At 47.8% G+C, this 115,343-nt stretch carries 100 protein-coding genes, 7 tRNA genes, 1 other RNA gene, 3 pseudogenes and 1 riboswitch (3 of these 112 running past the window's edge); of the genes and pseudogenes, 61 read left to right on the top strand and 50 right to left on the bottom strand.

The window, feature by feature from the left end:
• Position 1, top strand: partial view of a type II toxin-antitoxin system Phd/YefM family antitoxin gene (locus tag VHA_RS07335; RefSeq protein ID WP_005503215.1) — a 1-nt sliver only. 257 nt of this gene lie to the left of the window's left edge; only 1 of the gene's 258 nt is visible here; its start codon lies off the left edge, out of view; its stop codon straddles the left edge of the window (only 1 of its three bases is visible, at position 1).
• Positions 1-291: the 3' portion of a type II toxin-antitoxin system RelE/ParE family toxin gene (locus tag VHA_RS07330; RefSeq protein WP_005503214.1), read on the top strand. It extends 12 nt beyond the left edge of the window; only the last 291 of its 303 coding nucleotides appear in the window; its start codon lies beyond the left edge, outside the window; the stop codon is at positions 289-291. The genes VHA_RS07335 and VHA_RS07330 overlap by 13 nt, the downstream gene beginning before the upstream one ends.
• Before the next feature lie 516 nt (positions 292-807).
• The gene (locus VHA_RS07325; protein ID WP_040528454.1) at positions 808-1,314 is read left to right on the top strand and encodes a YwqG family protein; all 507 of its coding nucleotides are present in this window, start codon (positions 808-810) and stop codon (positions 1,312-1,314) included.
• Positions 1,315-1,586: 272 nt separating this feature from the next.
• A pseudogene (locus VHA_RS18830) lies at positions 1,587-1,745 on the top strand (IS6 family transposase); the annotation flags it as partial.
• A 197-nt stretch (positions 1,746-1,942) separates the two neighbouring features.
• Entirely contained in the window at positions 1,943-2,767 is an 825-nt protein-coding gene (locus tag VHA_RS07310) for a 2OG-Fe(II) oxygenase (RefSeq protein WP_005503208.1), read from the top strand.
• 4 nt (positions 2,768-2,771) lie between these two features.
• Positions 2,772-3,497 (top strand): alanyl-tRNA editing protein, encoded by a 726-nt coding sequence (locus tag VHA_RS07305; protein WP_005503206.1) that lies wholly within the window; start codon positions 2,772-2,774, stop codon positions 3,495-3,497.
• An 8-nt stretch (positions 3,498-3,505) separates the two neighbouring features.
• Positions 3,506-4,138 carry a LysE family translocator gene (locus VHA_RS07300; protein WP_005503205.1) on the top strand — a complete coding sequence of 211 codons (633 nt, stop codon included), beginning with the start codon at positions 3,506-3,508 and terminating at the stop codon, positions 4,136-4,138.
• Positions 4,139-4,219: 81 nt separating this feature from the next.
• Positions 4,220-5,620, top strand: a complete 1,401-nt coding sequence (locus VHA_RS07295; RefSeq protein ID WP_005503203.1) for an FAD/NAD(P)-binding protein — start codon at positions 4,220-4,222, stop codon at positions 5,618-5,620.
• On the top strand, positions 5,613-6,470 hold the full coding sequence (locus VHA_RS07290; RefSeq protein ID WP_005503201.1) for a DMT family transporter: 858 nt from the start codon (positions 5,613-5,615) through the stop codon (positions 6,468-6,470). The genes VHA_RS07295 and VHA_RS07290 overlap by 8 nt, the downstream gene beginning before the upstream one ends.
• Before the next feature lie 18 nt (positions 6,471-6,488).
• Entirely contained in the window at positions 6,489-7,718 is a 1,230-nt protein-coding gene (locus VHA_RS07285) for an ATP-grasp domain-containing protein (RefSeq protein WP_005503198.1), read from the top strand.
• A gap of 96 nt (positions 7,719-7,814) precedes the next feature.
• On the opposite strand, the gene VHA_RS07280 is transcribed toward VHA_RS07285, so the two are convergent.
• Positions 7,815-8,552 carry a hypothetical protein gene (locus tag VHA_RS07280; protein ID WP_005503196.1) on the bottom strand — a complete coding sequence of 246 codons (738 nt, stop codon included), beginning with the start codon at positions 8,550-8,552 and terminating at the stop codon, positions 7,815-7,817.
• A gap of 164 nt (positions 8,553-8,716) precedes the next feature.
• Here VHA_RS07280 and VHA_RS07275 point away from each other — a divergent pair, with 164 nt between their 5' ends.
• On the top strand, positions 8,717-9,754 hold the full coding sequence (locus VHA_RS07275; protein ID WP_005503194.1) for an IS4 family transposase: 1,038 nt from the start codon (positions 8,717-8,719) through the stop codon (positions 9,752-9,754).
• Positions 9,755-9,832: 78 nt separating this feature from the next.
• Positions 9,833-10,219: a tautomerase family protein gene (locus tag VHA_RS07270; RefSeq protein WP_040528445.1), complete on the top strand. Its 387-nt coding sequence runs from the start codon at positions 9,833-9,835 to the stop codon at positions 10,217-10,219.
• Between the two features lie 456 nt (positions 10,220-10,675).
• Here the strand turns inward: VHA_RS07270 and VHA_RS07265 are convergent, their stop codons facing one another.
• Both VHA_RS07265 and VHA_RS07260 read right to left on the bottom strand, forming a co-directional pair.
• Positions 10,676-11,719, bottom strand: a complete 1,044-nt coding sequence (locus VHA_RS07265; protein WP_005502324.1) for an IS110 family RNA-guided transposase — start codon at positions 11,717-11,719, stop codon at positions 10,676-10,678.
• Between the two features lie 442 nt (positions 11,720-12,161).
• Complete coding sequence (locus VHA_RS07260) at positions 12,162-13,184, bottom strand: IS110 family RNA-guided transposase (protein WP_040528444.1); 1,023 nt, start codon at positions 13,182-13,184, stop codon at positions 12,162-12,164.
• Between the two features lie 92 nt (positions 13,185-13,276).
• Between VHA_RS07260 and VHA_RS07255 the strand changes: the two genes are divergently transcribed.
• Complete coding sequence (locus tag VHA_RS07255) at positions 13,277-13,645, top strand: VOC family protein (protein ID WP_040528443.1); 369 nt, start codon at positions 13,277-13,279, stop codon at positions 13,643-13,645.
• On the opposite strand, the gene VHA_RS19205 is transcribed toward VHA_RS07255, so the two are convergent.
• Positions 13,639-13,773, bottom strand: a complete 135-nt coding sequence (locus VHA_RS19205; RefSeq protein ID WP_005503190.1) for a hypothetical protein — start codon at positions 13,771-13,773, stop codon at positions 13,639-13,641. The two genes, VHA_RS07255 and VHA_RS19205, sit on opposite strands and share 7 nt — an antisense overlap.
• A gap of 121 nt (positions 13,774-13,894) precedes the next feature.
• On the opposite strand from VHA_RS19205, the gene VHA_RS07250 reads away from it, so the two are divergent.
• From VHA_RS07250 to VHA_RS19290, 8 genes and pseudogenes are all read left to right on the top strand, one after another.
• The gene (locus tag VHA_RS07250; RefSeq protein WP_040528442.1) at positions 13,895-14,599 is read left to right on the top strand and encodes a hypothetical protein; all 705 of its coding nucleotides are present in this window, start codon (positions 13,895-13,897) and stop codon (positions 14,597-14,599) included.
• 78 nt (positions 14,600-14,677) lie between these two features.
• Entirely contained in the window at positions 14,678-15,916 is a 1,239-nt protein-coding gene (locus VHA_RS07245; protein ID WP_005503189.1) for an ISL3 family transposase, read from the top strand.
• Between the two features lie 22 nt (positions 15,917-15,938).
• On the top strand, positions 15,939-16,307 hold the full coding sequence (locus VHA_RS07240) for a hypothetical protein (RefSeq protein ID WP_123912585.1): 369 nt from the start codon (positions 15,939-15,941) through the stop codon (positions 16,305-16,307).
• A gap of 726 nt (positions 16,308-17,033) precedes the next feature.
• A pseudogene (gene ltrA / locus VHA_RS07235) lies at positions 17,034-18,505 on the top strand (group II intron reverse transcriptase/maturase).
• A 251-nt stretch (positions 18,506-18,756) separates the two neighbouring features.
• Positions 18,757-18,933, top strand: a complete 177-nt coding sequence (locus VHA_RS19010) for a hypothetical protein (protein ID WP_005503188.1) — start codon at positions 18,757-18,759, stop codon at positions 18,931-18,933.
• Between the two features lie 249 nt (positions 18,934-19,182).
• Positions 19,183-20,331, top strand: coding sequence for a hypothetical protein (locus tag VHA_RS07230; protein WP_005503184.1), 1,149 nt, complete (start codon positions 19,183-19,185; stop codon positions 20,329-20,331).
• A gap of 447 nt (positions 20,332-20,778) precedes the next feature.
• Entirely contained in the window at positions 20,779-21,162 is a 384-nt protein-coding gene (gene uraH, locus VHA_RS07220) for a hydroxyisourate hydrolase (protein WP_040528435.1), read from the top strand.
• A 27-nt stretch (positions 21,163-21,189) separates the two neighbouring features.
• Positions 21,190-21,346, top strand: a pseudogene (locus tag VHA_RS19290) (IS4 family transposase); the annotation flags it as partial.
• 101 nt (positions 21,347-21,447) lie between these two features.
• Here VHA_RS19290 and VHA_RS07215 read toward each other — a convergent pair.
• Positions 21,448-22,002, bottom strand: a complete 555-nt coding sequence (locus tag VHA_RS07215) for an outer membrane beta-barrel protein (protein ID WP_005503181.1) — start codon at positions 22,000-22,002, stop codon at positions 21,448-21,450.
• A gap of 460 nt (positions 22,003-22,462) precedes the next feature.
• Here VHA_RS07215 and VHA_RS07210 point away from each other — a divergent pair, with 460 nt between their 5' ends.
• Complete coding sequence (locus VHA_RS07210) at positions 22,463-22,711, top strand: type II toxin-antitoxin system Phd/YefM family antitoxin (protein WP_005503180.1); 249 nt, start codon at positions 22,463-22,465, stop codon at positions 22,709-22,711.
• 11 nt (positions 22,712-22,722) lie between these two features.
• Positions 22,723-23,067 (top strand): hypothetical protein, encoded by a 345-nt coding sequence (locus VHA_RS07205; RefSeq protein ID WP_005503179.1) that lies wholly within the window; start codon positions 22,723-22,725, stop codon positions 23,065-23,067.
• 10 nt (positions 23,068-23,077) lie between these two features.
• Here VHA_RS07205 and VHA_RS18825 read toward each other — a convergent pair whose 3' ends face one another.
• On the bottom strand, positions 23,078-23,299 hold the full coding sequence (locus VHA_RS18825) for a helix-turn-helix domain-containing protein (RefSeq protein WP_226926517.1): 222 nt from the start codon (positions 23,297-23,299) through the stop codon (positions 23,078-23,080).
• Here VHA_RS18825 and VHA_RS19285 point away from each other — a divergent pair.
• The 4 genes from VHA_RS19285 (at position 23,192) to nspC (ending at position 29,460) form a co-directional block, all read left to right on the top strand.
• Positions 23,192-23,635, top strand: a complete 444-nt coding sequence (locus VHA_RS19285) for a hypothetical protein (protein WP_040528433.1) — start codon at positions 23,192-23,194, stop codon at positions 23,633-23,635. The two genes, VHA_RS18825 and VHA_RS19285, sit on opposite strands and share 108 nt — an antisense overlap.
• A gap of 423 nt (positions 23,636-24,058) precedes the next feature.
• Complete coding sequence (locus VHA_RS07195; protein ID WP_005503176.1) at positions 24,059-26,962, top strand: pyridoxal phosphate-dependent class III aminotransferase; 2,904 nt, start codon at positions 24,059-24,061, stop codon at positions 26,960-26,962.
• A gap of 45 nt (positions 26,963-27,007) precedes the next feature.
• The gene (locus tag VHA_RS07190; RefSeq protein WP_005503175.1) at positions 27,008-28,252 is read left to right on the top strand and encodes a carboxynorspermidine synthase; all 1,245 of its coding nucleotides are present in this window, start codon (positions 27,008-27,010) and stop codon (positions 28,250-28,252) included.
• A gap of 65 nt (positions 28,253-28,317) precedes the next feature.
• Positions 28,318-29,460 carry a carboxynorspermidine decarboxylase gene (gene nspC / locus VHA_RS07185; RefSeq protein WP_005503174.1) on the top strand — a complete coding sequence of 381 codons (1,143 nt, stop codon included), beginning with the start codon at positions 28,318-28,320 and terminating at the stop codon, positions 29,458-29,460.
• 37 nt (positions 29,461-29,497) lie between these two features.
• On the opposite strand, the gene VHA_RS07180 is transcribed toward nspC, so the two are convergent.
• The 7 genes from VHA_RS07180 to ltaE all read right to left on the bottom strand — a co-directional run bounded on the left by VHA_RS07180 (position 29,498) and on the right by ltaE (position 37,371).
• Positions 29,498-30,232 carry a DNA alkylation repair protein gene (locus tag VHA_RS07180; protein ID WP_005503173.1) on the bottom strand — a complete coding sequence of 245 codons (735 nt, stop codon included), beginning with the start codon at positions 30,230-30,232 and terminating at the stop codon, positions 29,498-29,500.
• 130 nt (positions 30,233-30,362) lie between these two features.
• Positions 30,363-31,103: an SDR family NAD(P)-dependent oxidoreductase gene (locus VHA_RS07175; RefSeq protein ID WP_005503171.1), complete on the bottom strand. Its 741-nt coding sequence runs from the start codon at positions 31,101-31,103 to the stop codon at positions 30,363-30,365.
• Positions 31,104-31,135: 32 nt separating this feature from the next.
• Positions 31,136-31,825, bottom strand: coding sequence for a hypothetical protein (locus tag VHA_RS07170; protein WP_005503168.1), 690 nt, complete (start codon positions 31,823-31,825; stop codon positions 31,136-31,138).
• Between the two features lie 115 nt (positions 31,826-31,940).
• On the bottom strand, positions 31,941-34,319 hold the full coding sequence (locus tag VHA_RS07165; protein ID WP_005503167.1) for a Lon protease family protein: 2,379 nt from the start codon (positions 34,317-34,319) through the stop codon (positions 31,941-31,943).
• A gap of 179 nt (positions 34,320-34,498) precedes the next feature.
• Entirely contained in the window at positions 34,499-35,266 is a 768-nt protein-coding gene (locus VHA_RS07160; protein ID WP_005503166.1) for a 3-hydroxybutyrate dehydrogenase, read from the bottom strand.
• Between the two features lie 84 nt (positions 35,267-35,350).
• Complete coding sequence (locus VHA_RS07155) at positions 35,351-36,277, bottom strand: DUF808 domain-containing protein (RefSeq protein WP_005503165.1); 927 nt, start codon at positions 36,275-36,277, stop codon at positions 35,351-35,353.
• A gap of 83 nt (positions 36,278-36,360) precedes the next feature.
• Positions 36,361-37,371 (bottom strand): low-specificity L-threonine aldolase, encoded by a 1,011-nt coding sequence (gene ltaE / locus VHA_RS07150; RefSeq protein WP_005503161.1) that lies wholly within the window; start codon positions 37,369-37,371, stop codon positions 36,361-36,363.
• Positions 37,372-37,519: 148 nt separating this feature from the next.
• Here ltaE and VHA_RS07145 point away from each other — a divergent pair, with 148 nt between their 5' ends.
• Complete coding sequence (locus tag VHA_RS07145) at positions 37,520-38,251, top strand: sulfite exporter TauE/SafE family protein (protein WP_005503159.1); 732 nt, start codon at positions 37,520-37,522, stop codon at positions 38,249-38,251.
• Between the two features lie 83 nt (positions 38,252-38,334).
• Here VHA_RS07145 and VHA_RS07140 read toward each other — a convergent pair whose 3' ends face one another.
• Positions 38,335-39,378: an ABC transporter substrate-binding protein gene (locus tag VHA_RS07140; protein WP_005503157.1), complete on the bottom strand. Its 1,044-nt coding sequence runs from the start codon at positions 39,376-39,378 to the stop codon at positions 38,335-38,337.
• A 401-nt stretch (positions 39,379-39,779) separates the two neighbouring features.
• Here VHA_RS07140 and VHA_RS07135 point away from each other — a divergent pair, with 401 nt between their 5' ends.
• From VHA_RS07135 to VHA_RS07100, 8 genes are all read left to right on the top strand, one after another.
• Complete coding sequence (locus VHA_RS07135; protein ID WP_005503156.1) at positions 39,780-41,063, top strand: NAD(P)/FAD-dependent oxidoreductase; 1,284 nt, start codon at positions 39,780-39,782, stop codon at positions 41,061-41,063.
• 113 nt (positions 41,064-41,176) lie between these two features.
• Complete coding sequence (locus VHA_RS07130) at positions 41,177-41,785, top strand: 2OG-Fe(II) oxygenase (protein WP_005503153.1); 609 nt, start codon at positions 41,177-41,179, stop codon at positions 41,783-41,785.
• 89 nt (positions 41,786-41,874) lie between these two features.
• The gene (locus VHA_RS07125) at positions 41,875-42,483 is read left to right on the top strand and encodes an alpha-ketoglutarate-dependent dioxygenase AlkB family protein (RefSeq protein WP_040528690.1); all 609 of its coding nucleotides are present in this window, start codon (positions 41,875-41,877) and stop codon (positions 42,481-42,483) included.
• Positions 42,484-42,640: 157 nt separating this feature from the next.
• Positions 42,641-42,714 (top strand) — tRNA-Cys (locus VHA_RS07120).
• Positions 42,715-42,862: 148 nt separating this feature from the next.
• Positions 42,863-42,939: transfer RNA gene (locus tag VHA_RS07115), tRNA-Met, on the top strand.
• A 32-nt stretch (positions 42,940-42,971) separates the two neighbouring features.
• Positions 42,972-43,047: transfer RNA gene (locus VHA_RS07110), tRNA-Gly, on the top strand.
• A gap of 65 nt (positions 43,048-43,112) precedes the next feature.
• Positions 43,113-43,189 (top strand) — tRNA-Met (locus VHA_RS07105).
• 223 nt (positions 43,190-43,412) lie between these two features.
• The gene (locus tag VHA_RS07100; protein ID WP_040528431.1) at positions 43,413-44,345 is read left to right on the top strand and encodes a DHH family phosphoesterase; all 933 of its coding nucleotides are present in this window, start codon (positions 43,413-43,415) and stop codon (positions 44,343-44,345) included.
• Between the two features lie 185 nt (positions 44,346-44,530).
• Here VHA_RS07100 and VHA_RS07095 read toward each other — a convergent pair whose 3' ends face one another.
• Together VHA_RS07095 and VHA_RS07090 are read right to left on the bottom strand one after the other, a co-directional pair.
• Positions 44,531-45,301: a helix-turn-helix transcriptional regulator gene (locus tag VHA_RS07095; protein WP_005503149.1), complete on the bottom strand. Its 771-nt coding sequence runs from the start codon at positions 45,299-45,301 to the stop codon at positions 44,531-44,533.
• Between the two features lie 9 nt (positions 45,302-45,310).
• The gene (locus VHA_RS07090; RefSeq protein WP_005503147.1) at positions 45,311-45,841 is read right to left on the bottom strand and encodes a YbhB/YbcL family Raf kinase inhibitor-like protein; all 531 of its coding nucleotides are present in this window, start codon (positions 45,839-45,841) and stop codon (positions 45,311-45,313) included.
• Between the two features lie 487 nt (positions 45,842-46,328).
• On the opposite strand from VHA_RS07090, the gene VHA_RS07085 reads away from it, so the two are divergent.
• A complete protein-coding gene (locus VHA_RS07085; protein ID WP_040528430.1) occupies positions 46,329-46,607 on the top strand; it encodes a hypothetical protein in 279 nt (92 codons plus the stop codon).
• A gap of 59 nt (positions 46,608-46,666) precedes the next feature.
• Here VHA_RS07085 and VHA_RS18425 read toward each other — a convergent pair whose 3' ends face one another.
• The 4 genes from VHA_RS18425 to VHA_RS07070 all read right to left on the bottom strand — a co-directional run bounded on the left by VHA_RS18425 (position 46,667) and on the right by VHA_RS07070 (position 51,361).
• Positions 46,667-49,030 carry an eCIS core domain-containing protein gene (locus VHA_RS18425; protein WP_005503145.1) on the bottom strand — a complete coding sequence of 788 codons (2,364 nt, stop codon included), beginning with the start codon at positions 49,028-49,030 and terminating at the stop codon, positions 46,667-46,669.
• 151 nt (positions 49,031-49,181) lie between these two features.
• Complete coding sequence (locus tag VHA_RS18820) at positions 49,182-49,334, bottom strand: hypothetical protein (RefSeq protein WP_005503143.1); 153 nt, start codon at positions 49,332-49,334, stop codon at positions 49,182-49,184.
• Positions 49,335-49,479: 145 nt separating this feature from the next.
• The gene (locus VHA_RS07075; RefSeq protein ID WP_005503139.1) at positions 49,480-50,721 is read right to left on the bottom strand and encodes a sensor histidine kinase; all 1,242 of its coding nucleotides are present in this window, start codon (positions 50,719-50,721) and stop codon (positions 49,480-49,482) included.
• Positions 50,693-51,361 (bottom strand): response regulator transcription factor, encoded by a 669-nt coding sequence (locus tag VHA_RS07070; RefSeq protein ID WP_005503135.1) that lies wholly within the window; start codon positions 51,359-51,361, stop codon positions 50,693-50,695. Before VHA_RS07070 ends, VHA_RS07075 begins: the two co-directional genes overlap by 29 nt.
• Before the next feature lie 106 nt (positions 51,362-51,467).
• Here VHA_RS07070 and VHA_RS07065 point away from each other — a divergent pair, with 106 nt between their 5' ends.
• Complete coding sequence (locus VHA_RS07065; protein WP_223173238.1) at positions 51,468-52,604, top strand: DUF5666 domain-containing protein; 1,137 nt, start codon at positions 51,468-51,470, stop codon at positions 52,602-52,604.
• Positions 52,605-52,752: 148 nt separating this feature from the next.
• On the top strand, positions 52,753-54,231 hold the full coding sequence (locus VHA_RS07060; RefSeq protein ID WP_005503131.1) for an EAL domain-containing protein: 1,479 nt from the start codon (positions 52,753-52,755) through the stop codon (positions 54,229-54,231).
• A 159-nt stretch (positions 54,232-54,390) separates the two neighbouring features.
• Here VHA_RS07060 and VHA_RS07055 read toward each other — a convergent pair whose 3' ends face one another.
• From VHA_RS07055 to VHA_RS07030, 7 genes are all read right to left on the bottom strand, one after another.
• Entirely contained in the window at positions 54,391-56,979 is a 2,589-nt protein-coding gene (locus tag VHA_RS07055; RefSeq protein WP_005503128.1) for a hypothetical protein, read from the bottom strand.
• 412 nt (positions 56,980-57,391) lie between these two features.
• Entirely contained in the window at positions 57,392-57,544 is a 153-nt protein-coding gene (locus VHA_RS18815) for a hypothetical protein (protein ID WP_154124119.1), read from the bottom strand.
• A 317-nt stretch (positions 57,545-57,861) separates the two neighbouring features.
• Complete coding sequence (locus tag VHA_RS07050; RefSeq protein WP_005503126.1) at positions 57,862-59,142, bottom strand: phosphatidylinositol-specific phospholipase C domain-containing protein; 1,281 nt, start codon at positions 59,140-59,142, stop codon at positions 57,862-57,864.
• 356 nt (positions 59,143-59,498) lie between these two features.
• Positions 59,499-60,947, bottom strand: coding sequence for a decarboxylating NADP(+)-dependent phosphogluconate dehydrogenase (gnd, locus tag VHA_RS07045; protein WP_005503125.1), 1,449 nt, complete (start codon positions 60,945-60,947; stop codon positions 59,499-59,501).
• Between the two features lie 10 nt (positions 60,948-60,957).
• Entirely contained in the window at positions 60,958-61,677 is a 720-nt protein-coding gene (pgl, locus tag VHA_RS07040) for a 6-phosphogluconolactonase (protein WP_005503119.1), read from the bottom strand.
• 1 nt (position 61,678) lies between these two features.
• Positions 61,679-63,175 (bottom strand): glucose-6-phosphate dehydrogenase, encoded by a 1,497-nt coding sequence (gene zwf / locus VHA_RS07035; protein ID WP_005503117.1) that lies wholly within the window; start codon positions 63,173-63,175, stop codon positions 61,679-61,681.
• A gap of 296 nt (positions 63,176-63,471) precedes the next feature.
• Positions 63,472-63,957: an acyl-CoA thioesterase gene (locus tag VHA_RS07030; protein ID WP_005503115.1), complete on the bottom strand. Its 486-nt coding sequence runs from the start codon at positions 63,955-63,957 to the stop codon at positions 63,472-63,474.
• 174 nt (positions 63,958-64,131) lie between these two features.
• Between VHA_RS07030 and VHA_RS07025 the strand changes: the two genes are divergently transcribed.
• The 3 genes from VHA_RS07025 (at position 64,132) to trpB (ending at position 66,950) form a co-directional block, all read left to right on the top strand.
• A complete protein-coding gene (locus VHA_RS07025) occupies positions 64,132-65,013 on the top strand; it encodes a DMT family transporter (protein ID WP_005503113.1) in 882 nt (293 codons plus the stop codon).
• Between the two features lie 2 nt (positions 65,014-65,015).
• A complete protein-coding gene (locus VHA_RS07020; protein ID WP_040528427.1) occupies positions 65,016-65,480 on the top strand; it encodes a hypothetical protein in 465 nt (154 codons plus the stop codon).
• 246 nt (positions 65,481-65,726) lie between these two features.
• Entirely contained in the window at positions 65,727-66,950 is a 1,224-nt protein-coding gene (gene trpB, locus VHA_RS07015; protein ID WP_005503109.1) for a tryptophan synthase subunit beta, read from the top strand.
• 123 nt (positions 66,951-67,073) lie between these two features.
• On the opposite strand, the gene manA is transcribed toward trpB, so the two are convergent.
• The 3 genes from manA to VHA_RS06995 all read right to left on the bottom strand — a co-directional run bounded on the left by manA (position 67,074) and on the right by VHA_RS06995 (position 70,303).
• Positions 67,074-68,261 carry a mannose-6-phosphate isomerase, class I gene (gene manA / locus VHA_RS07010; protein WP_005503107.1) on the bottom strand — a complete coding sequence of 396 codons (1,188 nt, stop codon included), beginning with the start codon at positions 68,259-68,261 and terminating at the stop codon, positions 67,074-67,076.
• Between the two features lie 187 nt (positions 68,262-68,448).
• Positions 68,449-68,802: a DUF5522 domain-containing protein gene (locus VHA_RS18620; RefSeq protein WP_226926518.1), complete on the bottom strand. Its 354-nt coding sequence runs from the start codon at positions 68,800-68,802 to the stop codon at positions 68,449-68,451.
• Between the two features lie 124 nt (positions 68,803-68,926).
• The gene (locus tag VHA_RS06995; protein WP_040528684.1) at positions 68,927-70,303 is read right to left on the bottom strand and encodes a phosphatase PAP2 family protein; all 1,377 of its coding nucleotides are present in this window, start codon (positions 70,301-70,303) and stop codon (positions 68,927-68,929) included.
• Between the two features lie 243 nt (positions 70,304-70,546).
• On the opposite strand from VHA_RS06995, the gene VHA_RS06990 reads away from it, so the two are divergent.
• From VHA_RS06990 to VHA_RS06975, 5 genes are all read left to right on the top strand, one after another.
• Positions 70,547-70,637 (top strand) — tRNA-Ser (locus VHA_RS06990).
• A 48-nt stretch (positions 70,638-70,685) separates the two neighbouring features.
• A non-coding RNA gene (locus VHA_RS18615) (RtT sRNA) lies at positions 70,686-70,829 on the top strand.
• 38 nt (positions 70,830-70,867) lie between these two features.
• Positions 70,868-70,944, top strand: a tRNA-Asp gene (locus tag VHA_RS06985).
• 226 nt (positions 70,945-71,170) lie between these two features.
• Positions 71,171-71,866 (top strand): VC0807 family protein, encoded by a 696-nt coding sequence (locus VHA_RS06980; protein WP_040528420.1) that lies wholly within the window; start codon positions 71,171-71,173, stop codon positions 71,864-71,866.
• 188 nt (positions 71,867-72,054) lie between these two features.
• Positions 72,055-72,145: transfer RNA gene (locus VHA_RS06975), tRNA-Ser, on the top strand.
• Between the two features lie 213 nt (positions 72,146-72,358).
• On the opposite strand, the gene VHA_RS06970 is transcribed toward VHA_RS06975, so the two are convergent.
• Genes VHA_RS06970 through VHA_RS06960 form a run of 3 tightly spaced genes read right to left on the bottom strand, consistent with a single transcriptional unit; the run spans position 72,359 to position 74,958 of the window.
• Positions 72,359-73,351, bottom strand: a complete 993-nt coding sequence (locus VHA_RS06970) for a DUF2955 domain-containing protein (RefSeq protein ID WP_005503102.1) — start codon at positions 73,349-73,351, stop codon at positions 72,359-72,361.
• Positions 73,341-74,447 carry an HlyD family secretion protein gene (locus tag VHA_RS06965; RefSeq protein WP_005503101.1) on the bottom strand — a complete coding sequence of 369 codons (1,107 nt, stop codon included), beginning with the start codon at positions 74,445-74,447 and terminating at the stop codon, positions 73,341-73,343. Before VHA_RS06965 ends, VHA_RS06970 begins: the two co-directional genes overlap by 11 nt.
• 19 nt (positions 74,448-74,466) lie before the next feature.
• The gene (locus tag VHA_RS06960) at positions 74,467-74,958 is read right to left on the bottom strand and encodes a hypothetical protein (protein ID WP_005503099.1); all 492 of its coding nucleotides are present in this window, start codon (positions 74,956-74,958) and stop codon (positions 74,467-74,469) included.
• Between the two features lie 156 nt (positions 74,959-75,114).
• Here VHA_RS06960 and VHA_RS06955 point away from each other — a divergent pair, with 156 nt between their 5' ends.
• Positions 75,115-75,795, top strand: coding sequence for a potassium channel family protein (locus VHA_RS06955; RefSeq protein ID WP_040528418.1), 681 nt, complete (start codon positions 75,115-75,117; stop codon positions 75,793-75,795).
• Between the two features lie 196 nt (positions 75,796-75,991).
• Here the strand turns inward: VHA_RS06955 and VHA_RS06950 are convergent, their stop codons facing one another.
• Positions 75,992-77,695, bottom strand: coding sequence for a mechanosensitive ion channel family protein (locus VHA_RS06950; RefSeq protein ID WP_005503096.1), 1,704 nt, complete (start codon positions 77,693-77,695; stop codon positions 75,992-75,994).
• A gap of 363 nt (positions 77,696-78,058) precedes the next feature.
• Here VHA_RS06950 and VHA_RS06945 point away from each other — a divergent pair, with 363 nt between their 5' ends.
• The 3 genes from VHA_RS06945 to VHA_RS06935 are packed head-to-tail and all read left to right on the top strand — an operon-like array spanning position 78,059 to position 81,580.
• A complete protein-coding gene (locus tag VHA_RS06945; RefSeq protein WP_005503095.1) occupies positions 78,059-79,333 on the top strand; it encodes a paraquat-inducible protein A in 1,275 nt (424 codons plus the stop codon).
• Between the two features lie 25 nt (positions 79,334-79,358).
• Positions 79,359-81,002: an intermembrane transport protein PqiB gene (gene pqiB / locus VHA_RS06940; protein ID WP_040528417.1), complete on the top strand. Its 1,644-nt coding sequence runs from the start codon at positions 79,359-79,361 to the stop codon at positions 81,000-81,002.
• Positions 81,002-81,580 carry a PqiC family protein gene (locus VHA_RS06935; protein ID WP_040528415.1) on the top strand — a complete coding sequence of 193 codons (579 nt, stop codon included), beginning with the start codon at positions 81,002-81,004 and terminating at the stop codon, positions 81,578-81,580. Before pqiB ends, VHA_RS06935 begins: the two co-directional genes overlap by 1 nt.
• A 337-nt stretch (positions 81,581-81,917) precedes the next feature.
• Here VHA_RS06935 and copI read toward each other — a convergent pair whose 3' ends face one another.
• The 5 genes from copI to VHA_RS06910 form a co-directional block, all read right to left on the bottom strand.
• Positions 81,918-82,466 (bottom strand): copper-resistant cuproprotein CopI, encoded by a 549-nt coding sequence (copI, locus tag VHA_RS06930; protein WP_005503080.1) that lies wholly within the window; start codon positions 82,464-82,466, stop codon positions 81,918-81,920.
• A 54-nt stretch (positions 82,467-82,520) separates the two neighbouring features.
• Entirely contained in the window at positions 82,521-85,649 is a 3,129-nt protein-coding gene (locus VHA_RS06925) for an efflux RND transporter permease subunit (protein WP_005503079.1), read from the bottom strand.
• Complete coding sequence (locus VHA_RS06920; protein ID WP_005503078.1) at positions 85,646-87,130, bottom strand: efflux RND transporter periplasmic adaptor subunit; 1,485 nt, start codon at positions 87,128-87,130, stop codon at positions 85,646-85,648. The genes VHA_RS06925 and VHA_RS06920 overlap by 4 nt, the downstream gene beginning before the upstream one ends.
• Before the next feature lie 21 nt (positions 87,131-87,151).
• Positions 87,152-88,522 carry a TolC family protein gene (locus VHA_RS06915; RefSeq protein ID WP_005503077.1) on the bottom strand — a complete coding sequence of 457 codons (1,371 nt, stop codon included), beginning with the start codon at positions 88,520-88,522 and terminating at the stop codon, positions 87,152-87,154.
• A gap of 85 nt (positions 88,523-88,607) precedes the next feature.
• Entirely contained in the window at positions 88,608-89,015 is a 408-nt protein-coding gene (locus tag VHA_RS06910) for a hypothetical protein (protein WP_040528412.1), read from the bottom strand.
• Between the two features lie 130 nt (positions 89,016-89,145).
• Positions 89,146-89,243, top strand: a riboswitch (TPP riboswitch).
• A 62-nt stretch (positions 89,244-89,305) separates the two neighbouring features.
• On the opposite strand from VHA_RS06910, the gene thiD reads away from it, so the two are divergent.
• Entirely contained in the window at positions 89,306-90,136 is an 831-nt protein-coding gene (thiD, locus tag VHA_RS06905; RefSeq protein WP_005503074.1) for a bifunctional hydroxymethylpyrimidine kinase/phosphomethylpyrimidine kinase, read from the top strand.
• 24 nt (positions 90,137-90,160) lie between these two features.
• Here thiD and btsR read toward each other — a convergent pair whose 3' ends face one another.
• The 3 genes from btsR to VHA_RS06890 all read right to left on the bottom strand — a co-directional run bounded on the left by btsR (position 90,161) and on the right by VHA_RS06890 (position 94,162).
• A complete protein-coding gene (gene btsR, locus VHA_RS06900; protein WP_005503073.1) occupies positions 90,161-90,889 on the bottom strand; it encodes a two-component system response regulator BtsR in 729 nt (242 codons plus the stop codon).
• Positions 90,883-92,580 carry a sensor histidine kinase gene (locus VHA_RS06895; RefSeq protein WP_005503072.1) on the bottom strand — a complete coding sequence of 566 codons (1,698 nt, stop codon included), beginning with the start codon at positions 92,578-92,580 and terminating at the stop codon, positions 90,883-90,885. Before VHA_RS06895 ends, btsR begins: the two co-directional genes overlap by 7 nt.
• Before the next feature lie 97 nt (positions 92,581-92,677).
• Complete coding sequence (locus VHA_RS06890; protein ID WP_005503071.1) at positions 92,678-94,162, bottom strand: carbon starvation CstA family protein; 1,485 nt, start codon at positions 94,160-94,162, stop codon at positions 92,678-92,680.
• Between the two features lie 264 nt (positions 94,163-94,426).
• Here VHA_RS06890 and VHA_RS06885 point away from each other — a divergent pair, with 264 nt between their 5' ends.
• Positions 94,427-94,714, top strand: a complete 288-nt coding sequence (locus tag VHA_RS06885; protein ID WP_005503070.1) for a winged helix-turn-helix domain-containing protein — start codon at positions 94,427-94,429, stop codon at positions 94,712-94,714.
• Positions 94,715-94,828: 114 nt separating this feature from the next.
• On the opposite strand, the gene VHA_RS06880 is transcribed toward VHA_RS06885, so the two are convergent.
• On the bottom strand, positions 94,829-95,284 hold the full coding sequence (locus tag VHA_RS06880) for a methylglyoxal synthase (protein WP_040528410.1): 456 nt from the start codon (positions 95,282-95,284) through the stop codon (positions 94,829-94,831).
• A 230-nt stretch (positions 95,285-95,514) separates the two neighbouring features.
• Positions 95,515-96,090 carry a molybdopterin-guanine dinucleotide biosynthesis protein B gene (mobB, locus tag VHA_RS06875; protein ID WP_005503068.1) on the bottom strand — a complete coding sequence of 192 codons (576 nt, stop codon included), beginning with the start codon at positions 96,088-96,090 and terminating at the stop codon, positions 95,515-95,517.
• A gap of 398 nt (positions 96,091-96,488) precedes the next feature.
• Between mobB and VHA_RS06870 the strand changes: the two genes are divergently transcribed.
• The 3 genes from VHA_RS06870 (at position 96,489) to VHA_RS06860 (ending at position 99,217) form a co-directional block, all read left to right on the top strand.
• A complete protein-coding gene (locus VHA_RS06870) occupies positions 96,489-96,989 on the top strand; it encodes a 3'-5' exonuclease family protein (RefSeq protein ID WP_005503067.1) in 501 nt (166 codons plus the stop codon).
• A gap of 50 nt (positions 96,990-97,039) precedes the next feature.
• The gene (locus VHA_RS06865; protein WP_005503066.1) at positions 97,040-98,125 is read left to right on the top strand and encodes an endonuclease/exonuclease/phosphatase family protein; all 1,086 of its coding nucleotides are present in this window, start codon (positions 97,040-97,042) and stop codon (positions 98,123-98,125) included.
• A gap of 93 nt (positions 98,126-98,218) precedes the next feature.
• Positions 98,219-99,217, top strand: coding sequence for a BMP family lipoprotein (locus VHA_RS06860; RefSeq protein WP_005503065.1), 999 nt, complete (start codon positions 98,219-98,221; stop codon positions 99,215-99,217).
• Between the two features lie 77 nt (positions 99,218-99,294).
• On the opposite strand, the gene VHA_RS06855 is transcribed toward VHA_RS06860, so the two are convergent.
• The 3 genes from VHA_RS06855 to VHA_RS06845 form a co-directional block, all read right to left on the bottom strand.
• Positions 99,295-100,497: a sugar transporter gene (locus VHA_RS06855; protein ID WP_040528680.1), complete on the bottom strand. Its 1,203-nt coding sequence runs from the start codon at positions 100,495-100,497 to the stop codon at positions 99,295-99,297.
• Between the two features lie 147 nt (positions 100,498-100,644).
• Positions 100,645-102,474: an ABC transporter ATP-binding protein gene (locus VHA_RS06850; protein ID WP_005503063.1), complete on the bottom strand. Its 1,830-nt coding sequence runs from the start codon at positions 102,472-102,474 to the stop codon at positions 100,645-100,647.
• A 232-nt stretch (positions 102,475-102,706) separates the two neighbouring features.
• Entirely contained in the window at positions 102,707-105,865 is a 3,159-nt protein-coding gene (locus tag VHA_RS06845; RefSeq protein WP_005503062.1) for a chitinase C-terminal domain-containing protein, read from the bottom strand.
• 402 nt (positions 105,866-106,267) lie between these two features.
• Here VHA_RS06845 and VHA_RS06840 point away from each other — a divergent pair, with 402 nt between their 5' ends.
• From VHA_RS06840 to VHA_RS06820, 5 genes are all read left to right on the top strand, one after another.
• Positions 106,268-106,936: a GntR family transcriptional regulator gene (locus VHA_RS06840; RefSeq protein WP_005503060.1), complete on the top strand. Its 669-nt coding sequence runs from the start codon at positions 106,268-106,270 to the stop codon at positions 106,934-106,936.
• A complete protein-coding gene (prpB, locus tag VHA_RS06835) occupies positions 106,933-107,802 on the top strand; it encodes a methylisocitrate lyase (protein ID WP_005503057.1) in 870 nt (289 codons plus the stop codon). The genes VHA_RS06840 and prpB overlap by 4 nt, the downstream gene beginning before the upstream one ends.
• Positions 107,803-107,877: 75 nt before the next feature.
• On the top strand, positions 107,878-109,014 hold the full coding sequence (gene prpC / locus VHA_RS06830; RefSeq protein ID WP_005503056.1) for a bifunctional 2-methylcitrate synthase/citrate synthase: 1,137 nt from the start codon (positions 107,878-107,880) through the stop codon (positions 109,012-109,014).
• Between the two features lie 47 nt (positions 109,015-109,061).
• Complete coding sequence (locus tag VHA_RS06825; RefSeq protein ID WP_005503052.1) at positions 109,062-110,513, top strand: bifunctional 2-methylcitrate dehydratase/aconitate hydratase; 1,452 nt, start codon at positions 109,062-109,064, stop codon at positions 110,511-110,513.
• Between the two features lie 109 nt (positions 110,514-110,622).
• On the top strand, positions 110,623-112,497 hold the full coding sequence (locus tag VHA_RS06820) for a propionyl-CoA synthetase (RefSeq protein ID WP_005503050.1): 1,875 nt from the start codon (positions 110,623-110,625) through the stop codon (positions 112,495-112,497).
• 59 nt (positions 112,498-112,556) lie between these two features.
• Here the strand turns inward: VHA_RS06820 and VHA_RS06815 are convergent, their stop codons facing one another.
• From VHA_RS06815 to VHA_RS06805, 3 genes are all read right to left on the bottom strand, one after another.
• Complete coding sequence (locus VHA_RS06815) at positions 112,557-113,216, bottom strand: YccT family protein (protein WP_005503044.1); 660 nt, start codon at positions 113,214-113,216, stop codon at positions 112,557-112,559.
• A gap of 58 nt (positions 113,217-113,274) precedes the next feature.
• Positions 113,275-114,462: a class I SAM-dependent methyltransferase gene (locus VHA_RS06810; RefSeq protein ID WP_005503043.1), complete on the bottom strand. Its 1,188-nt coding sequence runs from the start codon at positions 114,460-114,462 to the stop codon at positions 113,275-113,277.
• Positions 114,463-114,603: 141 nt separating this feature from the next.
• Positions 114,604-115,343, bottom strand: the 3' portion of a protein-coding gene (locus VHA_RS06805) for a methyl-accepting chemotaxis protein (RefSeq protein WP_005503040.1). 643 nt of this gene lie beyond the right edge of the window; 740 of the gene's 1,383 nt are visible here — the last part of the coding sequence; its start codon lies off the right edge, out of view; it ends in the stop codon at positions 114,604-114,606.

Below are 115,343 nucleotides of genomic sequence, written 5' to 3'. Positions count from 1 at the left end.
ATCTGGACTGAGCCAGCGTTATCCGACCTCAATGACATCGCTGAATATATCGCACTTGAAAATGTCGTTGCAGCAAAGCAATTGGTTCAAACGATTTTCTCTAAAGTTGAGCGTCTAGAGAGTTTTCCGGAATCAGGGCGTATTCCACCTGAACTAGAACATTTAAGTTGCCGTGAGGTTGTCGTAAATCCATGTCGTGTATTCTATAAACAAGACGCAGACAAAGTATTTATTCTGTTTGTTATGCGTACCGAAAGAGATTTGCGTAAGTTCCTGTTGAGTAAGCAATAACTTTTGAGAATGAGAGGCTAACACATGTGAGCCCTTCTCCTGTCAATAGACAATAGCCTTCTCTTGGCAGCGCCAGCAGCCAATGCCCCAGAACAACAAAGCCGTCTACTTTGCTTTCCCCAAACTGGATTTATCCGAAGTGGGCGCTTTAGAGCATAAGGTCTAACTGATTTCTGTCCCACCTCATGTCAGGGCGCTCAGTTCTGGCACGCTCATGCCCCTTTTCCATTTGCGAACGTTTTTCACTTGTCTCTCAGAACACATGCTTTGCCTTACTTAAACTAATCCTTTGTACTTGAATTATTCACTCTGCAAATACCGGTCATCACTGGCAGGTCAATCAATAAGTTTACGTCTTTATTAAACCGTCCGTAGAAATGGGGTAGAACCCCGACTTGTTCCGAATGTAAAAAGCCTCAGAGCTTCCTTGCGCAGTTCCAGCATGATTCTAGAAGGCTCAATTTAGGGAGAGAGGGGAGGATTGTTTATATATTTCAGTGCAATCATGACCCCGGTATGTGTTCGACTTGGGAAGGTGGCTCCGGTGCTAACGCTTGCTTTGTCCTTGAACCAGAAAAGTTAGTAGATAGGCTATGCAAAGTGCCAGAAGAGAATGTACTAATCGAGAATGAAGCTCGTGTAGTCGATTGGCTAGAGCGTGATGATGGTATTTCTGATTCCAATATTCAGGCTTTCTTCGATGAAGAATTATACTATAAGCTTCCTGATGATATCGTTGAAAACGTCACCTCAGGCACTAAATTAGGTGGCGTTCCTCAATGGATACAAAGCCCATCGGAAGCACCTGCGGGCGAGTGGGAGTTCATCGGTCAACTTGATAGTACTCATAGTTTTATTTATCCGCCACGGCATAACGTTGGCTGGGTCTCCGAGGATGGAGAACGCTGGGAAGGGCGCACACATTACGGCGAAGGGCCAAATTATGGTGACGGTGGTATCGCCTATCTATTTATTAAAAAGACAGGAGTGTTGCCAGAAGGCTGGTTTTTCTGGCAGTGCTAAGGCTAACAAGTGCAGCCACAGGACAAAAAAACGCTCCGCCATTTTTTGCCTGTGCTGGCAGGCGTTAGGCCATCGGAGAATTGGATATAGTATGAAACTCTCGACGCTAAGAATCCCCTGTGAGAACCTGAAGAATTCAGAGCTTTTCTATTCGAACATGTTAGGTACGAATAAACTGTTCGGTTCAGAGACTGAGGGCTTTATTGGCTACCAACTCGAAAATGTCCAAATTCTCTTAGAGTTAGAGGAAAAGGGAGAGTTTGAATGTGGGAAAGCGAGCCTGGTCAACCCTTCAGGGATTCGAATCTCTACGGATGTTGAATAAAGGCCAGTTTGATTTCTGGTTACGTCAGGATGAACGTAAAATGCTTGTGCGGGAGCGATCTGTCTTTATGAATGGATTGTTCAATGTCATGGGCATTTTGGCCTGATTATTTGAACACGCCCTGGCAACATTTATCCTCAACCATTTTTGCAACAAGCCCTGTGGAAATGGTTATCGTTGACAGATAAAGCGGGAATATTCCCGCTTTATCTATTTATTCTGGATTTATCTGTATTTTATTCATTCCCGACCATTACTTAGCATGTCAATCACTAAAACAACGACACAAAGCTAGGTAATAAAATGTCTCAATCCAATCTTGTATCTGTACTCGCGTACCAACAACCAGAAAACATCATCATCACCAATGAACTCGAAAAATGGCATTTGGACGGCCTGTTCGACCGAACCATTGATGTGGTGCGCGTGCCTGGATATTTCTCTCAGCAAAATGCGCAGGAAATTGCCAATAAGATTAAGCGCAGCGCTTTTTTCGGCAGTTACGTTAACGCGCCGAAAATTGGCCGTATTGGTCAGGCGTTCTTTGAATGTCAGAACGATGAAGTTTCCCTGAGCCGTTACCGAGAGTTTGCAAAAATCTGGATCAAGGAAATGCGCAAGGAAGTGAGCCCGTTTCTTTCTCCTATCGACCGCCTGAGACTGGAACTCAACGAAGTGTGGCCTTCACACTGCAATCTCGCTGAGATTGGTGACTACAAGCTTTTTGCAGGATTGGTGCGAGAGTTCAAAGAGGGCTCTTATGCAGAACCTCATAACGATGTATTGAGCTGGGATTTGGTGAATGAAATGGACACTGGCATTACCAATCAACTCGCTGCCAATGTGTATTTAGAGACCTCAGAATCAGGTGGCGAGTTGCGCCTTTGGCATGAATGGCCAGAGACGAAAGAGGAATACGACGCTATACGTATTGAAGGCAGCTATGGTGTCAAACAAGAACTCCTGAACGGGAGCTACTTGGAAATCGCACCAGAAGCGGGCGAGCTTATTTTATTCAATCCAACCCGCATCCATTCCGTTGAGAAAATTCATGAGGGCTCCAGACTGACATGGTCATGCTTCATTGGTCTGGAGAACAGCAACAAAGCACTGCAAATCTGGAGCTAACGCTATGACTATGCCTAAGTACCTTTCTGACACCTATCAAGAAGAAAACACGGCGACTATTACCCGAGTCGTGGAAATGGATGACACGGTTGCTGTGTATTGTGACAGCTCGATTTTCTACCCTCAGGGTGGTGGGCAGCCGTGTGACCTTGGTAGCCTTGAAATCAATGGCACCGCGTATCGCGTTTATCATGTGGAAACGACAGAAGAGGGTATTGCCCATGTGTTGGAATCCCATCCTTTACTTCTGGAATGTGGTGGACTTCCGTGTATCCAGCGCATCGATATTCAACGTCGCTTGGTCAATGCCAAGTCACACACCGCGGGGCATTTAATTTCCCACATTATTGAGGAAATGGATGACAACCTGTCGCCAGCGAAGGGCCACCATTACCCTGATGATTCCTATATTGAGCTGATTGATAGTGAGCGTACTAATGACACTTTCTCCATGGAACTGATTAACAAGAAAATCCAGTCACTTGTTAACCAAGCGCCAAGGACAATTCAGTCAATCGAGTTGGATTTGGCCGAGGTGCAATCTCTCCGCCCTTTGTTGAGCAAGTTCATTCCGCATAGCACACACATAAGAATGATCGCCATTGACGGATTCACTCCGGTTCCTTGTGGTGGCACGCATGTGGCCAGCACTTCTGAGTTAACGGGTCTTCAGGTTACACGCATAAAACGTAAAAAAGACCGCATCAAAGTCAGCTACTCGATTCACTGAGGTTAATTATGGATTTTGCTACTGCTCTGGTTTCTATCCTGACCATTCACTTAATGGCTTCTATTTCTCCTGGCCCAGACTTCGTTGTCGTGTCCCAGAAAACCCTGCTTCAGGGAAGAAGAGCGGGCATTATCTGCGGTGTTGGGGTCTGCGTTGGCCTCTTGGTTCATATTGGTTATTCGGTTGCAGGATTAACTGCAGCGCTTGAGCACTCGGTTTGGTTAACCCAAGGGATCGGGATTTTTGGTGGGAGTTATCTGGTATTTCTCGGCTACAAATCCATCAAAGGCTCTTATTCTGCAAGCACGGCTCCTTCGATTGAGAAAGAAAACGAAAACACTGGTTCGTCCGCTTTTTGGAGTGGACTGATCGTCAATATTTTTAACCCTAAAGCGGCGATCTATTTCATTTCTCTATTCTCAATCATCATCTCCCCGTCGATGGGTCCTGAGAAGTTACTCTTGGTGATTGTCTCGATTATTGCAGTGCAAATGGCGTGGTACCTGACTTTTATTTTCATTGTCACTATCCCGAGCATTCGGGTGAAATTTGACAGCAAGGTATACCTCATTGACCGCATTTTGGGTGCGCTGATGTTGATGATGGGACTGTACATGATTGCGACTTACACCTTCGGTTAGTGACGGATTCCAATCCCCGAACCAACAGAAACTGACAGCAGAACCACCAATCACTTCATACTTTCCAAGGAATGGAAAACCATGACGAATATTAAAAACATTGCCATTGTCGGTGCAGGTCCGAGTGGAATATCTGCGTATCTTCAACTGGTGAAAGAGCACCACACTGAGCTTACTTCCATCACTCTTTTTGACCCTCAAGGTGTTGGCAAGAGCTTCAGCTTCAATACCGACTTGGATTCATCGCTGACAAACACCAGTGTTGGCGTCACTTCTTTATATGCTGACGACAAGCTAGATTATTTCAAATGGTTAAAAGATAAAAAGCCGGAATTGAATGCCACCTCTTCAGATTTCATCAGTCGATTCTACTTCAGTGAGTATTGTCAGGATCGTTTCCAGCAGTCGAGAGACTACGCTGCTTCATTTGGCTGCAGCACATTTGTGGAACACGCCGAGGTGAAAAAGATCGCATTCAGGAACGAAAGGATGATGGTAACGAGCCAGCATAACATCGATTTTGTGTTCGATGCGGTTATCCTCTCGACCGGCATTAGCGCATCTGTTCCAGATGGTCTCCAAAAAGATTGCGACAACCTCGTTTCAAACCCGTATCCGGAGCGTCATTTTCTTTCTCGCGTAACCAATGCAAGCAACGTGCTGATACTGGGCTCAAAACTCTCTGCGATAGACATTTGTGTTGCCATCCACAATCAGTACCCAGATGCCCAAATGACTATGGTTTCTCGTTCCGGTGAGTTGCCCTCTGTGAGGGATTCTTTACTGATCAAGAACCCTGTTCCTGCAGATTTTAATGTGTTGAGCCGGCTGAGCACGCGCTCTTGTTCGCCAGAACTAAACGCGGCAAAGAAACTCGAGTTAGATATTGCTAACTGCAAATCAAACCAGAACCATTGGGAAGATATTGTCGGTCAGTTTATAGAGGAATTTAATGAACAGGTTCCCTTGATGTCCGCTACCCAGCAGGTTCAGCTCTATTCTAAATTTCAGTACTTTATCAAACATTATGTCTCTTCTTTCCCTCTTTCAAATGCCGAAATTTTGCTGAAGGCCATCACGTCACAAAAGCTCAGCATTATTCAAAAAGACCTGTCTGAGTACCTTTGCGTAAAAGACAACAAGGTATGTGGTAAGGAAGCCGGAAGTATTAAATCTTATGATTTGGTGATCAATGCTTCTGGTATCACTAACAAACCTTTGGAAGAGGCACTTATCGGCCAGCTCTCTGCATTTTCCGTAAGACGAAACAAATCTGGTGGCCTGTACCTCGATGCAGAGACAATGAAAGTCCGCTCGGAAAACAACCTTGTGCCACTTTACGTCATTGGCGGGCCTGCAACAGGAGAGCTTCCAATTACCAATTACGTTCGTTCGTCCGACACTCAAGCTCGTAAAGTCGTATCTGATATCACTAAATCTGCTCGCCAGACCAAAATGGGATTGTTAAGTCACTATGCGTAAATACAAAGAAATTATCGCGTTTTGTGTGTTCTTTTCACTCTCTTTTGTTTTTATGTCGAAGGTAGTGAAAAGCGTCGACCCAATTGTGTCGACCTTTGTAACCTACGGGCTGGCAGCCCTATTCTTTTTTACAATCAATGTAAGAAGCCGTCAGATCATCTGGAACATTTTGGTCAGCCAGAAGAAGCTGGTCTTTAAAATTAATCTTTCTACTTTAATTAACACCTTATTGGCGTTCTATGTCGTTATCTACATTAGTCCGATAGCCTATATCATGGTGTTTTTCTCTGGCCTTTCGTTTTTCAATGCGCTTCATAACCGAAGAGGGATAAGCCACCTTGAAATGTCGGCGAATACCGTGGCAATTTCTCTCGCGATTGCGGTTTCGTTTCTGATTTCAGGTGCGGGTGCTTATGACACTTTCGTAGGTCTTGGGCTGACTCTTGTTTCAACCTTGTTTGGTGCTTTCTATATGAGGGAAAGCGCTTACCTGCACAAAGAAACAGGGATTTCTGCTTCGCAGTTACTCTCATTGCGTTTTTTCTTGGTCATCGTTCTTTGCGGCTTCTACAGCTTGTTTGCGATTAGTCGGGATGGTATTGCCATCAACGATTTTGCATTGCTGTGCTTGATAGCGGTGACAGGAAGCATAGTGCCTTTGTTCTTGATGCAGAAATCGATCAAGACGCTGGGTGCAAAGGTGACAGCCCAATTTACTCCTCTTACACCAATCCTCTGTTTGCTGTTTATGGCAGTGGTAGAAAATCAGCGTTTTTCGGCACTGGAGATTAGCCTGACACTATTGATGGCGCTAGCGATGCTCTATCAAGCCATTCTGAAAACCCCATGAATTTAAGGATGAAATCAAATGACCAAAGCCATGGTATTCCTTTCAACAAGGCAGTTAACACAGGTAGATTTCACTGCGTCGATCTTCGATGACTACGACCTCATTGTTATCGCTTCAGAACAAGAGCTTAAAAGAATGCCGTCGCGCATGGCTGATGTTTTTTCTCAGCAGCTTACTGTCCCCGTTACGGCGAACGATGGTGTGATTATTGAGTATGATCAGCAAGAGATTCTGCATCTCTTTGATTTAATAACAGGCGTTTATGTAGATATCGACGTTATCTGTTTTGACGAAGGCAATGTCGAGCTTGCTAGCTCGCTTCGTCAGCATGCATCGGATAAGCGCGAACTGGAAAGATTCAGAGATAAGGTAGCAATGAAGAAGTGGCTGTCTGATAGAGGTGTGGTAACCCCCCGTTTCCTTGAGGTGTTAGATGAGCAACAGGATTATCGCGATATTGCAGATATGCTTGGGTCACCATTTGTCGTCAAGCCTAAGCGTTCTGCGGGTTCAAATAACATTTATATTGTTCGAAATGAGGCAGATTTTATTCGGATGAAAAAACAGGTCGGGTCTACGCCTGCCGAATACGAAGCAGAAGAATATATTGATGGCGATTTGTACCACTGTGACGTGGCGATATGGCAAGGGGAAAGTATATTCGCAGAGTGTACAGAATATCTTTGTCCAACTATCGATTTTCAATCTGGATCGCCACTTGGTGGGAAAGTCATGGACGTCGATAGCACGTTGAGACACCGCCTAATCGCATTTGCTAAAAAGTCATTGATAGCCATGGAGGCAAAGGATGGTGTGTATCATATGGAGATCTTTGTCCGTAGCAATGAAAGTCAGGATTTGGTTTTTCTGGAAGTAGGAGCAAGGCCGCCTGGTATGTTAGTGACGACAATGTACGAGAAGGCAACAGGCGTTAATCTGCTCAATCTGGATATTCTGATTCAAACACGCTCAGTGCCAGCTACTTTCAGCTTTTCCAGACAACAACACGCGTTTTATCTGGTGTACCCCAAAGGTAAGGGACGCGTCTCATCGATCAATGCGCCATCAATGAATGGACAACTAGATGTTTGCTTTTCCAACGAATCGTCCATCGGTGATGTGCACAAAGGTTGTTTTTCGAACCTGGACTTTTGCGCTCACATAACGTGTTCGGGTAAGGAAAAATTGCTCACAGACCAAGCTTTTGCTCAGATGAGTCAGTTTAAACCAGTGTGTTATGCCGCTTAATCTATACCCAAACAACCGGAAGATGCTCGCATTGAGGGTCTCCCTTCGGGCGAGCTGAATCCTGCGTCTTCAGATTATCTGGGTATAAAAACGCAATTAACTGAGTAAGGCCACTGCTTGGTTAATTTGTCTCAGGATGAGCTTGAGCTCGTTCTTGTAGTCTGACCGGAATTTCTCGTCGGTCAGACTATCCCCCACACGCCAGTAGATGGCATAGAGAAGAACTTTTGTAATTTTCTCTCTGAGCTCAAAGAGTTCGATACTGTTCCCTGGTGCGGAGTAGCGGCTGAGAAAGGAGTGATAGCAATCGTTCATTCTTCGAAAGTGCGCCATAACAACATCTTGGTCCGGCTTGATGAAAGACAATCCACTTTTGTCTTGCGTGATAGTTACAGATTCGCTGTAGGCAACGCAGTCTTCAATAATGGCGGTGATTTCCTCAATAAAAGCACTTTTGCTTTCTTCATCCCCTTGCTGATCAACGATAGGTAACCACTTGTTAGAAACTTTGTAGCCCAGACCGCGTACAGTCACGATAAAATCTTCAACCATGACACTCTTCAGCACCGCTCGCGCTTTGAAGGCGTATTTGTTCGCGATAATACTGTCTGGGCTGTCTTCCATGTGGAAGGACGATTTCTGATCTCTGACAATACTGCCTATGTCGCTGTAGCTAATTAGGGGAGCTTGCAGGGTGAATAGCTGATGGAGGAGAACGTAGACCGCGGCATCCTGGATAAACACCTCGCGACCAGAGGATTTCAATATGTTGAGATGAGAATCTAGCGTGACACTTTTTGCCGTTTCTATGTTTTTGAACGTGATTTGACTCATTGCGAACCTAGCTTCCTTCTATCATCGACAACGTTTGTTGGCTTTTAATCTCGGTCTAGCGAATCCCCTCAAAATTCCTTTTCTAAACAATGAGAAGGACGCGCACCGTACCTCTTGATCTAATGAATTTCGCCAAAAAAACATTCCAAACAAAGGAATTACCGATGCGCGATATTCAAATCCTACAAGAGACCTTAACCAATCACTATCCCACTATTCATAAAAAACGGCTCCAATCTCTGTTACTTGCGACTGAGTCCGCACTTGGCGGTGCTGACCTCACTCTCACCAAGCTCGGTCGCTCCCTCAACACCTTCACAGCGGCTAAACATGCGATTAAACGGGTTGACCGCCTACTGGGAAACACCCGTCTACACCGTGAAAAAGAGGATATTTATAAATGGAATGCACGACTTATTGCCGGGGCGAACCCTTGCCCTGTGATTTTACTTGATTGGTCTGACGTGAGAGAGCAACTTCGTTTTATGACCCTACGAGCGTCCATTGCCCTCGATGGCCGGGCGGTTACTCTCTACGAACAAGCGTTTGAGTATGCGCAATATAATTCACCGAAAACGCATCAGTACTTCCTTGGTAAACTCCAGGAAATACTGCCCCCAAGTGCAACACCTATTATCATCTCTGACGCTGGGTTTCGAAATACGTGGTTTCGTCAAGTCCAAAGTAAGGGCTGGTTTTGGCTGGGGCGTGTACGCGGTGATGTCTCGATAAAAATGACCCAAAGCGATTGGCAATCCAACAAGACGCTTTATCCTGACGCCACAAGCAAGCCGCATTCACTAGGCCAATGCCAACTCGCTCGCCGTTCACCGCTGACCTGCAATGGCTATGTGGTAAAACAACAAAAAGCGCAGCGTCATTCACGAACGGGTCAGAAGCACACCGCTTCTCGACTTTTTGCCAAAAATGCAAATGAGCCTTGGTTGCTTGTCACCAATATCCCAACGGAAACACTGAATGCTGTTCAAATATGTCGCTTGTACGCCAAAAGGATGCAAATAGAAGAAGCTTTCCGAGACCTGAAAAGTACAGCCTATGGATTGGCGTTGCGTCATAATCGGACTCATCATAATCGCAGGTTACTATCGGAATCGGCAAACAATTTTTGTTTGAGTGGCCTGTCTGAAATTCTAATCACGCAGTTGAGTTCACATTCAAGTTGTTGTTTCTTGATAGCTTAAATACGGTTTGCGGCAAAGCGAAATGCGGTAGCTTTTTCTATATGTGCTGGCAGGCGTTATACGTTTTAAGGAGAAATCGTGGTCGTCATATATGGAATTAAAGAACATTTGAATCCCATCAAAGCTGATTTATCAGATGTGATCCAACAATCGATGACTCAAGCTTTAGGGTTGCCTGAGGATAAGCGTGCTCACAGATTTATCCCGCTTGATAAAAGTGATTTTTACTATCCTAGTGGCCGCTCCGATTCTTATACGGTGATCGAAGTAAATATGATGGAAGGTCGCAAAGTCGAAACCAAGAAGGCTCTAATCAAGGCACTGTTCAATAACATTGAATTGAGGTTAGGCATAGCTCCCATTGATATTGAAATTACAATCAAAGAACAACCTGCTCATTGTTGGGGCTTCCGGGGTATCACAGGTGATGAAGTCGCAGACTTAACCTACAAAGTTCACGTATAACACATATGAGCCCTTCTCCGGTCAATAGGCAATAGCATTCTTTTGGCTGCGCCAGCAGCCAATACTCTCGAACAACAAATCTGTCTACTTCGTTCTGTCGCTTTCGCCGTTAAGTCGTCGCTTACGGCAAACACATATAGAAGGTCTCTTACTGCGGTCTCAGCGCTGCCTGCCAGTCGTGTGACAGGGCCATTAGACATTATTCGGTTAACCCAAGCTGGCACTATTCAAAAAGAAGGCTAAACAATGGTTTTCCAGTTATCTTCAGGCTCAGGTTGGGTGTAAGCAACTTTGTTGTTCGTTTGGGGGCGCAACAATGGGGCGGCTAATCAAAGCAAAGGGGCTTGGACAACCGTTGGCACAGCAGGCCATGAGGGCTTAATGCCCAGTGAACTCAGTCAGCAACGTGCTCCTTCTCAGCACCAGTTAGACGTTCAGCTCACCCCATTGTGCGACTTATTCAGGTAAGAACTTCTGTTCATCAAACACGGTTTTATTCCTCAACATAAAGTAAACACAGCGCCCCAGCTTGTGGGCGAGTGCAGACAAGGCTTTGGCTTTGCTCATGCGTTTTTGTAAACGTGTGAGGTATTTCTTCGCTTTTTCATTGCCACGAAGGTAAAGGACAGCAGCTTCGGAGAAGGCCCATTTAAGGTGTGCGTTGCCGATCTTATTGCCGCAGGTTCCATATTGCTTTCCCGCGGATTCAGCTTTGCATTTAATTAAACGGGAATAAGACGCGAACTGCTGAACGGTCGGAAAGCGTTGGATATTGCCGATTTCGTAAAGAATGGTCAGCGCCAGAATACGGCCAATGCCAGGGACGGTTTGCAGCAGTTGGTAATCCTGCGGGTTATGTTGTTTGGCGTTCTGTTCGATGAAGTGTTCAACGCTCGCAAGTTCTTTGGTGTAAAAGGCAATCACGTTCAAATCGAGATCAATGTTGCGGTTAATGGCAGGTTTATCGAATCGGTTGCGGACTTCCTCTCGGGCATACGGATAGCGCAGCTGAAGGTTAGGCGATGGATGATTGTATTGACTGAAAGTGTTAGAAACATGCGCTTTTAAGTCTGCGCCGTGACGCATGATCTTGGTTCGACGGCGAAGTAAGTCACGGGTGGCACGCATGGCTTTGGGGTAGACGTAAGCAAGTGGGAAGTTACCGCCCCTGAGAAGAGAAGCAATCTTATAGGAATCAATGCGGTCGTTTTTAGTTTTCCCGCCGTGAATCGCCTTCATGTAAAGCGCGTGACCAAGTACAAAATCAAAGGCGTAGTCGAGGCATAGGTCACTGACCCAATACCAGCAATGCATGCACTCGACGCCGACAACAATCTGGTCTTGGTAAGGCGCGATAACATCTAAAAGCGCGTCAGGATTGGCATCGATTTTCTTGTGAAGCAGCTTGTTGCCCGCAGAATCGAGGATGCAGACATAAAGAATGCGCGCATGCAGATCGATGCCGCAGTAATAATCATGCTGTTGGTTATAGAATCTCATTGAGTCTTCTCCGTTTGGTTTCGTCGCCTTCCAGCTTAGCCGGACGGTTAAGTTGGAGGAGAAGGCTCAATGAGTATCAAACTGTTCAAGAGGGATTCGCAACGCGTGGCATTTTCACTATGCGTTGGTTTTAGTGTTTAAGGTGGTATGCGGCGGCATTGGTATTGCGTTGCTCACCCCTTAACAGGGCTACATGGATTCCCCCGTTCGTCAAACATCCGCTACACTTTTCGAGTTAGGTTTGGACTGCCGCTCTACATTCGGCCTTTCAGTGGCTCACGCCATGGCCCTGATGACATTGCGCGGTTGCAGTGCCTTATTCGTTAGAAGGTATCAATGGTACCCGCCGCATTAACAGGCTCTCTGCAAATGGTCTTCACCTTTCCTCATCAGCTCGCGTCTGCAATGACCCGGTTGGTGTGTTTCTCTGCGCCGCCTTCGCTTAGACGGCGTAGTCTTGATAGTCGGTTTGGTTATGTAACAGCGCCCAGATGATACGGGCGTTCTTGGCTGCCAGAGCAACAATGGCGCGGTTCATTCCCCTTCGTTCAAGAATGTTCCGCCCCCAGACACTGAGCCTGTCCTGTTTCTCCCCAAGGTTAGTGATGACCGCTCTTGCGCCATGCACTAAGAGAGTTCGCAGATATTTGTCACCGCGTTTACTTATCCGCCCAAGCTTGGGTTTACCGCCTGTTGAATACTGTTTGGGAACCAGCCCGAGCCAGGCGGCAAAGTCTCTGCCGGAGTCGAACTGTTCGCCTTTACCAATGGTGGCAATAATGGCGGTTGCCGTCTGAGGACCAATGCCTCGTACCTTAAGAATACGCTGTGCATTGGGGCTGGCCTTGGTGACTATGTCAAAGCACAGTTCGGTGTCGTCGATACGTTGGTTGAGTACTTGTAGATGCTCAAAACTATCGCCGAGCACAGCGCGAGCAATATCAGGCAGTCCGTAATCCGCCGCTTCGAGAATAAGCGGAACATCACGCTGAATTGCGTGGCGTCCGGTAGGGATAACAATCCCAAACTCAGCGAGCAGGGCACGAATGCGATTAATGAGCGCGGTGCGCTCCTGCACCCAATGCTCGCGCATACGGTGAATGGAAAGAATGGCTTGCCGCTCAGGTGATTTGACGGGTACAAAACGGGTGTTGGGTCGTTGAACGGCTTCACAAATGGCGATGGCATCGTTAAGGTCATTTTTGCCTTTGGTGCGGTAAGGGCCGACATATTTGGCGGCCATGACACGGGCATCATGCCCTAACTTGATGAACTCTCTCGCCCAATAATGTGCCCCACTGCACGCTTCAATGCCTATACGCATAGGTGGCATATTTGCTAATGTAGTCAGTAATTTAGCGCGTGAAACGGACTTATGGAGAATGACCTTTCCGCGGTCATCGACAGCGTGCAGAGAAAAGTGGTGTTTGGCGAGGTCAACGCCACAAAAGAAATGAGAAGACATGGTTACCTCCGGTATGTAGTGCGACACCTAAGTGTGGCAAATCCTCGTGAGGGGGAATCCATGTCATTCGTTAGGGCACAAGGAGTAAAATGATGATTCATCACATAGATCATATTGTTCTCACAGTCTCCGACATAGAGAAATCAGTGGACTTTTATAAACGGGTTTTGTGCATGGAAGAGGTAACTTTTGCCAATGGCCGTAAGGCTGTAACGTTCGGAAATCAAAAGATTAACTTTCAGCTTCTTGGCCAAGAACCGCGAAATGTAGCTAATGTTGGTTCAGGTGATGTTTGCTTAATTTCAGATTGGCCGTTGAGATCAGTGGTAAACCATTTAGTTAAAGAAAATGTCAAAATCATAGAGGGTCCAGTCGAAAAGTCAGGAGCCGTTGGTGCAATCCAATCGGTCTATTTTTTGGATCTTGATAAAAACTTAATAGAAGTCAGCGTGTATCAATAGGCTCTGCGCCCTAACAGTTTGTTGCGTGTGATTTTTCGTCGGCCTATGTTCTTCCCGTTTTTGTCAATTTCGAACAGATAGAAGACGGATTTGGCGAGGTCGATACCGATAATATTGTGTTGAGTCATGGCCTGCTCCTTTAAGGTTTTGATGCATCACCAAGCATGGCTTAAAGCCTGCGAGGGTGGTAGGGGGAGACCATCTCATCATCTTAACAGGGTTATGCCCTAAGAGGAGAAATAAGCAAAAGTGGAATACGTAGTTTATAAATTTCCTGACTACGCTGAACAAGTAATTACTCTTCTGTTGGAGGAAAACTGGCTTGTTCATCCGTTTCCTTTAAGTGATGATGCGGATATTTTTAACCCATCGGCATACTTGTATAACGCAGACACTAGTGGAATAGAGTACACAATTCATTTGGATCTCAATATATATCAATACATATTGAATGCGTTCAAGAAAGAGAAGAAAAACTCCTTACATAGAAGTGCTATAGCTTTAGTGGTTTTTGCCAAATTTACAAACATTAAATTTGACCCAACAATCGCAATCTATGAAAAACTGAATTACAGAAATCAATGCCCAGATGAATTAATTGATGATTTAACTCTATTTCGTCAAATTGACAACGCCGAAATGGAAGCTTTAGCAGAATTTGCTTTAGGTTTTACCGACTCAATTAAACTTCCTGAGCCTGCGTATATAGACCGTTCTCAGTTGAAAACGAAACTTACAGAGTTCCGCAGATTAAAAAAATGGGACACTCTTTATGTTCTCGTGATGAAGCTAACGGAGTTGTACTTCTTTGAGAACAGGTTATCGAATGAAGATAAGTTGGAGGCATTTTGGCGTTGGTGTCATGAAGAGTTCTTGTTTTCATTAGTAGCGACTTGTCTAGCTATTAAGATGTTTGGTAAGCAGCCCATACCAAAACGGTTCTTCTCCGCTTAAATGAGTCTATAAAACGAACAAATAATCTATAACAGCAAGATTTATAATGGCTCTTTTCTTAACCTTTAGTGCTGTAGTTTGTCGTTATTATCATCTGCTCTATTTAACTTTAAAGGCCAATGCGTCCAGTCTGTATCCATCGAAACGGACACCCATTCTGTACTCGTCAAATGTAAGCGTGATAGACGATTCAAAGTGATTGATCCAGAGACAGGTGCGCCGCGCACCGTCGATCACTATGTTCGTCGTCGTTTATCTGATTTACCTGTGAGTGGTCGTTCTTGTGTCATAGAAATTGAGCTTGCTCAGACTCGAGATAGACTTGGTAGAAGGTTGATTGAAGCAACTGATTTTGTTGTTAAAGGTAGCCGTTATACTGAGAGATTTTGCCATTTCATCAGTGGATTATGCCGTTATATGAGTATTCATGCTGTTTCTAAACACCTAGGCATCCGCTGGGAAACAGTGAAAAACATCGATAAAGCATTTCTACTGTCCACCTTACCAGCGTTAGAACCTGAGAAGATCACCAGCCTTGTTCATATTGGCGTCGATGAAGTTGCCAGGGCCAAAGGGCACGACTATATGACCGTTGTTTATGACCTTGTTTCGGGGCAACTTATATGGGTAGACCACGGAAGAACTTTCAATGTCCTTATCAATTTTTTTGAGCAGTTATCACAACAAACGAGAGATGGGATCCGAGCAGTGTCAATGGATATGGGGCAGTCTTATCAATCGGCTGTAAGAAAAGTTCTCCCGAATGCTGACATTGTGTTTGACCGATTTCACGTGATGCAAAACTACTCCCTCCTGATCAGAAAAGAACGAAATAAAGCGTTTAGAAATGCGACACACCACGAGAAGAAGATGCTGAAGGGGACGTTATTTTTACTCCTCAAGAATGCCCCAAAATTAAATGATAAACAGTCGGATAGATTGGATGATTTACTTGAAAGCAACAAGACACTTTGCACAATTTATATGCTGAAAGAACAACTGCAAGCCTTATGGGATGAACGTGATTTTGACTCAATGATTACGGCGCTTGAAGCTTGGTGCCAACTCGCCAAAAAGACGAGGATTTTATCACTGATAAATTTTGCTGACGCTCTCTGGGATAGAAGGATCGGCATCTGCAATTACGCAAAATATAAGCTAACAAATGCCCGTGTGGAAGCAGGCAACGTATCTATTGGCCTTCTAAGGCGAAGAGCTCGCGGAGTTAGAGATACCGAATACTTTAAGTTAAAGATAAGGCAAACATCGATTAAAGAGGCGCAATCTATTTTCTATCCTGAAATCAAGCTCACGTAAGCGGAGAAGAGCCCCAAAACTAATGAAATACGCACCAAAATACTCTGCTGAAAAAAACAAAAGGAACTTAGTCAATATGACTTGGGATTTGTTCTTGTTAGACAAATTCTTTGAAAACTGGGTGAGTAAACTGGATGACCAAGAGTTTATCTATGCTAGTAATGACAAGCCATTACAGGAAGTCTTAAAAACAGCAATTAAGATACAAAAAGAGGGCGCAGTCGTTAGTTTAACGCAAGACTTGTCACCTTCATTAATCCCATCATTTACTGCCACGTTTGATCAAGTTGCATCAGAGCACGGACGACGCATTTCGTCTGTGAAAGACTTTCAATCGTTTCGTGATGGTATGATCATACACTATGAGAACGCGTTAAAAGTGCGGGCATAACACATATGATCATAGTGTGCACCAAAACTGAGAAAGAGAAACTGCGACAGATCGGGGTATTTCCACCCGGCTCTCATTTAGCATTAGGAAATCTATGGAAAGCTCTCGATGTGAGAGTGAGTGGGTTTGCTTTCGCCAACAAGAAAAAGGGGCGTGCGACGTGAAGTCGTATGAAGCGCTGTTCACCGCTTAACGTGTGAACCATCTGTATCACCAGATGAGCCTAGGAGCCTGAATAAAGTAGCGGCTCTGACAATGTAACGAAGAGTGGTCATAGACCAATCGGGATAGGAACCGCGAGGGGATGATCCTCCTGATAACCACAAATTGGGTGAGTGCTAGGTAGTCAGTATGATGAATGTAAGTGAATCCGCGTAAGGTGCGTTATTCGATGAAACAGCGGAAGTGGTTAACACGCTGTAGCCAAAAGGCACGAGAGTCGGAAAGAGATTGCCCCATGCTCTTTCGTGATCATTGCACTCTCCGCACCATAGCGGGCATCTAACCTGACATTGCGCGACATACGGAACACGGTAAGCCTGTATCACTCCCTCTGGGAAAGCCTACATAGCCGATAGTGATGCAGGTAGAGGAGGTCGGAAAAAGCCAAGGCTGCGTTGTAATGATGCAGATACAGGTCCATGCCTGAGCACGAAAGTGCGCCCACTTCCGACTGGTCTCCCGTTGCGAGAGAATTCGAAGAACTTTATTCAAGGAGAAACGCAAATGATGATTTCAAAAGAGATTAGTGCCTCTCCTGACAGTACTCAATGGCAGTCAATCGACTGGAAATACGTTGAGGCGCATGTGTTAAAGCTTCAGATGCGTATCGCAAAGGCAACAAGGGAAGGTAAGCACGGCAAGGCGAAAGCCCTGCAATGGTTACTAACCCACTCTCGTTCAGCAAAACTCCTTGCTGTGAAACGAGTGTCGAAAAACAAAGGCAGCAAAACGCCTGGAATAGACGGCATCATCTGGAACACAGATGCTCGCCGTATGAAAGCCATCAATCAGTTGAGCAGAAAGGCATACATAGCCAAGCCACTCAAGCGTATCTACATCCCCAAAAAGAACGGTAAGCTTCGACCGCTGGGTATTCCGTGCATGATAGACAGAGCGCACAAGCACTCCACCTACTTGCACTGGAGCCCGTATCAGAAACACTTGCCGACCCCAACAGCTATGGATTTAGACCAAACCGCAGCACGACTGACGCTGTCGATCAGTGCTTCAAGTGTCTGGCGCTAAAGAAATCAGCCCAATGGGTGCTCGAAGGCGATATCAAAGCCTGTTTTGACAAAATCGGTCATCAGTGGCTTCTTGATAACATCGCCGTAGACAAGCGGATGTTGGAGCAATGGCTAAAGTCTGGCTTTATGGATAAAGGGCTGTTTTATCGCACCGACGAGGGCACACCGCAAGGCGGGATCATCTCTCCCACCCTGATGTTAATGACGCTCTCAGGTCTTGAGCAGCTCATCAAATCCACTGCCCTTAAAAGGGGAGCGAGAGCCAACTTTATTGGGTACGCCGACGACTTTGTCGTCACTTGTGCTTCAAAGGAAGTGCTGGAGAACGATATAAAACCATTGATTGCTGACTTCTTGGCGGTAAGGGGCTTAGCACTATCCGAAGAGAAAACGCACATCACTCATATCAACGATGGCTTTGACTTCTTGGGCTTTAACCATCGGAAGTACAAAGGAAAACTGCTCATTAAACCGAGTAAATCCAATACGCTGTTGTTCTTAAGTAATCTGCGCGAACTCATCAAAACGCATGTAACCCTACCTGTGAATGATCTTATCAAACTGATAAATCCGAAGCTCAGGGGGTGGTCGAATTACTATCGACACTGCGTCGCGAAACAGGTGTTCGGATATGTAGGCTGTAAACTATTCCATGCGCTATGTCACTGGGCAAAAAGGCGTCATCCAACAAAGTCTAAAACGTGGATCGCGCTTAAATACTTCATCAATCGGAAAGGCCAGTGGCAATTTCACGGTTGGCAGAAGATCTCAGGTATGGATTGCCAGTTCAATCTCTTCCAAATAGCCCAAGTGCCTATCGAAAGACATGTGAAAATCCGAAGTGCAGCAACACCTTTTGACCCTCAATACCAAGAATACTTGGCAAAGAGAAAGTCCAAAAGGCTAGTTCGCAACACTTGGAACGATCCTGCTCTGGCTGCGTTATAAGTTGCTGGGTATCAAACGATGCCTTTGTGGAGGCTTGAGCCGTATGCAGTGAAAGTTGCACGTACGGTTCTTAGGGAGACGGCACTTGGCAACAAGTGTCGTCCACCCGACAGAAACGAGTTGGTAAAGACGCATAGATACACTGATAATGCCGCCAGTCTTCCTCACTCAGCCAAACCGCCACCCTCTGACCATCACGGTCTACGCCACCCCAACAACAATCCGCTACGCGCATTTGGTGTGGCACCGTCATGGCCACAGGCGCGGTCTTGTCATCGTTCGTCATTCTGGCCCTGTTTGTTTTTCAACCCCTTCCCCAGGCTTGGGGCGCGATGCTTCGCAACGCTATGGGCGACGCACCGCCTTTGAAAAAGCACAAAGGCCGTGCGGCAGCGCGGGTTGGTCGCGGTGGCTTCACGCTTGTTTGATTTTTACGCAACGCTTCCCGCTTGGTTAAAGTACATCGGATTTAACCGACTCAAAGTAAGAGAGGCGGACGCAGCCTTATCTCAACTGCTCCGCATTTCAAATTAATTTTTCATTTAAATTTCAGTTAATTAAAAAATTTTACAATACCCTGACAAAAATCAATAACATTTTACTGGCAGGGTATGTATCTGCATGATATTAAATAATTCTCCACTGCAATATCGCAACATTTGTTAAGGGAATATTAAATGATTAATGTAAACACATCGCCCATAAATTATGTCACTGACGCTGATGCAGCGATTGAAGGAAACCACAAAGATAGAAAAGTTACCCTGCAATACAGTGATGAAGCGGAGGTGCTGACACCGCCTTATGTGTTAAATGATTTGTATTCATTTGTTGAGATAAAGAAGAAGGAAATAAGGCAAGCTGTAGAAGACGCTGCCGAACTCAATAAGGAGCAAGAAATATCAAATTCGCTGCAAGATGCAATTATTGACTCATCACAAAAGTTAGAGTTCTATAAGGCCTGGACTGACGGTGGAAAAAATGTTATTTCCCCCATTCTTGAGATGATGCTTGAGTCTATATTAAAAGATGAAAGTAACACTAAAAAGAGTGAAGATCTTATGCAGATCATGGTCTTTGATATCCTTCTAAATAAAGAGAAGTGGGGGTTAAATCTCGGAGACTTGAATGCAGGTGGCATTGATGCAAATAAGTATTTTGGTTATATAACCGAGAACTTTGGCTCAGGTATGCACAATAATTATGCAGGTAAGGACGCCGACACGCCAGAAAAAATAATAAATTGGTTTTTGGATACGGTATTGCCGAAATTAGAGGGTAAGGTTCCTGAAAACTCCCTGTCTTACAAAATTATGCAGTATTTTAAATCTGAAGGAAATAAAACAGAGTTAAAAAATCTGGCCAAAAATTATGATGTAAAAGATTCTATCAGCCACACTGAATCAACCTCTACTCACGTTTCACCGGCCCTGAAGCTGTTTTTATTGGGGCAGGGCGCAGCCACAGGGAAAGTCTCTTCAGAAAAATGGGGGGAATTTATTGCTGGAGACATAAAGACCATCAAAGAAATTCTCGGTATCACTGGCGAAGGAAAGAAATCCTTATCGGATTGGTTAGTAAATGAAAAAATCGGCTGGACATACGATACAAGTGGGCAGCTGGATTATAATCAGGGCCATGAGGGCGGTATACCAATTGAAAAGCTGTCCGAGTTTTTTGAGAAATTTCCGTCCCGTATATTAACCGATGAGGAAATGTCATCAATAAACAGGACTGGTGACAATGTGAAAATGATCATGCAAACATTAAAATATTGGTTTCAAATATTGCGTGATGAGAAAATGGCAATAGCCAGAAACATTTAACTGAATTTATATAATAATAAGGTGAGAGCATGGCTTGTAATGTATGTTCAGTCTGTTTCAGATAAAAAATGACACACATATTATTATACTCTCACCTTATAAACCTTTCTTCAAAGATCTTGTCTGGGTTACCCTGAGATTGAATGTATTAAGGAACATTGATCTCAGATGGACGTTGGGAATGCCCATAAAACAAATCACCTATCCGATACACACAGAAGGCGCGTGAACAATCATGGCCTTCGAGGGTTATCAACACTAACGCTTTTGACTCACCGATGTGTAATGTCTGTTTTTTGTACAACCCACTCATCTGGTTAAGGTATTTGAGTCTTGTTAATATGACAAGTGTCACGTTGATGATTTATGAAATGAAATTTTCCTACTCTGCTCCAGGTCATTATTGGGGTCATCAAATGACACAATGTTGAAGAAGGAGAATGGCTTATGAAACTAACAGCTGCATTATTAACCTTGACGACCGTCGTCTCTACATCCGCATTAGCAGACATCAGTGTTCATGTATTAGATACCAATAAAGGTATGCCCGGACGAAATATTGAAGTTTCATTATATGAAAATGTGGGTGATAACTGGAAACTTATTGATAAGCAAACAACGGATGAAAATGGTAGAGTTAAAAAATTTGATTTTGGTGAGTCGTTAAATTATAGAGTTGTCTTTGATGTTAAGCAGTTTTTTAGTTCAAAAAATGTAGACGCTTTTTATGAACAAATACCTGTTGATTTCAAAATAAAAAATAAAAATGAACACTACCATATTCCTCTTTTATTGAGTCCATATGCATACTCTACATATCGCGGTAATTAAAGGGGAAATGGACACTGGGTATGAGTAACGACCTTACCGGCTTCAGGCTTTAAACCCGTCCACTTGGTTAACTGTACCGGAAAAGGATGCAGATAGCGGACACCTTCCGTGATTTAAAAAGCCGGGTCTATGGTGTTGGTCTGAGACAAAGCCGTACCGCTGTCCGAAGCGATCCGACATCATGCGGACGTCCTGTCTAAATGGTGAAGAAATAAAGCCTTTTTTTGCTTCTCGTTCCGCAGGATTGTGGAACGAGAAGCGTTGATTTAGGTGAAAAATGTGAGGTTAAAATTTCACATGTGCGCCAAAGACGACGCCGCCAGCACTAAAATCGCTATTTTTTGCATAATTATATTCTAAGTTCAAACCAAAGTGTTCGAACCCCCAAGCGATCCCCCCGGCGACTTCACCACCAAGGCTTGAGTCGTCATAATCCTGTTTATGGCCAGTGTTTCTGTCTTTTACCGTGTAGCTCAGCGTGTAATAGGTAAGACCTCCTTTACCATAAAGCTCAAAGCCTGCTCCCAGTGGGTAGCTTGCATAGCCAGAAATTCTTGGGCCACCGAAACCGGCATCTGTGACTTCTGTAATAGGGCTGGTCAGCATAGAAGCGAAGCCATCAAAACCGCCTTTATAGCCTGCCTCAATACCCCAATTGGTATCTACCATGTATCGATAATAAATATCTCCTATGAAAACATCGCCGTCTTCTTTATTGTGTGCGACGTCATAATTGCTACCACCATAACCAAAATCTGCACCAATGATATGCTTTGTCTGGGCATTCGCGGTCATTGAGAGTGTTGCGAGCAGACACACTGAAGCATATTTGTAAAGCATAGAAACTCCGACTATCTACATAAAAAGGATTTATTTTTTACAAAGTAGAGAGGTGGTGCTCAATAAAAAATGGCTGTGATTTCATGTATTATTGAGAATATTTGTTACATCGAGCGGGGGTAATTTGTGACTTTTGGTGAAGTTATTAGTCAAGTTACTTATTGAGCACAAAATTTTCACCATGTTGATTTGGCAATGTACGATGCCCGTGCTTTTGTCCTGCGATAGTCCCGCATTAGAAAAGTCTATATTCAGACTGAATTTGAACCTTATGGTGTTATCAGCTAGGCTTACTCGGTAAACCTTTGGAATTCACATATACCGAACGTATTGATATTGAATGTCGTGTGAAGTCCGTGTTGACGGTGTTGTCTCGTATCAGAGCCGATGAGAGTTTGACGCGAGCGCCCAGTGTACGCTGGAAAGTTCAGTGAGCAGGATCAGGGTAGGAGCTAAGGTAATGACAGTTGAAACCATCAGTTATCTGAAGAAAAATGCCGCCAATCTCCCGTTGGATGAGCCGATGATCATTACACAAAATGGCGTACCGGCTTATGTCATTGAGTCGTATGAAGCGCGTAAAAAACGTGACGAGGCGATTGCACTGTTAAAGCTGGTCAGCTTTGGGAAAAATGACAAAAAGGACGGTCGGGTCTCTTCCTCTTCTTCCTTTAGAGAACGGTTAGCGAAGCGTAAACAAGATCGCTAAAGGGGAAAAGCATGGCGGTTGCCATTGAGTACACTGTTGCTTTTGAACAAACGGCCGATCTGGCTATCGGTCATTTTGCTGAGTACACCTCCGAACGCCAGGCGATTGAAAAAATTGAATCCGTTCTGGATCGGTTTGAAGAGACGGTGAGTGTCGATCCGTATATTTATGTGCGTTCCCCGTCTTTGCTGGCGCTTGGGATCACCGACGTGCGCGAAGCCAATATCGACGGCATGAGGCTGCTGTATGACGTCGATGAGCGTGATGACACCATCGTGGTGACAGGGCTTATTTTGCTGAGCCAGAAACAGAATGTTGAAGCGCAGCTGGTCAACTACTGTCTGATTTACAAGTAACCCCATACCTCTAAGGCTTGGGATTTAGCGCCAAAATCCTACACACCTGCGATCGGCTGTAGCCGGTCGCCTCCGCAATCTCTCTCAGGCTGAGCCCTTTCTCTCTGTAGCTTTTCACTTTCTGGTGCCGTTCGATGTCAGGCTGTTTGCCTTTGTATTTGCCAGCGGCCTTGGCGGTTTCGATGCCCTGGCGCTGACGTTCTCTTCTTGTTTCGTAGTCTTTTCTGGCCATGGCGGCCATCAGCTCTATCAGCATGTTGTTAATGGCATCGCCAGCGTCATACCTTGGAATGGTGCCAGTGCGCGCGTGAGACTCAAAGACGGCTATCGTGTGACAACTAAGGCAAGCTATCGTCCCCGTGTCGGTTGGGTTGTAGAAGGAGAGCTTAGCCGAGAGCAGGTGAGTGGTGTGGGTGATAAATGTTATAGGGGTTATCGAATCTTTGCTAATTTGAAAAAAATACTTGAGTTCAAAAAAGCGGCTATGTTACCTTGCGCGACAATCTCGAACAAAGAGTTTTCGGGACACACGCGGCGCAATGTTGAAGAAGTTGTCGCCGCACCGTAGGTATCAGGGAATGGTTCTCTGATAGAAGGGCATTAATAGCGCTGTCTGGCTCAAGCTAAGCCGGGGCATATTGAGGAACCCAACAGTGATTAAATATTACCACCACTTCAGCTTCGTCTTACCGAATAGCAGTATTATTACTGAGCCTTGATCCTTCCGGCCAAAAGAGACGCATACCATACGTTTAGAGCGATACTCCTACGACATGATCGTGATGCTTTGCCGTCTTTGTTTTGCGTGCTCAAACACACTCAGGTTTCCGCCAACATCGCATGACGCGATTTGACGGGTAATTCCCGACATCGTCGGGGGTGTGCTACGCCGTTCAACTGCCGAGTGAGCCCATTTTGCATCGTATTGTTGCAGGGGACACTACACACAAATTTGCAGTGAATGGTGGGTAAACATGGAAGATCAAACGCAATGATTAACTTTCCCACTGAAACACAGGATGTGCTGAAAGCCAGCCCAATCCCTGTGATGCAAGGCCTTCATGATCTGACGCCTGATGAGTTGCTGCTCAGTCAGGAGCATTACGAATCCGAGGTCCGCTCCTATCCCCGCCGGTTGCCGGTTGCTATCGCAAAAGCCTATGGTGCTTTGGTTGAAGACAGTCGAGGCCAGGTATATCTGGATTGTCTGGCAGGTGCAGGTACCCTGGCGCTGGGGTACAACCACCCTGAAATCAACCAGGCATTGGTTGAACAGCTTCATGCCGGTATTCCTTACCAAACCCTGGATATCACCACACCTGCCAAAGATGCCTTTATCCGTGAGTTGATGGCGTTTCTACCGCAAGATTTTGCAGAAAATGCCAAAGTCCAGTTTTGTGGCCCGTCGGGCGCTGATGCGGTTGAAGCGGCGATTAAACTCGCCAAGCAAACCACGGGACGCAACACCATTGCCGCTTTCCATGGTGCGTATCACGGCATGACCAATGGCACCATGGCGTTGATGGGGAACTTGGGCACCAAAGCACGCCGGCAGGGTTTGATGGCAGATGTTCACTTCCTGCCTTTCCCTTACGATCTGCGCTGCCCATACGGCCTTCATGGTGAGCAGGGCGTGCGTCAGGGACTTCGCTACATCGAACGTATGCTGGCCGATGATGAAAGTGGTGTGCAGAAACCTGCTGCCATTATCGTTGAACCAGTGCAGGGTGAGGGCGGTGTGATTCCCGCACCGGCGTTTTGGCTCAAGGAGCTTCGCCGCATTACCGAAGAAAACGGCATTTTGCTGATTTTTGATGAAATCCAGTGCGGTATCGGTAAAACCGGATCCCATTTCGCGTTTGAAGATGCGGGTATCACGCCAGATATTCTATGCCTTTCCAAAGCGGTTGGCGGCGGTCTGCCGATGTCACTGCTGGTGTTTGATAAGTCTATTGATACCTGGCTACCGGGCGAGCACACAGGTACATTCCGTGGCAATCAGCTTGCGATGGTTTCTGGGGCAAAAGCCATGGAAATCATCCGTCGCGACAACCTTGCCCAGCAAGCCAAAATCACCGGGGATTACCTGCGCCGGGGCTTGGAGAAAATTGCAGATAACACCACCTGTATTGCGGAAGTGCGCGGAAAAGGCCTGATGCTGGGCATAGAAATTTGCGATCCCAAGGGCATCAAGAACAAATTTGGTGAGCCGCAATCTGCCCCTGAGCTGACGGTAGCTATACAGCGTGCAGCGCTTGAACGCGGTTTGATCATCGAGAAAGGCGGACGTGATGGCTCGGTGCTTCGTTTTCTGCCGCCCATCATTATTACCTTCGAACAAATCGATTTTGCGCTGAAAGCACTGAAAGACGCCATTGAATCTCTGGTTGAGCCCAAACAAGTTTCTCAGCCAATGGATAGCATCCAGCAAAGCTGGCGCAATCACTTCATTCACGTTGGCAAGCATGGTGCTGATGGTTTTGAATCTGCAATGAACCAGAGCACACAGGCGTTGAAGAAACTGTTTGAGAGCACAGATTCGCCTTATAGCGGTCTGGAGCCCATGGTGTTGCAATCGCAAATTCGTCACGCTCAGTTGGGTGAGAACCCACAGCCACTGAGCGAGGTGATCGATGAAACAACGGCGCTGATTGGTAAAAACTCAATCATTGTCCAGCACCCGCACTGTATTGCACACCTGCATACGCCTCCCATGTTGCCCGCCGTTGCTGCAGAAGCCTTTATCACGGCATTGAACCAGTCAATGGATTCCTGGGATCAGGCAAGTGCTGCGACGTTTGTAGAACAGGAAGTGACAGACTGGCTTTGCAGGCGTTTTGGCTTTGACGACAACGCAGACGGTGTTTTCACCAGTGGTGGCACACAGAGTAACCTGATGGGCCTTCTGATGGCCCGCGACCACATCATCCGCCAAACCAGCGGACACGACGTACAGAAAGACGGTTTGCCGCAGTATGCCGACAAGCTTCGTGTGATCTGTTCTAAAAACGCCCATTTCACCATGCAAAAATCGGCTTCCTTATTAGGGCTTGGCGAAAATGCGGTGGTGTGTGTCGACACCTACAGCGATGGCACCATCAGCACTGAATCTGCGGAAGAAGCGATAGCATCATTGAAAGCAGAAGGCTTGCTCCCGTTTGTGATTGCCGGCACAGCGGGCACCACAGACAATGGCTCGATAGATGATCTGGATGATGTTGCCAATCTGGCCGAAAAACATGGGCTATGGATGCACGTCGATGCCGCGTATGGCGGGGCATTGGCACTCAGCCGCCACCATGCCCGGCTGGAAGGAATTGAGCGTGCAGATTCGGTGACGGTCGATTTCCACAAAATGTTCTTCCAGCCTATCAGCTGCGGTGCTTTGTTGTTGAAACATAAAACGCACTTCGACTATATCCGTCATCATGCCGACTACCTCAACCGCGAAGAGGATGTGTTGCCAAACCTGGTGGACAAATCCATCGCCACGACGCGCCGTTTCGATGCACTGAAAGTATGGATGACACTGCAAAATGTTGGCCCGCAGGCATTGGGTGCGATGGTTGACCACCTGTTGAATCAGACACAGCAAGTGGCAGATATGATCAATCATCGTCCTGATTTTGAATTGCTGGCGGTGCCTTGCCTGTCCACCGTGTTGTTCCGTTACACCGGCGCTGATACCACGCTGGATCTGGACTCGCTTAATAAGCAAATCCGTTTGGATGCGCTGGTGCAAGGCCGTGCTGTTGTCGGCGAAACCATTGTCGATGGCAAGGTTGCACTGAAACTGACACTGCTCAACCCCTGCCTGTCTCTGACAGATTTTGAGCAACTACTTACAGCACTTGAAGGACTGGGAAGCGATATTGCCAAACAGGCTTCTCTTTAATGGTTTATTGGGCTCTGGAACCCGAATTTTATAAAGGAATTTAACATGGCTGTTTTACAAATTGGTGCTGGTGGGGTCGGCTGGGTGATTGCGCATAAAGCCGCGCAAAACAACGATGTATTCGGGGATTACACCATTGCATCACGCACTGTCAGCAAGTGTGAGGCGATCATTGCATCTATCAAAGGCCGTAACAACCAGAAAGATACCCGCTACAAACTGGAAGCCCGTGCAGTCGATGCCGATGATGTAGAAGCGCTGGTGGCACTGATCAACGATGTGAAGCCAGATTTGGTGATTAATGCCGGACCTCCTTGGGTCAACATGGCCATTATGGAAGCTTGCTACCAAACCAAGACGTCGTATCTGGATACGTCCGTGGCGGTGGATTTGTGCTCTGAAGGGCAACAGGTGCCACAAGCCTATGACTGGCAATGGGCGTATCGCAACAAGTTCGAGGAAGCGGGTATCACCGGTATTTTGGGGGCAGGCTTTGACCCCGGTGTGGTGAGTGTTTTCGCGGCTTACGCCTACAAGCACCTGTTTGATGAAATTGATACTATCGATGTGATGGATGTAAACGCTGGTGATCATGGTAAGAAGTTCGCTACGAATTTTGACCCTGAAACTAATATGCTGGAAATTCAGGGCGACTCTTTCTACTGGGAAAATGACGAATGGAAACAAGTCGGCTGTCATACCCGCATGATGGAGTTTGATTTCCCGCTGGTCGGCAGTCACAAGGTGTACTCCATGGCCCACGATGAAGTGCGTTCGCTGAAAGAGTTTATCCCGGCTAAACGTATCGAGTTCTGGATGGGCTTTGGTGATCGCTACTTAAACTACTTCAACTGCATGCGCGACATTGGCCTGTTAAGCCCCGATCCCATCACACTGCAAGACGGCACCGTGGTTGAGCCGCTGAAAGTATTGAAAGCACTGCTGCCTGACCCAACCTCACTGGCGCCGGGTTACACCGGAAAGACCTGCATCGGTACCTGGGTTCAGGGCAGGAAAGATGGCAAACAGCGTAGCGTGTTCGTATATAACAATGCAGATCACGAGGTGGCTTATAAAGATGTAGAGCATCAGGCGATTGCGTACACCACCGGTGTGCCTGCGATCACTGCGGCCTTGCTTTATTTCAAGGGGGAGTGGAATGGCAAGGGCGTGTTTAACATGGAGCAGCTTGATCCGGATCCGTTCCTGGAGCTGATGCCTTCAATCGGTCTGGATTGGGGGGTTGAAGAGCTGGAACCTGGCGAGCCGGTTATCAATATCCTGAAATAAGCACAGCCTTAATGAATGCCTGTATAACAGTGTCTGTTATGCAGGCTTTTCTCTAGAGAGAGACCATGAATCCAACAGAATTAAAAACCCCTTACTTTCTGATTGAAGAAGATAAGCTGATAGAAAACCTCGAGAAAGCGAAGCGCCTTAAAGAATTGTCCGGCGTGAAACTGGTGCTGGCATTGAAATGCTTTTCGACCTGGGGGGTGTTCGACATCATCAAACCCTATCTTGATGGCACCACAAGTAGCGGCCCTTTTGAAGTGAAACTGGGCTACGAAACCTTTGGTGGTGAAACCCATGCCTATAGTGTCGGCTACAGCGAAGATGATGTACGCGACGTTGCTGATATCTGCGACAAAATGATCTTTAACAGCCAATCCCAGCTCACCGCTTATCGCCATCTGGTAGAAGGAAAAGCGTCGATTGGCTTGCGCCTGAATCCGGGTGTCAGCTACGCTGGGCAGGATCTGGCGAATCCGGCGCGTCGCTTTTCCCGTCTGGGGGTGCATTTCGACCAGATTGACCCTGGAATATTTGCGACGCTCAATGGCGTCATGTTCCACATGAACTGTGAGAACAAAGATGTCGATGCCTTTACCAGCCTGCTGGATGCAATCTCTGAAAAATTTGGCAGCTACCTCAATCAACTGGAATGGGTGAGCCTCGGGGGCGGGGTGTTCTTTACCTGGCCGGGTTATGACCTTGAAAAGCTCGCCGCAGCTCTGAAAGCCTTTGGTGAGCGCCATGGCGTGCAACTGTATCTGGAGCCGGGTGAAGCCATCATTACCAAGACAACGGATTTGGTCGTGACGGTGGTGGACATTGTCGAAAACGAGGTAAAAACAGCGATTGTTGACAGTGCCACCGAAGCCCATCGACTGGATACCTTAATCTACAACGAGCCGGCCTCAATTGCTGAAGCGAATGATACCGGTGAACACACATACGTGATTGGCAGCTGTTCCTGTCTCGCAGGTGACCAGTTCTGTGTGGCGAACTTTGACCACCCGTTAAAGGTCGGTCAGCGTCTTCACATTATGGACAGTGCTGGCTACACCATGGTGAAGCTGAACTGGTTTAACGGCCTGCGAATGCCGTCTGTGTATTGCCGACGGAGTAACGGTAAAATCCAACTGCTGAATGAATTTGACTATCAGGATTTCAAACGCTCGTTGTCGCGATGGTCTGTGAGCGATGGTCAGTAAAGTGCTACATGATCAATGAAGCGATAGGTGAGGGAGCTCAGGCTCCCTTATCTGTTACGGTCTGGGGGCTGATGCCAGTCAGATAGCGTTGCCTTTCTTCTGGCGTCATTTTTTCTATGGCGTAACGCAACATAGTACGTGGCATGTCTTTAACATGCTGGTCCAAAAATGTCTTTAACTGCGTGGGGTTGCGCTTACCCATTTCCCGTAGCATCCAGCCACACACTTTATGAATTAAATCTTCTTTATCATGCAGCAATTTTTCAGCAAGTTTTAGGGTGTCTTCAAACTGGTTCTGCCGGATAAACGTGAAGGTTGCCATCATGGCGATACGTCTCTCCCAAAGGTTTTTTGATTCAGCCAATGCATAGAGAATCGAACGGTCTTTATCGAGAAGATACCCCCCAACGATGTGATGGGCAGAGCTGTCTACCAAATCCCAGTTGTTAACCAGCCTTGTCCGGGAAAGGTAGAAGTCAAAGATCACCTTCTGTTGCTCATCGTCCGCTTTTTTGAACTGCTCCGACAACATGATAAGCGCCAGCAGCCGGATCTCATGCCATTCACTCTCCAATAACAGAGAAACCGTTTTTAGCGATGAAGACTTGTGCTTTTTTGCCAGTTCTCTGATGACAGGAACACGAATACCGATAAATTTATCGCCTTCGCCATACTCCCCCGGCCCGGTTTTAAAAAAACGGGCTGAATGTTCGGCAATCTTGTTATCGCCCAGCCGTTTTGCTTCGCCAATAATTTGTTGTGCGTGTTCCATGTTTTTCCCCACCAGACACAGTATAACGATGGTTTTTTAGAGTCTACGGATGCATTCTACGCGATCCACTTTCGCCAAGAACTCAGGACAATATACAGTACGGGCATCAGGGTGGATGGGGCTGATAACATTACGTCAGGCTCAACCCACCATCAATCACCAGCGTGTGACCGACAATATATTTTGCCTTATCAGAGCTTAGCCAGAAGATTGCATCGGCGATCTCCTGAGCTTCAGCAAACCGTTGACAGGGTACCTGGCTTTCTACGGTTTGGCGCAGTGACGCGCCCATTTCAGCTTGCTTTTGTTCCCAGCGGGGCGTCCAGGTGACACCCGGCGCGACACCGTTAACGCGAATGCCCTTGCGGATGGCCTCAATAGCCACTGAGCGGGTGAGACCCTCCAATCCGTGTTTGGTACCTGAATACATGGCTGCATTTGGGGTGGGGCGAATACCATTCACTGAACTGACGTTGATAATCGACGCTCCTTCTTGCATGAGTGGCAATTCGTAGCGAAGGCAAAGGGCTGGCACCCAATAATCGCTGATCATGGTGCTGTAAAGCGCGTCGATGGGCAGGCCAGCGTAGTCACCGCGTGATTCCAGCAAGGGAGAGGCATTGTTAACGGCGATATCCAAATGGCCATAGTTTTCGCGGATGTATCCGAAAAAACGATCCACCTGATGTACGTCTTTCAAATCCAACGGGAGGTAATCGACCGCCGAGAGTTGCGGAAACGTTGCCAGCGCCCGATTCCATTTCTCTTCGTTTCTGGAGCAGGTGATCACTTTGTAGCCTGCCTGATGGAAAGAAAGCACGACCTCGAGGCCAATACCACTGCTGCCGCCGGTGACGAGAACTATTTTCATGTGTGCTCCGGTTCTGCGTGGGTGTTGCCTGGTTAGCGGTGCTTGAAGATGTCGTCCACCATGATGCGTTGTGTTGTGCGGACATGACGTTGCTCTTCGTGCTCGTCATTGAACTGTTGCTCGCCAAGCATGATCAGAATGTCAAAGAAATACCGTACGCTACCTCTTTGATTATTCATTGTTTTAAGCATAGCATCGCAAAAAACATCTGGTGCGGAATGGGTCAATTCGGATGCAATTTTCCCGATTTGCTGGCAACAATAGACTGTCCGGGTTCGGTCTGCGGTATGGGCATAGCTGATGCACAACGACCATGGTTCGCTGCGCAGCGCATCCCAGATCCCGTTGGCGACCTCCAACCTGATATCCAAGGGAGTATTGGCCAGCGCCCGAAGATAAAACCGATGTTTTTTCCGTTTCATTTTCTTCATTACCCGCTCTGAGGTGACATAGGACTTGGTCAGCACGGGCATGGTGATCAGATAGATCAGCAGCGTGGCCGCCAGTGTGGCGATAAAGAAAATGTCGTCGGTTAAGCCAAAGTAATAACAGGAAAGGGTTGTAATGGTCGCAAACAGCATAAATGCACCGGAGATAAGCAGACGTGCATACCATTTTGCTGTAGCGACATAGCTCGGTGCCTGTTGTTTGATGGACGAAAACGACACCCCTTTGAAGGTAAGTTCCGGGTGTTCTGGGATAGGGAATTGTTCTTGGCGCATGACAATCCTCCATCAGCCAATTCAATATAATTAACACCTTACTGCCTTTGGCGATAAATGCGTGACTTTAAGTTAAAAAGTGAGAAGAAATACTACGAAAAACCGCTGGTTTAACTTATTCAGGTTTATCACTTTTCTTGCGCAGTGCATCCAGTTTCATTGCCGCTTTATGTAGCACTGTGTCAGATTTAAACCGCCCTTTGCTGTCAGGCTTACCTGCTGCCAGCCCGGTAAAAAGCTCAACCGCTTCGCTCACGTGGTCAATCGCATAAATGTGGAATTTCCCTTTTTCCACCGCATGGATAACATCTTTTCGCAGCATCAGGTTATGGACATTGGCACGGGGGATAATCACGCCCTGACTCGATTTTGGCCCCTTTATGGTGCAGACATCGAAAAAGCCCTCAATTTTCTCGTTCACACCACCAATGGGCTGCGCCTGACCAAACTGGTTCATGGAGCCGGTAATTGCTAAATCCTGGCGCAGTGGCACACCGGAAATGGCGGAAATAATCGCGCAAAACTCTGCCATAGACGCACTGTCCCCATCCACGCCGCCATAGGACTGTTCGAAAGTGATCCTTGTAGTCAGTGGGATTTTTGCCTGTTTACCCAGCAGCGAAGAAAGGTAGGCGGTAAGGATCATCACCCCTTTGGAGTGAATACTGCCGCCGAGCTCAACGCTGCGCTCAATATCCAGCACGTCACCGTCGCCAAATGCCGTGGTTGCTGTGATACGGTTTGGTGCACCGAAGCTGAAGTCGTTGGTGGCCAGCACTGAAAGCGCGTTGACCTGACCCACGGCTTTGCCTTTGGTATCAATCAAGGTCGTGCCAGTAGTAAAGCCTTCCATGACATGGTCTCGAAGGCGACTGACCCGCATATCACGGCTTGCCAGTGCTTTTTCTACGTGAGAAGCCCGGATGATATTGGCGTTGCTGACTTTGGCCTGATAGTTGGATTCACGCAGCAGGTTGGCTATGTCTGCTGAGTGCAGGGACAACTTGTCCTGATCGCCAGCCTGACGGCTGCTGTGTTCAATAATGCGGCCAATCGCACCCGGGTCGCAGTGCAGCAGGCTGTTGTCATGGCAGATGCTGGAGATGAATTTGGCATATTTCATCTCACTGTCATCGTTTCGTGGCATGTCATCTTCAAAGTCAGCGGTGACGCGAAACAGTTCACTGAATTCAGCATCGTAGTGCTGCAACAGCTTATAGGTTTGGTAGTCACCAAACAGGATGATTTTGACATCCAGTGGGATGGGCTCCGGCTCAAGCGAAATGGTGCCACTGAGTGTGATTTCACGCTCCAGTGAGCTAAGACTCGCTTTGCGGGAGCTGAGCGCACGTTTTAGGCCATCCCACACGTAGGGACGCTCCAGCACTTTCACTGCGTCAATCAATAACACACCACCGTTTGCGCGATGAATACTGCCGGGGCGGATCAATGAGAAATCGGTAAAAACCGTGCCTTTATAGGTGGCATTTTCCACATAGCCGAAAATGTTGTGGTAGGTCGGACTGTCTTCCACCACCACGGGCGGCACATTTTTGTCCTGGCTGACTAATACATTGACCTGATAACGCCGGGGCAGCTTTTTGTCGAGTGCGGCATAGGCGAGGGCAGCCTGCTCTTCGCTTTCTTGCAGGAAGATATCCAGATTTTCGAGAATATCGGCCTGCATTTCTTTGAGGTATTTCTTCACTTGGGGCAGATCAGAATAGGCATCTACCAGCTTATCCATATGGTGGGAAATGGCTTCGTTGGCAATTTCCTCGTCCAGTTTCTGCTGTTTCTCGGCATAGGTTTCTTCCCATTCTGTCAGCTTGCGCACCAGACCGCGTAACTGGATTTCCAGATCGCGTATCGCGGCATCGAATTGCTGCTGCTCTTTGGTGGAAAGTGCATTGAACGTGTCTTCGGTATGAGGCTCTTCACCGTTCAGAGCAATAAACTGGTAGTCACCAGATGTGGTAATCGACAGGCTGACACTTTGCTGTTTGGCCTCCTGGCTCAATTGTGCCAGTGCCCCTTCCTGCATTTCTGCCAGACGGTTTTTCAGTGCATCGGCCCGTGAGTAATACATCTCGTTGTCGAAAGCGAGTTGCAGCGATTTTCCGAGACGTCCCATCAGCTTTTCGATGTCTTTTTTCAGTTTCAGACCGGTGCCAGCAGGGAGTTGCAGCACCTTGGGAACACGGGAGTCCTGGAAATTGGCAACATAACACCAGTCAAAAACAGGGTGGGTATACTGCCAGTGGCGGTTGAGGTAGCGCATGACCATGGTGCGCTTACCAAGACCATTCTGGCCGACGGCATAGATATTGTATCCCTTTTCCTTGATCGACATGGCAAACTCAACGGCTTGACGGGCACGATCCTGACCGACGATTTCATCAAGTGGCTCAAGGTGCTTGGTAGAGGAAACGTTAAGTTTGCTCAGTTGTGAAGTGCGATAGAGCTTGTCACTGGTTAAAGGCAAATGTGGCATTACGCTCTCCTTACACAGTATGGCTTAACAGATCCTAGTGTAGCGCTGATAACTTACTGATTTTGAGATAAAGAATCAGGGAGATGTCGGCAATGTGGGCTGGCGCACTTTATTCACGGCAGAATGGTGAACAAGTGCGCAAAAAATAAACGGCGCTATAGGCTTTATCGCCGCCGGATTCAGTGCGCTGTCCAGCCGCCGTCGATTGCAATCGCCTGGGCTGTGATGTTCTTCGCCGCAGGAGAAGCAAGGAACATCGCCGTTTCCGCAAGCTCAGTGAGGGCGATAAAGGCTTTTTTCGGCATGGGCTTGAGCATGATGGTATTGATCACTTCTTGTTCGGAAATACCGTGGTTATCAGCCTGGGCCCTGATTTGGTTGTCTACTAATGGGGTTTTGACATAGGAAGGGCAAAGGGTGTTGATGGTGACGTCATGCCCGGCGCTTTCCAGCGCGATGGTTTTCGCAAATCCCAGCAGGCCATGTTTGGCGGAGACGTACGCCGATTTATAAGGCGAGGCAACCAGACTGTGGATGGAGCCGACATTGATAATACGCCCAAAGTTACGCGCGTACATCGAGGGCAGAAACGCTTTGGTTAGCATAGCGGGGCCGCACAGCAAGATATCAATGATCAGGCGCCATTTTTCTTCGGGAAACTGTTCAAGCGCAGAGACAAACTGGATGCCAGCATTGTTTATCAATATGTCGACAGGGGCATCAACACGGGAGGGCGCAGAGGCCAGTTGCCCCGAATCGGTGACATCCAGTTCGAGCCCTTTTACATCAACATCAAACTGGTTTGTGAGGGTATTAACGGCATTTTCCAACGCTTCGCTGTTGATGTCGGAAAGAGTGACTTTGTACCCTGCCTGGGCAAAGCCCTTCGCCATGCCAAACCCAATCCCACTTGCCCCACCTGTCACAAGTACATGTTTTGCCGCCATTTCTGCTTTCCTTTTTGTTGGCTGGATTTCCAGCATTAAGCGTAGACAAGGTTGTGGCAATTTGTCATCGCGCGTAAATCCAGCTCAGGGGGTGATGGGCTTGAGTTTGTTAAATAAGTTCATCAGGCCAACAAGAATCAGACCGGCAATCAAGCCAATCAGTCCATTGAGCAGCGTGGGAACCAGTGCGGAGATCACCGCGCCAATGCTGGGGATTAGGGCCGTTTCCTGTACGGCGTCGGTGATGAGCTCCGATAACACATGCACCCCGTGGGTGAGTATACCGCCACCGACCAAAAACATGGCGACAGTGCCAACAATGGAGAGCCCTTTCATCAGGTAGGGCGCGAAAGAGAGTAACCCGCGCCCAATGGTCTGTTTAACACGGCCTGCTTTCTGACTCAGGTACAGGCCTGCATCATCAATCTTGACGATGATCGCCACCAGACCATAAACACCGATGGTCATCAGGAAGGCGATGCCAAACAGGGTAAATACCTGGGTCAGGAAACTGCTTTCAGAGACCACGCCAAGGGTGATGACGATGATTTCAGCAGACAGGATAAAATCGGTCCGGACAGCACCTTTAATTTTCTGTGCCTCATACTCGGCGGCATCCAGTGTGGCGGCATTGAAGTCCTCAGCGGGCTTTTCAGCAGGCTGGTCGTCTTTTTTATGGAAGAAGGTGTGCAGCACTTTCTCTGCCCCTTCGTAACAAAGAAACAGGCCGCCGAGCATCAGGAGTGGCGTAATCAGCCAGGGAGCCACCGCGCTGATAGCCAGCGCGGCAGGCACCAGTATCAGCTTGTTGAGAAAAGAGCCTTTTGCCACCGCCCACACAACGGGCAGTTCGCGGTCTGCGTTTACCCCGGTGACTTTTTCTGCATTCAGCGCCAAATCATCGCCAAGTACGCCGGCGGTTTTCTTGGCGGCGATTTTGCTCATCACGGATACGTCATCGAGAATGGTCGCAATATCGTCAAGCAGGGTTAATAAACTTGCGCCAGCCATGGTTACTGTTCTCCCAATAATAAACAGAAGCAATAAAATAAACAGAGGCGGATAACCGCCCCTGACTCCCGGCAATGCGTGCTTTATAGCAACCCATCAATAGCCGTTAACAGTGTGTCGATATCGGACTTTGTCACATCTTTGTGGGTCACGAACCGCATGGCTTTGTGCGAGGGTGACACCAAAATGCCTTGTTCTTTCAACGCGGTTGCGATGGCATGGATATCAATGTGTGGAGCGACATCGGCATAAACAATGTTGGTTTGAACCGGGTAGATAAAAGTGTTGAACCCAGGGATTGTTCCAAGATTTTCAGACAGATAGCGAGCGTTGTCGTGATCATCTTTGAGACGTTCTACATTTTCAGTCAGGGCAATCAAGCCTGCCGCTGCCAGAATACCGGCCTGCCGCATACCGCCACCCACCATTTTACGCAGGCGCCGCGCACGCTGGATGTAGTCAGCATCGCCCAATAGTAGGGAACCGACGGGTGCGCCCAGACCTTTCGACAGGCAGATGGTCATCGAATCAAAATGTTGGCTGATTTCTTTGATATCGACGTCCAGTGCGACAGCGGCGTTATAGACCCGGGCACCATCCAAGTGGAGTTTCAATTGGTGGGTATCCACAAACTCGCGGGCCTTGGCCAGATACGTCAGTGGCAGCACTTTTCCGCCAATGGTATTTTCCAGGCTCAGTAGCTTGGTTCGGGCAAAATGTACATCATCAGGTTTGACGGCGGCCGCCAGTTTTTCAAAGCACAGTGTGCCGTCTTTATTGTTCTCAATGGGCTGTGGCTGGACTGACCCCAGTACCGCTGCGCCGCCAGCTTCATATTTATAGTTATGTGCCTGCTGGCCGCACAAATATTCGTCACCACGGTCGCAATGTGCCAGAATACCCAGCAAGTTTGCTTGGGTGCCTGATGAGGTAAATAGTGCTGCGTCGAATCCGTGGCGCTCAGCAGCCCATTGTTCCAGTTCATTGACCGTTGGGTCGTCGCCATAGACATCATCCCCCACGGGGGCAGTTGCCATGGCTTCGCGCATTTTCTGGTCAGGTTGTGTCACGGTGTCTGAGCGGAAATCAATCATTCTTATCTGTCCTGATTACGTCTATGATCGCATGGGTGAACCTAAGAGGTTACTCTTCATTGGCGAAAAAGTAATGACAAAACATCATCAATCATTACGTCGTCCATAACACAAGTACAGTTTGGCCAACAGTAAAATAGGGGTTTCCATGGAATGGTCTTGGCTTTTTATCTCCCTTGCTTGTCTGGTGACAGGGTTTTCCAAATTTTCAATTGGCGGACTGGGACTCGTCATCCTGCCCCTGATGATGCTCGCCTTCCCTGGGCCTGAGGCACTGGGTGTGATTGTGCCACTTTATTTGCTGACCGATGTTATTGCGGTGTTGACTTATCGCAAGAACATCAATTGGCCGGTGCTGTTCAGGCTGATCCCGTTTGGTGCTGTTGGCGTGGCGCTGGGCACAGTGGTATTGGGCAGCATTGATGCCCGCACGTTTATGACGATGCTCGGCGTATTGATTTTGGGTTTGCTTGGTCTGTCTATTTGGCTTGATTACCGCCCACTTCCTATTTTTACCAACAGTTATGCCGCCAGTGTGGCCGGTATGCTTTGCGGATTTGTCGGTGTGCTTGCCAACGCTGCCGGCCCGTTGATGGGGCTGTTTCTCCTTGAACAGAAAATGGATAAATCTGCCTATGTGGCAACACGTGTCTGGGCGTTTATGACACTCAATATGATGAAGCTGGTGGGTCTGGTCAGTCTGGGTCTGGTGAATGCCGAAACCCTGCAGGGGAGTGCAGTAGGATTACCGGCACTGTTTGTGGGGATGTTTATTGGCTATAAGGTGTTTGCCCGCATTTCTGCCGATCAGCTGAAAGTGATTGTTCGCGGCGCGATTTCATTAAGCGCGGCGCATATGCTGTTTTTTAAATCCAACTGAGTTAATCGTTTAGACAGAAGAAAAGCCTAGATGCAGAAAAACCGCGGTGAATCCGCGGTTTTCTTTTGGGACAAATGCTGCAATCAGCTTTTCAGCAACTGCCAGTAACGGTTGTAGATCTTGACAGCGTCGCCCACATCGTTGGTGAATTCGCCTTTTTCAACATCCTCGTCAGACGGGAAGATCACGTTGTTTTCTGTGTATTCCGCTGACAGTTTTTCCTTGGCGCGCTTACTTGGTGCCGGGTAACCCAGTTCTTCTACCATCGCCGCCTGATTTTCAGGGCGGTACATGAAATCGATGAACTTGTGGGCCAAATCCACTTTCTCCGCACCTTTCGGAATGATGAAGTTATCCATCCACAGGATTGAGCCTTCTTCTGGGTAAACGAACTGGATATTGTCCATTTCAGCCTGCGCCAGATACGCATTCCCATTCCACTGCTGGCCGATACCAACTTCACCGGTAACAAAAGGTACGTGTGGTGCATCTGAGTTATAGACCACGACATTCGGACGCAGCGTTTTCAGCATCTCATAGGCTTCTTTGATTTCTGCTTCGTTGGTGGTGTTAATGCTGTAGCCTTTGGCTTTCAGTGCCATCCCGAATACATCGCGTACGTCGTCAAGCAATATGATATGGCCCGCGAATTCAGGCTTCCACAGATCGGCCCATTTGGTGACTTTACTGCCGTCAACAATATTGCCGTTGTAACTGATCGCCGTCACACCCCACACATAGGGTAGGGAGTAGTCGTTGTTTTTATCGAAGGGCTGGCCCATCAGACCAGGAATAATGTCCTTAACATGCGGGATCTTCGATTTATCGATTTTCGCCAGCATGCCTTCGTTGCTCATTCGCTGGATAAAGTAGGTCGACGCAAACGCCAGATCATACCCTTTACCATCAAGCAACTTCAGCTTGGTATACATGGATTCATTGTTTTCAAACGTTGAATAGTTAACTGTGACACCGTACTCCTTTTCAAACGCCTGAATCACGCCCATTGGCATGTACTCGGCCCAGTTGTAGATGTTCAGTACTTCATTGCTTGCGGAAACGTTGAAAGAAACTGTTGCGGTAAGTGCGATGCTTGCCGCTTTCACCCCTTTAAGATATTGGTTCATTGGTTTTTATCCTTAAGTGGCATACCCAAACTACCTTAAGGCGCAGGCCCCCTCTCCCAGGGAACAGCCTACGGGCCAAGAGGCACTGCTCCGAAACCAGTCCGTTGGTGTCGTCATTAAGTAGCGACCATCGGTTTAACCCGTCATTCTCAGTGAAAAGCACCTTGAGGTAGTTTGGGTAGATACCAAGCTGAAAATTGAGCGCGCATCATTAAAAGATTTACCCTCCCTGTCAATGGAAATCCGGTTGAAAAAGTAACAAATTGTGCGCCAGTCGCAGCATCAATAGGTTACGTTATGCGCACCGTTTTCTAAGCGCAAGAATCCCTTGCTTGCGGTATGGCTTAGTGCGAATATTCGCCATCTTTTTTGTCACCCATTGAGTAGGATTGAATCGCGAGATGGCGAAAGAACACGGGTATATTGATAGCTACTATCAGGCCACGGCAAACTTGTTGCCGCTGCAACCAACACTGACCAGTGACATTCAGGCGGACGTTTGTATTATCGGCGCCGGTTTGACAGGGACAAACGCCGCCATCGAGCTTCGTAAGAAGGGGATGAGCGTTGTCGTACTGGAATCCCAGCGTATTGCGTTTGGTGGCTCGGGCCGTAACGGTGGTCAGGCGCTGGTGGGGTATTGTCTGGGTCTTCGTGAAGTCGATGAAGAATACGGCCCGGAGTGGGGTAAGCAGCTTTGGGATTTGTCGGTTGAATCTGTCGATATCATTCGTGAGCGTATCCGTGAATTCAACATCGACTGTGACTTCCAGCAAGGTTATATCGAGCTTGCGCTGAATAAAGGTCAGGAGAAAGAGCTTAAATCCTGGCATGCCTTAAAACATGGCCGTTATCAGTACCCAGTGGCAGAGTGGTGGGATACCGACAAAATCGAGCAAGTGGCACATACCCGCCGCTACCTTGGCGGTCTTTTTGACCCAAACAGCGGTCACCTGCATCCTTTGAATTATACCCTTGGTTTGGCGAAAGCCGCGATTTCTGTCGGGACGGAGATTTATGAAAACAGCCCGGTGATCAAACTGGAGAAAGGCGCAGGTTACAACAAAGTAAAAACCGCGAAAGGCAGTGTAAAAGCCAAGCAGGTATTGCTGGCATGTAACGCCTACCTTGATGGCTTGCACCGTAAGGCGCAATCAAAAGTCTTGCCAGTTGCGTCTTACATTGCGGTCACAGAGCCTCTGGGTGATCGCCAGCCAATCAGTAACAAGATGGCGATGTCAGATCTGAACAACTGTCTGGACTACTATCGCCCGACGGCGGATGGGCGCATCCTGTTTGGTGGGGTCAACCATCCGTTCAACGGTGAATACCCAGACAGTCAGGAGCGTCTTCGCCAGCGCATGCTGAAAGTGTTTCCACAACTGTCAGACGTGAAAATGGACTACCACTGGGGAGGCTTGTTTGCCGTTACCCGAAGCTACATGCCCGAAATCTCGCATTTGGGCAACGATATCTACACTGCGCATGGTTACACTGGTCATGGCGTTGGTTTAACCAACATTGCTGGCCGTGTCGTTGCAGAAGCGATGGCAGGGCAGGCGGGGCGTTTTGATGTGTTCTCCCGTATTCAACATGGCTGGATCCCGACGCCGAAAGTGCTACGAAAACCTGTGCTGGCGCTGGCGATCTGGAAAGCCAAAATAGAAGATGCGCTCGCCAGATAATGGCCCATCAAATCACGATGAGATTTTTAAATTCTTTCCATTAATTCTGTGATTTGAAGCGGCGCACAGACAAGGGGTAGAGTCTCTGCCCCTTGTATAAAAAGGTGCTGATAATGAACACAGAAACGCTTATAGACGCACTTCATACCCAGGGTTGGTACGTGTGGGATGACTTCCTAAGCGCAGAAGAAGTCAAACAACTTCGCGAAGCGATTCCTGAAAACATGAAACCTGCTGGCATTGGACGACATCAGCAGCACCACACCAACACCCAAATACGTAGTGACAAAATTTCCTGGCTGGAACGCGGCAAACATCCTGCCTCGGATGACTTTCTTTCTCGAATGGAAGTGATAAAGAATGATGTTAACCGCCACTTCTTTTTAGGGTTGTTCGAATATGAAGCACACTTTGCACGGTATGACATCGGTGATTTTTATCAAAAGCACCTTGATACGTTCGGTGGTCGCTCCAACCGTCGTTTGACCACGGTTATGTACCTGAATGACGACTGGGCCGATGAAGATGGGGGGGAGATTGTGATTTACGACAGTAACGACCATCACCTGACTACACTCTGGCCTAAGGCCGGAAGACTGCTGGTTTTCCTGTCGGAAGAGTTTCCGCACGAAGTGCTGCCGACCAATCGCGAGCGCTACAGCATTGCCGGTTGGTTCCGTGTCAACGGTATGCGTGACAACCGGGTTGACCCTGCCAATTAAGCCTGCCTTAATATCGTTTTGCCTTATAGCGATACGCGCAGGGGCAAAGCGATATGTTTCACCATGTTCCCTTTATCAAGGAGGGTAGTGTGCGTCAGGGCGATCTTTTTCAGGAAACCGGTTGGATAGACCTGCCCGGCGCGACGTTGTTTTGGGCGCCTGATTTTTTCTCACCTTCGCAAGCTGAATCCATCTTCCAGCAATTGCACCGGTCTTTGCCCTGGCAGCAGCTCCCCATCACGATGTATGGTCGCGACGTCCTTCAACCCCGTTTGCAGGCATGGTTTGGTCATGCGTATGCCTATTCGGGTTTGCAGTTGAAGGCCGCACCGATGCCCCCTGCACTTGTTGCGTTAAAATCCCAGTGCGAACAGGTGGCCGGTATTGAGTACAACTCGGTATTAGCAAATCTTTACCGAGACGGCTCGGATTATATGGGATGGCATCAGGACAATGAAGTCGAGTTAGGTCAGGAGCCCAGTATTGCCTCACTCAGTTTTGGTGAAACCCGGCGCTTTGTTTTACGTCATTTGGACACGGGAGAAAAGCGGGAATTTGAATTAGGATCCGGTTCTCTGCTGATTATGGCAGGTAAAACCCAGATTTCTTGGCAACATGCTGTGCCTAAAACTGCAAAATCAAGGGGAGCGAGAATCAACCTTACTTTTCGGAATATTAAATTCCCAGCGAGATCCTGACCAAATAAGGCTAAATATGGTCGATTTATGTCGTCTTTGCCGTGATTTTGAGCGAATGAACTTTTTTTTCAAAAATTGTGTTGACTAGATCACGCGAATCCGTAGAATGCGCACCGTACCACGACGGAAGGTAACTTACTGAAGTGGGGCAAACAAAGGCGCGTTGGCAGAGTGGCTATGCAGCGGATTGCAAATCCGTGGACCTCGGTTCGACTCCGGGACGCGCCTCCATGATGCGATACTCGCTCAGTTTGTGGAGCGCAACCTTTTTCGACCTTCACCTGAGCCTTGAAGGCTAGGGATGTCATGTGTCGCTTCAAATGTTACCGGCTAGGTCGGTAACAAAAAGTCGACATCGTACTTTAAACGGTGAATCGGACGCGGGATGGAGCAGTCTGGTAGCTCGTCGGGCTCATAACCCGAAGGTCGTTGGTTCAAATCCGGCTCCCGCAACCACTTTCAGTTTATTCGGCGATGCCGGATAGCATGCGACACTAGCTCAGCTGGTAGAGCGCAACCTTGCCAAGGTTGAGGTCACGAGTTCGAACCTCGTGTGTCGCTCCAAATACTTGTTGACGACTTGTTCGGTAACAAAAAAGTCGACATCGTACTTTAAACGATGAATCGGACGCGGGATGGAGCAGTCTGGTAGCTCGTCGGGCTCATAACCCGAAGGTCGTTGGTTCAAATCCGGCTCCCGCAACCACATTCAAGGGCCCAGTCTTCGGACTGGGCTTTTTCGTTTTTCACATCCGCACTTTGATTGCACTGATATCGACATCCTCCGAGATTTTTCTTCACTGTACCCTGTGCAGGATATTGTTTCTTCTTCAAGTTGCACAATCGGGCATTCGTCTTATTCTTAAGAAATATGTGGAATAACAAGAAAACCATCAAGGGGTGAAGCCCTTTTTTGAGGGAGTGTGGTTATGCCAGAAAGACGATACCGTCTTATCACGAGAAGTGACTTCGACGGACTTGTGTGTGCGGTGCTGTTAAAGCACATTGATTTGATTGATGACATCAAGTTTGTGCATCCAAAGGATATGCAAGACGGGGTGGTTGAAATTACCGAATACGACATCACCACTAACTTGCCTTACACCCCGAATGCACACCTATGTATTGACCACCATGCCTCTGAAATGATCCGCAATCAGGCGCTGAATACCAACCACATTATCGATCCAGATGCTCCCTCCGCAGCGCGTGTGGTTTGGAAACACTTTGGCGGTAAAAACACCTTCCCAAGTGACTGGGATGAGATGATGGAAGAGGTTGATAAAGGAGATTCGGCACAATATACCAAAGACGAAGTGCTGTACCCCACAGGGTGGTGTCTGCTGAACTTTATCATGGACTCCCGGACCGGTCTTGGCCGCTTCAAGAACTTCCGGATCTCTAATTATGATCTCATGATGGATTTAATCGATTATTGCAAAGATAAATCTATTGATGAAATCATGGCGCTGCCGGATATCAAAGAACGTGTTGACCTTTATTTCAGCCATCACGAAAAATTTCAGGCGCAAATCCGGCGCTGCGCATCAGTATGTGGAAACCTCGTGCTGCTGGATCTTCGCCGGGAAGAGACAATATGGGCAGGTAACCGCTTTGAAATCTATGCACTCTATCCGCAGTGCAACATTTCTATCCATGTCCTGTGGGGGTTCCAAAAGCAAAATACCGTTTTTGCATGCGGTAAGTCGATCTTTGATAAATCTTCCCAAACTAACATTGGTGAGCTCATGCTGAAATATGGCGGTGGTGGTCACGAAAATGCAGGCACCTGTCAGGTTCCTAATGAAATGGCAGCCCGGGTAGAAGACGAACTTATCGTCAAGATTAATCAGGACGGTTAATCTACCTCAGATGTTTTGGGAGAAAGAGGGAGCTTTTCGAAAGACACGCCCCTCCATCTGTTGTGGATGAAGTTACGGATCTGTGGCGTTGCACGCCCTACGGTTGGTTGGACATGCTCATGTCTTTTGATCAAAGCCATCATTGCCAAACTCTGTTCAAAAAAGGGAAAGTCGGGGGGTAAACGTTATAAGGTCCGAACATATTCTTTGGGTGAAAGCCCAAACACTTCTTTAAAGCGGCGAGAAAAGCGTGCTTCTGATTGATAACCACATGCCAGCGCCACATCGAGTTGGGAGCGGGATTTTTGCATCAGTGACAGCGCATAGGTCATGCGTGTATGAGTCAGTATATGACGGAATGATGTGTCTTCAGCTGCAAGCTTACGCTTTAGCGTTGCTGGACTCATCGAAAAATGAGCCGCCACGACCTTAATGTGATGTGTATCACCGGGGTTAGCGCTGAGATAGCGGGCAAGTTTTTCCTTCATTGAAGTCTCTGCGCCGGGAAATAGCAGATGCAGGGCATTTGCTGCTTGTAGCTCGGCGTAAAACCCCAGTAAAAACTGTCTTTGAGCGGCTTCTGACAGTGATTTTCCCGCCATGTCATATAAGGTTTCAAAGCAATAAGCCAGTTGCGGAGTCACTGCTAACCTTGGTTCCTCGGTGACTGATATTGGTTGGCTTTCTGCTAACCATTCACGCGGCGGTGGTTCCAGGAAGGTTAATGTGTGCGAACAGAAATCAGTTTGAGCTGGTTCATTAACGAATGTAAGGGAATGACTGGCTGGAATCACCAGCCAGTCTTGGGATGAATATTGATGTGAGCGATCGTGCCACCAAAGTTGTTTAAAACCACGGCGGACCCAGATAATTGTCGGAGCGTAAACCGACACATTACGCAGTGGCTGTTTGGCAATGCCACGAAACTGGCCTGTACGCACCAACGCTCTCGTCATGGGGTTTCCTTATTCGCTGACATAGGTTGCGGTCAGTGTTGCTTTATCCAACGCCGTGGCATTTAGCATGTAACCAATCAATGCATTGGATGGATTCTCGGGTAAGGCCAGTTTTTCCGTAGGCATCGCCCATACTGTAAATTGATAGCGGTGCATACCGTGTCCTTTGGGTGGGCAAGCCCCACCGTATCCAATGGCACCAAAATCATTTTCCATTTCGCGCGCCTGTTTTAATTTGCCGGAGGCGCCCTGTGGCACACTGGTTGTCGTAGCAGGAATATCCAGAGCGACCCAGTGCCACCAACCGCTGCCTGTTGGTGCATCGGGATCATAGGCGGTGATCGCATAACTCTTGGTCCCTTCGGGGGCATCTTTCCAACTGAGTTGTGGCGACAGGTTATCGCCGGTGCAACCAAAGCCCTGAAATGCAAAGGTGTCAGCCATTCGTGAACCTTCCTGAATATCGTGACTTGTCAGGGTCAATGCTTGGCTGTTAAATGCTGCCGCCGCGAGAAATGGAATGAAAACAGTAAATTTCATTTTGGTTCTCCTTTTCTTTGAAGTGAGCACCATCATATCGGTCGCCGATAGGCGTGAGTTTACAAAAAAGCTCATAACAACACTAAAAAACCCATAAATTGAGCTTTATGGATTTTAAATTGAGTATGAGTTGGGTCAAGCCCGGTGACAAACACGTTATCTTGCTGCACTAAAATGCCTGGACTTGTCAGTGGTGGTGTGAAATGCCTCCTGAAGGGACCGCCATCAGTTAGCGGCTCAGATGCAATACGTCAGCCTGTCCTTCAATAATTCTCCCAGATAGTAAAAGATCCTCATCTATCTTATTGATCTTAAAGAAAGTGAAAAATCAATACCAATTGAGTCATGAATCGATATGGCTTTTTTTTAATTTTTTTTCATAAGAATTTTTTTTAATTTCAGAGGAGTATTGTTTGTGTTTCCGGACATGTTCTGTTGGTTTTTATGATCATGTCCCTTAGGTATTTATCGCCAATAGAGAACGAATATGTTTAAACAGCCTTTAGAGTCAGTGTACGTAACGATGAGTCCTGTAAAAGAAGAGGGCGATTATGTCGAAATGAAAGACATGCCACCGCCGCTACCTGCAAAGACAGTCAGGAATGTGTCACCGGTGATCCCTCCTCTGAGTCCGCAGATACTGGCCATGCCAGTAGAGGAACGGCAAGCTGTATATAATATGCTAAATGAATGTTCACGCTATCTTAAAGAACATGGGGAATATGAATCAACAGTATCTCAGATTCCACAGTTTCCTGTTTCGTAATTCACCTAAAATCAGGGCTGTTGACCTTTTGCAAAATAACCTTGAAACGTCAACAAGCCTTAATCAAGCAGCTGGATATTTTCAGGCCTGACCCATCTGGCTTTTCTGATGTTGGTGTAGCTTCTCAGCTGGCGGAGGTTATCTCTTGTCGCGGGTGTTTGTGAAAAAAGCCGTTCAGTGGCGTTGTCGGCGGGAAACACTAACGCAGCGGAAACATTATAGCCGGGGAAGGCCGGGTCAAGGTTCACGACGCGAATCGCGCCGCCTTGATGGGCCGAGCGGAAGGTAATGGGTATATCGACGCTAACGCGCTCTGAGCCATTCATAAAGACAAGTTCATCCGGTATTCGCAAGATGTAGAACCGCGGTGAGGTGTTGCCAAGTGTTAGCGAATGGGTGGATTCATCATCAAAGCCGGTGATGCCCCCCCATTCGACATGTTGCAATTCAGCCCGGCCTGTTGCAAAGGTCGCCAGTTCCTCTCTGGGGAATGGTGTTCGTAATGCCCGTGTTGCGGCCCGCTGGATAGGCGGGATCCAGACGGTCTGTGTCGATTGCCGGCTTCCTTGTGGTGAGGCGTGAATTTCCGGTGTGTTGCGCCAGGTCCGCCTTGCCTCATCTTGTGTCGCACCATGATAATACATGACGCTTCTGAACACGGCACCGGGTTGTATCAGGCTGTCTGGCGGGGCTTCCTGCTGGGTATAGCGAAAGACCAGCAAGGTGCCCATTTGTCGGTGTTCACTCCGGTAGGTTTCCAGTGATGTCCTGATGCCCGCCAATGCTTCTTCTACGCGCTGCTGCTGAATGTAATCGTTGATTTCATTGAGGATAAAGTTAGCGCCCATAAATGCAATGGTGATCCCTGCGCCGATGGCTTCACCGCGCGCCGAAGGTCCACCCACATTCAGGCCCGACATGTTTGGCGTTCCGATGGCGGCCGTGGTTCCATCCCCGGCCGGCGCCCTTCTGGCTGGTGGGGCGCGATACAGCGGGGCATACCTGACCAGCCTGACCCGTGGCATATCCGTGCGTTGCGAGCCCATTGCAGCGGTGCGTGGCCGTACTGTTCGTGTGCCACGTTGTGCCTGGCGTTCCGGTAACAGGACTTCCAATCCCACACCTAACTCTCTTGCCGCCGTTCGTAGTGTTTGCATGCAGTTTGCGCTTCCTGGTCCACAGGGGACCTGATCAAGAACGACCACTAATCTGCCGCCCTGAATATCGGCGCCATGTGGTATGGCCCGTCTCAGTGCCGATGTTGCGCCCTGTTCAGCGTGTGGTGCACGGTATTGGGTGTGTTCACCGTAACTGAGCGCTACCTGATTGCCCTGAGCATCTATGAGCTGCATGGAGGCAAAGACGGTTGAACCGGCAGGTCTAGATGTCCGGGGAACGTGAGCAGGTCTCCCTGTGGTCGCCGGGCCGACTCCCCGGCCAACACCGGCTGGGTCTTCAATTACCTGACCTCTCCCTGGGCTGAAATGCCACGCCCGCTGGTCGGTAATGATGCGAAACATTTCCTGGGGAGTGAGGGGGGTTCTGGTTGGGCCTGACCCACTTCCTCCGCTGCTTACCAGCGTCATGGTTGCAATCTGCGGAGTAGGGGCTGGCGTCGAAGCACTGGAAGCGGGCAGGCGGGGAGGTTGGGCAGGCGGAGGCTGGGGCGGAGTGGGTGGTTCTGTACTCAGCTCACGGCTTTGCCGTTCATACTCCATCATCTCAAGGTATTCACGCAAATGATCGTGTTCTTCTGAATAGGTTTCCTGACTGTTCAGCCATTCCAGCAGCAATTCGATTTGAGTGTTGAGTTCGGCCGTTGTCATGGTTTCTACGTTTTGCCGGGAACGTAAAGAGGCAGGTAATGCCTGGCGCATGATGGATGCTCTTCCCTGACGTTGCTGAACAACATGGGCCAGTTCATGGGCGATGAGTGATTGCCCTGCACGGGTATGGGGAGAGTATTCTCCGCGACCAAAAGCGATATGGTTGCCTATGGTAAATGCCCGTGCGTTCAGGGTTTGGGATGCGGTATGGGCTGCCGGGGAGTTATGAATTGTTACCTGTGAAAATGGCTGGTGAAAGTATTGGCACATTGCTGACTGTAAAGAGGACGGCAATGGCGCTCCCTGTCCTGATAAGTAATTGGGCGTTGGCAACCGGTGCTGGTCTGACTTTGGTGTCGATGGGGTTTCCTGATCGGGGTTTTCTGTCACGTGATGGTGGAACAAATCACCGGCTGTTTTTGCTTCAGCTTCCCCTGTTTTTTGACGGGTAAATTGCGTTGAAAGGCTAAAAGAAGAGAGCTGTGTTTGGGGGGAAAACCGCTGAACCGGTGAATGTGAGTCTACACGGTTTGCTCCCGAGACCTGAACCTTGTTTTGATATTGCGTTTTTGCGGTTGTTTTTTGTGCTGCGTACATGGGGAGATCTTTGATCCGGGCGTCACCTCAATGTTTAAACATAGGCCCGTTGTGTTTATTGCGTCGTATTGGATCTGATAATCCGGAGCACACGTTTTTTCTTCCGGTCACCGTGAAAAATCAGGACAGCGTTATGCTGCCCTGTGTTTTATTATCCTACATCCGGACGCGGTGTTTGTGGGCCTGATGGTGGGAGGTTGGGTACGATAATCTGTGGCATTTCGCCATTCAGGGACTTCAGGAATTCGACTACTCTGTCGGCTTCTGCATCTGTCATTTTAGAGTTAAGCTGAACGTCAGCCATGATTTTCACTGCGTCTTTCAGATCTCATACAGAACCATCGTGAAAATACGGGTAAGTGCGCTCAATCTTGTATGGCTCATGCTTTACGTGCGGTGCTGCAAGGCGGAATTTAAGAGGAAAAACACCCAATCGATTTTCACCTCTTTTAAGATGAAAATCTGACGGTGGCTACAAACTGATAGCCATTATCTTCAGTGCTGAATGCCCAATGCATCCGTTCGCAGATACGCTGCACGATAACCAGGCCACAACCGTATCCTGCATTATAGGTTTCATGGCCGTTATGCCGGTTGGTGATAGTAAGGGTGTGCGTAGACAGAGAAATGTCAATATCACCAATGCTATAGCTGAACGCATTTTTGATCAGGTTATTGATGATGATTGAGATAAAGCTTGACGGGGCATGAACGGTGGCAGGAGCAGAGATAGAAAGCTGATAGTTGGTCCCTTGTTTGGCGAAAAGTGGTGCCATTTCTGTCAACTGTTGGGTGAGCGAATCATTCAGGCGTTGGGTTGAAAAATGGTGATCTTCAATGTGTGCTTTGCCAAGCAGTAAAAACGCTTCTGTTAACACACGCATTTGAGTGCTGGCTGCTTGTAGTCGTATTACCGCCTTTTGGGCAACAGAAGGCAACGTGGGTATTTGAGCCAGTAAATCTGTTGAACCTTGTATCACCATAATAGGTGTGCGTAATTCGTGTGACGCAAATCGACTGAATTCTTTTTCTCGCTGAAAATACGCCGAAATATCATTTTTCGAATCGAGCAGGGCCTGTTCAATCAATCGTGTCTCTTCGTATTCCGTATCTACATCAAAAACGGGTTCATTCGGAGGCATTTGCATAATTTTTTGTTTTATTCGGGTTAAAGGGTGCGCCAGTGAATACACCACATAACTGCCGTAAAGGACCATCAATAAAGACGAAACCGCCCCGATCAGTAATGTATTAGTGTGGAGACTTGATTCATATTCATCCAAATAGTCGTCAGCATCATCCTGAAAAACGATATACATCAGATCGTGTCCAGATGGGTGAGGGGCAACAAGAAAGTGTTTATCTTCTGTGCCAAGCACATGCTCGAAAAAGCCGGGTGTTTGATATGCTTTCAACCAATCGGGTGCGGATTGTTGACTCAAGTATGTTGAAAATTCAGACGGGTTTGGCAGCGCGGCGGCGTCTCCGACTTTCAAGTATTCTGTTCGATACTGTTTGGCTTCTGTATCCAGCCAGTGATGAAGGCTTATTACTTCCATCTGGTTTTGTGCCTGATAGATAACCATGCCGAAAACAGCGAAAGTGATAATGATGAACAAGCCAAAACTTAAGAGTATCTTCCAATAAATACTTGGGTAATGTTTAGGCTTTGAGTCGATAACCTTGTCCATGAATGGTCTCTAAACGTGATTGTTCAAAACCGCGATCCAGTGCGTTGCGAAGTCCATAAATGTGACTGCGTAGTGCGTCACTGGGTGGGGAATCATCTCCCCATACCGATTCTATCAAGAGTTGTTTACTGACGATCCCCGGTGCATGGCGTAACAATACCTTCAGTATTTTCAGCTGAATCCGGCTGACTTTGATTGGTTTATTGTCCCGTGTGACTTCTTCAGTTTGGTTGTCGAGACAAATATCGGCGAAGGTGAGTTTTCCCACATCTTTTCTGGGGCCCCGATTCGCCAGGGCGTGTAACCGCAGGCAAAGCTCTTCCATGCTGAAGGGCTTTAATAAGTAGTCGTCACCACCGGCGTTGAATGCAGCAACCTTGTCCTCAATGCGATCTTTGGCTGTGAGAAACAGGATCGGAGTTTGGCAAAGGATCTCTTCACGCAGCTTTTTTACCGCCGATATGCCATCGGTCTTGGGCATCATGATATCCATAATAATGACATCATATTCATTCTCTTGAGCCAGACGAACCGCGGCTTCCCCATGATATGCATGATCGGTCACCATGCCCTGAAGCTCAAGATAGTCCGAGATGGTTTCAGCAACATGATGACTGTCATCGACAACGAGAATTTTCATTGTACCACTGCCTTTCTTTACGAACGCTTCACGTTTGGCTGTCTATGATACAGGAAATGAATTTGGATATTGTCAATCAGAGGGCTCATAAGTGAAAAAGTTAGCAATGATTTCAGTCGTTAGTTTAACCCTGACAGCATGTGGTGGGGGTTCAGGCAGTGATCAACCTGTTAACGCAACTATTAAACCGGCAGCAGTGCAAGGAACCGTTGACGCTATATCTGGCAACACAATTACGGTGAACGGCTATACCTACCCTGTGGCGAATGTGAGCTATGCTGGGCAAAATGTTGAACTTACCGATGTTAAGCCTAACATGTTGGTTTCAGTCTCCAGTGCGAACGGTTTAGGACGCGCCGTAGGTGATGTGCAGGTTACATTGGAACCCACAATTACCGGTGTTATCAGTAATATCGATAGCAGCACGGGAACATTCACTGTTAACGGCGTGGATCTGACATTTTCTTCACTTCCTGCACATATTCAGGATGGTGATTGGGTGATGGTCTCCGCATTGCCAACAGCCGCCGGCGGTTATCAAGTTCTTTCTGTGGTGGAGTTTGCAGACTCTTCTTTACACGGATTCTATGAAGTGGAAGGCGTGGTATCGAACCTTGATACGAACAACCAGACATTTACTCTGGGGACATCTTTGAGCGTGGATTACGCCAATGCCTTCATCGAAAATGGAGCAATGCTATCGAATGGCTTGTGGGTGGAAGTGACAGGTGAATTTACCGCTTCAACACTGAACGCCACAAACGTCGAAGTAGAAGACTATGATGACATCAACGATGGCACCGAAGTTGAAGGGTTGGTGACTTGGGTGGCGAACGACCAATCCTTATTTGAACTCAATTATCGTGGTCGATTTATTGTTACTAATGGCACGCGTTTTGAGGATGGCTTTAAAGCCTTATTGAAACAGGGAGCACGCGTAGAAGTGACGTCACGCCGCTCGGGTGGTAGCAACATTGCGACAGAGGTTGAGTTTGAAGATGAACGCTATGACAATGATTGGGCAGACAACGATCGTGACATAGAAGGGGTTGTTCAAAGCACGGATGTGAGCACGCAAAGCTTTGTGGTTTGTGGTGTTACCGTATATACAAACCACAATACACGCTATGAAGATGGACTATCGTTTGACACACTCAATGGAAAACGTATCGAAGTCGAGGCTTATGTCGTTAATAGTGACTATATCGCCAGTGAGATTGGCGCAGAAGACAGTGACGACTAATATAATAGCCTAGCGTTAAAAACTTATTTAAAATTAAGCATCCCCGCCGCATATCAAATTGTAACGGGGATTTTCATATATCTTGTTTTGGGGAATCACCAAACGCGGTAGGATTGACTAACGATATATTGTCCTGGGGTGAGGAACATTGAAAAAAACAATAAAAATCACCGCATTATTTCTTGGGCTTGCGCCCTTGTGTGCTCTGTTTCTTGCATTCAATCCTCTTGTTGTCCTGGTTCAGTCGACCATGCAGGAATCTAAGGCACAAGAACTAAACGAGTATGTAGAGGCTCGCTCTGATCATATCAATAATGTGATCATGCAACAGTTGTTGAAATTTAACTACGATTGTTCTGAGGCTGATATTCAAACTTTGCATAACCCTTTGTTTTATAACCATTACGTTCGATTTGTGGGCATGTATACGGCTGATGGGAAATCCTGTTCAACACTGGGAGACTTTATCGGTATCAAAGAGTTACAACATGATGAATCAACACATTTTCCTATAGGGTTTCGTGTAGGGTTAACTTCAAACGAACATGCGGAATTCTTTATTCAATATTCATTGAATGGACACCATCTCTATTGGGTGCTTGATAACAGCTGGGTGAGCGAAAAAATTAACGCTCGATGTAAAGACTGTTATTTTGTTAAATTCAACTATAACGATAAAGAACTTAGTCAACTCTCTGTTATTCGTGGTAATGAAAACATTCCCTTAGAGGATGATTTTTTAGAGTATAAATTAAAAAATAGTGATCTAAATATTGATATAGACGTTTTTACCGGAGCACAAGCACGTGACTTTGCAGCGCACTTGTTATTAATCGTTGGCATTCCTGTATCAGCTTTGTTGGGTCTTATTTTTGTTCTGATATATTTTGTTTTTCAAGGGCAAAAAGAGTCGATTACGGAACTGATACAAAGAGGGATAACACACAATCAGTTTATTCCTTACTACCAGGCTATCATTAATATTACAACAGGTAAGGTCGTCGGTTATGAGGCATTGTTGCGCTGGAAAAAACATCATGAGATTGTGCCTCCTGGTATGTTTATTGGCGCCGCTGAAGAGAGCGATCTCATTGTTCCCATTACTGAAAAAGTGATTCGTAAAATCATTAATGATTTGCAAAAATTGCCAAAAGAAGTTTGGGTGAGCATCAATATTGTGCCGTCTCATTTGGAAACGTCGTCACTGTCAGAGTTGTTGGCAGAGCTGAATTGGCCGAGTCCACAACGGATAAAGTTTGAAATCACTGAACGGATGCCGTTTAAAAATCTGGAACGGGCCCAAAAAGAGATTTTATATCTGCAAAATAAGGGATATGAATTTAAAATTGATGACTTCGGCGTCGGATTTGGTGGCTTTGCATACCTCCATACCTTGGGGATTACAAGCATCAAGATTGATAAGTTGTTTGTAGATACCATTGGTTCGAGTGATGGAAAGCGAAAAATACTCGATTCAATCATTAAGTCAGGCTGTGATATTGATTGTGAAATAATAGCCGAAGGCGTTGATGATGAAGCCCAAGTGGCTTATCTCAAACAGCGTGGAGTCAGGCTGATTCAGGGCTTCTTTTTTGCTAAACCTGAACCTTTAGAAAATCTCATCTAGATTTATTGTAAATGCACCATGCATATACGTACACATTGCTATGCAGCCTAAAGTAATTAGGCTGCATAGATAGCGCCGAATTAAAATTATATTACTTATGAATTAAATAAAGATTAAGACGCTATATGTAGGATCATTTGTACATAAAAATATCAGTTTTTATAATCTAGAAATATCTGGGATTTCTTTAAATTTCTCGATATTATTTTTATCCCTAGGGTGCATATTAAGAACCCTTAACACTCTTGTTCTGAAACTGTTTCCGCTAAGAGTGGTCTGTTTATAGGTATCTGGTTTCCACCATTTTTCATTTATGATGTCAAGCCACGGAGACACTTGTCGTTCTAAAAAGTCTTCGAAAAGAACCTTAGCCTCATTAAATATCTCTTCATTGAACGGTTGTTCACTCACATTTTTCATAGCATCGAAGAATTTAGTTTCTAGTTTTACTATTTCTTCCTTCTGTATGACAGTGGCTCGATCTTTTAGTTCTTTGAAAAAGAAAGAAACTTCTTTTGATAATGCACTGTCTTTATCGGACATGTTTTTAAAAAGTTCCACATAACTGTGTTTATTTTGGTCAAAGAAATGCTTCCATTCATCATTGTCTATTTTAGACCCGTTGTTTGTATAAGCATGGTTGAATCGAGCAATAGTATATGTTAAATCGTGAGTGCCAATGTGTTCTTTACTTATTTTTGTTTTACTTTCGCTGGCACTTAAACTAGCGCCCAAAACAACACCTGCACCACCAGATGCACTTATACTTCCTCCCAGGTTGGTTGCTACAGCTGTACGAGTAAACTGTTTTCTCCATCCTTTATCCCCAGGGAAGTTATCATGTTGACTATAATTAGGTTTAAACCATCGAGAGACATGTGAAAGCGTAACACTACCACTCATGTCAGGGGTAAAACTCACCGAACCAACAATATCACTAAGCCCCTGACCTACTAGTATTTCATTTATTTTATCATTCAGTGTATTGATGTTTAGCATGCTGAGTGCTGCTGAAGCCTGGCCACTTACAATAACATCAATATATTTGCCATCCCTTACCCGGCTGCAATGCTTAAAGTCTCGGTGATTGATCTCCAGTTTTCCGGAGAAAGGACCTACTGATAATCCAAAACTGGATTTATTATCTGTTATTTTCAACTTCAATACTTTAGGCAGCGTGGTTAATTTTCTGAGCTTCACTGCTGAGCATGCGAAATCAGGGTTATATATTAACGCCTCACACCTCTTGATGGCGTCCATGTCATCAAAGTTAGCCTCAATAAGAAGTTTGCTTATATATGCATGGCTGGCTGCTGCAAACTGTAAAAATTGATGTCTGCCTATTGCTGACCATCGATCTTCGATGGCATACTTCTCTGCCTTCAGAGCGCGTTTCAAAGCGTCATTGGCGTTATTGTTTAACTTTTCGCCATCGTATCTCTTTACAATACTGTTATAATTAGAAACATCTGCTTCCAGCATGCCTAACAGCTTTAATAAATTTTCTTTGCTGCTATCTAACTCAATTTCATCTTTTATTTTAACGTAGAATTCAGGTGGCAGTTCACTGACTCTTTTTAGATCTTCTACAAATTTCTGATATCCTTCTGCTTCAATATCAATTACGGTTAGCGATTGATTAGCTGATAAACCTACACCCACGCTTAGATCTTTTAGCCCTGCATTCGTTTTTCCGCCTATATCGGCTGAAGTCACACTTATATTTGCTTCATTAGGTGCAGTGTTAGAGGGTTTTATACAAAAAATATCTGCATTCAAACCTAGCACGGAACGCATTAATTGATTAAGCCTGATTGATGTGTTGGACGCATCTCGTTGTGCTTGATGTAAACTTTTAGTTGAACTTGATGAGAGCTTGTCAACAAAAGAGTTTTTCATTTTACGTAACGAAAATCTAACATGCTCATTTCTTGCAAAGTGTTCTACGGATGAGTACTCTTTCTGCAAAACTTTTTCTGTTTTAACTTGTCCTTTAACGCCTAAGTTAGCTACGGTAAAATCACAGTCTGCCCCACCATTTAGAGATAATCCATTTGAATGCTGTTCAAATATAGTTTGGTCATCATCAACAAATACATTTCTCACCATGTCAGCGCTTAATCCCGCTGTAACACTTTTAATGATGCCTGTTGAATTGGCTTTAGCACCAAATCCATAACCAACGCTTCCGCCTACACTAACAGTGTTCTTGAATGCAGCGCCAGCTTCTTGCATAAACCGTAACTCAGTAATTCTTTTCAGAAGATGCTGGTCACTTTTCATTTTTACCCAGCTGCATTCCATCTGTATATTAATTAATTTTGTGAGTTCTTTTAGCTCACCTTTTGGTAATAATCCTGAGAGTTTATCTAGATATAGTGCCAGTAATGCTAATTCATCTAGGGTGAATTTTTCATCACCACCGCCATTTACAACCTTGTTGATATTACTCAATGCAGAATTTAACTTACTGCTTGACTTTAAGGTTCTAATTTTTGCCTCAAGAGCGCCTATGACTACTTTGATGTCTGATCTTAAAACACTACCATTTTCATTATTGACTTTAATTAAAGGCTTTTCAGCATATTGTTCACTTTCTGCTTGTGAAACATGACTGTCTAGAGATGTCGTTCTGTTTTTTTTGTTCGATACTTTCCGTACTTCTAGGGGTACTTCATTACTGTTAGTTAAAGCTACTTCATTTATTCTGCAAGTATTGACTGTTGCATTCGGTGTAATAATTGGCATTTAACATCATCCGTTTTTGTTGAGTAAGACCTGTGGGATTATATGAAGTTAAATAGACAGTAACGTGATATACATCCAAAAAAAATTTTTTTTGTTAAGTTTTTATCTGTCACGTAATACATGAAAATAATATGTGTTTTTATGAACACAATCGTAATTATATGATTGTAAGGCATGTGAGATAATGAAAATATATGACAAAGCCTAATTGCTATTCTCAGACATCTTTGTATGATTACAGGGTGATTTTCCATGCAGCCTAACGTGTTTGATGAGTACGTCAGGCTGCATGGATATTTAAGAGTTGAATCGGCTGTAATAGTTAAGAGTTAGTACTGATAACTCAGTTTATAGGATTTCGCCACTGTTCAATCAGTCATACTTTATCGTTTATGGATTCCTATTTTTTTCATTAATCTTGTTTTTTATCAAGAGCATAATTAAGACTTTTATTGATATCAAGCTCTTCCCACTGACTTTTATGCTCTTGCAACCAAGGTTCGACAAGTAAACTGAGAAAATATTCAAACTGTTCTCTAGCTTTTCCAAAATTGGTATCGCTCATCTCTTTAGCATAGTCACCAATGGATTTTTAAAAATCTGCTTGAAACTGCTCTATTTCTGATATTTTTTCTTCATTGGTTACCACTCAAGTCCATATGAGGTATTTTTTAATTTCAATATTTGAACCATTTTTATTTGATTCCCCTTCTTTCCGTCGTTATAAAAATTTGCACTTTGACAATTCGACATGATGCCTTTCATAAAATATTTCCCTCACTGACATCCATGGAGACAAATGAAAATTAATTTGTTTTTTATTATATAGAAGAAGCAGTGAGCGTTCTGCTTCCTCTTTGTATTATAAAATTTAGTGAATCATTATTTCTTTAGTATTCGAATTGAGCTGATCTTGTCATTGAACATATCAGCATTTCCTTTCATGCTACTCCTTGTATAATAGTCTCCTTGATAGTTTTCATGTTCATAAAAACGCACTTCCCAGTTTGATGGCATTTCCCATGACGACATAATGTCATTGAATTCATTGCCTACATACGGCATATCATTAAAAACTGCTAAGCTTTTCCCTTGTTGGTCGTTGTGTTCATAAATAATTAAACTTTTAACCTTCGACTTTCCATTTGACTGAATAATATTGTCGACTAATCGACCGCCTGGAAAATCCATAACAACAATGCCAAGATGTTGGGGAAGTTTAGCTTCTTCAATCCATTTATTTGTTAACTGGTTTGTACCTGAAAAATAAATACTGCAAAGATCACCTAAGCAAGAGCGTCTTGGAAAGTCAGGATACTTCTTTGCGTTTGTGGTTGATATGCCAGTCCACAATTGTGGTGCATGAGACTGAGGACTAGATTTTCCACTTGCAACAAAATAGGGAAATGAGCCCACTGAACCTGATAGATAATTCAAGGATAGTCTATTTTTATCTATTGAATAAAAATGTTGCTTTACTAATTCCCATTTTTTATATAGGTCCCAGTTTGTTGTGAGATGGTATTCATCTTGTATATTTAAACTTGATCTTTCTATACCAATGTGACTTCCAAAAACATTAAAGTCCCGTATAAATACAAATTTACCTCTCACATCGTCTAGCAGTGGATTATTAGATTTTGGGATAGCGTTGTAATGTTTATATTGCTCTAAAACTTGGTTAAATCGGTTGAAAAATTGGTGTTCGTGATCACTTGCCCCGCCTTCGTTTTGTATTCTAATTAAGACTGTTTCCGATGGGTTACGAGCCAAAAAATTTGATACTTTGGAAAGCAGTGAATCAAATGTCTGATGTTGGGAAATCGGACCATGATAAGCCCATAGATCATTATTTCGATACTTGAAACGGACATCAAGATAGCGAATCCCCATCTCTAGCTGATCTGCAACATCTAGGGTTTGCGTTGCAGGAATATCTCCACCATGCATTGATAATGAGTTATGTGTGCCGGGTATGGAGATTTCACTCAGCCTTTTATTTCCATCGATTGCGCGCATCCAATCTTGGTTTGTATAGCCAGCATAGTTATCCCAAAGATATGGAAGGTCATAGCCTGGAACCATTTCACCATCTAAGGGAGAAGATATGGCACTTGATGAAAAAAAGATCATAGATAAAGAGAGTAATAACGTTTTATTCATATTTTTTCTCTGCTTTAGATATGGTAATTACATTTTGTTTTTATTAATTAATCACTGCCAGCTTGTCTACATGCTGATAAGTGTTTCAATTTATTGTGAAATCTCATTTCACCGTAAAGTATTATGAATGAGTCTCAATGAAATATTTTTGATAAAATGTGATAATATATGAAAAAACGGCGTCAGCCTGAGAATATTTGTGAGTTTATTGAATAAATAGAAATTGTATTTGCGGGGTTCTTTGAGGCTGTCATCAAAAGGAAATATCTGCGAGTAAAAGAAAGGATGGCAGGAAGAAAAAAGCCAGTCAGAATGACTGGCTTGGGGAAGAAAAAGGCCTTTGGAATCAGACCATGTTAGCTATTGTACGTGGTCGACACTGTGTCGCCGCCTTTACCTGTCCAGTTGGTGTGGAAAAATTCACCACGCGGACGGTCTGTACGCTCGTACGTGTGTGCGCCGAAGTAGTCGCGCTGCGCCTGAAGCATGTTGGCTGGCAGGCGGGCTGTGGTGTAACCATCCAGGAAGGTTAGTGCCGATGACAGGCCTGGAACTGGCAGGCCAATTTCGAACGATTTCGCGACCACTTTACGCCATGAACCCATGCAGTTTTCAAGGATGTTCTTGAAATACTCATCAGAGCCCAGGAACTTCAGATCTGGGTTTTTCTCGTACGCATCGCGGATATTACCAAGGAAAGCGCTACGGATGATGCAGCCACCGCGCCACAGCAGGGCAACGTTACCGTAGTTCAGATCCCAGTTGTATTGTTCAGACGCTTCGCGGATCAGCATAAAGCCTTGTGCGTAAGAGATGATTTTTGCCGCCAGCAATGCTTGGCGCAATGCTTCCAGCCATGCTTCGCGGTCACCATCTACAGCACCAATTTTGTGTTGGAACAGGGCTGCCGCTTCTTCTCGCTCTTCTTTACGGGCAGACAGTGCGCGGGCAAAGACAGACTCGGTGATCAGTGTCAGTGGAATACCAAAATCCAGTGCGTTGATGCCGGTCCATTTGCCGGTGCCTTTCTGACCTGCGGTATCCAGAATTTTCTCCAGCACGATGTCACCATCTTCGTCGCGGTAACCCAGAATGTCAGCACTGATTTCCATCAGGTAGCTGTCTAGCTCCGTTTTGTTCCACGCCTTCATGGTGGCCTGCATTTCATCGTGGTTCATGCCAAGGCCTTCTTTCATGAAGTGATAGGCTTCACTGATTAACTGCATATCGCCGTATTCAATGCCGTTGTGAACCATTTTCACAAAGTGGCCTGCGCCTTCTCGGCCAACCCAGTCACAGCACGCTTCGCCGCTGTCGGTTTTTGCTGAGATTGCCTGGAAGATAGGTTTTACAGCAGGCCAGCCAGCAGGGTTACCACCAGGCATGATAGAAGGTCCGAAACGCGCGCCTTCTTCACCGCCGGAAACGCCGGCACCGATAAAGATCAGGCCTTTTTCTTCCAGCGCTTTCATACGACGGGTGCTGTCAGGGTAGTTAGAGTTACCGCCATCAATAATGATGTCGCCTTCTTCCAGCAAAGGTGTCAGTGCATCGATGAACTGGTCAACAACCTCACCCGCGCGCACCATCAGCATCACTTTGCGTGGTTTTGCGAGCTTTTCTACCAAGTCTTCCAGTGAGTAAGCGCCAACAATGTTGGTGCCTTTCGCTGGACCTTCCAGAAATTCATCGACCTTAGAGGTTGTGCGGTTGTAAGCAACAACGTTAAAGCCGTTGTCGTTCATGTTCAAAATAAGGTTCTGGCCCATTACCGCCAGACCAATGACACCGATATCGCCTTTCATTTATTTCTCCTTACGCCAATGCCTTCGCGGCAGCAGCATCTAAATACCATTCAGTTTTGCCGTGTGTTGATTGAATATGCGCAGCCGGGTAGGGCAGGTCAGCCTGCGCGTTGTCACCGTGGATTGCTTCAATCATTTCGGCTTTGCCTGCTCCCAACACCAGATAGCTGATGCGGTCAGCGTTGTTCAGTAGGCGCGCACTTTTCGAGACACGTAATTGGCCGGATTGCGGGTGTGCCGCCACGACGGTCAGGGCGGGTTCATCATAATCAGTTTGCCCTGGGAACAGTGACGCTGTGTGGCCGTCATCGCCCATGCCTAGCAGGATCCAGTCAAACGCGGGCAGGCCATTTTTTTCGGGTACTGTGGCGTTGATTTCGTCTGCCAGACGTTTTGCTTCGTGCTCTGGGTCATCTTCACCACGAATGCGGTGGATGTTCTCAACCGGGATTTGAATGTGGCTGAACAGCAGAGCGTAGGCTTCGCCGTAGTTGCTTTCTGCATCGTCCGGCGCCACGCAGCGTTCGTCGCCCCACCAGAAGTGGAGGTTCTGCCATTGAATGCTGTCAGCCCATTCTGGCCGGGCCAGCAGTTTAAACAGCAGTTTGGGTGTGCTGCCGCCGGAGAGTGAGATATGCACTGGGCGTCCTTCTTCACTCAGGCTTTTCATTGATGACGCCAGCTCAAGAACCACGGCGTCAGCATTGTCGAGAATGCGGAATTCCTTCATATCACAGCTCGCAATATTCTGTATTGGTGAGGTTTTTACAGGGATAGCGCCATTCGCGTCCATCGCGTTTCAATAGCTCGTCTGCCTGCTCTGGGCCCCAGGTGCCGGCTGCATAGCCAAACAGGGCATCTGGATTTTCCTTGTAGCGCAGGATGGGCTCTACAAACTCCCAGCACGCTTTCACAGCATCGGAACGGGCAAACAGGGTGGAGTCCCCTTTGATCGCATCCAGCAGCAGACGTTCATACGCGGTCAGCAACTGGGCTTCCTGAAGGCTTTGATAGTGAAACTCCATGGAGACTTCTTTGGCCTCAAACCCTGCCCCCGGTTTTTTCAAACCAAAGCTCATCAGGATACCTTCGTCCGGTTGGATTCGGATGATCAGTTTGTTTTCCGGGGCGTTTGCGCCGAATACCGGGTGCGGGGTTTTTTTGAAGTGAATAACCACTTCCGTTACACGGGTAGGTAAGCGCTTACCGGTACGCACGTAAAACGGCACGCCATTCCAACGCCAGGTGTCGACAAACATCTTAAGGCCGATGTAGGTTTCTGTGCGTGAATCATCGGCGACACCGGGCTCTTCACGGTAACCGGGCAAGGCTTCACCACGCACGTTAGATGCGGTGTATTGTCCCAGTACCAGATTGTTTTTCAAATCTTCGTCACTCAGCGGACGGAAGCTTTGCATTACTTTGGTGACTTCATCACGGATGGAGTCGGAACGGATCGCTGCTGGTGGTTCCATCGCCACCATACCCAGTACCTGTAACAGGTGATTCTGGAACATGTCGCGCACTGCGCCTGAATGGTCGTAGTAGCCGCCACGGCCTTCTACGCCAAGGAACTCGGCACCGGTGATTTCAACGTAATCGATGAAATTGCGGTTCCACAGCGGTTCAAACATGCCGTTAGAGAAACGGAAAACAAACAGGTTTTGTACCGTTTCTTTACCCAAGTAGTGGTCAATGCGATAAACCTGATCTTCGGCAAACTGGTGATGCAGGCTGTCGTCCAGTGCTTCTGCGGATGCCGTATCGTAACCGAAGGGTTTTTCAACAATCAGCCGTTTCCAGCCATTTGTCTGGTCATTTAACTGGTGGGCGGCCAGACACTCTGGGATAACGCTGTACAGACTTGGCGGTGTTGCCAGGTAGTAGAGGTTGTTGTGCCCTGTGTTGTGTTTTTCGCTCAGTTCATCCAACCGGGTAACCAACTGCGCGTAATCGCTTGGTTCGGCAGGATCAATAGGGAGATAGTAAAGGTGTTGGCAAAAACGTGAGAGCGTTTCTTCGTTGACCTTTTCGTTTTCCGTTAAAAACGCTGCCAGTTTCTCGCGGAATGCTTCATCTGAATAGTCGGTGCGGCTCACACCGAGGATCGTGAAGTTTTCCGGCATCATGCCATTCGCATAAAGGTGATAGAAGGCTGGGATCAACTTACGCTTGGTAAGATCACCGGAGGCACCAAAAATCACGATATTATTGTTTTCTTTCGCCATATGGACTTCCCTACAATGGGCGATAATTTGGACGTAAATTGACAAAAGTTAAAGGGTCATCAGACCCTTAAAATCACGGGATAACATAGCAGTATTTTTCATTGTGAATGATTGGTTTTACCTATTCTTTTGATAGGTTTTTTCTTGAAATACCAATCAAACTTAGCGCCAGTTCAGCAATGTCTGGATAAATGAACTGTTTATGGTCACTTTTCTTTCTTTATCCTACCACTGAACCCGTAAGAAAATTTGAGTGAGGGAGAAAGGGAGGCGCAATGTCACCCCCCCAATCACGGTCATTTGTATAATTTTACGTGTGCTTCCATCTCTTCGCCGATCTGCTTTCGCATGTTCATCAACCGAATCGCGGATTGCTCCAATACTTTGTCTTCTTCGGTTTCCGGTATCCATTTCGGGATTGATGTAGGTTTACCTGTTTCATCAACGGCAACCATGATGACGATACAGTGTGTGGTAAGACGGTTTTTCATCTCTTTCGGGTCACTGGCCTGCACATCGATGGCAATGTGCATTGAGGTATTGCCGGTGTAAATCACCTTGGCGCTGACTTCAACCAGATTACCAACATGGATGGGTTGCACGAAACGAATGCCTCCGGCATATGCTGTGATGCAGTACTTTCCACTCCAGGCCGCTGCGTTGGCGTAAGCGGCAAGGTCAATCCACTTCATCACCGCACCACCGTGAACCTTACCACCGAAATTGACATCTCCCGGCTCTGCCAGAAAGCGCAATGTCATGTCCCTTTTTCCTGTACCCATTGTTTCCATCCTTACTGCTTGGGGTTGATATCTTATTTATAATACACCTAAACAACCTGAAGATGCCTGAATTCAGAGGTTATCAATGCCATAGGCAAACCCGTCTTCCAGTGTGATAATGCGTATCCCCATCTATGGGGATACGGCTTGGTATTTTTTATTTTGTGGTGCGAGATGTTGTCTGAAAGACGCGCTTCTTTGATTTTGCTTGCTGCAACGGTATTGGCAGCCTGGGGTTGGATTTTTTCGAAAGAGGCGATTCAGGGCATGCCGCCGTTTGGTTTTGTCGGCCTTCGTTTTATTGCAGCCTCCCTGTTTCTGGGTCCTTTTTGTCTTAAGGCGCTGAAACGTGTTGATACGCATGATCTCCTTCGCGCCGCCGGTGTGGGTAGCTTGCTCTCTTGTGCGTTGCTTTCCTGGATTTACGCCATGTCGGTGAGTGCTTCACTTGGTGAGGGAGCATTTATCATGAGTCTTTCTATGTTGTTTGTGCCGCCGATTGCCTGGGTGCTTTTTAAGCAAAAGCCGCCACGTATATTCTGGGTGTCGATGCCGATTGCTGTGTCTGGTTTGTCGCTGTTATCACTCGGTGGTGTAGGGTGGCAATTGTCAGCCAGCCAAATTTGGTTTTTGTTAGCGGCTGTTTGCCTCGCTATCCATTTCAATGTCAATAACCGCTATGCGCAGCGGATCCCTGCGCTGGTGTTGACCTGTATCCAGCTTTTTGTCACCGGTGTAGTCGCTTCGGTTGTGTCATTGCTGACAGAGACCTGGCCAGAGCAGGTGCCGTCGAATATCTGGGTTTGGTTTTCGCTGAGCGTTGTGGTCGCCACCAGTCTTCGCTATTTGATGCAGACGCTGGGGCAAAAAGGGGCGAGTGCGGCCAATGCCGCCATCATTATGATCCTTGAACCGGTCTGGACAGTGGTGCTCAGTGTTGTGTGGTATCACGAAGCCATGCCCGCCCATAAAATTGCCGGTTGTTCGTTGATCCTGGCGTCATTGCTGATTTACCGGGGGATAGCCCCCCTTCAACGGTGGCTTCGGAGAAAGTAACCATGATCACTGCTTTAAAGAATGCATATATGGGCGAGCTCTATGGCATCGCATTTTTCCGGTATTTTATTGACAATCGGAAAGACGGTGACAAGCAGGGCACATGGCAACGTTTGCTGGACATTGAGCTGTTGACCGCCCAACGATTACGCCAGGGGTTAGAACTGCTCGGTGAACAGGTGCCTGAAACGGATGAAGCCATGACATCCAAGGGGATGAGTGATGCCGAAAAGTGGGCCAATTTACCCTGGCCGCAATTGATTGACACCATGGTCGATTGGGTTGCGCCCTACCAGCAACGCTATCAAGCCAATACTGATGCGGCGACGGAATATCTGGATCTGTTTACGCTTGTCAGCGACCATGAAAATGCGATTTATGACTTTCTGTTGGCAGAGAAAAATGGTGCAGCAAATCCCGGCGCTATTCTCGACGGCTTTTTAGCTCTCTATTCAGGGACAGCATGAATTTTTACGGTGGCGTCAATCAGTGGCTTCGCTATCCAGTCTGACACGCGGTGGGCAACGCCAGCAACTGAATGCCTAACGCCGCGGTTTGTGACCCTCTTCTCCTTCTGGCGTCACAAAACCGCGGCTTTACCGTACTGCTTCTGCTTTAATCAATATATTTTGTATGGACAACTCAACCGCTCCCTTTTGATGTTACGTCAAGGCTGGGGGGCGGTATAACAAGGAAGCGAGTAGGAGTACCCAATGCAAAATTCCTTTGACCATACACTGCCTGATGCACAGGGATATTTCGGCGAATATGGTGGCAGCTTTATCCCGCCGGAATTGGAATCCATCATGGTTGAAATTGCGGCTGCCTATGAAGAGTGTCGCAAGGATCCGGCATTCAGGGCTGAGCTGGCACGTCTTTACAAGCATTTCGTCGGTCGGCCAAGTCCTATTTTTCATGCAGAAAACCTGTCTAAAAAGTACGGTGCAGATATTTACCTGAAGCGTGAAGATCTCAACCACACCGGTGCGCACAAGATTAACCATTGCCTGGGTGAAGCACTGCTGGCAAAAAAAATGGGCAAGAAAAAGCTGATTGCTGAAACCGGTGCAGGGCAGCATGGCGTAGCGCTGGCAACGGCTGCCGCGTTGGTCGGGCTGGAATGTGATATTTACATGGGGGAAGTGGATATTCGCAAAGAACATCCGAATGTAGTACGCATGCGCATTCTAGGCGCTAACGTTATCCCGGCAACCCACGGACGTAAAACGCTGAAAGAAGCGGTAGATTCCGCCTTTGAAGCCTACATGAAAGACCCGGTAAACCAGCTGTACGCGATTGGCTCTGTGGTGGGGCCACACCCATTCCCGATGATGGTCCGTGACTTCCAATCCATTATTGGTAATGAAGCGAAGGTTCAGTTTCAGGAAATGACCGGTGGCTTGCCGAGGAATCTGGTTGCCTGCGTAGGCGGCGGTTCGAACGCGATGGGGTTGTTTACGGCATTTCTGGACGATGAGGGCGTCGCCATTCATGGTTGTGAACCTGCGGGGCGGTCGCTCAATGTTGAAGGTGAGCATGCAGCTACGCTGACACTTGGTGAACCCGGTATTATGCATGGTTTTAAATCTTACATGCTGAAAGACAAAGATGGCGAACCGCAGGAAGTGTATTCGGTGGCAAGTGGCCTGGATTATCCGTCCGTCGGCCCGCAGCACAGCTACCTGAAAGATTCGGGACGCGTGAGCTATGGCACGGTCAGCGATGATGAAGCGATTGATGCGTTCTTTGAACTGTCCCGCCTTGAAGGGATTATTCCGGCCATTGAATCGTCACATGCTGTGGCGTACGCCTTTAAATTGGCAAAGCAGGGTGAGAAAGGTTCTATTCTGATCAACCTGTCAGGCCGTGGTGACAAAGATATCGATTTTGTCGTTGAAAATTACGGGAAGGAATACGGTATTGGGTCCCTGACTTGATTTAAGGTAGGTTGAATAAGAAGAGCCTTGCGTAAAGCGAGATGAATAACAGAAAAGGACGCCCAGCAGATGCTGGGCGTCCTCATTTATAGAGGGCTGCAAGGCGTGTTCGGGTACCAAGGCTTAGTTGTAGGCGCGTGCAAAGGTACCGTCGCAGCTCACTAGGTATTCGCCCACATACGCAGGAATGAATACTGACTGGCCTTTGTTCAGTGTAACGCGCTCACCGCTGGCGTGTGATACCGTCAGAGGAGCATCAACGGCAATCAGAATTTCTGCACTTTCCGTGTTAAGGGCTTCATTCTGGGTGTTGCGGTACACACTGAATTTGAAATCAACGACAGGAATGGGGTAGTGAAGCGCATTGCCTTCAACGCTTGGTGCCAACAGGATGCTGTCCTTTGGCATTGGTACGCAACGGGTGCAGGCAATCAGTTCAGCCACATCCATATGTTTCGGTGTTAGGCCTGCGCGCAAGACGTTGTCCGAGTTCGCCATGATCTCAAGTCCTGTGCCTTTGATGTATGCGTGCGGCGTGCAGGCATCCAAGAACATCGCTTCACCTGGCTGAAGGGTCAGGGTGTTCAGGATAAGCGGTGAGAACAAACCAATATCGCCCGGATACTGCTCTGACAGGGTCAGCACCAGCGCAAACAGTGCATCAGACGAGTGGTCTTGTGCAAATGCCAACAATTTTGTGACTACAGCGTCCTTGGTTTCGCCGTTGAGTGAAAGCAGATCGCCAAAGAAATCACTAAGGCCTTGCTCGCTCTGGTTTGCTTCAAGTGCATCAACCATCGCCGACAGTTCTTCGATGTTGATCCGGTGGAAAAAGCCCAGAATTTCGCTGTAATCGCGGAAACCATTCATTGCCTGATAGGGCGTGAGCGCAAACACCAACTCTGGTTTATGGTTGGCGTCTTTGTAATTGCGAACGCTGGCTGAAAGGGGAATGCCCGCCGCGTCTTCTTTGGCAAACCCTGCTTCTGCCTGTGCTTTGCTTGGGTGTACTTGTACCGACAACGCCTTTTCTGCGCACAGCACTTTGAACAGGTATGGCAGCTCGCCAAACTGTTTGGCGGTGTCCCGGCCCAAAATGCTTTCCATATCTGAGCGAATAAACGCTGACAGCAGGGTCTCTTTGCCATCGTCAAGGATTTTGGAGCAGCCGTTTGGGTGGGCGCCCATCCAGATTTCAGCTTGTGGTTTGTTTTCCGGATTTGGCATGTTGAAAAGCTCGGTTAGTGCGGTACAACTGCCCCAGGCATAATCCTGGATTACGTTTTTCAGAGGGAAAAAATGTGTTGTCATTGTTCTTCTTAAGGCCATTAAAATCTAGAAAAGAGTCTACCAGATCCTGATTGCTACTTACTGATCCTGCACAATTTAAAACACTCTCCTAACCCGATAACGTTCCTTGGTTATTTGGCGGTAAACGGCATCACCGGTTGGATAGGGGTGTCTTCGTGATTATGCCCGCATTTCTGTAACTTGGTGATCAGGATTTTCCATAAGGGCAATGCCTGCAACCATTGCCACAACAAGAACCACGCTTTAAGTGATACCACGCAGAGAAGACATAACGTCCTTTTTCTATGGTGTAATCCAATCCTTCAACCAAGGTTTTCTGATCACGGTAGGGCTTCGCCAGACGAATCAAATCATTGGTAGTGTATTGCTGATAAAGGCTTTCCAGTTTTTCGTTAATACGCTTGGCAAGACACTGTTGGCACAGGCATGACAGACGATCGCGCTTTGGGGTTGGAAAAAGGTTTGGATACTGCATACACCAGCATTGGCCGGTTTCAGCGGTGCAGGAAAGTGCATTTCCGCACTCAGGACATTGGCTCATGGGAATATCGTGATTTGAAACAAGGGCGTCATTATGGTCACATCCGCGATGACGATGCAATTTCGTTGCAATCGATACGCCCCGAATGCAAACCGTGACGCCCCCAGCGTTCTTTGGTTTGGGTTTACTGGCTGAATTTGGGGACTAACCAAGCTATCAGAATTGCCAGCAATGCAAAGCCAACGGTTGTAATTGCCAGAATGTGAATGCTGGAGTTTGATAACTGCGTGGCTACCCCCACTGCTGCCGCAATACCTGTAACACCAACGAGCGACAACACAAACCCTCTTTTACCCAATGGCAGCGACACCCGGGGTGCGTGCCTTTCCATCAATAACAGCACAGAGGCAAAGACGAGGGAAAATGCCAGACAATAAAGGAAAGTCGGTTGAATCTGTGTCGCTGCCAGTGGCAAGGCGATAGCCCCTATACCTAACCAAAGCCTTGGTGTTGCAATCCATTCCTTTTGTGTAAAAGACTGCGCTGCAGCGGCAATAAGTGTGCCCACGACGGCGCCGGCCGCCACATCCGTGACATAGTGTACGCCAAGATACACCCGGCTGAGTGCGACCAGCAAAGATGGCACCAGCCAAATTGCGAGGGAATTCCTGCCAGCTTGTTTCAGCCAAAAGTAAACCAGTCCCCACACGGCAAAGGCGGTGGCGGTGTGCCCGCTGGGAAACGCAAAGCCGGAGGCATCTGCCAGCTGTAAATCTGGGTAAAGATAGAATGGGCGCGGCACCGCAAAATGCAGTTTGGCAAAGCCGACCACTAACGTGACGGCGACAGTGGCAAATAGCACTTGCGAAGCGCGTTTAACCCCGCCTGTTGCCATTGCAAAAGGGATCAGGATAAAGAAGAGGACACCGTTACCCAATCCTGACGAGGCTTTTAACACGGTGCCGACCAGAGATGGTAACGTGTTAATGATGTTCTGGACGCCATGGTTCAAAGACGCATTCCAACGATTAAATTCACTGCTGAGATGGTGGAAATCCTTATAGTGCTGGGTTTCACTGGGCGTGGTGACATGGAGCAGCGTAGGAAACATATCAACCTGCTCCGGAAACCTTGCTGCCTTTCGCATCTTGTCATCAGGTGCCATCATGTACACGGCCCGCACTTCGCGGCCAAAGTGTTCGGCCTGCCAGCTCGCTACCGTTGCGTTGCCGTCTTTTGGGTTGTGAATGGGGATAGGGGAGAGCGCTCGACAGTCAAATAAAACGGCCTGGCCAGGCCTTGCGATTTCTTTTACTACCTCAACATCGATACCTGTTTCCTCCTTCGTTTCCCTGACAGCGGCATCAGCAGGATTATCATTATCAATATAACCACCAGGTATCGAGATACGGTTATTGAGTATATCCCGGGTTACCAGTATCCGGCCTTCGATATCAGAAACCAGACAGGCAGCGCCTTTGATGCTTGTTTCCTCTTCGGCAGCATATGCTGGTGAAAAACCGATAATTGAAAGAATGAAAACGAGGAGTATTTTTTTCATTGTCGTCATTGAATCGTTTCTATTGCGGGGTATTGTAGCAGTGTGGTTCAGGGAGATCGCGCCTACCCTAAAAAATGTTTTATAGATATATGACGCTACATTCGCAATTTCAAGATGGTGACTATTCGGGTTTTATGCAGGCATTCAACAATGCCTTCGATTGCTTTTTGAGCATTTAAATAAAAACACACAAAAAGGGGGTTTACAGGCAGAAAAGACCTCAGTATTATTCGCCGCACTTACGGAGAGATGGCTGAGTGGTTGAAAGCACCGGTCTTGAAAACCGGCATACGTTAATAGCGTATCTAGGGTTCAAATCCCTATCTCTCCGCCACTTTTAAATCAAACAGCTTAAAATTAGGTGTTTGACTCAGAGGATGAAATATTCCTCAGAGAGATAGGGTGAAGAAGCCTTGACAGGGTTCAGCCGAGCGAAGCGAGACAACGTTGCCCGGCGAAGCCGAAAAGGCAACGGCCCGAAGGGCAAGGGAGCGTAGCGACCGAGTAAATCCCTATCTCTCCGCCACTTTTCATCAGCAGGCATTAGTCGGTTGATAAAAAATTGGAGCGGTAGTTCAGTTGGTTAGAATACCGGCCTGTCACGCCGGGGGTCGCGGGTTCGAGTCCCGTCCGCTCCGCCACTGACTGAAGCCTGATGCGAAAGCGTCAGGCTTTTTTCTTATTCGCGCCCCGCGATCAATTTTTATTCTATCCGGAACTTTTTCTCCTTCCCTGACGCCTTAATTTCCAGAACACGAAGACACATGCACTTACATTGCTAGGTACTGCTGGGCTTTACATATGGGTGCATGCAGGGAACAATCGGGTAAAACCAGAAATAATCATGACGTCTTTAACTGGAAGCTTATGAGTAATACCGCTAACAAAAAATCGAACCCCCTGTTCGAGGTAGTCTTTAACGTTTTGCTGCCTTCGTTGATTTTAATGAAGCTCAGCGGGGATGAACACCTGGGGACAGTACTGGCACTGGTTGTCGCATTGGCATTTCCTGTTGCTTATGGTGGCCTTGAACTGGTTCGCAACAAGAAACTCAACCTCTTTTCTGTGTTAGGTTTTGTCAGTGTGCTGCTAACCGGTGGTATCGGCCTTTTGGAACTGGATACCAAGTGGCTGGCACTGAAAGAAGCCTTGATTCCCGGTGTGATTGGGGTGGCTGTACTGGTTTCAACTTTCACCCCGTATCCGTTTGTCAAAAAGATGCTTTTCAACGACACCATACTCAACTTGGCACTGATCAAAGAACGTCTGGAGCAAGGTGGTAACAGTCAGACGTTTGATCGCTGTCTGATCATTTCCAATTACCTTTTTGCCAGCACGTTCGCTTTCTCTTCTGCGATGAACTACTTTCTCGCCACCTGGATTGTTACCAGCCCTGCTGGCACCGCAGCATTCAATGAAGAGCTGGGTAAGCTCACCTTGTACAGCTACCCGATGATAGCGGTTCCAAGTACCCTGATGATGCTTGGTATTTTCTATTATGTGTGGCGTCAAATCCGCGCAATGACATCACTGGAAACTGAACAGATCTTTCACCTGAAGTAGGCGAGTAAGTGTTGGGTGTGGAGTAAGTTCGATCAGCATGCTGCTTCAACTATCGTGAAGCCTGAACAATACGTGCGCCGTTTGAACTAAAGATACTCGAAGCGTTTAAAAAAGAGGCACTTGAACAGCCAATTGTAGAAAAGGGGTTTACAGGCAGAAAAGACCCCAGTATTATTCGCCGCACTTACGGAGAGATGGCTGAGTGGTTGAAAGCACCGGTCTTGAAAACCGGCATACGTTAATAGCGTATCTAGGGTTCAAATCCCTATCTCTCCGCCACATTTGAAAGCCCGCTGAATTTAGCGGGCTTTTTCATATCTGGAACAAACCTTTGGAGATAGGGGTGCAGAATCCTAGACCCTTGGAGTTCAGCCGAGCGAAGCGAGACAACTCGATTTAATTTCTTCTCGCATACGTCATGTTAAACCCACCTTGACGGAGTGTCAGTTATCCCAAATAAGAAAACCAAGCCAAAGCTTGGTTTTCTAGGTGCTAATTTTGGGTTTTGGGGTAAAGGATGATCAAACTCATGATACCCAGCAAGACAGCGGCGAAAACGGACATAAAACGTATGAGGTCATCGGTGATTGCTTCAATACTGGTTGAAGTAATCCCGTAAAAAACTAACACAACGTAACTGGAATACATCAATTGAATCGAGTTATAGCTGGCGTTTTTTGCAACCGCATGGATTCCCAGGAACAATGCACTCACTACAGCAACACCAGCAATCCCTACCAGATTGACTTGAAGCATACTCATGGCAAGAGGTGGAATGGCAAACAGTACACTGGCGTATGTCGTCAGCACTCGTCTTAATCCGTAATCTTTACCAATGCTGGGGTCGGGGTCCTTGACCATTAATGCGACGATAATGATGATAACCGTACTTTGCTCCAAGTCTAGTTGGATCGTACACACCAGCGTTGTCATGACAATCACCGCTTTCAGCAGGGTTTGCCAATCAAGTAGGTATTTGGTTGTTGATACTACGGGAGCCGTATTTGTAGCCATTGGCTCGCCGCCTGGAAATAGGAGATAAGCCAAATAAGCGGTAAAACCGGCAACAAAGATATTTTCGAGCAAAGCCATGGGAATTTGCTCAACGCTAATCCCTTTCTGTTGCGTAAAGACAGCAATCATTGTTGTAGAAACAATGAGTAAGATAGCCATCACGTCTTGAGGATTTTTCTTGGTGCGTTCCATACACCAGTAAAATATCCCAAACAAGAACAGGTAGTAGACATGTACGTAATCGATCAATAGATCGCTCATTAATGCCTGAAACCAAGCGGTTACGAACAGAATCCCGCCCATGATAAATACCATGATCACCGGTGGGGGTTCATGAGTTGTGGTGAGAAAAACTGCGCACATAGCAGGCGCTAGCAAAGGCAAATCTGTTCCGAATACATGTTGCCAAAACAGCAAAAGTACCGGGAATACCGCAACTCTTATGATCGGGTTGGCGGCACTATGATACATAGCTGATATAACTCCATGCCAAGATCCAGAGATCTTGCAATCGCTCACCTAAGTAGCTTTTATCAGGATAGAAAGCGACAACTGCTCGGCCACCGTATCTCAGATTCAGATCGTCAGGTAACTCGGCGAATTCGATGTTGACGGGGAATCGTTGCGCTTTTGAGCTACTGGTCGGTGATGTCATGAGACCACTACTGGTATCTTGCGACAGGCTGTTATTACCACTACTTCCCCAGCCGATCGAGGAAATTTTCCCTTCAAACACCTGACCAGGGTAAGCATCAAAAACGATTTTAACTCTATTGCTAGGCTTTAGATGTGCCAAAGAGTTTTCTCTCACCATGGCGGTAAGCCATAAGTTGTTGGTATTGATAAAGGTGAGGAGTGGTTGTCCTGCAGCAGCGTAATCGCCAACCGCAACATTCATGTTAGTGACCACCCCATCAGCCGGTGCAGTCAGCTTCGTGTGGTTAAGGTTGAGTAGGGCCTGCTCCTGTCTGTTTAATACTGATTGTATTTCAGGGTTTTCTATCCCTCTGGGACCAAACTCTTGCTTAGCTTTCTCCAATGCAGACGATGCTTGCGCCAGTCCTGCTTGCGCTGTTTCTAGTTCAGTGAGGATGTTATCCATTGCAGCTTGACTGATTGTCCCTTTTTCAGCCAGTACACGATTACGCTCTACATTTTTCTTGGCATTATTTAGCTTGACGCGAGCGGCAATTTCGTTGGCCTGAGCAACACTTATCGCGGCAGAATCTGCTTCATAAGATTGCGCAGCTTGTTGTAAGTCAAACCTTGCGGCTTTAACGGCCAGTTCAAAGGGGCGTGGGTCTAACGTGACTAACTCATCTCCCGCCTTTACGTTGCTATTGTCGGTAATACTCACTTGAGAAATAGGACCAGAGACTTCGGGACTGATACGTATTAATTGACCATTTACTCGGGCTTGATCTGTCATTGGGGTCATTCGGTCGGCCCACAAGGTATATAACCAGAGAGCGGCAACCGCTACAAAAATGACGTAAGTAAATGAGCGGGCTTGACTAATTTTCTTATCGCTTTGCTCTGTGCTGGTTTGGGTATTGTTTTCTGACATCGTTTGTTCCTACTCTGGTTTACTGTTGTTCCAGCAAATTAACTTTTTTGTAGATGATACTTTTCTTTGTTCTTACTTCGACAGCAATAGTAATGATGAAAGCAAACAGGCCAACCAGTAGAACGGCGCTTGAAGGAGAGACCTGAACTTCGCCTGTGTATTTCGTCCAGATCACCGCAAGGGCGACAAACCAACCAAATAGCACCGCCGCATTGGTGACAGCTATCGGAACAAGGCGTGACCAAAAACCATACTGAAGTTTATCAATATGCTGTGGGTGAGATTTTTTAAGTTGATGAATAAACAGCTTAGAGGTGAGCAGCGATAAAATAATCCCTAAACCGAAGGTCAGTGAAACAGCTTGGCCCCAAACTGTCACTTCGGAGTTAGTGATCATGTTCAGCGACATGGGGACACTGTTCATTCCTTTGAAATGATAGCTCGCGATGTAACCATTAATAGCCCCGTTAATCACGCCGCCAACCAATGAATCTTTCACTTTGATATCCATGTGTAGCACCTTGATTTATGCTCAAAAAAACGGTGGTAAGTATAACGAGATCGTTCGAATAAATGCATGTTAAAAATGATCACTTCTCGATATCCTTATGCCAGAAAATACCGATAAATACTGATGAACAGTGACAAAAGCGAAAAGGAGTCAACGATGAATCATGGCAAGCGCCTGCCAAGCATCAGTGATAAGAATAACTTCATCTACTTAACATTAGCGCTGATTATGCTTTTGATCTCAGCAGCTTTAGTCCAACTGTTACAAGACAATGTAATGGAAAACCTGATGCAGGGCGTCATAGGTGTAATATTTGTCGTGTGTTTTTTCAGCTTGCACTTTGACCGACAATGGACGCATTTCTTCAGAGGACTGGCGGCAGTATGGGTAGCCACCATTGTGGCTCAACGTGTCTTTCATATTGAAGAGATGAGCGTGTTGACACTGACTCTGACCTTTATCTTTTTCTATGGCACTTTTCAATCGTTAGTTAGAACTATTTTATTCTCAGGAAAAATCGACACCAATAAGCTTATCGGTTCTGTCGCATTATTTTTATTGCTTGGATTGATGTGGGCCGTTGCTTACCTGTTTTTAATAGAACTTGACCCGCAATCGTTTCACGGATTGGAGGCGATTAAGTGGGAGGACAATTTTTCTAACAGTGCATATTTTAGCTTCGTGACGTTAACCACCCTCGGCTATGGAGACATCAGCCCAGCGACACCCATAGCTAAGACTCTGGTGTATTTAGAGTCGATAGTCGGCGTTTTTTATATGGCGGTTGTGGTTTCTAGCTTAGTCAGCTCGAGCGCAGAGCATAAAACCCATCAATAAGAACAATATGGGATTAGATCTATTGTGTGCTGATACTGACTGATACGATGCCTGTCAATGACAACATACGTCAGTCATCATAATAGAATGCCCTGAGTGGCCAAAGAGTGTTGTTGCTCACTGGGCAGTGAGCCAACACTCCTTGTTTTACTGCTTGAGCGGGCTTGGTGTTTATGGGGATTTAACGTAAATGGTCTCAACCATTCTCTGCGCTCTCTGTGTATAAATGCACATCTTGCTGAGGGAAGGGGATGGAAATACCTTCAAGGTCAAAGCGGAGTTTGACTTCTTTAGTCACGTCCCAGTAAACGTCCCAGTAGTCATCCGTTTTAACCCAGGGCCTGACAATAAAATCAACGGATGAGGTATTAAGAACGTGGACTTTGATCATTGGCTCCGGTGAACGTAGTACAGCAGGGTGAGCTTTTACAATTTCTGTCAGCACGGATTCTGCCTTTAGCAGATCATCTTTATAGCCAATTCCGAATACCATATCGACTCGGCGTATTCTTTCGTGGGTGACATTTTTAATAACGTCTCCCCATATTTTGCTATTTGGAACGATGATAATTTGGTTGTCAAACGTACGAATAGTGGTATTGACCAAACTCATGTGGCTTACTTTTCCCTCTACGCCACCCGCACTGACAAAATCTCCCACGTCAAACGGTCGATAGATTAATAGCATCATACCTGCGGCAAAATTAGAGAGTGTGTCTTGCAAGGCGAAACCAATAATTACCCCAGCAATACCAAAACCAGTCAGCACCGGTGCCAGGTCTACACCAAGCTGAGAGAGGCCAACCAAAATACCGATAATCCAAACAACTTTGCCAGACATAGACACAAAGAAGTCTTTCATTAACTGCGATATTTTTATGCTTTTGTTAGCAACTGCCCGTTTTACCGTGATTTGGGTGATTTTAGACAACCCTTTTGCAGATAACAAAATAATGATAAATATCAATATTTTGAACAGGCTCTGGGGGGCGTTTTCTAGAATCCAATTCCAGAGCGAATCTGACCAGTGTTTTACAATCGATAATGCGACTTCCCCGTCCAGAATATCTTGTGTAATGCTCCCCGTGACGCCGAACAGCTGTCGCTTGTATTCGGATGTTGGTAGACCCATTTTGTCAGCAAGCTTATAGGTGCTCCTTAAGCTTTCGGTGATAATTTTAAGGCGCTGTTCAGTCACAATTTGTGAAAGCTGTAATGCTGACTTTTCTGACTCTGGACTTGTCGCTATCTGGGTATTGAGGACATTTAATTGCTGCTTTAAATATTCAATCGACGCAGACAGTAACTGAAGACGTTGATTGACTCGATCTGTCAGTATTCTTTCGGCATTTGAAACGGGCTGATCCATGGTTTGGAGCCAGCCAATATTTTCCCAAGCGGAGTTCAATGCCGCACTTAAATAGCTTTGAAGATCGCCGTAAAGATTGATCAGAGACAAGCGTGACTCGCTGGAGTTCTCATTGATTTCTTTGTTCAACGCGCTGACACGGGATTCTATATAGAGGTACGCATCTTCTGTATATTGTTGTTGCGTTGTGATGAGCTTGAGTAACTTTTGGTCGTCAATTGTCTTTGATGCCACTGCTTGAGCGAGCAACGCCCTTAACTCTTCATTTTTTAAAAAAAGCTGAAGCTGCAGAGCATCTCTATCGTCACCAGTAGCAATGACCAAGTTCTGGGAGAGGGCCTGAATGTACTGACGTGTTTGGTCAATGTCTTGCTCAATTGGGGAAATTTCTGGGGTGTCAAGCGATGCAGAGATTTCTCCGGCCGTGGCTTGAGGCGAGCTTTCTGCCCACACTGGTATAATACATAGTGTTGCTAAAAGGAGACCAAAAAGAAGAATTTGGAAATGTTTTACGTTGAGCCTAATTTTCATGATTATTTAAGGACGTCCGTGATCAAATGGATGTTTCATTTATTTTCGACACTTTATGTAAGCCACATTACGTGGTTCTTAAATACATTTCAGTAAAAAATGTCAAGGAAAAGTCGCTTCCGAAGCATTGAAATGCTTCTTTTCTATTTAAATTAGCAAGCCTGTGTATGATAAATCAAAGAATGATAATGGTATTCTATATAAAATACAGGCCTGTTGAGTCATTGTTATTTCTGTGGCTATTTTGTAGGCATGTGATGTTTTTATGTGAACTCAGTCGCATGAGCAAAGCGTGAGTTGACGTGACTCTCAACACTGAACACTCTAGAATGGCTCGCGCGCATTTTTGAAGCTGAGCTGTGAATGAAAACAATTTCACCGAGTGAAAATATTCTACCATGTGAAGAGTGTGGGCTGTTGGTAGATGTTCCTCCTCTAGAGCAGGGTTATACGGCAAAGTGCCCGCGTTGCGAACATACATTGACCAAGTCGACAGTTTCTCCTTATCAAGCCGCAATCGCTTTAGCAATAGCTGGGTTAGTTTCGCTCGGTTTGAGTCTTTATTTCCCATTTATGTCGTTTAGCGTACAAGGCCTGTCCCAAGAGATTAATTTGTTGCAAGCAGCACAGATGCTTGGTGAATACCAAAATTCATTATTAGGATTGTTGCTATTTACCACTGTGGTTGTTTTGCCAGCACTATACCTTCTAATCGTTTCTTATCTGTATCTTAAAGCGGGCTATTCAACGACAAGACCATTAACCTCAGTTGAAATTTCCTTTGCTAACAGACTCTGTAAGATTTTATTTTCAGTACAGCCTTGGCTAATGGTCGAAATATTTCTGATTGGTGTGTTAGTAAGCCTGATCAAAATCGCTTCGTTGGCTGAGATCAGTATGGGCTATTCGTTCTGGAGTTTTTGTCTATTTACCGTGTTGGTGGTGAAATGTGTATCGACGGTCGAGCGAGTGTGGCTTTGGGAGCACTTTGTTCCATCGACATTACCACAGGGTGTCACTGCAGGTGATCAGCAGTCCAACCACCTTGTGTGCCATCTTTGCCGAGAGATCAACCCTGCAGGCGCTGAACGCTGTGGTAGGTGTCATAGCAAGCTACATCGTTTTGACCCAGACACCAACTTACAAAAATCGTGGGCTTTATTAATTGCATCCGTAATTTTTTATATTCCAGCAAATATCTATCCAATGATGTATACCGTCAGTCTAGGAAAAGCTGAGGGTTCAACGATTTTAGAAGGCGTCATACTACTTTGGAAGCTTGGTTCATATCCCATCGCTTTAGTAATATTCTTTGCCAGCATATTGATTCCATTAGCAAAAATATTATCTCTTGGCTGGCTTTTTCATAGTGTAAGAAAGCCGCAAGGAGCAGAAGGTAATTTGGCACGTTTAAAACTTTACCGAATAACCGAATTTATTGGACGATGGTCAATGATCGACATATTTGTTGTGGCCATATTGGTGGCGTTGGTACAACTCAAGAGCATAATGGCAATTTATCCAGGCCCTGCGGCGCTATGGTTTGCACTTGTCGTGATATCTACCATGCTCTCGGCGATGATATTTGACCCACGCAATATTTGGAACAACAACAGCCAAGTTGAACAACCGAATTAATCTATCCCTTTGAGACATTATTTTTATGTATAATAACCAAGCGACGGCGCTGATTACTCACAAGAAACAGCTATCCCCAATGTGGATCATTCCTTTGCTCGCGCTTCTAATGGGGGCATGGATGTTGTTTCAGCACATTAGCACCACAGGCCCAGTGATTACATTGACGTTAAGTACGGCCGATGGGATAGAAGCGGGCAAGACGGAAATCAAGGCGTTGAACGTCAAGGTTGGGGTGATCACAGACATCAAGTTAAGTGACGATTACGACCATATTATTGCCAAAGCGCAAATGAGCACAGACGCCGAAAGAATGCTCAGAGAAGACACACGGTTTTGGGTTGTGAAACCCAGAATTGGCCGAGAGGGCGTGTCGGGCCTTGATACATTGCTATCTGGCTCTTACCTGCAACTTCAGCCCGGCTTTTCTGATGTGTACGAGGAGACATTCAAGGTATTAGATGTTCCACCTGTTGCACCACCCGATGCCGAGGGACTTCGCGTCGTTTTGACACACAACGAGGCGGGGAAACTTAGTGTGGGTGACCCTGTCCTCTATGAAGGTTTTACAGTCGGTCGCGTAGAGCAAGTTAGCTTTGATGTGGAAAAACGAAAAGCAAGCTACCAACTGTTTGTCTTTGCCCCTTACGATGGCCTGATTACCTCAAACACCAATTTCTGGATGGATTCAGGCATTAGTTTGCAAATGAGTGCAGAAGGTTTTGAGGTACAACTGGGGTCACTCGAAAGCATGCTGAAAGGGGGAGTCACGTTTGGTGCCATTGATGACGATGAATATGGTATTCCGATTTCTCAGCAGATGACCCAGTTTCGCTTGTTTGATGATCTCCAGCAAGTGCGGGAGGGCATGTACAATGAGTACCTGGAGTTTGTGATGTTGTTTGATGAGTCCGTGCGCGGCTTGAAGCCACATGCTCCTGTTGAATATCGTGGTTTGCCAATTGGCTCTGTCGTCAAAGTGCCATTACGGACGCGATCCCCAGAACAACAACTTGACTCAAACAAAGTTCCCGTCCTTGTTCGGATAGAGCTTGGGAGAATCTATCAAGGCATTCAAGATAGTGATCTTCCAAAGCTTCGCGACAAGTTGGAAGGGGAGTTTCAGCGAGGTTTGAGAGGTACGCTAAAAACTGGCAACCTTGTCACCGGTGCATTGTATATTGACGTTGATTATCACGAAAACACTGAAGCGCTGACCTTGAAACCCTTCGATGGGTATGCCGTTTTCCCAACGGTACATGGAGGATTTGCTGAAGTGCAAAAGCAAATTATCGATTTGATGAAGAAGGTGAATGGACTTCCGCTGGAAGACACGATAGCTTCCCTGAATTCGGCGTTGAAAGCGTCAGAGCGCACATTGCGCGCGGCAGAGAATGTTGCAAGCAATGTTGACGCCTTGCTTAGTCAAAATGATACCCAGACGTTACCTAGCGAAATGAAACAGGTGTTACAGCAACTGGAAGAGACACTGGCTGGTTTTGATGCGAAGTCAACGTTGTATCAAGATATGGCGTCGACTCTTCAGGAGCTGAACAAAGTCTTAACTGAGGTGAGACCCGTTGTGCGTCAGCTCAATGAAAAGCCAAATGCTTTAGTGTTTGGTAGCGACGATGTTGAGGATCCTGTCCCAGAACGAGGAACCAAGTAATGAGAAAGTTATCCCTGTTTGTCATCTCAATGCTTCTTCTTGGTTGTAGCAGCAGTGTTGAAAACGCAACGCGATTTTATGTGCTGCCAGAACTCGACCCAGTTGTCGTTGACAGAGATGAATCCTTACCTCTTATGATGGTCAAAAAAGTGGAGCTGGCTAGCTATCTGGAAAGTGCGGGAATTGTATACCGCACGTCTGAAACAGAGGTAATTCAAGCGCGAAACAATCAGTGGGCAGAGAGCATTAGGGGTCAGATAACTCAGTATCTCATCCAATCGTTGCGTCAAAGCCAAAGCAAATATTGGCCGGTCAGTTCCGAAGCATTCAATGCTGAAAGTGACGACGTAACCTTGAGAGTGAGTCTGGACAAATTTAATGGCGCATTCACTGGTAATGCGGAGGTGTCAGGTGAGTGGGAACTCGTCAGAGAAAATGGCGCTTTTGTAATGAGTGAGGTTTTTTCTATCGAAGTGCCTCTCGAACAAGATGGTTATGCGGCACTGGTTTCTGCACTGTCACTCGGTACCCAAAAGCTGGCCAGAGACATTGCTGAGAAAATTGCTGTTAGAGACTGATTTTAGATATTTGCGATTAGTTGCTGATAATAATGATTTTGTATTTAGTGGTTAGCGGGAAGGCAGGCTTATTCTTAAGTCAAAAATTGACAGGGATTCAGTGGTAAACTGCCTTTATAACTGTGACAGCTAAATGTACTTGCGACAAATCTTGGAGTGGTCGTAGCTGACTGAAATCTAAGGCTTTGAGAAGAAGAAAATTAGGTAGTGACAGGGTTCAAATCCCTATCTCTCCGCCACATTAGGAAAGCCCGCTGAACCCAGCGGGCTTTTTCGTATCTGGAGAAAACCTCCACAGATAAACCAGGCCGCTGAGTATTCAGCGGCCTTTTCAGTATTATAATTTGATGCTCTTCACCATACCGGCTTCGGCGTGGCCCGGGATATTACAGGCAAACTCGACATTTTTGTCGCCGTGAAAGTGCCACAGCAGTTGTTTAGCTTTGCCTGGCTTGACCGTGACCGTGCTACCTGAATCGTGCTCATGGTGACCTGTCATGGTTTTCATCATTTCGCGGTGTTTCAGCTGCTCTTCCATTGACCCGATGGAAAACTCATGGTCAATCTTGCCCACGTTCATCACCACAAACTGCACCACGTCATTTGGCTCGATTTTTACTTCTTTTTTGAAGTTGATACGCATGTCATCGGTCAGGATAACGTGAACTACCTTGTCAGGCTTGGCACCTTTTGCCGGCATACCCACTGCAGACATGCCTTCCATATTCATCATGCTTGAATGATCCATCTTGGAATGATCCATGTCACCGTGGCCCATAGCGCTGTGATCCATCTTGCCATGATCCATTTTCGAATGATCCATCGCATCAGCCAATGTGCCTGTAGTCACCAGTGCCAGAGAGAGTGCCAGTAATGTCTTTTTCATCGTGTTTTCCTTTTTAAAGTAGGTATCACTGGGCCTTTCAGCCCAGTGTTTTCGTTATGTGTGTTGAGTAATTTCTTTGTTTTTCCAAAGCTTAAAGATGGCAGGCAATACCAGCAGGGTCAGAAGCAGTGCGGATGCCATGCCGCCAATCATTGGTGCGGCAATACGTTGCATCACTTCAGAGCCCGTGCCTTCCCCGAACATGATAGGGATAAGGCCGATAATGACGGTCAGTACGGTCATCATAACCGGACGGACACGCAGGCCTGCGCCTTCGCGGATGGCGTCGGTCAGGTCAGTCATGGTCAGGGGCTGTTTTTCTTCCCTGGCATGTAGTTTCCTGTAGTGCCACGCTTGGTTGAGATACACCAGCATGATGACGCCGATTTCCACGGCAACACCGGCAAGGGCAATGAAACCAACGCCCACAGCGACCGAGAAGTTAAAGCCCAGGTAATGCATCAACCACAGGCCACCGACCAGGGAAAGTGGCAGGGTTGCCATGATGATCAGTACCTCGCCAACACGGCGGAAGCTCATATAGAGAAGCAGCATGATGATGGCGATAGTGATTGGAACCACCACACTCAAACGCTCTTTTGCCCGCTCCATATATTCGTACTGTCCCGACCATGCCAATGAATAGCCCGCAGGTAGTGACAGTTGCTCGGCAACAGCCTGCTGTGCTTCCACCACGTAGGAGCCGAGATCGCGCCCGTCGATATCGACAAATACCCAGCCATTCGGACGTGCGTTCTCGGTTTTGATCATCGGCGGGCCATCTTCATAGCGAATGTCTGCGACATCTGCCAGCGCAATACGCGCACCATTGGGGGTCACCAGTGGCAGGTTTTGCAGCTTCACCACTGAGTCACGGTAGTCCTGTGGGTATCGCACGTTGATGGGGTAGCGCTCCAGACCCTCAATGGTTTCCCCGACGTTCATGCCACCAATGGCGGTGGTGATAACCTGCTGGACGTCTTTAATGCTGAGGCCATAGCGGGCAGCTGCACGGCGCTTGATGTCGATAGTGACATACCGGCCGCCCGCTACACGTTCTGCGTAAACAGACGCCGTGCCTTCAACACCATGGAGAATGGGTTCAAGCTCTGCACCAATGGTTTCGATCACGTTAAGATCTGGGCCAGCAATCTTGATACCAATCGGTGTTTTGATCCCCGTTGCCAGCATGTCGATACGGGTTTTAATCGGCATCACCCACGCATTGGTCAGACCCGGGAACTGCACCAGATTGTCGAACGCTTTTCGCAATGAGTCCGTGGTGACACCTTCACGCCATTCTTCACGGGGTTTCAGTTGAATAACAGTTTCAATCATGGTCAGCGGGGCAGGGTCAGTCGCGGTTTCCGCACGGCCAATCTTGCCCCATACGGACGCTACTTCCGGTACGGTTTTAATCAGCTTGTTAGTCTGTTGTAAGAGCTCTCGCGCTTTACCGATGGATATGCCGGGATAGGTGGTTGGCATGTACATCAGATCACCTTCATCCAACGGAGGAATGAACTCACTTCCCAGCTTACTTGTTGGGTAGTACGCCGATGCCATCAGGGCAAAAGCGACCACAATCATGGTTTTTGGAAACGTCAGACTGAGGTTCAGCAGCGGCCGGTAGAGTGCGACCAGCCCTTTGTTTACCGGGTTTTTGTGCTCAGGCAGTACCTTGCCACGAATAAAATAACCCATCAGCACCGGCACCAATGTAATGGCAAGGCCAGCGGCGGCGGCCATCGCATAGGTTTTGGTGAATGCCAGTGGCGAGAACATCTTGCCTTCCTGACCTTCCAGCGCGAAGACGGGCACAAAACTCAGGGTGATGATCAGTAGCGAGAAGAACAGGGGAGCGCCCACTTCTTCCGCCGCTTTCCCGATGACCTGCCAGCGGTTTTTGTCTGTCAGTGGTGTGCGCTCTATGTGCTTGTGCACGTTTTCGATCATCACGATCGCACCGTCAACCATAGCCCCGATAGCAATTGCGATGCCGCCCAGTGACATGATGTTGGCGTTAATGCCTTGCCAATGCATCACGATAAATGCGGAAAGAATACCGACCGGCAAACTGATCGCAATCACCAGCGACGAGCGAATATGGAACAGGAACAGGGCACAGACCACCGCCACCACGATGAACTCTTCCGCGAGTTTCTTCCAAAGGTTCTCCACCGCTGCATTAATGAGGGTTGAGCGGTCATAGGTTGGTACGATTTCGACACCTTCCGGCAGGCTGCGTTCCAGCTCTTCCAGCTTGGTTTTAACGTTAGCAATCACTTCGCTGGCGTTTTCGCCAAAGCGCATAACGATGACACCACCTACCGCTTCACCTTCGCCGTTGAACTCGGAGATACCGCGGCGCATTTGTGGGCCAATGTTGATGTCTGCGATGTCACCCAGCAGCAAAGGTGTGCCTTTCGCCGTAACCGTGATCGGCAGTGACTGGATATCTTCCACACTGGAGAGATACCCTGTCGTGCGCACCATGTGCTCGGCTTCGGCAATTTCAATCACCGATGCGCCAGCTTCCTGGTTGCCGTTTTGGATAGCCATGTTGACTTGTTGCAGTGTCAGGTCATAGGCACGCAACTTGGCAGGGTCAATCTGCACCTGATATTGCTTCACCATGCCGCCGACCGTGGCAACTTCTGACACACCTTCTACCGTTTGTAGCTCGTATTTCAGGAACCAGTCCTGAAGGCTGCGAAGCTCAGACAAGTCATGCTGACCGGTTTTATCCTGAAGTACATAGCTGTAAACCCAGCCCACACCGGTTGCATCTGGGCCGAGGGTTGGCTTGGCGTTTGGCGGCAGTTTGGGGGCGACCTGGCTTAGGTATTCCAGCACACGCGAACGCGCCCAGTACATGTCGGTATCATCGTTAAAGATGATGTAAACGTAAGAGTCGCCAAAAAACGAAAAACCGCGCACGGTTTCTGCGCCCGGCACCGCCAACATTGCTGTTGTAAGCGGGTAGGTAACCTGATCTTCCACAACCTGCGGTGCCTGCCCCGGGTAACTGGTTTTGATGATCACCTGGACATCAGATAAATCCGGAATGGCATCTACCGGTGTATTTTTGACACTGTAGAGACCACCCAGCGTGAGGAACAGGGTTGCCACCAACACCAGAAAGCGGTTGGCTAGCGACCAGCGGATAATCGCGCCAATCATTGGGTACCTCCGTCCAGTTCCAGCGCTTTCAAGGTGTATTCAGCGCCGTTTTTCTCTACCTGGAAGCGGACTGTCTGACCCTCGGCAAAACCCTCGAGATCCACGTTGCCATCAACCGAGAAGTTCATTTCCCCCGCGTCCCAGCGCCATGCTTCGACAGGCTGGTGGGCAAGGGTGATCATGCCGAAATCTGCCATCACATCGGTGATTTCACCTTTGGCCCATTGGGTTTCCGGTGGAGGCTCCACGCCCGTCTCTTGAGACGAAGAAATGCGTGCTAAATCTGCCGACTGGCTGGATTCAGAATCAAGCATAAAGTGTGCGGAGGTCACCACACGATCCTGTTCGGTAAGCCCCAGCAGGACTTCGATTTGATCATCTGCTTCACGCCCCACTTCAATGCGGGCAGAACGGTATTTTCCGTTACCTTCAGCCAGTACCACACGGGTCATGCCCCCTGAACGGATCACTGATGATTTCGGGATGGTCAACACCGCATTTTCAGTAACAGGCTGCAAGGAGATATTGGCGAACATGTTTGGCTTAAGGTCGCCCTCTGCATTTGGGAACTTCAGGCGTACACGAAGGGTACGTGTTTTCGGGTCAAGGATTGGGTAGACATAGTCAACTTCGCCCTCCCAGGTCTGTCCGGGAATAGAGTCCAGTGTCATCACTGCCTTACTGCCGGCCTTAACCCAGTGAGCCTGTCGCTCAAACACTTCTGCATCAACCCAGACCTCATCCAGTGGACCAGCACTGATCACGGCTTGCGCTGGTGATAAATAACCGCCTTCACGGATGTTCAGGCTGGCGATAACACCGTCTGCAGGCGCTTTGACCTCAATGGTCTGCGACGCTTTGCCGCGTTGGGTAATTTGCTGGATTTGTTCGTGGTCAACCCCGAGGGAGAGCAAGCGCTCTGTCGCCCCTTTCACTAAGCCTTTGCGGCCAGTACGGTACGCGTTCAACAGCTCTTCCTGTGCTTTTACCAGCTCAGGCGAGTACAGAGTGAACAGGACATCATTCTCACTGACTTTTTCACCTACGGCATTGATATTGAGCTTCTCAACCCAGCCCGCGACACGGACATTGGTTTGCCACAGATGACTTTCATCAAAGGAGATATAGCCGACCGTTTCGATGCGGGGAGACAGCTTTGAAAGTACAACAGGCGCAGTTTTTACTCCGAGGTTGTTCTCAACCGCCGGGTCAATAGTCACAGTGCCAGGCTTGTCGTTTCCGCCCGCCAAATCTTCGGCATAAACCGGGATGAGATCCATACCCATCGGTGATTTACCAGGCTTGTCACGTCGGTAATTGGGATCCATCGGTGCTACCCAGTAAAGGGGCTCATCAGCGCTGGCAGATACTGATGTCTCGGCCATGGCGGACATATCGTGTCCTGAGATAAATGGGTTAGCGCTGTACCCGATGACACCACCAACCAGTAACGCCAGCGTGGCGACTTGCATTGTTTTCATTATTCTTTCCTCGCTTACCGATCAGTGTTTTCTGGTCGTTGGTTGTGGGATTTCAGGTGTCGTTGCTTGATAGTCGAAACCACCAAGCAGTGCCGCCAGGTTGCTGTTAACCAGATTCAGGTCAGTGATTAGGCGCTGCTTCTCAAGGGATAGCGTCAGTTCATCACTGGCTGCGGTAATGACGTCGCTGAACTGTGCGGTGTTGTTCTGGTATCCCCGTTCAACGGCCTGGGTGCGTGCCTTGGCCTGTTCAATCAGGGTGTTTTGGTAGCGCTCAAGGCGCTGTATCAGGTTTTCCCTGTCCACCAGTAAGGCATTTACCTTGGCGTTCATCTGCGCAAGGAGAAGGTCTCGCTGGGATTTGGCAGCGCCGACCTGATATTGGGCGGCACTGTGGTTTTTGTCCTGACGGGTGTCAGTGAACAGAGGTAAATCCATCGTAAGGTAGGCGCTGACCAGATCAGAGGCTGGCTGACCGTTCATGCCATTGGCCTGACGGTAGGCATACATCACTTCAACACCAAATTGCGGTGTGTATGCCTGCTCGGTGATTTCGACCTGAGTTTCACTTACGGAAATCGCCGCTTCGGTCATTTTTACCATCGGATGATTGACCAGCAGGGCGTAATGTTCAGTGGTACCTGAATGGCGTAGACGGGTATCCAGGGTATTCCACGAAAGCTGGTTTGACGCCATCAGGTGACTGTTCTGTGCCAACCATTCTGCACCCAGCCACTCCGATAACTGGGAAGTAATGCGTCGCTGCATTTGCGCATTGGCCTGGAGTTTCTCGTCCAGTTTGCTCACCTGCAGTTGGGCATTCAATAAATCCTGAGCTTCGTTCTTACCAATCGAGTAGTTGGTCTGGATAAAATTAGCGAGTTCGCGCATCAGGCGCTGGTTCTCTTTCAGGATAATTTCAGCCTGTTGCTGGTAGCCGAGTTCCAGCCAAAGCTGGGTAATACTGTTGGCCACTTCACGCTCGCGGGCGGCAACCTGTAATGACATGCCATCAGCCTGTTGGTTAGCCTTTTTCTGTTGAAGTGAGAGGGTGTCCCCACGTTCAAATTGCTGCATCAGGCCAACGGAAATATTGGTCATGGGATCCTGATCGAACTGGAAACTGTCAACAGGCAGGCCACCAAAGCCCACTTTGAGTTTTGGATCCATTAAGGTTGCACTGGCAATACCGGTTTCACGCATGGCTTGGGACTGCGCGTAAAACTGTTTGCGGCTGGCATCATAGGCAAGCGCCTGTTCTATAAGCTGTGTCAGCGTACTTTGGTGCATGGCAACCTGGGTCTGTGCTGCTTCAGTGTGTGCAAGAGCAGGCACTGACACGGAGACCAACACACTGACTGACAAAGCCAGTAAGCTTGGTTTGAATGTCATCACTAAATCCGTTTGTTGCGCCGAAAAATGACGCGAAAATACACTCAGCGCCTTTTTTGGGGCGCAATAAGGTCAGGAGATGGATTTAGCGTATTGGCGGACGGAAGAGGGATTGGGGCTGATAAACCACAGCAGGAGATGGATCTGCACTGATCAGGGCCAGTTTAGCCACATGAAGAGGGGGCGTTTGCGTGTCAGAAAACAGGGCAACCGAGGAGAAGCAGGTTGCTGGACAGCAATTGTGGTCCATGTTGGCCTGCGAGCCACAATCAGGCGCAGAAGTTGGCGCCATGATGCCATGGTTCCCGTGAGGGTTTGAGGTTTGGTCTTTCATTTCGCAAGGGAGGGTAGGTTGATGATGTTCGATCATCATCTCGTTCATTGGTGAAGCAGATGCAATAACCGAAATCAGCATGGCGAGCAGGCTGATGAGGGATATCCAGTATTTTCTGAACGTAGAAATACGCATCTGGCTTACATTGCGAAACAACATATCGTGGAGTTTAAACCTTCCCCTAGCGGTAAAGTCAACATGTTGGGGGGAGATTGATCGTTTTTTACCCCGTCTTTAAAGCTCAGGGCAGGAAAGCTGATTGCGCTTTTAATCAATCTTGTTAGTATCAAACACATAGTCGGGGAGCCACCAGGCTGAGAACGCAATGCGTGACCCGTTGAACCTGATGCAGTTAGCACTGACGTAGGGAACTATGTTTGAGTTGGATTATTTTCACCTTTCTCCTTGATCCCGCTTACTCATGTTCCCCTTATTGATAAGGGACCGCCATGCAATCTTTTCCACATTCCACACCTATTGTTCTTACCATTGCAGGATCTGACAGCGGTGGCGGGGCGGGTATTCAGGCAGATATCAAAGCCATTTCGGCAACGGGCGGGTATGCCTGCTCGGTAATCACGGCCATCACCGCCCAAAATACCCGGGGCGTTTCTGCCATCTTTCCTATCCCCATCGAGCACGTTGCGCATCAGTTGGATGCGGTATTTTCAGACCTTGACGTGGTTGCGGTAAAGGTGGGGATGTTGGCTGATGCGGATATCATCAGAGTGGTCGCGGAAAAGATCCGCCAATACAGGCCGCGGTATCTTGTTGTCGATCCGGTTATGGTTGCTACCAGCGGTGATTTGCTGCTGGCGCAGGACGCCATCAGCACGCTGAAAAGTGATTTGTTGCCGCTCGCCAGTGTGGTGACGCCTAACTTACCGGAAGGCGCAGCGCTGACCGATAGCGCGATACCCCAAAATACGGCTGAAATGGCGGAGATGGTTGCGGGATTACGCACATTGGGGGCGGCGTCGGTATTGCTGAAAGGCGGGCATTTGGAGGCTGATGAGAAGAGCACTGATTTGCTGATCCAGCAAACGCATGTTGAACACTTCTCTGCCAGACGGATCTCAACCAACAATACCCATGGCACCGGTTGTACGCTTTCTTCTGCCCTTGCGTCTTATCTGGCGCAGGGACACGATCTTTACAGTGCGGTCCGGTCAGCGAAAGCTTATATCTCTGAAGCGATTGCCCACGCTGATAAACTGAATGTGGGAAAAGGGCATGGCCCAGTGAATCACTTTTTTAATGGATACCAGACGCTTCGGTGAGCAAGACAATGGCTGAATAGCGGATCAGCTCGTCAAACCGATCACTTCTTTCAGGGTTTTTAGGTATCGGCGGCTGATAGGAATTTTCAAGCCGCTACAGGTAACGACTTCTCCGACACCATTTTCCAATAGCTTGATTTCGCGGATGTGATTGACGTTGACCAGATACTGGCGGTGGCAACGAAGCAGCGGCGTTTTTTCTTCCAGCGTTTTCAGGGTGAGTGGTGTGGTTGGGGTTTGGTCCGGGGTATGGACATGGACGCCTCTGATATCACTGTATATGCTTTCTACCTGGTTAATCGGCACCAGCAAAATACGGTTGTGTCCAGTGCACGGGATTTGAGTTAGCGTTTCTGGTGCCAGTGCCGACAAGTTTTGAGGCGCAGACTGCTTTTTCACGATACGTGTCAACTTATGCACCGTTTTTATCAAACGGTTGGGTTCAACAGGTTTGAGTAAATAGTCGAACGCACTCTCTTCAAAGGCTTCGATGGCGTACTGGTCGTAAGCGGTAACGAAAACGACGAAAGGCATGCTTTCAGGATCGAGCATGGAGAGAAGTTCAAGGCCCGTTACCTTTGGCATTTGAATATCCAAAAACACCACATCCGGCTTCAATTCGTTGATTTTCTTCAGGCCAAGAATTGCGTTCGGGGCTTCACCGATGATTTCAATGTCGCCTGTTTCTGCCAGCAATGTGATAAGTTCTTCGCGGGAAAACTGTTCATCGTCAATGACCAGTGCAGTTAACATCTTACATGTGCACCTGTGCTTACTTCGGAAACCGGAATGATAAACGTCATTCGGGTAAATTGATCATGCTTGGTTTCAATTTTAAGTGATGAATCACGCCCAAAGTGATGTTCAAGCCGTTTTGTTACAATTTCCAGTCCCAACCCTTCGTGGTTCTTCGATGGTGGTACGAAACAGCCTGCGTTATCTTCGACGGAAATGGCGTAACCACCCGGCACGGGAACACTGAAAATTCTCACATTGCCGCCTTCCAACAGATTGGAAATACCGTGTTTAATGGCGTTTTCCACCAGTGGTTGGAGGGTGAAACTTGGGATTTGCACATCTAACAGGCAATCATCAATGTGAATCTCCACATTTAGCCTGTCTGTAAACCGTGCCTTTTCGATACTCAGATACGCATTGACATGTTCAAGCTCTTCGCGAAGAGACACTGAGCGCACATTCTGTTTGAGGTTACTGCGGAAAAACTGGGACAGGTTTTGGATAAGCTCACGGGCTTTGTCCGCATCGCGGCGTACCACAGCACTGATGGTGTTGAGGGCATTGAACAAAAAATGCGGATTGACCTGTGCATGCAATAATTTTACTTCAGCCTGTGTCAGCAACGATTTTTGTTGCAAGTATCCACTGAACAGAATTTGGCTGGAAAGGAGCTGAGCAATCCCTTCTGCCATTGACATATTAATGGTAGAGAATAGTTTATGTTTACGTTCATAGAGTTTAATGGTGCCAACCACGTCTTCACCTGAGCGCAGTGGGATGATCAGTGCGGAGCCAAGTTTGCAATCTTGTGAGAGCGAGCACTGATAGGGCTTTTCTGCACCATCAAGGTACATGATGGTATTTTTTGCAATGGCATCTAATGTGCTTTGTGAGGAAATTTTAGTTGCAGGCAGATGGTGATCATCGCCAATGCCGACATAAGCGAGAATTTTTTCATTATCGGTAATGGATACGGCGCCCACCTGAGTTTCTTCGTAAATAATACGGGCAATTTTCCCTGCTGAATCGCCATTCAATCCATTGTGAAGAATGCCTACGCATCGGTCAGCGATAGTCAATGCGCGACGTGAAAATGAGGCAGAGTATTTTTCGAAGATAGTTTTCCTGTCTTGTAAGATACTCATAAACAGGGCAGCACCGAAAGAATTGGCAATGATCATGGGAGCTGCAATCGTTGACACAAGGGCATAAGATTCATCAAAAGGCTTGGCCACCAGTAGCAGGATGATCATTTGCAGCGCCTCGGCGACGAACGTTATCCCAAACACCACTGCGGGGTTAAACAGTTGGCTGATACGGTTACGCTTCACAAAGTAAACATGCATCAGGCCGCCAATGAGCCCTTCTGCAGTGGTGGATATGCCACAGGCGAGATCCGTAAACCCACCCAGAGAATAGCGATGAATACCACCGGTGAAGCCCACGAAAAAGCCCACCACCGGCCCGCCGAAAAGACCACCCATGACGGCACCAATTGCCCGGGTATTGGCAATTGCATCATTAATATGAAGGCCAAAATAAGTACCGAGAATGCAAAAGCCAGAGAAAAGGACATAACAGATAAGTCGGTGGCTTAAACGTGAAGATATGTTCAACAAAGGCAGAATGATCGGGGTTTTGCTGAGCATATAAGCCAGCACCAGATACACACACATTTGCTGCAGCAGCGAGACAATCAGTTCCATGGTGAACCTTTGCTTTCTTTTTTCTCATTGTATCTGTGACGGAGAATGAAACAAATAGAGCCTGCGAAGGCAGGCTCTATTTTAACATTTTGTCATATTAGGCTGTTTTAGTTTCTGCCTGAGGGATCTCTTCATCATCGAGTTCTGTTTCACCTTTCCCTTTCGACGTTTTTATCACGTAGGCTGCTACCATCAGAGCAAACAGGACACCGGCACCGGTTGAGATATTCATGGGCAGGCCAAAGCCCAGTGTGGCGTTGTTCAGGATGAAGGTCACGCACACTGATGTCATAAACATTGCTGGAACGGTAGTGATCCAATGAAGCTTGTTATGGCGCAGCAGATATGCGGATGCTGTCCACAGCATCATGACTGCCGTGGCTTGGTTTGCAAACCCAAAGTAGCGCCAGATAATGCCGAAATCTACCTGGGTCAGGATGCCACCGATGACAAAGAGTGGCATTGCCATCAGCAGTCGGCTGCGCAGCGATTTTTGCTCCATATTGAAGTATTCAGCGAGGATAAGGCGGCTTGAACGGAATGCAGTGTCGCCAGAAGTGATAGGCAGAATAACCACCCCCAGGAACGCAATGATGCCACCGAACACACCCAACAAGCCGAATGAGGCACTGTAAACCACATTACCCGGACCGCCATTGGCCACAGCTTCATTCAGTGCCTCCAGCGAACCGAAGAAAGACAAGGCAACGGCACACCAGATCAGGGCGATGATACCTTCACCAATCATGGCTCCGTAGAACACAAAGCGACCGTTCTTCTCGTTTTCCACGCAGCGTGCCATCAGTGGAGATTGGGTGGCATGGAAGCCTGAAATCGCGCCACACGCAATGGTGATGAACAGGGCTGGCCACAGTGGCATATCGTTTGGATTCAGGTTGCTGAACATGTCGCTTACTGCAAAGTTGCCCATGACAGTGTGCTCATCAGAAAAGCCAATCGCTGTCATCAGACCCACAGACATAAAGATCAGCAGGGCACCGAAGAACGGATAGAAACGGCCGATGATTTTATCTATTGGAACGATAGTCGCAATGATGTAATACGTGAAGATAATCACGACCATGCTGGTCATTGTTACTGTCAGACTGGTTTGTTCGTTTATCAGGTTAGTGATCATGCCTGCTGGTGCAGAAACAAAAACCACACCAACCAGCAGCAACAGGATAATGGCAAAGATGTTCATAAAATGTTTTGCGCCGTTACCCAGATAGCGACCAGTAATGTTGGGAACTGATGCACCACCATTACGGACAGACAACATGCCAGAGAAGTAGTCGTGTACCGCACCTGCAAAGATACATCCCATCACAATCCACAGCATTGCCGCCGGGCCGTATAGTGCACCCATAATGGGGCCGAAGATGGGACCCACACCCGCGATATTCAGAAGCTGCACCAGATACACCTTCGGGGTTGACATAGGCACATAGTCAACGCCATCGGTTTTGGTGTGCGCTGGAGTTTTACGGTGCTCCTTGATGCCGAACACTTTTTCGATAAAGGCCCCGTAGACGAAGTAGCCGCCAATGAGCGCAGCGACACAGGTGAGAAACCACATCATAGCAATTGTCCTTAATAGAGTTGATTCACGGTGCCAACTTTACGGTTTACCTGACAATGGTGCATTCGCTCAGCGTGTTAGTGGTGGAATAAACATTTAAGCGGTTGTATGGCGCGTTAAGAGGTTGCCGGGATAACGTACATTGTCACGGACGTGAAACACCGCACTAAAACGGTTACCGGCCGTTTATCCGGCCTCCGTTCCAGGTAAACTGGTCAAGACAGAGCCCTTAAGGGCGTGCTAGCCAATTGACAGGACGGAAATTTGAGTAAACCAAGTAAAACAAAAACCAGCTTTTATCGACGTTTGTTGGTTGCACACCTTATTGATAATGGTGTGGATACAGTACCGGCGATCATGGGCGAAACCGGCATGCCGCGAAGAACGGCTCAGGACACGATTGAAGCGCTGAGGGAGTTGGATATTGATGTCGAATTTGTGGGGGCAAACAAAAACGGCGGATACCGAATTTCCGACTGGGGCGCGATTAACCGTGCTTGGGTGAATAAACACGTGTCAGAAATAAAAGCGCTGCTCGATTATTCACACTAAATGTTTGCAACTAGGATGCTAAATCTGGGGCGAAACACAGTGCGTAATGGCAACCATATGGGGGGGTGGCTTGGTGCCACCACACCTTGGATTATGGGCGGAGACTCATCAGGGCTACAGCCTTTCTGAGAGATATGTGTCGTAGTCTGGCACTTCAATGTCAACTTCGTGCGTCATCATCGGAGATGAAATGAGGTAGTTGGCTGACGCCCGGTTAATTGCCACCGGAATATTCCATACTGCGGCAATGCGAAGCAGCGCTTTTACATCCGGGTCGTGCGGTACGGCACTTAGCGGATCCCAGAAGAAAACCAGTACATCGATTTTCTTTTCACAAATCATCGACCCCAACTGCTGATCGCCGCCCAAAGGACCGCTCATTAGTGACGTGATCGACAGGCCCGTCTCCCGGCTCAGGATATTGCCTGTCGTGCCGGTTGCAAACAGAGAATGGTGCGAAAGTGCATCTTTGTTTTCCTTCACCCAGCGCAGTAGTTCAGATTTGCAGTGGTCGTGGGCAACCAGAGCGATTTGTTTTCGTGGACTGAGGGTACGGGTAGTTAATTTCATCTCTAGCTTCTTATGCATATTTCGAAAGACTCATTTTGAAGTTTTTAATTGAAACGGGCGATACGTGGATGGGTAAATCCAGACATAGATCGTTAATTTTTCCACTTCGGGTAGGATCTTTTGTTGTAAAAGTAACCTCAAAATATCAACAGGCCTAATCATTCCGACACATTGAGCTTGTCATTTCAACCGACTTTATTCATGTCAATACGTTGCTCGGGAGAGAGGTTTTACATCAAAGGCTCATAGGCAAGATACTTCTCATGTATTGGTGCATTTTTCAGCCAATATTTAATGAAGGCTGCAATGTTAGCCGCTTGGTTCAGGTCGAGCGCGGGTAATCCTGAGTGATCGAAATCGGTAGGTTTCTCGTCATAGGCGACAGCAATAATGTGTTTGTCCTGACTGTATAGGGTGGGTTTTCCATAGCGTGGACGGTGAACTTCTATTTTGGCGAATTTTTCATCGCGAAAACCTTCCACCAAAATAATATCCAGCCGAGCGTGATCCAGTTGTGCCAAACACTCTTTCAGCGAAGGCTCCCGATTTTCCTGATCATGATATTCAAAAAAAAGCATGTGGCGTTTTGAGGTTGCCAGCAGCAATTGATCGCTGCCCGCATAGCGCAGGCGATAGCTGTCTTTTGAGGGGTTATCCGGCTCAATATCGTGGTGACTGTGTTTCAGCAGGCCGACTTTTAAGCCCGCGGTTTTAAGGTGGGGAATGACGGCTTCGAGCAACGTGGTTTTTCCGGCACCGCTGTACCCGGCAAAGCCAAGTACGGGCGTTAACTGTTTATTGGGCATAGATCATCACTATCGTTTGTTGGCGTGTGCATAGGCACCTTTTTCTAAAAAATGATAAAGCGCCGTGGAATATCCATTACGGGTCGGGTTTTGCCGTGCAGAAACACGCATAGGCGCTACATTTATTATGCATAAAAGCGCATTTATCTGTTGCATAGCATAGCGATTGCGTTTCTCTAGCCGAAAAGTGTGAAAGGACCACTGGATGGGATAAACCTCTCCTCTTTGGCCTGAATTCCCACAAAGTTTTCAGCTGAGGTATAAAATCACTGCGAAATACAGTCGCCTTGAGTCTGGATCGTTTATAGGGCAAACAGGATGTGCCCGTCACTAACGCTCCAAGGTTGGCTTGTTTTTCGCTATTTTCAATGAACACAACATTATCATGGAGCGATAATATGTGGGTTACCCTTGATTTTGAAGCCTCTGGTTTAACAGAAGCTTCATATCCGATAGAAGTGGGCTACAGCTTGCCCGATGGAACCAGTATCAGCTTGCTGATTAATCCTGAATCTTCTTGCGAGAGCTGGCAATACTGGGATGAATTTGCTGAAACGGAAATTCATGGTATCTCCCGTCATAGTCTGAAAGCGGAAGGGCTTTCTGTCACCGACGTTTGTTCTCATCTTAATAGTGCATTGTGTTATTACGATGACGTTCTGTGTGACAGCCAGTGGGATTTGTTTTGGTTGGGTCGATTATATAAGGCTGCCCATATGCGACCGACATTTACCCTGACTGAGGTCGGGCATTGGTTGTTGAACCATGACAGTATCAGCCGGGGTGATTTCCTGTCCGCCCTCGACTCGCTTGGTCCTGCGCCACACCGGGCTGAAGCCGATGCCAAGTATATTCGTCAGGCTTTGTCGATGATTCTCAGTCAGGAGCGTTGTTCCTAGTCTGCCCGAAAGGTTAACATTGTGCTTTGGGTACAGACTGAGTAGTGATAGTGGGTTCTGACAACAACGTACTGAGGTTTGCGACGTTTAATGTTGCTATGTCAGCTGACGCGCCCGGCGATATTTTCCGTGAACTTAAAGCAGGCACGCATCGCCGTTACGCCCATATTGCCGCCATCATCCAACATATACAGCCAGATGTCCTTTTATTGTGTGAGTTTGACCATCCTGGGCAAGGCGGAGATGACGGCATGTTGGCGTATTTTCAGCAAGCTTATCTTGAAAAGCCCCGGTGTGGACAACCTGCCATTCATTATCCTTTTCAGTATGCACCGCCTACCAATACCGGGCTCGCTGTGTGCAACGGAGAAGACGTTGCGACATTACCGGAACGGGCGCATGGCTTTGGCCGGCACCATGGGCAGTATGGTTTTGTCGTGTTGAGCCGATACCCGCTCGATCTGGAAAACCTGCGTTCCTGGCAAACCCTCGGCTGGGCGTCATACCCTGACAGTAAAATGCCACGCGCGTATTTCGCCGGTAAAGGGCTGGGATCTTTGCGTTTGTCCTCGAAAAACCATATCGCCTTGCCTGTTATCGTGCATGACAAAGTGATTCAGCTGGTTGCCTGTCATCCCACGCCGCCAGTTTTTGATGGTACGGAGAAACGTAACTATAAACGCAATGCTGATGAACTCCGACTGTTGCATGACATTGTTCGGGGGGCAGACTTTTTGGTTGATGACGCAGGAAAGGCAGGAGGACTCACGCCTTCACAGCCATTTGTGGTGATGGGGGATCTCAATGCGGATCCGGTCAATGGTGATGGGGATCATAATGCGATACGCCAGCTATTGGATGATGCAAAGATTCAGGATGTAAAACCGGAAAGCGACGGCGCCGAAGCCGCGTTATTACACGCCCATACCCGGAGAAAACGCCAGGCAACTCACCACCGTGGCCTGAGGTTGGATTATGTCTTGCCATCTATTCACTTTAACGTACTGGATGCTGGCGTATTCTGGCCCAACCCGGACAATCTGCTTGGGCATTTGATCCACAATCACAAGGGTAACGCTGTGGCTTCGCACTCCTCTGATCATCGTCTGGTGTGGGTTGATCTCCAACTGCGATGAACCCAACTAACAGACCGCCACTTAAAAACGGCCAATGAATACACAGAAAACAAGGCGGCGTATAGATCTCTTTAGTTAAATGGAGAAGCACGGATGAAAACCATCACCTCACTGGCTGCAGCAGTAACCCTCGCTCTTATGTCTGCATCCGCCTCAGCTGCGCAATTCAAGCCCTCCGTCATTTTCGACATGGGCGGTAAGTTCGACAAATCATTCAACCAGGCAGCTTACACCGGTGCTGAGGCTTTTAAGACTGAAACCGGTATCCGCTACGGTGAGTTTGAAATCACTAACGAAGCCCAGCGTGAGCAAGCTATGCTGCGTATGGCACAGCGTGGTTTTAGCCCGATTGTGGCGGTGGGCTTACTGCAGGCACCGATCGTAGAAAAAGTGGCGAAACAGTTCCCCAAAACCCAGTTCGTGATCATTGATGCTGTGGTTGACCTGCCAAACGTGCGCTCAGTAGTATTTAAAGAGCACGAAGGTTCATTCCTGGTGGGTGTACTCGCCGCCATGAAAAGTGAAAGCGATAAGATCGGCTTTGTTGGGGGAATGGACATTCCATTGATCCACAAGCTTGCCTGCGGCTACGAGCAGGGGGTGAAGTATGAAGCGGAAGGCGCGGAAGTGATCCAAAATATGACCGGATCAACGCCCGCAGCGTGGAATAATCCAACCAAAGGCGCTGAGCTGGCGAAATCGCAGTTTGATAAAGGCGTAGACGTCATTTATGCCGCTGCGGGCGGGACCGGGGTAGGCGTTTACCAGGCAGCAGCAGACGGAGGAAAATACGCCATCGGCGTTGATTCAAACCAAAACTACCTGTATCCGGGAGTGATGCTGACGTCGATGGTAAAGCGTGTTGATGTTGCGGTTAAGGATGCATTTAGCGATGCGAAAAACGGTGAATTCACACCGGGCTTGCAGGTGCTGGGTCTGAAAGAAGGCGGTGTTGACTGGGTGCTGGATGAATACAACCGCGATCTGGTTACCCCTGAAATGGAAGCGCGCATAACGCAAATCCGTGACGACATCATTGCAGGTAAGATCGTGGTTCACGATTACTTCAGCACTGACTCTTGCGAATATTGATTTCGTTATCTTCGCCCCGTCCGGCACTGGCCGTACGGGGGCGTGTTGCCCACACAGGTCTTCTCCACATTTGTTTTTCAGGGCTGCATTTGCATTTGGCCTGTGTCCATCGTGTCCGTTTTCTTTTTACGTAACAGATACCAAAGCGGCAGTATTCCAACGCTGATCACTGCAAATGCCACCAGACCATTGTTTGCAGCACCCAGATGCAGCACGACCTGACTACCCAGCAACGCACCTGCCCCAATCCCTACATTGAAAATGCCAGAGTAAATGGCCATGGTGATGTCCGTTGCCTTGGAGCCATATTCAAGTGCACGGGTCTGCATCGCAAGCATCACCATCATCATGATGGCCCCCCAAAACGCGACACCGGGAAAGAGTTGCAACACGCCAATATTTGAGGTTGACAGTAACAAAAGGCAGAGTGCCAGCATACCAAACCCTAATAATAACATGGTATTAGGATGGTAAGGTTGTAAGCGACTGAATAGCAGGCTACCAAGTATACCGGCTGCACCGTAAGTCAAGAGCGTCCAGGTAGTCACATCAGGGCTTAAATGCCAAACCTGTTGGATCAACGGCTCAAGGTAGGTGTAAGCCGTAAAGTGGGCGGTGACCACAATCACCGTCAATAGATAAAGGCTCAGTAACGGCTTATTCCGGCCTATTTCCGGCAGACTCGAAAGGTTGCCGGAGTTGGAAATCGGCAGTGCCGGTAGCCATCGCCACAGCGCCAGCATTAACAGGGCGGAAATCACACTGATACTGCCGAATGTGGTTCGCCAGCCAAACCATTCACCAATAATGCGACCTAGCGGCACACCCATTACCATGGCCAGTACTGTCCCGGTTCCAAGCAGGCTGATAGCCACAGCACTTTTACCTTCTGGTGCCATTCTCACGGCGATTGCTACGCTGATTGACCAGAATACTGAGTGGGCGAATGCGATACCGACGCGAGATACCAGTAACATGTTGTAACTGTTTGCCAAAGCAGAAACGACATGGCTGACAACAAACAGGGCAAAGACGCCAAGCAGCAGGCGGCGGCGTTCAACATTGGCCAGTAGCAACATCACAGGCAACGATGACAGCGCAACAATCCAGGCATAGATGGTCAGCATCGGGCCGACTTCTGCCGGACGCATACCAAAACTCTCACCAAGGTTTGCCAGCATCCCAACAGGAACAAACTCTGTGGTATTGAAAATAAATGCGCTTAACGCCATCAGAATGACTCTGAGCCAAGGCAATAATTTTTCTTGTTCTGGGTGCATGATTGGACGTGACAGACTTAAAGGGACCAAAGTGTAAGGCAGGCCTGAGTGAGAGGCAACAACAAAACCGCCAGGCCAACACCACATGCTTGCCCTCTGTTGCGATGCAGAAAAAGGCGCCGAAGCGCCTGTTCAGGAAAATGGAGGTTAATCCCCGATAAATCCGCCGGTCTGGTGCTGCCAGAGCTGGGCATAGATACCGCCACTGGCAATCAATTCCTTGTGGGTGCCTTGTTCAACAATTTGCCCCTGATCGAGCACAACCAATCTGTCCATTGCGGCAATGGTGGAGAGGCGGTGTGCAATGGCGATAACCGTTTTTCCTTCCATCAATTGGTAAAGACTTTCCTGAATTGCTGCCTCTACTTCTGAGTCCAGTGCTGACGTGGCTTCATCCAAAATCAGGATGGGGGCGTCTTTTAACAGTACCCGGGAAATTGCGACACGCTGGCGTTGTCCGCCTGACAGTTTTACACCCCGTTCCCCGACCTGTGAGTCATAGCCACGATTACCGTGTGGGTCACTCAGGGTTTCAATAAAGTCATGTGCCTGCGCTTTCTTGGCTGCCTCAAGCATCGCCTCTTCGCTGGCAGATGGGTTGCCGTAAAGGATGTTTTCACGGATTGAACGGTGAAGCAGGGATGTATCTTGCGTCACCATGCCGATGTTGGCGCGCAGTGAATCCTGCGTCACTTCAGCAATGTTCTGGCCGTCGATGCGAATTTCCCCTCCTTCCACATCATGGAAACGCATCAGCAGGTTTACCAGCGTTGATTTACCTGCGCCGGAGCGGCCAACCAACCCGACTTTCTCGCCCGGTTTAATATTGAGGTTCAGTTTTTCAATCACCCCTTTGCCTTCACCATAGTGGAAGCAAACATCAGTAAAACTGATGGCACCTTGCGGCACGTCAAGCGCAGGTGCGTTTGGCTTGTCCATAACTTCGACGGGTTTGGACAGCGTCGACATGCCATCAACCACAGTGCCGATGTTTTCAAACAGGGAGCCAATTTCCCACATGATCCATTTCGACATGCCGTTTATGCGCAAGGCAAGGCTGACAGCAATCGCGATAGCGCCAATCGTGATGGCGGAATCTAGCCACAGCCAGATAGAAATGGTGCCAATGGCGAAGACCAGCGCATAGTTGGCGATTTCTACGGCGATGTTGAAGCCGGTGGCAAGGCGCATCTGGCGGTAAACGGTATCCATAAAGACGCCCATGCCTTCTTCGGCGTATTCGGTTTCACGATCTGTGTGTGAGAAAAGTTTAACGGTGGCGATGTTGGTATAACTGTCGACAATCCGCCCTGTCATCAGCGATCGGGCATCTGCTTGCTCGGTCGATACGGCTTTCAGCTTGGGCACAAAGTAAATCTGGATACCGATGTAGGCAACAAGCCAGAGGATCAGGGGGATCATCAGGCGAATATCGGCTTGCCCAACCATAAACAGCATCATGGCGAAGTAGACCGAGATATACACGGCAACGTCCAGCAGCTTCATGACGGTTTCCCGAATGGAAAGCGCGGTCTGCATCACCTTGGTCGCAATGCGGCCTGCAAAGTCATTTTGATAAAAACCAATGCTTTGTCTGAGCAGGTAGCGGTGTGCCATCCAACGGATTGACATCGGGTAGTTGCCGAGAAGGGTTTGGTGTATCACCAGCGAATGCAGGGATACCAACAGCGGCATTCCAATGAGGATCAACAATCCCATGCCAAGCAGTGTGTTCCCTTCGTCGGCAAGAAATGTTGTTCTATCCTGATTAGCCAGCCAGTCAACCAGTTGCCCCATAAAGCCAAACAATGACACTTCTGCAATCGCGATCAGTGCAGTCAGCAATGACATAGCGAGTAAGGGGCGTTCAAAACCTTTGGTGTAGTGTCGGCAAAACGCGAGCAGACTATTGGGTGGTTGCTCCGGCTCGGAAGGCGGGAAAGCCAGCGTAATACGCTCAAACAGTTTGTAGATCATGAAAACTTCCGGATGTAGTGGCTCACAGTGAGTGATTGAAACAAAAAACAGATACGGGTTTCATCGTGAGTAAAGTAAGGGACGGGGGAATTCTAACAGGTTTCATGCCGTGGATAATGTCAATGTTTCCAACGAAATCATTCAAATTTTCTGAACAGTTTTCATATTGATGTCAGAAAAATAAAAAGAAGAAGCCGGCTCCATTAGAGCCGGCTCAGATTCACCGAGAGGATTAGCCACACACTTTTGACCAGCTGCCATCGCTGCCCGGTACCGTTGATGTCCACCAGTTGGCTTTGTATACCGCACCTTCGTGAACCATTTGATCACCCGTGGCTGCGTGGGTTGGCGTGCCTGCCCAATCCGTTTGTGGCCAGTCAGGGTACACATTAATACCCGTAGTGTCACAGGTGCCTGGGTCAGGGTTACCTGGATCCGTTGGCGTCGACAGATCGGCCAGTGGCAAGTCGCTGTACTCAAATGCAAATGCGTAGTCAACACCGTTAATGTTCACGGTGTAGTTAGCAGGGCCAGAGATTGGCAGGTAATAAACCATGTCAAGTTCATACGCTTCGCCTGCTGGCAGTGATTTCCACGCTGGTAGTGAGAAAGCGACACGGTGCAGGTTGCCTTCCAGACCGCCGATGTTATCAGCACGGGTGTGACCAGATGCAATCACCTCCAAGCCGCCGCCGGATTGGTCTTTCGCATTGTCAGGGGCTGATGTCGGAATGTCGAACTCGAACTGGGTGCCACCTGGGATATCAACGCCGGTGTTATTGGTGAAAGTGAGAGTCGGGTTGATCGGGTAGTTTTGGTCACCCACTTTAAAGCCACTTACGCTCACTGCAATATCAACGGCTTCGGTTGGCATCGGCGTATCAGAAAGTTTGTGCCCGTAAGGTGTTGCTGCTACAAACTTGTCGTAGATGGCTTTGGTCATAGTGTTACCCATATGGTATTCACCATTACCTGTCTTACACGCGTTCTCAGTGGCATCTACCGTTTCAGTGCGCTTGCCGTTGGCATCCAACTGGTAACACGCATAGTCACCCGCCAGCTCCCAGAACATGATACCGCCAATGCCTTTGTCGATAACGTAATCAGATTTCACTTTGATTGACGCTTCGTCTTCCGTAGACAAGAATACTTGCTTCTCAGCGTTCCACAGCCATGGTGCGACAGCGACGGAGTCGTAGTTGCGTTGGTAAGTACCTTTCAGTACGTCTTGTGGATCGTTTACTGGATCCAGTTTGTACGCAGATGCGTAGGTACCGAAGATGCCATGCTCAAGGTTCTTCGCATGCCACATTGGGTTAGAACCTGCGCCCATTTCGTTACCTTTTGGATCGGTATCGTGCCACATGTTGTCAATACCGATCGCGCCGTTACCACAGTTGTTCTTCTCGCCTTCACCGGTGCCGGGTTGACACTCTGCCTGATTAGGAAGTGCGGATTTGCCCCACAGACCGTTTTCACCGCCTGTTACGCCTTGCCAACCACGGGTGTAGTAAGGCACACCAATGTTGATACGGCCTGCGGGCATGGAGCCACGGAAGTAGTGGTATGCCCAGTCGGTGTTCAGGTAACCGATACCGCCATACTGGCTGGTGCCGTATACGTTCCAAGCTGCCAGCTCAGAGTCTTTACCGGTATCATACAGCGCTGCGTTATGACCAACGTGATCATTCCATGCACCGTGCAGGTCATAAGTCATGATGTTGACATAGTCGAGGTACTTAGTGACGTCGAACGTTTCCATACCGCGTAGCAGGTAGCCAGAAGATGGCGCTGCAATTGTCAGCATGTAGTGGTGACCGTCTTGCTCAGAAGCGATATCGACTTTCTCACGTAATACGCGCATTAGCTCCTGATAAGAAGCCCACAAGTATTGACGGCGTGGTTCCATGAACTCTTTGTCGTAAGGGTTACCGGCACCAGCCATTGAGGTTGGGTATTCATAGTCGATATCCAGACCATCGAACTTGTACTTACGCATCATTTCAACTGCAGAATCGGCAAACTTCTGGATACCTGCATGGTTGATAGAACCGTCAGCATTGGTGGTCATGGTATAGAAGCCACCATCGGCAACACGTTTACCGTCTGTACCAAAGTGACCGCCGGTTTCTGCCCAGCCACCGATAGAAATCAGGGTCTTAACGTCGTGCTTCTTCTTATACGTTGCCAGTGCGCCAAAGTGACCTTTAAAGCCCAAAGCAGGATCAACTTCTACGCCCGGCCATTCTTTACCCACAGCAGCGTTGTTCGGGTCGTTCACATCACCGATGTTGACCTTGCCATCAGCACCAATGCTCACAAACGCGTAGTTAATGTGGGTAAGCTCTTCCCAGGGGATATCTTTTACAAGGTAGGATGATTGTGGGTCGTCGCCTGCACGCCAACTGGTGAAGTAACCGATGATACGACGTGGGTGATCGGCTCCCATTTGTTCGCGACCTTCAGCATCGTAAATCGTACAATAGGGTACGTTCACACCCGGGGTCTGGAATAAGCCTTCTGGACGACAGTTTGAAACAACAGGCGTGCCTTTCACGTTCACTGTAATCACGGCAGAGTCAGTTGATGCACCTTTATCATCCGTTGCTTTCGCGTAGATACTGATGTTGCCGGCAGTTGTGGCAGTGTACGTCCCGGTGAATGGTGCGGTCGTCGCTGAGTCTACTAGCTGACCAGCTGCATAAAAGTCAACTTTTGCAACCGTGCCATCAGCGTCTGCGGCCTCTGCGGTCAGGGTGATGACCGCACCTTGGTCGACTGCGGTTGCCGAGGCTGCAACAGAAACGGTCGGCGCTTCGTTACCAGGCTCAACAACGCCGGGTTGGACTGTGATGTCCAGAGGGGCGCTTTCAGTGACGGCGCCGTTATCGTCGGTGGCTTTTACTGTAATGGTGTGTGGGCCTTCTGCGGCAGTCCAGTTCACAGAGTATGGAGTAGAGGTTGATGATCCTACTGATGCGCCATCGACAAAGAATTCTACGCTTGTTACAGCGCCATCAGCATCCGCGGCTGTTGCACGGAGTGAGATAACGTCACCACTTTTGATGACATCTGTCACGCTTGGTGAATCCAGTGACACTGTCGGTGCTTGGTTGTCCGGAGGGGTGACGTTACCGGAATCACACTGGTCTACCTGTGCCCACTCCTGGTACTCGCCTGAAGAAGTCGCGGGGTTGGCATTATTCGTCCACCAGTTAGCGGTGTAAACATCCCCTTCATGCTGAACGGTTGAACCGCCGCCATAGGCTTGACCATCCTGCCATTGCTCAATGTCAGAGCAGTCGATAGCTGCCTGAGCATTGAAAGCAAACATACATGCTACGGCAACCGCCGAGAGCGTGAACCCTTTGCTCTTACCTGTCACATCCATTGGATATTCCTCGAAAATAAAATTTATCTATTGATTTATATGTAATTAGCGCCACTTAAATCGCGCAATGAATAAAGTAGAGGAGTTACAAACACAGGGCATCTGGGTTTTAGCCAGATTTAGATCTCTAGTCAGTATCTAAAAAAAAAGGTTTGTGCTCTTGGTATCGATTCACAGTTTCAATGCGCAATGTTTCATGTGCTGCATGAATTGTGTGCGGTTAATGTTTGTTCAATGATTCAAGGGAGGCTAGACCAAGGTCTAATGAATATTGTCGACAATTTGGGTTGTAATTTGACTAAATTGCAGCCAATAATGATTCATTAATTAAATGTTGTCGACAATATGAAAGAGTATGCGAGTAACATCTATCGCCACTGTCGATACACATAGGAATAGATAATGAAGGATGTGACCAAATCGGAAGGAATGACGGAATGGTTGGTTGAAGCCATCGTCAGTGGACGTTTTCCATCAGGTTGTAAAATTTCGGAGCCCGAATTATCCAGAGAACTGGGGGTAAGCCGGGGGCCATTGCGCGAAGCCATTATGCGTGTCGAGTCAATGGGCTTGATTGAACGTATCCCCCATGTTGGGGCGAGGGTAGTGACCATCAGTGCGTCACAACTGGCTGATATCTATGCAGTGCGTGAAGCGCTGGAAGGGATGGCGATCAGACAGGCGTGTGCCAACATTTCCACCAGTGAGCTTGAATCCTTAAGACAACTATTAAACCGTCACCAGCAACACCTCGACGATGTTGACGGGGCGACCTATTTCCATCAACAGGGCGATTTTGATTTTCACTACCGCATTATCCAGGCAAGCAGGAATGCCAAGCTGATCAGTTTGCTTTGTGATGAGCTCTATCATCTGGTCCGTATGTACCGGAAACAATCTGCGCAAACACAATCACGTCCAGAGCGGGCATTGGATGAGCATGTCCAAATACTCAATGCGTTGGAAGAAAGGGATGCCGAACTGGCTGAAATGCTGATGCGACGACACATCCGTCGCAGTGGCCAGTTAGCAGAAGAAAGACTTAATTCAGACAGGGAGAAAGCATCATGAGTGCAGGAAAAATGTTTCGTCTGGCGGTAGAAAGCCAAAAGCCACTCCAGGTAATGGGCACCATCAATGCCTATACCGCTATGCTGGCTGAACATGCAGGACATCATGCGATTTATCTCTCAGGTGGCGGCGTCGCCAATGCGTCTTTTGGTTTGCCCGATCTGGGCATTACCACCCTGAATGATGTGCTGGAAGATGCCAGACGTATCACTGCGGCATCAAACCTTCCTTTACTGGTTGATATTGATACCGGGTTTGGCGGTGCATTCAGCATTGCCCGAACAGTGAAAGAGATGGAACGCGCCGGTGTTGCGGCGGTTCACATTGAAGATCAGGTGTCGCAAAAGCGTTGTGGTCACCGGCCAAACAAAGCGATTGTCAGTCAGGGGGAAATGGTTGATCGCGTAAAGGCGGCGGTAGATGCCCGTCAGGATGACAATTTTGTGATCATGGCGCGTACCGACGCACTAGCGGTGGAAGGTATGGAGTCGGCGCTTGAACGTGCCATTGCGTGTGTAGAAGCCGGGGCAGACATGATTTTCCCGGAAGCGATTCATACGTTGGAGCAATATCAGGTGTTTACTGACGCATTAGATGTGCCTGTGCTGGCGAACATTACTGAGTTTGGCGCAACTCCGCTGTTTTCCGTGCAGGAGCTGGGAGAAGCTGGTGTTGGCTTGGTGCTTTATCCGCTCTCGGCGTTCCGCGCAATGAACAAAGCTGCGCTTAATGTGTATCAGCAAGTCAAAGCTGACGGTCACCAGCGTAACGTTGTCGATACCATGCAAACACGTGAAGAGCTTTATCACTATCTGGGTTACCACCAGTACGAGCAACAGCTCGACAAGCTGTTTTCCGGAAAGTAACCCACATTTTTCTTAGCAGTACCGAAAGGAAAGTAACGACACATATTACAAAGAATCAGGCATAGGGAGCATACCATGGCGGACAAGAATAAACCGTTAGGCGGAGAAGGACTTCGTGGACAGAGTGCAGGTACTACCGCACTTTGTACGGTGGGTAAGAGCGGCACTGGATTAACCTACCGGGGTTATGACATCACCGATCTGGCAAATTACGCAGAATTTGAGGAAGTTGCATACCTTCTGCTGAAAGGCAAACTGCCGAATGAAGCGGAACTGAAGGAATACAAAGGCACCCTGATGGGAAAACGTGGCTTGTCTGCCCCTTTGCGCGCCGTGCTTGAGCAAATCCCGGCTGATGCGCATCCGATGGATGTGATGCGTACGGGCTGTTCAATGCTGGGAAACCTTGATACAGAACTGGATTTTTCCGAACAGGGTGACAAAACAGAGACCTTGCTGGCTCAACTTCCTGCGATGATTTGTTACTGGTATCGCTACTCACATGATGGTGTGCGCATTGATACCCGAGCCAGTGCGCAAGACAGCATTGGCGGTTATTTTCTGGATATGTTGTTTGATGATGCTCCGTCTGACTTGCACACCCGTGTGATGCATTGCTCACTGGTACTCTATGCCGAGCATGAATTTAATGCCTCAACATTTGCTGCCCGTGTGTGTGCATCTACTTTGTCTGATCTCCACTCTTGTGTGACTGCCGCGATTGGCACGCTCCGTGGCCCTTTGCACGGTGGCGCGAATGAAGCAGCCATGGCGATGATTGAAAGCTGGCGCACGCCCGATGAAGCCGAAGCAGCGCTGATGCAGATGCTGGCAAACAAAGAAAAAATCATGGGTTTTGGCCACGCTATTTACCGTGAATCGGATCCGCGTAATGCGCTTATCAAGGCCTGGTCGAAAACGCTCTCTGAGCATTCGCCACAAGCGTCACTTTATGCAGTCTCTGAGCGAGTAGAGCAGGTCATGAAACGTGAAAAAGACCTGTTCCCGAATGCGGATTTTTTCCACGCGTCTGCCTATCACTTTATGGGTATTCCTACCAAGCTGTTTACCCCCATTTTCGTGATGAGCCGGGTCACAGGCTGGTGTGCACACGTGTTTGAACAGCGTGCCCACAACCGGATTATCCGCCCAAGTGCGGACTACATTGGCCCAGAACACCAGAACTGGCTACCACTGGAAAAACGCCAATAACCCTGTATTTGCCCAAGCAAAAGAATAACGAGAAAGGAGTCTGAAACATGTCCATGAACGTCGATGTAAACCAACGTCCTGAGCCGGATGCATTGCTGCAAACTCTCGCGGACTACATCTGTGAAAAAGAAATCACCTCGGCAGAGGCCTACAACACGGCACGTAACTGTCTGATGGATACCTTGGGTTGTGGCTTATTGGCGCTGCGTTTCCCTGAGTGCACCAAACACATGGGGCCGCTGGTGCCGGGTACTACTGTCCGAAATGGTGCGCGCGTTCCGGGAACATCCCATGAGCTTGACCCTATCACTGCCGCATTCAATATCGGCTGCATGATTCGCTGGCTGGATTTTAACGACACCTGGCTGGCGGCAGAGTGGGGACATCCGTCGGATAACCTTGGTGGTATTCTGGCAACGGCAGATTATTTAAGCCGGGTCGCAGTTTCTGAAGGCAAGCCTGCGCTGACGATGCAGGATGTGCTGACCGCAATGATTAAAGCACACGAGATTCAGGGCGTACTGGCGCTGGAAAACAGCTATAACCGTGTTGGCCTTGACCACGTACTGCTGGTGCGTGTGGCTTCAACCGGTGTCGTTACCCGCATGTTAGGGGGTAACCGTGATCAGGTGATAGACGCATTGTCACAAGCCTGGGTGGATGGCTGTGCGCTGCGTACCTATCGCCATGCACCGAATGCCGGGTCGCGTAAATCGTGGGCAGCGGGTGATGCGACATCCCGTGCAGTCCGTCTTGCCATGATCACCATGAAAGGTGAGATGGGACTGCCTTCTGTGCTCACTGCAGAAAAATGGGGCTTCTATGATGTGCTGTTTAAAGGGGAAAGCTTCCGGGTTAACCAGCCGTTTGATGCCTATGTGATGGAAAACGTGCTGTTTAAGATTTCCTTCCCGGCAGAATTTCACGCCCAGACAGCGGTGGAATGTGCAGTTGCACTTCATGGGCAGGTGAAAGATCGGATCAATGATATTGAGCGCATCGAAGTCACCACTCACGAATCGGCAATCCGTATTATCTCGAAAGTCGGTGATCTGGCGAACCCAGCAGACCGTGACCACTGTCTGCAATATATGATTGCGGTGCCTTTGTTGTTCGGTGATTTGGTGGCTGAGCACTATGAAGATGATTTCCACCTCAACGAGCCGCGCATTGATGCCCTGCGTGAGAAAATGGTGATCAACGAAGACAAGCGCTACACCGACGACTATCTCGATCCGGATAAGCGTTCGATTGCTAACGCCATCCAAATCTTCTTTAACGACGGTACATCTACGGAAAAAGTGGAAGTGGAGTATCCCATTGGGCACCGCCGTCGCCGTGAAGAAGGCATCCCGGTGCTTGAAAACAAGTTCAGGCGTAATCTCCTGACGCGTTTCCCTGCAGCGCAGGCACAACGTATTTACGACCTGTGTTGCGATCAGGAAACCCTGATGAAGACACCGGTAAACACCTTTATGGAGATGTTCAGCATCAACTAAGTTTACTTATTACTTGGTAGCGGGCGATGTGACATTACCGCTGCCAAGCTTTTTCCCCAGTGCTTTCTGGTGAGAAAGCCTACTGCTCCAACAGGCAAGGAGTTGGATTATGTCAGCCTATCAAAACGCCTATCAACAATCCGTCAGTGACCCGGAAGGTTTCTGGCTTGAACAGTCCCGTCAAATCAGATGGTTTACTCCGCCAGAGACAGCACTGGCCAATGATGAACATGGTATTGAACGCTGGTTTCCTGACGGTGAGCTGAACACTTCGTATCTTGCGCTTGATTATCATGTTGAGCAAGGAAGGGGCGACCAGACGGCCCTGATTTATGATTCACCGGTAACCGGTAAGAAAGTGCAATACAGCTATTCCGTACTGCGCGACCAGGTTGCCAAATGTGCCGGCATGCTGGCCGGACTGGGTGTAGAAAAGGGCGACAGGGTGATCATTTACATGCCGATGATCCCGCAAGCGGCGATAGCGATGTTGGCGTGTGCACGCCTTGGTGCGATCCATTCTGTGGTCTTCGGTGGTTTCGCACCGAATGAGCTGGCTGTACGCATTGAAGATGCCGAACCCAAAGTGCTGCTGACCGCATCGTGTGGCATCGAAGTCAGCAAAGTGATCCCTTACAAACCCATGGTGGATCAGGCGGTGATGGACAGCCGCTGGAAACCGGAAAGGGTAGTGGTGTACCAGCGTCCGGAGCTGCAAGCAGCCTTGGAGCATGAACGTGATGTGGACTGGGCGACGTTGTTTGAACGCGCAACACCGCATGATTGTGTGCCGGTGAAGGCAACAGATCCGCTCTATATCCTTTATACATCAGGGACAACCGGTAAGCCCAAAGGTGTAGTGCGTGACAATGGCGGTCATGCGGTGGCGATGAAATACAGCATGTCAACGGTGTATGACGTTAAGCCGGGGGAAGTGTTTTGGGCGGCCTCAGATGTGGGGTGGGTCGTTGGCCACTCTTACATTGTGTATGCCCCGTTAATCCACGGTTGCACCACCATCATGTTTGAGGGTAAACCTGTGAAAACGCCCGACCCCGGCGCTTTCTGGCGAGTGTGTAATGAATATAAGGTGACCATTCTATTTTCGGCGCCGACGGCTTTTCGCGCCATCAAGAAAGAAGATCCTGACGGGCTGGAAATAAGTAAGTATCCGATGGAATCGCTCCGGCATATCTTTATGGCGGGTGAACGGCTTGATCCACCAACACTGGAGTGGGTAGAACAACATACCGGAAAACCGGTGATTGACCACTGGTGGCAAACGGAAACTGGTTGGGCGATCTCCTGTAACCCGATTGGCCTTGAGAGCTTTGCAACCAAACCGGGCTCCTCCACCATGCCGACGCCGGGCTTCAACGTAAAAATCGTTAACGAGCTGGGTAAACCCTTAGAGGCGAACCAGCAAGGTTATATTGCGGTGAAGCGTCCCTTGCCACCCAGTTGCCTTACTACGGTTTGGCGTAACCATGACAGGTTTGAATCTGGGTATCTGCAACAGTTTCGGGGGTATTACGTATCCGGGGATGGCGGTTATATGGATGAAGACGGTTACCTGTTTGTCATGGGGAGGATTGACGATGTGATTAATGTGTCCGGTCACCGCCTTTCTACTGGCGAAATGGAAGAAGTGGTCGGTGCCCATGAAGCCGTTGCTGAGTGCGCCGTTGTGGGTGTTTATGACGAGCTGAAAGGCCAGTTGCCCTTAGGGCTGGTGGTACTGAAAGATGGTTATCATTCCAACAACGGTGACATCGAAAAAGCGCTGGTGGCAAAGGTGCGCAATGAAATAGGCCCTGTGGCCTGCTTCCATAAAGCGATCATTGTTGACCGGTTACCGAAAACACGCTCGGGTAAAATCCTGAGAAGGATTATCCGGCAAATCGCGGATGGAGAGAGTTACTCTGTGCCATCAACCATTGATGATCCGGCAAGCCTTGATGACATCAGCCGTGTTTTGCGTTGAAACAATATTCCAGGGGAAAGCAATACGGCCGCCTTTTTGGGCGGCCGTATTATCTGGAGTTAGCGTTTGTTCACAAAGGCCTTGAAGCGGGCTTTTGTTTCTTCATCCGCTTTCTCATACCAATAGTGCAGTTGGTACTCGGCTTCATTCAGCGCATCATCACTGACAACCACTTTTGTACGGTTTGGTGTTGCTGGCCGCTCGGTCGGTTTTTCTACAACAGCCACGTCGGTGAGTTGCAGTGATGCCGGGGCATCGGTCTGGTTAAAGTGCTGCATTTCAGACAGGTAATCGCGGCTTATCTGGAATCCGGATTTCAATAGCTTGTTTTGCTCAAAGGCAATAGGTGATTTTTCACTGTTCAGTATGGAGAATTCTGGATTCTCATTGAATTGGCGCACATCGCGTTTGTTTTTGTGCTCTGGGAATTTAAAGAAGACGTCAGTATCTGCGGCATCGAATTTCACGATGATCACGTCAGTCTGGACAAATGAAACGTCTTTGCCTTCTTCGAAACGCTTCACGTAACGAAATGCTAATTGCTGAGTACCATCTTCCAGTACAATTGGCTCTTCAGCGCCAAACACCGGAGAGCTGTGGATCTGCCCATTGTAGGCCAGCAATTCAACATTGTTATTAAGGTGGAGTGTCACATCGGCATTCGCACTGAATGGAAGCAGTGCGGTCAACACGGATGCGAGAAACAGCTTTCTTCTCATGGTTATCCCCTAAAAAATGTGTCTGAGTCTGGCGCGTAGCCAGACGCTTTTAACGTTTTTACTTTACGTGGCAGGCAAATCCCTTGAGGTAGAACCCTTCTGGGTAGGCTGAGTCTATGGGGTGATCTGCTGCCTGTTCAAAACGTTCAATAAACTGGACATCGCGGTTCGCATCCAATGCCGCATCAGCAATGATCTTCTGAAACAGGGCATTGTCCATTAAACCTGAGCATGAATATGTCAGCAGTGTACCGCCGGGCTTCAGGATTTGCATCGCCAGCATGTTAATGTCTTTATAGCCACGGCATGCCCCGGCCAGCTGCGACTTTGATTCTGCAAATTTGGGCGGGTCCATGATAACCACATCGAACAGCTCGCCTGCATCGCGATATTCGCGCAGCAGTTTAAAAACATCTGCGTTAACGAATTGCGCTTTTGACAGATCATAGCCATTCATTTCTGCGTTTGATTGGGCGATATCCAGTGCAGGTTGGGAGACATCAACGTTGATCACCTCCGCAGCACCGCCTTTGAGCGCGTAAAGACCAAAACCGCCGGTGTAACAGAAGCAGTTCAGCACGCGTTTACCACTGACGTATTTCACCGCTGCTTCACGGCTGTCACGTTGGTCAAGATAGAAACCGGTTTTATGACCACCGGTGATATCAACGCTGATTTTCACCCCGTTTTCTTCGATCACAACAGATGCTGGAGGCATGTCACCGTGCAGGACACCTGTGCGTTCTTTCAGGCCTTCTTTTTTGCGCACTGATACGTCTGAGCGCTCATAGATACTGCATGCCGGATACAGGTCGACCAGCGCTGCCACCAGGTTGTCTTTCTGCGCTTCGGCACCTGCGCTTAATAATTGGCAGACAAGGAAGTCGCCATAGCGATCGATAGTGATACCAGGCAGGCCATCAGATTCTGCTGCAATCAGGCGATAGCCAGTCAGACCATCACGGGCGGCGAGTACATCACGTAAGCCTTGTGCCTGTTGCAGGCGCTTTTTAAAGAAATCAACATTGATCTCTTCTTGTTCAAACGTCCACACACGTACACGGATTTGAGAATTAGGAGAAAACGCCCCACGTGCCAGCCACTGGCCCTGATGGTCGTATACGTCCACTGTCTGACCGAGGGAAGGTTTGCCCTCAACACGTTGAATACCACGGGAGAAAATCCATGGGTGGCGACGGCGCAGAGACTTTTCACGGCCTTTAACCAGATAAACAGACGGATTCATTGGTGTTTCCTAATTTCACAAATATGTCAGCCCACGATGTAAGCTGGGAACAGGTAAAAGATGCTGTATTGTCTTGGATGAATGCAGAGATTGCAAACGGCCGCAAAGGGAGCGGCCGCTTTTTTTGAGGAGAAGACCACTTTATTCGGTGCGAAGGCCCTGGACCAGTGAAGACAGGCTGGATGATTGTTTCTGGAGGTTGGCAACATCCTGAGAAGTTTGTTGGATCATTTCACTCACCTGCCATGCCTGTTGGCGCACCTGTTCGACATCTGCGGAAATGGTGCCCGCCACGCTGCCCTGTTGGTTCGCCGCAGTGGCTATTTCGGTGCTGCGATCAGTAATGCGTTGGCTGCGCTCAGAAATTGAGCTGATTTCCAGATCAATGTTCTGCATCAGGGATTCGCTGGCGGCGGCGTTCTCAACGGTGCCTTGCATCACGCCGCGCAGATGTGCGGTGTTATTTTCCAGATCCTGGATCATTCGCTGGATTTCTACCGTCGCCTGTTGGGTGCGTCCTGCCAGTGTACGCACTTCATCGGCTACCACAGCAAAGCCGCGACCTTGCTCGCCAGCACGGGCTGCTTCAATCGCTGCGTTGAGAGCAAGCAGGTTGGTTTGTTCAGAAATTGCACTGATAGTTGATACCATGCTGCCGATTTCAGCGGAATTGTGCTCAAGAGACGCGACCGCCTGGGAGGCGGCTTCAATTTCAGCGCTCAGGGCCTGAATAGCATGCAGGGTCTGGGCGACCTGGGAGCGGCTTTGCTGTGACGCTTCACCGGACGCGGTAATTTCGTCTGATGTTTGTTCTGCATGGGAAGCGACGTCACGGATTGAGCCTGCCATTTCCTCTGTGGCGCTGGCTAATGAATCAAGAT

Origin of the sequence: Grimontia hollisae CIP 101886, from assembly GCF_000176515.1 — a bacterium.
GTDB lineage: Bacteria > Pseudomonadota > Gammaproteobacteria > Enterobacterales > Vibrionaceae > Enterovibrio > Enterovibrio hollisae.
This window is presented reverse-complemented; position numbering and strand designations above follow the sequence as displayed.

What these genes read in the sequence shown, in the direction of transcription:
- VHA_RS07325 (WP_040528454.1), top strand. Translation starts at nt 808, where the DNA reads ATGTGTTCGACTTGGGAAGGTGGCTCCGGTGCTAACGCTTGCTTTGTC.
- VHA_RS07310 (WP_005503208.1), top strand. Translation starts at nt 1,943, where the DNA reads ATGTCTCAATCCAATCTTGTATCTGTACTCGCGTACCAACAACCAGAA.
- VHA_RS07305 (WP_005503206.1), top strand. Translation starts at nt 2,772, where the DNA reads ATGACTATGCCTAAGTACCTTTCTGACACCTATCAAGAAGAAAACACG.
- VHA_RS07300 (WP_005503205.1), top strand. Translation starts at nt 3,506, where the DNA reads ATGGATTTTGCTACTGCTCTGGTTTCTATCCTGACCATTCACTTAATG.
- VHA_RS07295 (WP_005503203.1), top strand. Translation starts at nt 4,220, where the DNA reads ATGACGAATATTAAAAACATTGCCATTGTCGGTGCAGGTCCGAGTGGA.
- VHA_RS07290 (WP_005503201.1), top strand. Translation starts at nt 5,613, where the DNA reads ATGCGTAAATACAAAGAAATTATCGCGTTTTGTGTGTTCTTTTCACTC.
- VHA_RS07285 (WP_005503198.1), top strand. Translation starts at nt 6,489, where the DNA reads ATGACCAAAGCCATGGTATTCCTTTCAACAAGGCAGTTAACACAGGTA.
- VHA_RS07280 (WP_005503196.1), bottom strand. Translation starts at nt 8,552, where the DNA reads ATGAGTCAAATCACGTTCAAAAACATAGAAACGGCAAAAAGTGTCACG.
- VHA_RS07275 (WP_005503194.1), top strand. Translation starts at nt 8,717, where the DNA reads ATGCGCGATATTCAAATCCTACAAGAGACCTTAACCAATCACTATCCC.
- VHA_RS07265 (WP_005502324.1), bottom strand. Translation starts at nt 11,719, where the DNA reads ATGAGATTCTATAACCAACAGCATGATTATTACTGCGGCATCGATCTG.
- VHA_RS07260 (WP_040528444.1), bottom strand. Translation starts at nt 13,184, where the DNA reads ATGTCTTCTCATTTCTTTTGTGGCGTTGACCTCGCCAAACACCACTTT.
- VHA_RS07255 (WP_040528443.1), top strand. Translation starts at nt 13,277, where the DNA reads ATGATTCATCACATAGATCATATTGTTCTCACAGTCTCCGACATAGAG.
- VHA_RS19205 (WP_005503190.1), bottom strand. Translation starts at nt 13,773, where the DNA reads ATGACTCAACACAATATTATCGGTATCGACCTCGCCAAATCCGTCTTC.
- VHA_RS07240 (WP_123912585.1), top strand. Translation starts at nt 15,939, where the DNA reads ATGAAATACGCACCAAAATACTCTGCTGAAAAAAACAAAAGGAACTTA.
- VHA_RS19010 (WP_005503188.1), top strand. Translation starts at nt 18,757, where the DNA reads ATGGCCACAGGCGCGGTCTTGTCATCGTTCGTCATTCTGGCCCTGTTT.
- VHA_RS07230 (WP_005503184.1), top strand. Translation starts at nt 19,183, where the DNA reads ATGATTAATGTAAACACATCGCCCATAAATTATGTCACTGACGCTGAT.
- uraH (WP_040528435.1), top strand. Translation starts at nt 20,779, where the DNA reads ATGAAACTAACAGCTGCATTATTAACCTTGACGACCGTCGTCTCTACA.
- VHA_RS07215 (WP_005503181.1), bottom strand. Translation starts at nt 22,002, where the DNA reads ATGCTTTACAAATATGCTTCAGTGTGTCTGCTCGCAACACTCTCAATG.
- VHA_RS07210 (WP_005503180.1), top strand. Translation starts at nt 22,463, where the DNA reads ATGACAGTTGAAACCATCAGTTATCTGAAGAAAAATGCCGCCAATCTC.
- VHA_RS07205 (WP_005503179.1), top strand. Translation starts at nt 22,723, where the DNA reads ATGGCGGTTGCCATTGAGTACACTGTTGCTTTTGAACAAACGGCCGAT.
- VHA_RS18825 (WP_226926517.1), bottom strand. Translation starts at nt 23,299, where the DNA reads ATGGCCAGAAAAGACTACGAAACAAGAAGAGAACGTCAGCGCCAGGGC.
- VHA_RS07195 (WP_005503176.1), top strand. Translation starts at nt 24,059, where the DNA reads ATGATTAACTTTCCCACTGAAACACAGGATGTGCTGAAAGCCAGCCCA.
- VHA_RS07190 (WP_005503175.1), top strand. Translation starts at nt 27,008, where the DNA reads ATGGCTGTTTTACAAATTGGTGCTGGTGGGGTCGGCTGGGTGATTGCG.
- nspC (WP_005503174.1), top strand. Translation starts at nt 28,318, where the DNA reads ATGAATCCAACAGAATTAAAAACCCCTTACTTTCTGATTGAAGAAGAT.
- VHA_RS07180 (WP_005503173.1), bottom strand. Translation starts at nt 30,232, where the DNA reads ATGGAACACGCACAACAAATTATTGGCGAAGCAAAACGGCTGGGCGAT.
- VHA_RS07175 (WP_005503171.1), bottom strand. Translation starts at nt 31,103, where the DNA reads ATGAAAATAGTTCTCGTCACCGGCGGCAGCAGTGGTATTGGCCTCGAG.
- VHA_RS07170 (WP_005503168.1), bottom strand. Translation starts at nt 31,825, where the DNA reads ATGCGCCAAGAACAATTCCCTATCCCAGAACACCCGGAACTTACCTTC.
- VHA_RS07165 (WP_005503167.1), bottom strand. Translation starts at nt 34,319, where the DNA reads ATGCCACATTTGCCTTTAACCAGTGACAAGCTCTATCGCACTTCACAA.
- VHA_RS07160 (WP_005503166.1), bottom strand. Translation starts at nt 35,266, where the DNA reads ATGGCGGCAAAACATGTACTTGTGACAGGTGGGGCAAGTGGGATTGGG.
- VHA_RS07155 (WP_005503165.1), bottom strand. Translation starts at nt 36,277, where the DNA reads ATGGCTGGCGCAAGTTTATTAACCCTGCTTGACGATATTGCGACCATT.
- ltaE (WP_005503161.1), bottom strand. Translation starts at nt 37,371, where the DNA reads ATGATTGATTTCCGCTCAGACACCGTGACACAACCTGACCAGAAAATG.
- VHA_RS07145 (WP_005503159.1), top strand. Translation starts at nt 37,520, where the DNA reads ATGGAATGGTCTTGGCTTTTTATCTCCCTTGCTTGTCTGGTGACAGGG.
- VHA_RS07140 (WP_005503157.1), bottom strand. Translation starts at nt 39,378, where the DNA reads ATGAACCAATATCTTAAAGGGGTGAAAGCGGCAAGCATCGCACTTACC.
- VHA_RS07135 (WP_005503156.1), top strand. Translation starts at nt 39,780, where the DNA reads ATGGCGAAAGAACACGGGTATATTGATAGCTACTATCAGGCCACGGCA.
- VHA_RS07130 (WP_005503153.1), top strand. Translation starts at nt 41,177, where the DNA reads ATGAACACAGAAACGCTTATAGACGCACTTCATACCCAGGGTTGGTAC.
- VHA_RS07100 (WP_040528431.1), top strand. Translation starts at nt 43,413, where the DNA reads ATGCCAGAAAGACGATACCGTCTTATCACGAGAAGTGACTTCGACGGA.
- VHA_RS07095 (WP_005503149.1), bottom strand. Translation starts at nt 45,301, where the DNA reads ATGACGAGAGCGTTGGTGCGTACAGGCCAGTTTCGTGGCATTGCCAAA.
- VHA_RS07090 (WP_005503147.1), bottom strand. Translation starts at nt 45,841, where the DNA reads ATGAAATTTACTGTTTTCATTCCATTTCTCGCGGCGGCAGCATTTAAC.
- VHA_RS07085 (WP_040528430.1), top strand. Translation starts at nt 46,329, where the DNA reads ATGTTTAAACAGCCTTTAGAGTCAGTGTACGTAACGATGAGTCCTGTA.
- VHA_RS18425 (WP_005503145.1), bottom strand. Translation starts at nt 49,030, where the DNA reads ATGTACGCAGCACAAAAAACAACCGCAAAAACGCAATATCAAAACAAG.
- VHA_RS18820 (WP_005503143.1), bottom strand. Translation starts at nt 49,334, where the DNA reads ATGGCTGACGTTCAGCTTAACTCTAAAATGACAGATGCAGAAGCCGAC.
- VHA_RS07075 (WP_005503139.1), bottom strand. Translation starts at nt 50,721, where the DNA reads ATGGACAAGGTTATCGACTCAAAGCCTAAACATTACCCAAGTATTTAT.
- VHA_RS07070 (WP_005503135.1), bottom strand. Translation starts at nt 51,361, where the DNA reads ATGAAAATTCTCGTTGTCGATGACAGTCATCATGTTGCTGAAACCATC.
- VHA_RS07065 (WP_223173238.1), top strand. Translation starts at nt 51,468, where the DNA reads ATGATTTCAGTCGTTAGTTTAACCCTGACAGCATGTGGTGGGGGTTCA.
- VHA_RS07055 (WP_005503128.1), bottom strand. Translation starts at nt 56,979, where the DNA reads ATGCCAATTATTACACCGAATGCAACAGTCAATACTTGCAGAATAAAT.
- VHA_RS18815 (WP_154124119.1), bottom strand. Translation starts at nt 57,544, where the DNA reads ATGAGCGATACCAATTTTGGAAAAGCTAGAGAACAGTTTGAATATTTT.
- VHA_RS07050 (WP_005503126.1), bottom strand. Translation starts at nt 59,142, where the DNA reads ATGAATAAAACGTTATTACTCTCTTTATCTATGATCTTTTTTTCATCA.
- gnd (WP_005503125.1), bottom strand. Translation starts at nt 60,947, where the DNA reads ATGAAAGGCGATATCGGTGTCATTGGTCTGGCGGTAATGGGCCAGAAC.
- pgl (WP_005503119.1), bottom strand. Translation starts at nt 61,677, where the DNA reads ATGAAGGAATTCCGCATTCTCGACAATGCTGACGCCGTGGTTCTTGAG.
- zwf (WP_005503117.1), bottom strand. Translation starts at nt 63,175, where the DNA reads ATGGCGAAAGAAAACAATAATATCGTGATTTTTGGTGCCTCCGGTGAT.
- VHA_RS07030 (WP_005503115.1), bottom strand. Translation starts at nt 63,957, where the DNA reads ATGGGTACAGGAAAAAGGGACATGACATTGCGCTTTCTGGCAGAGCCG.
- VHA_RS07025 (WP_005503113.1), top strand. Translation starts at nt 64,132, where the DNA reads ATGTTGTCTGAAAGACGCGCTTCTTTGATTTTGCTTGCTGCAACGGTA.
- VHA_RS07020 (WP_040528427.1), top strand. Translation starts at nt 65,016, where the DNA reads ATGATCACTGCTTTAAAGAATGCATATATGGGCGAGCTCTATGGCATC.
- trpB (WP_005503109.1), top strand. Translation starts at nt 65,727, where the DNA reads ATGCAAAATTCCTTTGACCATACACTGCCTGATGCACAGGGATATTTC.
- manA (WP_005503107.1), bottom strand. Translation starts at nt 68,261, where the DNA reads ATGACAACACATTTTTTCCCTCTGAAAAACGTAATCCAGGATTATGCC.
- VHA_RS18620 (WP_226926518.1), bottom strand. Translation starts at nt 68,802, where the DNA reads ATGAGCCAATGTCCTGAGTGCGGAAATGCACTTTCCTGCACCGCTGAA.
- VHA_RS06995 (WP_040528684.1), bottom strand. Translation starts at nt 70,303, where the DNA reads ATGAAAAAAATACTCCTCGTTTTCATTCTTTCAATTATCGGTTTTTCA.
- VHA_RS06980 (WP_040528420.1), top strand. Translation starts at nt 71,171, where the DNA reads ATGAGTAATACCGCTAACAAAAAATCGAACCCCCTGTTCGAGGTAGTC.
- VHA_RS06970 (WP_005503102.1), bottom strand. Translation starts at nt 73,351, where the DNA reads ATGTATCATAGTGCCGCCAACCCGATCATAAGAGTTGCGGTATTCCCG.
- VHA_RS06965 (WP_005503101.1), bottom strand. Translation starts at nt 74,447, where the DNA reads ATGTCAGAAAACAATACCCAAACCAGCACAGAGCAAAGCGATAAGAAA.
- VHA_RS06960 (WP_005503099.1), bottom strand. Translation starts at nt 74,958, where the DNA reads ATGGATATCAAAGTGAAAGATTCATTGGTTGGCGGCGTGATTAACGGG.
- VHA_RS06955 (WP_040528418.1), top strand. Translation starts at nt 75,115, where the DNA reads ATGAATCATGGCAAGCGCCTGCCAAGCATCAGTGATAAGAATAACTTC.
- VHA_RS06950 (WP_005503096.1), bottom strand. Translation starts at nt 77,695, where the DNA reads ATGAAAATTAGGCTCAACGTAAAACATTTCCAAATTCTTCTTTTTGGT.
- VHA_RS06945 (WP_005503095.1), top strand. Translation starts at nt 78,059, where the DNA reads ATGAAAACAATTTCACCGAGTGAAAATATTCTACCATGTGAAGAGTGT.
- pqiB (WP_040528417.1), top strand. Translation starts at nt 79,359, where the DNA reads ATGTATAATAACCAAGCGACGGCGCTGATTACTCACAAGAAACAGCTA.
- VHA_RS06935 (WP_040528415.1), top strand. Translation starts at nt 81,002, where the DNA reads ATGAGAAAGTTATCCCTGTTTGTCATCTCAATGCTTCTTCTTGGTTGT.
- copI (WP_005503080.1), bottom strand. Translation starts at nt 82,466, where the DNA reads ATGAAAAAGACATTACTGGCACTCTCTCTGGCACTGGTGACTACAGGC.
- VHA_RS06925 (WP_005503079.1), bottom strand. Translation starts at nt 85,649, where the DNA reads ATGATTGGCGCGATTATCCGCTGGTCGCTAGCCAACCGCTTTCTGGTG.
- VHA_RS06920 (WP_005503078.1), bottom strand. Translation starts at nt 87,130, where the DNA reads ATGAAAACAATGCAAGTCGCCACGCTGGCGTTACTGGTTGGTGGTGTC.
- VHA_RS06915 (WP_005503077.1), bottom strand. Translation starts at nt 88,522, where the DNA reads ATGACATTCAAACCAAGCTTACTGGCTTTGTCAGTCAGTGTGTTGGTC.
- VHA_RS06910 (WP_040528412.1), bottom strand. Translation starts at nt 89,015, where the DNA reads ATGTTGTTTCGCAATGTAAGCCAGATGCGTATTTCTACGTTCAGAAAA.
- thiD (WP_005503074.1), top strand. Translation starts at nt 89,306, where the DNA reads ATGCAATCTTTTCCACATTCCACACCTATTGTTCTTACCATTGCAGGA.
- btsR (WP_005503073.1), bottom strand. Translation starts at nt 90,889, where the DNA reads ATGTTAACTGCACTGGTCATTGACGATGAACAGTTTTCCCGCGAAGAA.
- VHA_RS06895 (WP_005503072.1), bottom strand. Translation starts at nt 92,580, where the DNA reads ATGGAACTGATTGTCTCGCTGCTGCAGCAAATGTGTGTGTATCTGGTG.
- VHA_RS06890 (WP_005503071.1), bottom strand. Translation starts at nt 94,162, where the DNA reads ATGATGTGGTTTCTCACCTGTGTCGCTGCGCTCATTGGCGGCTACTTC.
- VHA_RS06880 (WP_040528410.1), bottom strand. Translation starts at nt 95,284, where the DNA reads ATGAAATTAACTACCCGTACCCTCAGTCCACGAAAACAAATCGCTCTG.
- mobB (WP_005503068.1), bottom strand. Translation starts at nt 96,090, where the DNA reads ATGCCCAATAAACAGTTAACGCCCGTACTTGGCTTTGCCGGGTACAGC.
- VHA_RS06870 (WP_005503067.1), top strand. Translation starts at nt 96,489, where the DNA reads ATGTGGGTTACCCTTGATTTTGAAGCCTCTGGTTTAACAGAAGCTTCA.
- VHA_RS06860 (WP_005503065.1), top strand. Translation starts at nt 98,219, where the DNA reads ATGAAAACCATCACCTCACTGGCTGCAGCAGTAACCCTCGCTCTTATG.
- VHA_RS06855 (WP_040528680.1), bottom strand. Translation starts at nt 100,497, where the DNA reads ATGCACCCAGAACAAGAAAAATTATTGCCTTGGCTCAGAGTCATTCTG.
- VHA_RS06850 (WP_005503063.1), bottom strand. Translation starts at nt 102,474, where the DNA reads ATGATCTACAAACTGTTTGAGCGTATTACGCTGGCTTTCCCGCCTTCC.
- VHA_RS06845 (WP_005503062.1), bottom strand. Translation starts at nt 105,865, where the DNA reads ATGGATGTGACAGGTAAGAGCAAAGGGTTCACGCTCTCGGCGGTTGCC.
- VHA_RS06840 (WP_005503060.1), top strand. Translation starts at nt 106,268, where the DNA reads ATGAAGGATGTGACCAAATCGGAAGGAATGACGGAATGGTTGGTTGAA.
- prpB (WP_005503057.1), top strand. Translation starts at nt 106,933, where the DNA reads ATGAGTGCAGGAAAAATGTTTCGTCTGGCGGTAGAAAGCCAAAAGCCA.
- prpC (WP_005503056.1), top strand. Translation starts at nt 107,878, where the DNA reads ATGGCGGACAAGAATAAACCGTTAGGCGGAGAAGGACTTCGTGGACAG.
- VHA_RS06825 (WP_005503052.1), top strand. Translation starts at nt 109,062, where the DNA reads ATGTCCATGAACGTCGATGTAAACCAACGTCCTGAGCCGGATGCATTG.
- VHA_RS06820 (WP_005503050.1), top strand. Translation starts at nt 110,623, where the DNA reads ATGTCAGCCTATCAAAACGCCTATCAACAATCCGTCAGTGACCCGGAA.
- VHA_RS06815 (WP_005503044.1), bottom strand. Translation starts at nt 113,216, where the DNA reads ATGAGAAGAAAGCTGTTTCTCGCATCCGTGTTGACCGCACTGCTTCCA.
- VHA_RS06810 (WP_005503043.1), bottom strand. Translation starts at nt 114,462, where the DNA reads ATGAATCCGTCTGTTTATCTGGTTAAAGGCCGTGAAAAGTCTCTGCGC.